This window comes from Sporosarcina siberiensis, from assembly GCF_042681925.1.
Lineage (GTDB): Bacteria > Bacillota > Bacilli > Bacillales_A > Planococcaceae > Sporosarcina > Sporosarcina siberiensis.
Genome location: NZ_JBHUGI010000010.1, coordinates 1 through 91,395 on the forward strand (window position 1 = coordinate 1; position 91,395 = coordinate 91,395).

86 protein-coding genes, 1 other RNA gene and 1 riboswitch are annotated in these 91,395 nt (G+C 37.2%); of the genes, 64 read left to right on the forward strand and 23 right to left on the reverse strand.

The window, feature by feature from the left end:
• The first annotated feature begins 704 nt into the window (after positions 1-704).
• The 17 genes from secG (at position 705) to ACFSFY_RS05465 (ending at position 18,923) form a co-directional block, all read left to right on the forward strand.
• Positions 705-932 carry a preprotein translocase subunit SecG gene (secG, locus tag ACFSFY_RS05385; RefSeq protein ID WP_381536158.1) on the forward strand — a complete coding sequence of 76 codons (228 nt, stop codon included), beginning with the start codon at positions 705-707 and terminating at the stop codon, positions 930-932.
• Positions 933-997: 65 nt separating this feature from the next.
• Positions 998-1,744 (forward strand): alpha/beta hydrolase, encoded by a 747-nt coding sequence (locus ACFSFY_RS05390; protein ID WP_381536159.1) that lies wholly within the window; start codon positions 998-1,000, stop codon positions 1,742-1,744.
• 40 nt (positions 1,745-1,784) lie between these two features.
• Positions 1,785-4,115, forward strand: coding sequence for a ribonuclease R (gene rnr / locus ACFSFY_RS05395; RefSeq protein WP_381536160.1), 2,331 nt, complete (start codon positions 1,785-1,787; stop codon positions 4,113-4,115).
• Positions 4,116-4,167: 52 nt separating this feature from the next.
• Entirely contained in the window at positions 4,168-4,635 is a 468-nt protein-coding gene (gene smpB / locus ACFSFY_RS05400) for an SsrA-binding protein SmpB (protein ID WP_381536161.1), read from the forward strand.
• Between the two features lie 93 nt (positions 4,636-4,728).
• Positions 4,729-5,089, forward strand: a transfer-messenger RNA (tmRNA) gene (gene ssrA / locus ACFSFY_RS05405).
• A gap of 988 nt (positions 5,090-6,077) precedes the next feature.
• Positions 6,078-7,100 (forward strand): polysaccharide biosynthesis protein, encoded by a 1,023-nt coding sequence (locus tag ACFSFY_RS05410; RefSeq protein WP_381536162.1) that lies wholly within the window; start codon positions 6,078-6,080, stop codon positions 7,098-7,100.
• Positions 7,100-7,969 (forward strand): SDR family oxidoreductase, encoded by an 870-nt coding sequence (locus ACFSFY_RS05415; RefSeq protein WP_381536163.1) that lies wholly within the window; start codon positions 7,100-7,102, stop codon positions 7,967-7,969. The genes ACFSFY_RS05410 and ACFSFY_RS05415 overlap by 1 nt, the downstream gene beginning before the upstream one ends.
• Positions 7,969-9,093: a non-hydrolyzing UDP-N-acetylglucosamine 2-epimerase gene (wecB, locus tag ACFSFY_RS05420; RefSeq protein WP_381536164.1), complete on the forward strand. Its 1,125-nt coding sequence runs from the start codon at positions 7,969-7,971 to the stop codon at positions 9,091-9,093. The genes ACFSFY_RS05415 and wecB overlap by 1 nt, the downstream gene beginning before the upstream one ends.
• A 911-nt stretch (positions 9,094-10,004) precedes the next feature.
• Positions 10,005-10,976 (forward strand): glycosyltransferase, encoded by a 972-nt coding sequence (locus tag ACFSFY_RS05425; RefSeq protein ID WP_381536165.1) that lies wholly within the window; start codon positions 10,005-10,007, stop codon positions 10,974-10,976.
• 525 nt (positions 10,977-11,501) lie between these two features.
• A complete protein-coding gene (locus ACFSFY_RS05430) occupies positions 11,502-12,116 on the forward strand; it encodes a sugar transferase (RefSeq protein ID WP_381536238.1) in 615 nt (204 codons plus the stop codon).
• Positions 12,117-12,186: 70 nt separating this feature from the next.
• Positions 12,187-13,116 (forward strand): NAD-dependent epimerase/dehydratase family protein, encoded by a 930-nt coding sequence (locus ACFSFY_RS05435; protein ID WP_381536239.1) that lies wholly within the window; start codon positions 12,187-12,189, stop codon positions 13,114-13,116.
• Positions 13,117-13,143: 27 nt separating this feature from the next.
• Positions 13,144-14,475, forward strand: coding sequence for a glucose-6-phosphate isomerase (locus tag ACFSFY_RS05440; RefSeq protein ID WP_381536166.1), 1,332 nt, complete (start codon positions 13,144-13,146; stop codon positions 14,473-14,475).
• 95 nt (positions 14,476-14,570) lie between these two features.
• Positions 14,571-16,118 carry a lipopolysaccharide biosynthesis protein gene (locus ACFSFY_RS05445; RefSeq protein WP_381536167.1) on the forward strand — a complete coding sequence of 516 codons (1,548 nt, stop codon included), beginning with the start codon at positions 14,571-14,573 and terminating at the stop codon, positions 16,116-16,118.
• 7 nt (positions 16,119-16,125) lie between these two features.
• A complete protein-coding gene (rfbA, locus tag ACFSFY_RS05450) occupies positions 16,126-17,025 on the forward strand; it encodes a glucose-1-phosphate thymidylyltransferase RfbA (protein WP_381536168.1) in 900 nt (299 codons plus the stop codon).
• 30 nt (positions 17,026-17,055) lie between these two features.
• On the forward strand, positions 17,056-18,087 hold the full coding sequence (gene rfbB, locus ACFSFY_RS05455) for a dTDP-glucose 4,6-dehydratase (RefSeq protein WP_381536169.1): 1,032 nt from the start codon (positions 17,056-17,058) through the stop codon (positions 18,085-18,087).
• Positions 18,072-18,497 (forward strand): sugar 3,4-ketoisomerase, encoded by a 426-nt coding sequence (locus ACFSFY_RS05460; RefSeq protein WP_381536170.1) that lies wholly within the window; start codon positions 18,072-18,074, stop codon positions 18,495-18,497. Before rfbB ends, ACFSFY_RS05460 begins: the two co-directional genes overlap by 16 nt.
• 12 nt (positions 18,498-18,509) lie before the next feature.
• Positions 18,510-18,923, forward strand: coding sequence for a sugar 3,4-ketoisomerase (locus ACFSFY_RS05465; protein WP_381536171.1), 414 nt, complete (start codon positions 18,510-18,512; stop codon positions 18,921-18,923).
• 81 nt (positions 18,924-19,004) lie between these two features.
• On the opposite strand, the gene ACFSFY_RS05470 is transcribed toward ACFSFY_RS05465, so the two are convergent.
• The gene (locus ACFSFY_RS05470) at positions 19,005-20,729 is read right to left on the reverse strand and encodes a phospho-sugar mutase (RefSeq protein ID WP_381536172.1); all 1,725 of its coding nucleotides are present in this window, start codon (positions 20,727-20,729) and stop codon (positions 19,005-19,007) included.
• A 141-nt stretch (positions 20,730-20,870) separates the two neighbouring features.
• On the reverse strand, positions 20,871-21,527 hold the full coding sequence (locus ACFSFY_RS05475) for a hypothetical protein (RefSeq protein WP_381536173.1): 657 nt from the start codon (positions 21,525-21,527) through the stop codon (positions 20,871-20,873).
• Positions 21,528-21,708: 181 nt separating this feature from the next.
• Between ACFSFY_RS05475 and ACFSFY_RS05480 the strand changes: the two genes are divergently transcribed.
• From ACFSFY_RS05480 to ACFSFY_RS05510, 7 genes are all read left to right on the forward strand, one after another.
• Positions 21,709-22,230 carry a sigma-70 family RNA polymerase sigma factor gene (locus ACFSFY_RS05480; protein WP_381536174.1) on the forward strand — a complete coding sequence of 174 codons (522 nt, stop codon included), beginning with the start codon at positions 21,709-21,711 and terminating at the stop codon, positions 22,228-22,230.
• Positions 22,223-23,548: a DUF4179 domain-containing protein gene (locus tag ACFSFY_RS05485; protein ID WP_381536175.1), complete on the forward strand. Its 1,326-nt coding sequence runs from the start codon at positions 22,223-22,225 to the stop codon at positions 23,546-23,548. The genes ACFSFY_RS05480 and ACFSFY_RS05485 overlap by 8 nt, the downstream gene beginning before the upstream one ends.
• A 167-nt stretch (positions 23,549-23,715) precedes the next feature.
• On the forward strand, positions 23,716-25,392 hold the full coding sequence (gene hutU, locus ACFSFY_RS05490; protein ID WP_381536176.1) for a urocanate hydratase: 1,677 nt from the start codon (positions 23,716-23,718) through the stop codon (positions 25,390-25,392).
• A complete protein-coding gene (gene hutI / locus ACFSFY_RS05495) occupies positions 25,389-26,648 on the forward strand; it encodes an imidazolonepropionase (protein WP_381536177.1) in 1,260 nt (419 codons plus the stop codon). The genes hutU and hutI overlap by 4 nt, the downstream gene beginning before the upstream one ends.
• A 26-nt stretch (positions 26,649-26,674) precedes the next feature.
• Positions 26,675-28,150, forward strand: coding sequence for a histidine ammonia-lyase (gene hutH, locus ACFSFY_RS05500; RefSeq protein ID WP_381536178.1), 1,476 nt, complete (start codon positions 26,675-26,677; stop codon positions 28,148-28,150).
• A gap of 107 nt (positions 28,151-28,257) precedes the next feature.
• The gene (locus ACFSFY_RS05505; protein WP_381536179.1) at positions 28,258-29,148 is read left to right on the forward strand and encodes a 5'-3' exonuclease; all 891 of its coding nucleotides are present in this window, start codon (positions 28,258-28,260) and stop codon (positions 29,146-29,148) included.
• Positions 29,149-29,175: 27 nt separating this feature from the next.
• Positions 29,176-29,985: an STAS domain-containing protein gene (locus ACFSFY_RS05510; RefSeq protein ID WP_381536240.1), complete on the forward strand. Its 810-nt coding sequence runs from the start codon at positions 29,176-29,178 to the stop codon at positions 29,983-29,985.
• A 36-nt stretch (positions 29,986-30,021) separates the two neighbouring features.
• On the opposite strand, the gene ACFSFY_RS05515 is transcribed toward ACFSFY_RS05510, so the two are convergent.
• On the reverse strand, positions 30,022-30,537 hold the full coding sequence (locus ACFSFY_RS05515) for a C39 family peptidase (RefSeq protein WP_381536180.1): 516 nt from the start codon (positions 30,535-30,537) through the stop codon (positions 30,022-30,024).
• 268 nt (positions 30,538-30,805) lie between these two features.
• Between ACFSFY_RS05515 and ACFSFY_RS05520 the strand changes: the two genes are divergently transcribed.
• The 21 genes from ACFSFY_RS05520 (at position 30,806) to ACFSFY_RS05620 (ending at position 53,212) form a co-directional block, all read left to right on the forward strand.
• Positions 30,806-33,190 carry a 3-hydroxyacyl-CoA dehydrogenase/enoyl-CoA hydratase family protein gene (locus ACFSFY_RS05520; protein ID WP_381536181.1) on the forward strand — a complete coding sequence of 795 codons (2,385 nt, stop codon included), beginning with the start codon at positions 30,806-30,808 and terminating at the stop codon, positions 33,188-33,190.
• 33 nt (positions 33,191-33,223) lie between these two features.
• A complete protein-coding gene (locus ACFSFY_RS05525; RefSeq protein WP_381536182.1) occupies positions 33,224-34,399 on the forward strand; it encodes an acetyl-CoA C-acetyltransferase in 1,176 nt (391 codons plus the stop codon).
• Positions 34,400-34,437: 38 nt separating this feature from the next.
• Complete coding sequence (locus ACFSFY_RS05530) at positions 34,438-36,225, forward strand: acyl-CoA dehydrogenase family protein (RefSeq protein WP_381536183.1); 1,788 nt, start codon at positions 34,438-34,440, stop codon at positions 36,223-36,225.
• 876 nt (positions 36,226-37,101) lie between these two features.
• Complete coding sequence (locus ACFSFY_RS05535) at positions 37,102-37,461, forward strand: arsenate reductase family protein (RefSeq protein ID WP_381536184.1); 360 nt, start codon at positions 37,102-37,104, stop codon at positions 37,459-37,461.
• Between the two features lie 74 nt (positions 37,462-37,535).
• Entirely contained in the window at positions 37,536-37,919 is a 384-nt protein-coding gene (gene gcvH / locus ACFSFY_RS05540) for a glycine cleavage system protein GcvH (protein WP_381536185.1), read from the forward strand.
• A 74-nt stretch (positions 37,920-37,993) separates the two neighbouring features.
• Positions 37,994-38,329: a toprim domain-containing protein gene (locus ACFSFY_RS05545; RefSeq protein ID WP_381536186.1), complete on the forward strand. Its 336-nt coding sequence runs from the start codon at positions 37,994-37,996 to the stop codon at positions 38,327-38,329.
• A gap of 59 nt (positions 38,330-38,388) precedes the next feature.
• Positions 38,389-38,688 carry a thioredoxin family protein gene (locus ACFSFY_RS05550; protein WP_381536187.1) on the forward strand — a complete coding sequence of 100 codons (300 nt, stop codon included), beginning with the start codon at positions 38,389-38,391 and terminating at the stop codon, positions 38,686-38,688.
• Positions 38,689-39,052: 364 nt separating this feature from the next.
• Positions 39,053-39,832 (forward strand): Fe-S cluster assembly ATPase SufC, encoded by a 780-nt coding sequence (gene sufC / locus ACFSFY_RS05555; RefSeq protein WP_381536188.1) that lies wholly within the window; start codon positions 39,053-39,055, stop codon positions 39,830-39,832.
• Between the two features lie 18 nt (positions 39,833-39,850).
• The gene (gene sufD, locus ACFSFY_RS05560; protein ID WP_381536189.1) at positions 39,851-41,158 is read left to right on the forward strand and encodes a Fe-S cluster assembly protein SufD; all 1,308 of its coding nucleotides are present in this window, start codon (positions 39,851-39,853) and stop codon (positions 41,156-41,158) included.
• A complete protein-coding gene (locus ACFSFY_RS05565; protein WP_381536190.1) occupies positions 41,158-42,387 on the forward strand; it encodes a cysteine desulfurase in 1,230 nt (409 codons plus the stop codon). The genes sufD and ACFSFY_RS05565 overlap by 1 nt, the downstream gene beginning before the upstream one ends.
• Positions 42,377-42,814 (forward strand): Fe-S cluster assembly sulfur transfer protein SufU, encoded by a 438-nt coding sequence (gene sufU, locus ACFSFY_RS05570; protein WP_381536191.1) that lies wholly within the window; start codon positions 42,377-42,379, stop codon positions 42,812-42,814. The genes ACFSFY_RS05565 and sufU overlap by 11 nt, the downstream gene beginning before the upstream one ends.
• Positions 42,815-42,836: 22 nt before the next feature.
• A complete protein-coding gene (gene sufB, locus ACFSFY_RS05575) occupies positions 42,837-44,234 on the forward strand; it encodes a Fe-S cluster assembly protein SufB (protein WP_381536192.1) in 1,398 nt (465 codons plus the stop codon).
• 139 nt (positions 44,235-44,373) lie between these two features.
• Positions 44,374-45,198 carry a sulfite exporter TauE/SafE family protein gene (locus ACFSFY_RS05580; RefSeq protein WP_381536193.1) on the forward strand — a complete coding sequence of 275 codons (825 nt, stop codon included), beginning with the start codon at positions 44,374-44,376 and terminating at the stop codon, positions 45,196-45,198.
• Between the two features lie 3 nt (positions 45,199-45,201).
• Positions 45,202-46,578, forward strand: a complete 1,377-nt coding sequence (locus ACFSFY_RS05585; protein WP_381536194.1) for a bifunctional metallophosphatase/5'-nucleotidase — start codon at positions 45,202-45,204, stop codon at positions 46,576-46,578.
• Positions 46,579-46,619: 41 nt separating this feature from the next.
• On the forward strand, positions 46,620-47,405 hold the full coding sequence (gene yunB, locus ACFSFY_RS05590; RefSeq protein WP_381536195.1) for a sporulation protein YunB: 786 nt from the start codon (positions 46,620-46,622) through the stop codon (positions 47,403-47,405).
• A 56-nt stretch (positions 47,406-47,461) separates the two neighbouring features.
• Positions 47,462-47,641: riboswitch (Lysine riboswitch) on the forward strand.
• A gap of 134 nt (positions 47,642-47,775) precedes the next feature.
• Positions 47,776-49,362 carry a Na+/H+ antiporter NhaC family protein gene (locus tag ACFSFY_RS05595; protein WP_381536196.1) on the forward strand — a complete coding sequence of 529 codons (1,587 nt, stop codon included), beginning with the start codon at positions 47,776-47,778 and terminating at the stop codon, positions 49,360-49,362.
• A gap of 183 nt (positions 49,363-49,545) precedes the next feature.
• On the forward strand, positions 49,546-51,087 hold the full coding sequence (locus tag ACFSFY_RS05600) for a sodium-dependent transporter (protein WP_381536197.1): 1,542 nt from the start codon (positions 49,546-49,548) through the stop codon (positions 51,085-51,087).
• Positions 51,088-51,099: 12 nt separating this feature from the next.
• On the forward strand, positions 51,100-51,204 hold the full coding sequence (locus tag ACFSFY_RS05605; protein WP_381536198.1) for a methionine/alanine import family NSS transporter small subunit: 105 nt from the start codon (positions 51,100-51,102) through the stop codon (positions 51,202-51,204).
• Between the two features lie 175 nt (positions 51,205-51,379).
• A complete protein-coding gene (gene lipA, locus ACFSFY_RS05610; RefSeq protein WP_381536199.1) occupies positions 51,380-52,333 on the forward strand; it encodes a lipoyl synthase in 954 nt (317 codons plus the stop codon).
• 16 nt (positions 52,334-52,349) lie between these two features.
• Entirely contained in the window at positions 52,350-52,685 is a 336-nt protein-coding gene (locus ACFSFY_RS05615) for a YutD family protein (protein WP_381536200.1), read from the forward strand.
• Positions 52,686-52,762: 77 nt separating this feature from the next.
• Positions 52,763-53,212: a DUF86 domain-containing protein gene (locus ACFSFY_RS05620; protein WP_381536201.1), complete on the forward strand. Its 450-nt coding sequence runs from the start codon at positions 52,763-52,765 to the stop codon at positions 53,210-53,212.
• A 103-nt stretch (positions 53,213-53,315) separates the two neighbouring features.
• On the opposite strand, the gene ACFSFY_RS05625 is transcribed toward ACFSFY_RS05620, so the two are convergent.
• Complete coding sequence (locus tag ACFSFY_RS05625) at positions 53,316-53,552, reverse strand: YuzB family protein (RefSeq protein ID WP_381536202.1); 237 nt, start codon at positions 53,550-53,552, stop codon at positions 53,316-53,318.
• A 140-nt stretch (positions 53,553-53,692) separates the two neighbouring features.
• On the opposite strand from ACFSFY_RS05625, the gene ACFSFY_RS05630 reads away from it, so the two are divergent.
• Complete coding sequence (locus tag ACFSFY_RS05630) at positions 53,693-54,760, forward strand: NAD(P)/FAD-dependent oxidoreductase (protein ID WP_381536203.1); 1,068 nt, start codon at positions 53,693-53,695, stop codon at positions 54,758-54,760.
• A gap of 225 nt (positions 54,761-54,985) precedes the next feature.
• Here ACFSFY_RS05630 and ACFSFY_RS05635 read toward each other — a convergent pair whose 3' ends face one another.
• The gene (locus ACFSFY_RS05635) at positions 54,986-56,158 is read right to left on the reverse strand and encodes an O-antigen ligase family protein (RefSeq protein WP_381536204.1); all 1,173 of its coding nucleotides are present in this window, start codon (positions 56,156-56,158) and stop codon (positions 54,986-54,988) included.
• A gap of 325 nt (positions 56,159-56,483) precedes the next feature.
• Entirely contained in the window at positions 56,484-56,822 is a 339-nt protein-coding gene (locus tag ACFSFY_RS05640; RefSeq protein WP_381536205.1) for a YuzD family protein, read from the reverse strand.
• A gap of 83 nt (positions 56,823-56,905) precedes the next feature.
• Here ACFSFY_RS05640 and ACFSFY_RS05645 point away from each other — a divergent pair, with 83 nt between their 5' ends.
• Positions 56,906-57,142: a NifU family protein gene (locus tag ACFSFY_RS05645; RefSeq protein ID WP_381536206.1), complete on the forward strand. Its 237-nt coding sequence runs from the start codon at positions 56,906-56,908 to the stop codon at positions 57,140-57,142.
• Between the two features lie 31 nt (positions 57,143-57,173).
• Here ACFSFY_RS05645 and ACFSFY_RS05650 read toward each other — a convergent pair whose 3' ends face one another.
• Positions 57,174-57,869, reverse strand: coding sequence for a DUF2225 domain-containing protein (locus tag ACFSFY_RS05650; RefSeq protein ID WP_381536207.1), 696 nt, complete (start codon positions 57,867-57,869; stop codon positions 57,174-57,176).
• A 127-nt stretch (positions 57,870-57,996) separates the two neighbouring features.
• On the opposite strand from ACFSFY_RS05650, the gene ACFSFY_RS05655 reads away from it, so the two are divergent.
• The 3 genes from ACFSFY_RS05655 to ACFSFY_RS05665 all read left to right on the forward strand — a co-directional run bounded on the left by ACFSFY_RS05655 (position 57,997) and on the right by ACFSFY_RS05665 (position 60,393).
• Positions 57,997-58,359, forward strand: coding sequence for a HesB/IscA family protein (locus tag ACFSFY_RS05655; protein ID WP_381536208.1), 363 nt, complete (start codon positions 57,997-57,999; stop codon positions 58,357-58,359).
• Between the two features lie 248 nt (positions 58,360-58,607).
• Positions 58,608-59,825, forward strand: a complete 1,218-nt coding sequence (locus ACFSFY_RS05660) for an NAD(P)/FAD-dependent oxidoreductase (protein WP_381536209.1) — start codon at positions 58,608-58,610, stop codon at positions 59,823-59,825.
• A gap of 238 nt (positions 59,826-60,063) precedes the next feature.
• Positions 60,064-60,393, forward strand: a complete 330-nt coding sequence (locus ACFSFY_RS05665) for a YuiB family protein (RefSeq protein WP_381536241.1) — start codon at positions 60,064-60,066, stop codon at positions 60,391-60,393.
• A 44-nt stretch (positions 60,394-60,437) separates the two neighbouring features.
• Here ACFSFY_RS05665 and ACFSFY_RS05670 read toward each other — a convergent pair whose 3' ends face one another.
• Positions 60,438-60,914: a divergent PAP2 family protein gene (locus ACFSFY_RS05670; RefSeq protein ID WP_381536242.1), complete on the reverse strand. Its 477-nt coding sequence runs from the start codon at positions 60,912-60,914 to the stop codon at positions 60,438-60,440.
• A gap of 158 nt (positions 60,915-61,072) precedes the next feature.
• Here ACFSFY_RS05670 and ACFSFY_RS05675 point away from each other — a divergent pair, with 158 nt between their 5' ends.
• Entirely contained in the window at positions 61,073-62,578 is a 1,506-nt protein-coding gene (locus ACFSFY_RS05675) for a leucyl aminopeptidase (protein ID WP_381536210.1), read from the forward strand.
• 68 nt (positions 62,579-62,646) lie between these two features.
• The gene (locus ACFSFY_RS05680; protein ID WP_381536211.1) at positions 62,647-62,943 is read left to right on the forward strand and encodes a hypothetical protein; all 297 of its coding nucleotides are present in this window, start codon (positions 62,647-62,649) and stop codon (positions 62,941-62,943) included.
• A gap of 46 nt (positions 62,944-62,989) precedes the next feature.
• Here the strand turns inward: ACFSFY_RS05680 and mnhG are convergent, their stop codons facing one another.
• The 7 genes from mnhG to ACFSFY_RS05715 are packed head-to-tail and all read right to left on the reverse strand — an operon-like array spanning position 62,990 to position 68,753.
• Positions 62,990-63,373, reverse strand: a complete 384-nt coding sequence (gene mnhG / locus ACFSFY_RS05685; protein ID WP_381536212.1) for a monovalent cation/H(+) antiporter subunit G — start codon at positions 63,371-63,373, stop codon at positions 62,990-62,992.
• Positions 63,357-63,638, reverse strand: a complete 282-nt coding sequence (locus tag ACFSFY_RS05690; RefSeq protein ID WP_381536213.1) for a Na(+)/H(+) antiporter subunit F1 — start codon at positions 63,636-63,638, stop codon at positions 63,357-63,359. The genes mnhG and ACFSFY_RS05690 overlap by 17 nt, the downstream gene beginning before the upstream one ends.
• Complete coding sequence (locus ACFSFY_RS05695; protein ID WP_381536214.1) at positions 63,635-64,114, reverse strand: Na+/H+ antiporter subunit E; 480 nt, start codon at positions 64,112-64,114, stop codon at positions 63,635-63,637. The genes ACFSFY_RS05690 and ACFSFY_RS05695 overlap by 4 nt, the downstream gene beginning before the upstream one ends.
• A 6-nt stretch (positions 64,115-64,120) precedes the next feature.
• Positions 64,121-65,602, reverse strand: coding sequence for a Na+/H+ antiporter subunit D (locus ACFSFY_RS05700; protein WP_381536215.1), 1,482 nt, complete (start codon positions 65,600-65,602; stop codon positions 64,121-64,123).
• Positions 65,595-65,936 (reverse strand): Na(+)/H(+) antiporter subunit C, encoded by a 342-nt coding sequence (locus ACFSFY_RS05705; RefSeq protein ID WP_381536216.1) that lies wholly within the window; start codon positions 65,934-65,936, stop codon positions 65,595-65,597. Before ACFSFY_RS05705 ends, ACFSFY_RS05700 begins: the two co-directional genes overlap by 8 nt.
• The gene (locus ACFSFY_RS05710; protein ID WP_381536217.1) at positions 65,936-66,358 is read right to left on the reverse strand and encodes a Na(+)/H(+) antiporter subunit B; all 423 of its coding nucleotides are present in this window, start codon (positions 66,356-66,358) and stop codon (positions 65,936-65,938) included. Before ACFSFY_RS05710 ends, ACFSFY_RS05705 begins: the two co-directional genes overlap by 1 nt.
• Complete coding sequence (locus tag ACFSFY_RS05715; RefSeq protein WP_381536218.1) at positions 66,345-68,753, reverse strand: Na+/H+ antiporter subunit A; 2,409 nt, start codon at positions 68,751-68,753, stop codon at positions 66,345-66,347. Before ACFSFY_RS05715 ends, ACFSFY_RS05710 begins: the two co-directional genes overlap by 14 nt.
• A gap of 164 nt (positions 68,754-68,917) precedes the next feature.
• Here ACFSFY_RS05715 and ACFSFY_RS05720 point away from each other — a divergent pair, with 164 nt between their 5' ends.
• Positions 68,918-69,478 (forward strand): DUF5366 family protein, encoded by a 561-nt coding sequence (locus ACFSFY_RS05720; protein ID WP_381536219.1) that lies wholly within the window; start codon positions 68,918-68,920, stop codon positions 69,476-69,478.
• 17 nt (positions 69,479-69,495) lie between these two features.
• Here ACFSFY_RS05720 and ACFSFY_RS05725 read toward each other — a convergent pair whose 3' ends face one another.
• The gene (locus tag ACFSFY_RS05725) at positions 69,496-71,355 is read right to left on the reverse strand and encodes a transglycosylase domain-containing protein (RefSeq protein ID WP_381536220.1); all 1,860 of its coding nucleotides are present in this window, start codon (positions 71,353-71,355) and stop codon (positions 69,496-69,498) included.
• A gap of 86 nt (positions 71,356-71,441) precedes the next feature.
• The gene (locus tag ACFSFY_RS05730; protein WP_381536221.1) at positions 71,442-72,674 is read right to left on the reverse strand and encodes an MFS transporter; all 1,233 of its coding nucleotides are present in this window, start codon (positions 72,672-72,674) and stop codon (positions 71,442-71,444) included.
• Between the two features lie 128 nt (positions 72,675-72,802).
• Between ACFSFY_RS05730 and ACFSFY_RS05735 the strand changes: the two genes are divergently transcribed.
• The 3 genes from ACFSFY_RS05735 to ACFSFY_RS05745 are packed head-to-tail and all read left to right on the forward strand — an operon-like array spanning position 72,803 to position 74,442.
• On the forward strand, positions 72,803-73,561 hold the full coding sequence (locus tag ACFSFY_RS05735; protein WP_381536222.1) for a peptidylprolyl isomerase: 759 nt from the start codon (positions 72,803-72,805) through the stop codon (positions 73,559-73,561).
• A gap of 29 nt (positions 73,562-73,590) precedes the next feature.
• On the forward strand, positions 73,591-74,181 hold the full coding sequence (locus ACFSFY_RS05740; RefSeq protein ID WP_381536223.1) for a peptidylprolyl isomerase: 591 nt from the start codon (positions 73,591-73,593) through the stop codon (positions 74,179-74,181).
• A gap of 57 nt (positions 74,182-74,238) precedes the next feature.
• The gene (locus ACFSFY_RS05745; RefSeq protein ID WP_381536243.1) at positions 74,239-74,442 is read left to right on the forward strand and encodes a hypothetical protein; all 204 of its coding nucleotides are present in this window, start codon (positions 74,239-74,241) and stop codon (positions 74,440-74,442) included.
• A 13-nt stretch (positions 74,443-74,455) separates the two neighbouring features.
• Here ACFSFY_RS05745 and ACFSFY_RS05750 read toward each other — a convergent pair whose 3' ends face one another.
• Positions 74,456-75,640, reverse strand: a complete 1,185-nt coding sequence (locus ACFSFY_RS05750; RefSeq protein WP_381536224.1) for a MalY/PatB family protein — start codon at positions 75,638-75,640, stop codon at positions 74,456-74,458.
• Positions 75,641-75,712: 72 nt separating this feature from the next.
• Here ACFSFY_RS05750 and ACFSFY_RS05755 point away from each other — a divergent pair, with 72 nt between their 5' ends.
• Positions 75,713-75,973, forward strand: coding sequence for a DUF1871 family protein (locus tag ACFSFY_RS05755; RefSeq protein WP_381536225.1), 261 nt, complete (start codon positions 75,713-75,715; stop codon positions 75,971-75,973).
• 83 nt (positions 75,974-76,056) lie between these two features.
• On the opposite strand, the gene ACFSFY_RS05760 is transcribed toward ACFSFY_RS05755, so the two are convergent.
• The gene (locus ACFSFY_RS05760; protein WP_381536226.1) at positions 76,057-77,385 is read right to left on the reverse strand and encodes a sodium-dependent transporter; all 1,329 of its coding nucleotides are present in this window, start codon (positions 77,383-77,385) and stop codon (positions 76,057-76,059) included.
• Between the two features lie 404 nt (positions 77,386-77,789).
• Here ACFSFY_RS05760 and ACFSFY_RS05765 point away from each other — a divergent pair, with 404 nt between their 5' ends.
• Both ACFSFY_RS05765 and yugI read left to right on the forward strand, forming a co-directional pair.
• A complete protein-coding gene (locus ACFSFY_RS05765) occupies positions 77,790-80,366 on the forward strand; it encodes an RNA polymerase sigma factor (RefSeq protein ID WP_381536227.1) in 2,577 nt (858 codons plus the stop codon).
• A 134-nt stretch (positions 80,367-80,500) separates the two neighbouring features.
• On the forward strand, positions 80,501-80,875 hold the full coding sequence (gene yugI / locus ACFSFY_RS05770; protein ID WP_381536228.1) for a S1 domain-containing post-transcriptional regulator GSP13: 375 nt from the start codon (positions 80,501-80,503) through the stop codon (positions 80,873-80,875).
• Positions 80,876-80,909: 34 nt separating this feature from the next.
• Here yugI and ACFSFY_RS05775 read toward each other — a convergent pair whose 3' ends face one another.
• Positions 80,910-82,214 (reverse strand): AAA-type ATPase lid domain-containing protein, encoded by a 1,305-nt coding sequence (locus ACFSFY_RS05775; protein WP_381536229.1) that lies wholly within the window; start codon positions 82,212-82,214, stop codon positions 80,910-80,912.
• A 142-nt stretch (positions 82,215-82,356) separates the two neighbouring features.
• Between ACFSFY_RS05775 and pruA the strand changes: the two genes are divergently transcribed.
• The 3 genes from pruA (at position 82,357) to ACFSFY_RS05790 (ending at position 86,489) form a co-directional block, all read left to right on the forward strand.
• Positions 82,357-83,901 (forward strand): L-glutamate gamma-semialdehyde dehydrogenase, encoded by a 1,545-nt coding sequence (pruA, locus tag ACFSFY_RS05780; protein WP_381536230.1) that lies wholly within the window; start codon positions 82,357-82,359, stop codon positions 83,899-83,901.
• A gap of 66 nt (positions 83,902-83,967) precedes the next feature.
• On the forward strand, positions 83,968-85,158 hold the full coding sequence (locus ACFSFY_RS05785; protein ID WP_381536231.1) for an ornithine--oxo-acid transaminase: 1,191 nt from the start codon (positions 83,968-83,970) through the stop codon (positions 85,156-85,158).
• Positions 85,159-85,244: 86 nt separating this feature from the next.
• Positions 85,245-86,489, forward strand: coding sequence for a Glu/Leu/Phe/Val family dehydrogenase (locus tag ACFSFY_RS05790; RefSeq protein WP_381536232.1), 1,245 nt, complete (start codon positions 85,245-85,247; stop codon positions 86,487-86,489).
• Positions 86,490-86,534: 45 nt separating this feature from the next.
• Here the strand turns inward: ACFSFY_RS05790 and ACFSFY_RS05795 are convergent, their stop codons facing one another.
• Complete coding sequence (locus ACFSFY_RS05795; protein WP_381536233.1) at positions 86,535-86,771, reverse strand: DUF378 domain-containing protein; 237 nt, start codon at positions 86,769-86,771, stop codon at positions 86,535-86,537.
• A gap of 117 nt (positions 86,772-86,888) precedes the next feature.
• Here ACFSFY_RS05795 and ACFSFY_RS05800 point away from each other — a divergent pair, with 117 nt between their 5' ends.
• Positions 86,889-88,052, forward strand: coding sequence for an iron-containing alcohol dehydrogenase (locus tag ACFSFY_RS05800; RefSeq protein WP_381536234.1), 1,164 nt, complete (start codon positions 86,889-86,891; stop codon positions 88,050-88,052).
• Between the two features lie 44 nt (positions 88,053-88,096).
• Here ACFSFY_RS05800 and ACFSFY_RS05805 read toward each other — a convergent pair whose 3' ends face one another.
• Together ACFSFY_RS05805 and ACFSFY_RS05810 are read right to left on the reverse strand one after the other, a co-directional pair.
• A complete protein-coding gene (locus ACFSFY_RS05805; RefSeq protein ID WP_381536235.1) occupies positions 88,097-89,101 on the reverse strand; it encodes a cation diffusion facilitator family transporter in 1,005 nt (334 codons plus the stop codon).
• A 12-nt stretch (positions 89,102-89,113) separates the two neighbouring features.
• Entirely contained in the window at positions 89,114-89,836 is a 723-nt protein-coding gene (locus ACFSFY_RS05810; protein ID WP_381536236.1) for an MgtC/SapB family protein, read from the reverse strand.
• 108 nt (positions 89,837-89,944) lie between these two features.
• On the opposite strand from ACFSFY_RS05810, the gene ACFSFY_RS05815 reads away from it, so the two are divergent.
• Positions 89,945-90,847 carry a DMT family transporter gene (locus ACFSFY_RS05815; protein ID WP_381536237.1) on the forward strand — a complete coding sequence of 301 codons (903 nt, stop codon included), beginning with the start codon at positions 89,945-89,947 and terminating at the stop codon, positions 90,845-90,847.
• The last annotated feature ends 548 nt before the right edge of the window (positions 90,848-91,395 follow it).

Consider the following 91,395-nt stretch of genomic DNA (forward strand, 5'->3'; position numbering starts at 1 on the left):
TCTAGAGCAAATAAGCTCTATTCATAAGCTATAAAAAAGAAATAAGTGATATTCACAATGAAAAGGTTGGATTGTCATTTACACATAAATATTGACACTCCCATGCTATCAATTTATGGTAGAGTATTGGAGATTTTATTAATATCTAATATATATTCATTATATAAACAAAAAGCAAATAAATTAATAATGATTTATCTAATTTGTTTTTTTAGTTTGTTTTACGTAAATAAAGAAATGAGTTCAATGAGAATTCAATCTAGTTTGATATATGAAAGCAAATTTACGACACCTTACGTAAATATTTATAATAAAAATAACTTTTTATTTGAAAATAAATTTAATAACTTAATCGATATAAATGGTGGAAGATAGAGATAGGAAATCTAATGTTTTTTATAAAGTGAGTATTATTTGATTGATAGTACAGTAACTTAGTATGGATATGCGAAGCTGAGCTTAGAAAAAGGAATCCAATCAAATATAATAACTTTAGTAAAAGTTTATAAATTATAACTTTTTGAAGGTTTCGGGACTTACTACTATAGGAAATGATTTTATATGAAAGTAGAGAGTATCTTTGGAAACAGAAAACTATCTTTACCAATCAAACCGGTATGTAAATTCCACAAAAGCTTGTATCTCATCCCTCAATTTGGTAAAATAGAACTTGTTGTGAAGTTCTTTTCAGGAGGTGGAACAAAATGCATGCTTTACTGTTGATACTGCTCGTAATCGTAGCACTCTCACTAATTGGAGTTGTTTTATTGCAATCTGGATCAAGTGCAGGTCTTTCAGGAGCAATCTCCGGAGGAGCTGAACAGCTTTTCGGAAAACAAAAGGCACGCGGTTTAGATTTAGTTCTTCAAAGGGTAACTATAGTACTGGCAGTTTTGTTTTTTATATTGGCGATTGCCATAATGAAGGCATAATTTAATAAATTACAATCGTCTGACCTTCCGAATGGTCGGGCGTTTTTTTTACGGAGGGATACGATATGAGAGTATCACAACCAAAACCATTTTTTATTGAAGAAGGAAAACGGGCTGTTTTGCTGTTACACGGATTCACTGGCACTTCAGCGGACGTTCGAATGCTTGGTCGGTTTCTTGAGAAAAAAGGGTACACATCCCATGCACCTCACTATAGAGGACATGGTGTGCCACCTGAAGAATTGATACATACTGGACCCGAACAATGGTGGGAAGATGTCCTACAAGGGTATAATAAATTGAAGGATGCTGGATATGATGAAATCGCTGTTGCGGGATTGTCACTTGGAGGCGTATTTTCACTAAAGTTAGGGTATAGCATACCATTAATGGGCATAATCACAATGTGTGCACCAATGACTATGAAAACAACAGATGTAATGTATTCAGGTGTACTAAAATATGCTCAGGAATATAAGAAATTCGAACGAAAAAGTGAAGAAGTAATTGCTGCTGAAATGAAGAATTTGCAATTACAAGAAATGCCTTCACTTACTGATTTACGAGAACTTGTATATGATGTACGTGAGAATGTAGACACTATTTATGCACCTCTTTTCGTTGTTCAAGGATCCTTAGATGATGTCATCGAACCTGAGTCCGCAACGGTTATTTATGAAAATACAGAATCTGTTGCGAAACAAATTAAATGGTATGACAAGTCAGGTCATGTGATTACGCTTGGCCCTGAAAAAGAGATGCTGTACGAAGACATATATAAATTCCTCGAATCACTCGATTGGAGCGTGTGAAAAATCAGGAAATAGGCCATGCTAAATAATTGAAGGAGGGATGAACTTGGATAATTTTGAAATTGAAATGCAACAGAAGTTGTTGTTAATGATGAGAGAAGAAGCATATAAACCTCTAACTGTGCAAGAAATCCAAGAAATGTTGGAATTAGAAAATGCTGATGAGTTTAAAGAACTTGTGAAAATGCTTGTTCAACTTGAACAAAAAGGTCATATTATACGATCGAAATCAAATCGTTATGGTGTTCCTGAGAAAATGAATTTTGTTCGTGGTAAATTTATCGGCCATGCTAAAGGTTTTGGTTTTGTTGCACCAGAAACAGAAGGAATGGATGATGTCTTTATACCACCCAATGAGGTAGATGGAGCTATGAATGGCGACATCGTTCTTGTACGTGTCACAAAGAGTGATTCAGGAGACCGACGAGAAGGAACGATTATTCGTGTAGTTGAACGAAAAACAACAAAGGTTGTAGGAATGTATCAAGACAATAAAGGTTTTGGCTTTGTTATTCCAGATGATAAAAAACTTCCAATGGATATATTCATCGGAAAAGGTGATTCGTTAGAGGCTGTCGAGGGGCACAAAGTTGTTGTGGAAATAACGAAATTCCCTGAGGATTCCAAATCTGCAACAGGAATCGTTACGCAAATCCTTGGTCATCGAAATGATCCAGGCGTAGATATATTATCTATTATTCATAAACATGGTATTGAAGTTGAATTTCCAGAAGATGTACTGAACCAAGCAAATAAGATCCCAGAAGAAGTTCAGGAAAAAGACTTATTTAAACGACGTGACCTTCGCGAAGAAATGGCTGTTACGATTGATGGAGCGGATGCAAAGGATTTAGACGATGCAATTTCAGTTGTTAAAAATGATGATGGGACTTATATTTTGTCCGTTCATATTTCCGATGTTAGTTATTACGTAACAGAAAACTCGCCTATGGATGCTGCCGCTTATGATCGTGGCACGAGCGTTTACTTAACGGACCGAGTGATACCAATGCTTCCACATAGGCTTTCAAATGGAATTTGCTCTTTGAATCCTGGAGTAGATAGATTAACACTGTCTTGTAAAATGACGATTAATCAAAGTGGTAAAGTGATCGCTCATGAAATATTTGAAAGTGTTATCCGTTCAAAAGAGCGCATGACGTATACAGATGTATATAAAATTGTTGATCAAAAAGATGAAGAGCTCATTAAAAAATATGAGCAAGTCGTCCCGATGATTAACCATATGGCAGATCTTGCAGACATATTAAAAAGTAAACGAATGGAACGCGGAGCAATTGATTTTGATTTTAAAGAATCAAAAATAATCGTAAACGAAGAAGGATGGCCAACGGATATAGTTGTGATTGAACGTACTGTATCAGAACGTCTAATTGAAGAGTTTATGTTGGCTGCGAACGAAACGATTGCTGAACATTTCCATTGGCTGAAAGTACCTTTCATTTACCGTATTCATGAAGATCCTAAAGCAGAAAGACTGCAACGTTTCTTCGAGTTCTTAACAAACTTTGGAATAGTCGTAAAAGGTACGGGCAATAAAATTCATCCTCGTGCATTACAAGAAATAGTTGAATCCATAGAGGGATTACCAGAAGAGGCTGTCATTTCTACAATGCTTCTACGTTCTATGCAACAAGCAAAATATTTTGATGAAAGTATTGGCCATTTTGGACTTTCAACAGACTTTTACACACATTTCACAGCACCGATTCGTCGATATCCTGACTTAATCGTTCATCGATTAATCCGGACGTATTTAATTGAAAATGATGTTTCTGCACAAACGGTAGAACATTGGGGTGCAAGACTATCTGAAATTGCTGCACATACCTCAGAACGGGAACGTCGCTCTGTTGAGGCAGAACGCGATACTGAATCACTGAAAAAAGCTCAGTTTATGCTGGACAAAATTGGTGAAGAATTTGAAGGAATTGTTTCTTCGGTAACGAATTTTGGTTTGTTTGTAGAATTAGAAAATACAATAGAAGGTCTTGTTCATGTAAGTCTTATGACGGATGATTATTATCGTTTTGATGATCGTCAAATGATAATGATTGGGGAACATACTGGAAAACAATATCGTTTAGGCGATGAAGTGACGATTAAGGTTGTTGCTGTAAAACCTGAAGAATCGGCGATTGACTTCGAATTGGTTGGTATGAAACAGTCCTTCCATCGTCCAAGAAGAGAAACTCCGAAAGTGATTCATGCAAGCAAGAAAAAAGACGATGGAAAGAAATCCACATCTCATTCAAGTAGTAACAAGAAAAGTGGTACAACAGGTAAAAAGCAAAAGTTTTATGAAGGTGCTGCCAAGAAATCCAAAAAAAGTCCGAGAAAAAGAAAATGATTTTGGATTTATGCAATTTGTTACGTTAACTGCCTGTTAGGAGGAGAAGCAAATGGCAAAAGGAAAAGGGAATGTTGTTGCTCGTAATAAAAAAGCTTATCATGATTTTGCTATTGAAGAAACCATAGAAGCCGGCATTGTCTTAAATGGAACTGAAATTAAATCGATACGTAAAGGCAAAGTCCAGCTACGAGAAGCGTTCATACAAATCCGAAATAACGAAGCATGGATTATTAATATGCATATTAGTCCGTATGAACAAGGAAATCGTTTTAACCATGATCCTGTTCGAACCAGAAAGCTTTTGCTTCATAGGAAACAAATTGATAATTTGCTGGGACAAACGAAACAACAAGGTTCTACAATTGTTCCAATTATGATGTATTTGAAAGACGGTTTTGCAAAAGTGTTGATTGGGATTGGTAAAGGTAAGAAGTTGTATGATAAACGCCACGATCTAAAGAAGAAAGAAGCTAAAAGAGATATGGATCGTGCCGTCAAAGCAAATCAGCAATCTTGATTTTTTCCGGAAAATAGGATAGAGTAAACAATGTAGTAGAGTTCAGATGCCTTTTAATAACATTTAAATAGGCAGTCCTGACATTCCCATTTAGGGGACGTTACGGATTCGACAAGGGTAGTCTAAGCTTGAGTTGCGCGTCGGAGGGCTCGGCTCCGTCAGAAACGGCACTTATAATAACAGGCAAAACAAACAACAACCTAGCATTCGCAGCGTAAGCTGACTGAATCTGCCTTGTGGTGCCATCGCCCATGTGGTATTGCAAGGCTCACTTATTAGTGGGATACGACGACTGTTGCCTTCTGAGGCGGTCGGAAGAGATTCTCAGAATAGCGTACATGACGCCCTGATTGCCGGCAGATTGATACGCGAAACCCTAGTAGACAATCTATACGCGTAGACGCTTAAGTGTTGGGGCCTTTGGACGCGGGTTCGACTCCCGCCGTCTCCATAGAAATATGGCTGATAATGTAGTCGTATCAACGGTTTTATAGAAAAGGGATATTGAACGAGAGGTAAACTCTTGTTCAATATCCCTTTTTTTGTTGTTTAGGAAAAACATCTTATATTGTGACTCGCTTACTTAAAAACCAAACATCTGAAAATAGATACTGGATATAGTTTCCTTGAAATTATGAACAAAATCATCAAAGTAAACTGTAATCTGTCATTACCTACAATAAAAAGAATGATTCTTATCCAATAGGTCTTGATGAGTGTTTTGAACCGACTGTGTTGAACCGACTGTGTTGGGAAATATCTAACGTTATAATAGTTTCGTCAATACAGTACAAAGTAATGTAAACAGAATTATATACATAAAGTAAAAGAATGACATATGATTTCAAACAGATTGATATTGTATTCAATGTCAGAGAAAATTTTTTTTGAATTAAAAGGATTCAAAAACTAGCAACAGTATAATCGTTTATTTCATGCGGCTTTAAAGATGTTATTATAAAATCTGTTTATTTGAGACTTATTAAAAGTACGCGATTCGATGTTAATTCAAAGTAGATAAATAAATTTGAAGACTATAAAAAAAATTACTATAGAAATACTGATTTAGAAGAATAATTCTATAAGGATCCTCATATAGTGGAGAATACTATTATTTAAACTTATGTCGATGATGGATATCAAAGAAGTATCATTGGGCATGAAAAACGAAAGGAAGTTATTAATGGATCTAAAGTAGTTCTTTTTTGAAACTGGTAGGAAAAGAAAGACTATCAGAATGAAGCTGAATTATTTCATCTCTAGATTTTCGGCTTCTTTAGAAACCAAATCTTTAGGATAAGCTGTTAAATATTTTATAGACAAGCCAATAAACTTCAAATAATGCCAAAAAAGAAGATATTACTTTAAAAAAACATGGTGCTAAGTTTCTACATTTTATAAAGATTTGAGGACGAACCATATAAATTGACGGGAGGAAAACCATGTTCAAAGATAAAACATTGTTAATTACAGGTGGGACAGGTTCTTTTGGAAATGCAGTAATGAATCGATTTTTGCATTCGGAAGTTAAAGAAATAAGAATATTTTCACGGGATGAGAAGAAACAAGATGATATGAGAAATAAATATAAGGATGATAAACTCAGATTTTATATAGGTGATGTTCGTGATATTGGCAGTGTGAAAAATGCCATGCATAATGTAGATTATGTTTTTCATGCAGCTGCATTGAAACAAGTACCCTCTTGCGAATTTTTTCCGTTGGAAGCTGTTAAGACAAATGTATTTGGTACAGATAATGTACTGACATCTGCTATTGAATTTGGGGTGAAAAAGGTTGTTTGCCTTTCAACAGATAAGGCTGCTTATCCTATTAATGCTATGGGAATATCTAAAGCTATGATGGAGAAAGTTTTTGTAGCAAAATCAAAGACAGTCAATCCAGAGAACACATTAATATGTGGTACTAGATATGGAAATGTAATGGCTTCTAGAGGTTCAGTCATACCGTTATTCATTGAACAAATTAAGAACGGACAACCATTAACTGTAACAGACCCTAATATGACAAGATTTTTAATGAGTCTAGAAGAAGCTGTAGATTTAGTAGTATTTGCATTTCAAAATGCAGAAGCAGGAGATATCATGGTTCAGAAATCACCTGCATCCACAATCGGTGATCTAGCCCAATCGATGAAAGAACTTTTTAATGTTGATAATCAAATAGGAGTTTTCGGTACCCGACATGGTGAAAAGTTATATGAAACGCTTCTAACAAAAGAAGAGCATCTTGTAGCTCAGGATATGGGTAACTTTTACAGGGTACCTTCTGATAAACGAACTCTTAATTACGATAAATATTTTGTTGAAGGTAATGAACAACTTCAAGAGGTAGAAGATTATAACTCACATAATACTGAGAGACTTAATATAGAGCAAATTAAGGAGAGATTATTTAAGCTTGATTATATACAAGACGAGTTGAAGAACTGGGAGTGGAGATAATGAAGGTCTTGATCTTAGGTGGGACTGGTATGACTGGACATGCCATCGCAATATACTTTAAAGAAGCTAATTATGATATAACAATATTTAGCCGCGGAAAAGTTGACTATTGCCAGTATATCATTGGAGATATAACTGATTTAAAAAAACTTGAAGAGATAATTGTTGAAGGGGAATACGATGTAGTGATTAATGCTATAGGTATTCTTAACCAAGATGCTGAAGACAATAAGTCAACTGCAGTGCTTCTAAATAGTTATATACCCCACTTCCTAAGTGATATAACGAAACATTTGAAGACGAAAATTCTTCACCTAAGTACAGATTGCATATTCTCAGGAACAAAAGGAGGATATTCAGAAAAATCAATTGCAGATGGAGAGCGCTTTTATGATAGATCGAAAGCTTTAGGGGAATTGAGGAATGATAAGGATCTCACATTCAGGTATTCATTAATTGGTCCTGATATGTCCGAAAAGGGTATCGGACTTTTTAATTGGTTTATGAGACAAGAAGGCCAAATTCATGGATTTACTAAAGTGATTTGGACGGGTGTAACGACACTAACGCTTGCGAAAGCTATTGAGCAAGCATTAAAGGAAAATCTTACAGGCCTTTATAATCTAGTAAACAATGAAAATATATGCAAGTATGAACTGCTTAAGCTATTTAATAAACATATAGATGAGGGTAAAATTGAAATTTTGCCAAGTGATAAACTAACACAGGATAAATCGTTGATTAATAATAGAACAGATTTTTCATTTGAAGTGCCTAGTTATGAAGTTATGGTTTTAGAGATGATGGAGTGGATAGAGAATCATAAAGAGCTCTATCCGCATTACTTTAGATTGGGAGTGCGAATTTAATGAAGAAGTTGAAATTAATGACAATAGTAGGTACTCGCCCTGAGATAATTAAGCTTTCAGAGGTGATTAAGAAAAGTGACAAGTACTTTCAACATATTTTGGTTCATACAGGTCAAAATTATGATTATTCATTAAATCAATTATTCTTTGATAATTTAGGCATCAGAGAACCCGATTTTTATCTTGATGTAGTAGGGGATAATTTGGGACGAACAATGGGGAATATACTAGCTAGATCATATGAAATTATGGTTCAAGAACAGCCTGACGCACTGCTTATTTTAGGAGACACAAACTCCTGTTTATGTGTATTATCAGCTAAAAGACTGAAAATACCAATCTTTCATATGGAGGCTGGTAATAGATGTTTTGATGATAACCTACCAGAAGAAGTGAATAGAAGAATTATTGACCATACTAGTGATGTTAATCTGTGTTACACAGAACATGCTAGAAATTATCTGAACTGGGAAGGCGTTTCTAAGGAAAGAACTTACGTGGTAGGTTCACCAATGGCAGAAGTGTTAAAAGTAAATAACGAACAGATTAATAGTAGTAACATACTTGAAGAATTAAACTTACAAAAGGATAAGTATATTTTACTGTCAGCTCATAGAGAAGAAAATATTGATAATGAAGATAACTTCATAGCACTTATGAATGCAGTAAATGTTATGGCTGAAAACTATAATCTCCCAGTAATATATAGTGCACATCCAAGGAGTAAGAAGTTTATAGAACAAAGGGAATTTAAATTTCATCCAAACGTTAAAACTTTACAGCCTTTTGGTTTTGCAGATTATAATAATCTTCAAAAAAATGCATTTTGCGTTGTCTCGGATAGTGGAACTATTGCTGAAGAGGCTTCTTATTTCAAATTCCCAGCAGTATCTTTAAGAACAAGTACAGAGCGGCCAGAAGCTTTAGATAAAGGTAATATGATTATTGGGAACATAACGACTAAACAAGTTCTTCAAGCAGTAGATATGGCAGTTGAGATGAATAGACAAGATGAGTTTGGTGAAGGGGTCCCAAATTATATAGATGAAAATGTAAGTATAAAGGTAATAAAATTGATTCAAAGTTATACCGGCATTGTTAACCAGATGGTATGGAGAAAGTAAACCCAGGTGGCATTTACTTTTAATAGGATCTATCAACGCGATGAATAATCGTTCAATTACTCGATGTGTCCACTTGCGCTGCTTAGATACTACAGAAAGACTTTTCTAGAATAAAGAAGCAAAATGCTTGTACCTCATCGAACATAAAATTCGATGTTGTGCAGGCGTTTTTTTATTATTGATTTTATATTATTGACAGATTAAAATTCTGAAATAATCTTTGATTAATAGTTCTGACGATGGCCTACCTATATTCATAATACAAAAGATCGAAGACTGATATAAATAGTATGTATAAAATATGAATAATGGGTGGATACTCTATGTAATTAGTAATCGTTCAGATTACTAATTACATAATTCAATTTGAAATTACTTACATTTTTGCATGAAGTGAAAAAGGCACGATTCCTAACTTGCTTTCTGAGGTTTCTGTAATTTATTCATAGTGCCAAAGTTTTCAAGTAGTAGCTGGTTGAATTATAAGATGTCTTGTAATACGTTTTGTTCTGAATCCTAAAGGAGATGAATATAGTAGATTATGAACTGCGAGAAAAAAGCGGCTAATTGTAAATTGAAATACAACTGATTACGATTTAGGAGGTAGCTAAATTTGTGAAAAAGCACTATTACTATTATCTATTCGACAATATTAATTTTATAAACTGGGACAAGTTTTAGTGGAAAAGATTTGAATAAATTAATACTACTGAATAGGGCTATGTGGTAAGAGTGCTAAATGAGTTATATTATAAATTTATTTAAGCAATAGAAAATATCTTGTCTCGAAAAATATATATACATTTTTTATATTATTCAAAAATCCAAACTAAGGAAAAAGAAATGTTATATAGCATGAGTCTACGAGTTATCTTTTTAAAACATCGAAAACGAATGAAAAGAGGGGTTATATGTCAGTATTAGTGAGTGTCAATTGTGTTACCTATAATCATGAAAAATATATTAGAGACGCTATTGAAGGTGTGTTGAAACAAGTTACGGATTTTGATTTTGAGTTTCTAATTGGAGAAGATTGCAGTACCGATTCTACAAGGAAGATAGTTGAAGAGTATGTATTGAAGTACCCTGAGAAGATACGAATGATCACATCGGAAAAAAATGTAGGTCACAGATTAAATAATATTAGGCTTCATGACGAATCTATTGGGAAATACGTAGCGATTTGTGAAGGCGATGACTACTGGGTAGATCCATATAAACTTCAAAAACAAGTAGATTATTTAGAAAACAATCCGGAATGTACTTTTAGTTTTCATAATGCCTACACGGTAAATGCCAGAAAAGAAAAAATCGAAGAAAAGAATTCTTTAATAAAAAAAAATAATCCATTTTTCACAAGAACTAATAATTATGACGCTGGTGAAGTAACCCTACTTGGTGTTGTACCAACATCATCATTTATCTACAGAAAAGAACTATTGGATAATCCTCCTGATTGGTATTATACGGCGGTAGTTCGAGACATGTCTGTAAAGTTCATTGCAACTTATTATGGATATGCACATTATTTCAATGAAAGTATGGGGGTATATAGAGTTGGAGTGAAGGATTCATTGACTGATAAGTGGAGACAGGATAGACGGAAGAAAGAAATTCAAATAGAACTAAATAAAGGATTTATACAATTATTGGATAACTTTAATCATTACTCTGGAAATAAGTTTAAGGAAAATATAGATAAGTCTAAAATTCCGTTTGAAATTATGATCTTATCATTAGAAGAAAATAAAGATGAAATTAAAAATGAGAAGTACAAAGACTATTTGGATAAACTTGGTGTAAAAGAAAAAGTGGTGTATTATGCACGTATTAATTTTCCTAAACCTTTTGCATTCTTTGCACGTATGAAAGCATCTAGATAAAAACATCAACTCTACTTAAGGTCGATTCAAATAGAAGTTCCTTTCATAAACTACTGTTAGTATTCGTTTAGCTTCCACTCAAGAAAAATAATCAATGGTCTATTTCTGGATAAAACCAAGAGATAGACCATTTTTTATTTTAGTTCAATATTAGTTGCAAAATACAAAGAAACCAATTGATGATTTAATTTATGCAGGATACATAGAGTGAATAATAAGTAGAGAAAATGAAGTCTTTTTAGAAGTAGTTTTTTCTAATAGCCAATATATATAACTACTTTGTATGTATGAAAGACTTATAAATAGATAATACTTCGACTAGTTGATATGAAAAATGACTATTTATGTAGTTCGTTTTATTAATAGGCCGTGAAGTTCTTTTTATCCAAGAAATTGAATAGAGTGTACTATGACTAAAAATCTAGATAAGGCTGGATTTCCGGTTTATCCAATACTAACTATTAAATGTAGTTTCTAGGAGGACGGTTTATGCAAAGAATCATTTTTGAGGAACAGACTCGGAAAATGTCATTATCCTATTTATTTTGGAAAAGAGTTTTTGATATCGGGACGAGCCTACTATTGATCATACTTTGTATGCCTTTACTATTATTCTTTTCATTATTGAGTTTAATTACTCAAGGAAAGCCCATTTTATTTAAACAAACAAGGACAGGTCTAAATAATAAGTCCTTTATTATTTGGAAGTTTCGAACAATGAAAGAATGTATAAAAGAAAAAGGTGAACATATATATGATTGGGGTGAAAGTGTTCCGGATGAATTTATTTTTAAAACTGGAAGTAACAGTCAAGTAACTAAATTGGGTAAAATCTACAGGAAATATAGTATTGATGAACTTCCACAACTCTTTAATGTATTGATTGGAGATATGAGTATTGTTGGTCCAAGGCCGGAAATTCCTGCAATTACAAAATATTACGATGTCCATCAAGCACGAAGATTAAATGTAAAACCAGGAATAACTGGATACGCTCAAATAAATGGGAGATCCGAAATAAATCATGGAAAAAAGATTAAACTCGATCTTAATTATGTTGAGAATTGCTCCATTTTATTAGATATAAAAATACTACTAAACACCGTTGTGTTGGTATTAAAAGGAAAGGGTGCTTATTGAATAAAATGCGTAGCATTTCTTAAAGAACGTTTCCCAAAAATTTACCTTGGAGGTGGCTCATACTTTGAAAGTGTTAATAACGGGTGGTGCGGGGTTCATTGGCTCACATGTAATAGACGAATTGGTGAAAAATGATTTTCAGGTTGTATCTGTAGATAACTATATAACTGGGTTCAAAAGTAATTTATCAGATGCCGTGAAAGCTTATACGATGGATTTAAATGATCCTAAATTAGAATCTGTTTTTATAAATGAACAGCCAGATTACGTAATTCATTTGGCTGCTCAAGCTTCTGTTATGGCATCCATGAACAATCCTCAATTTGACTTTTTCACGAATACAGTAGGAACAGTAAATGTAATGGTTCTGTCCAAAAAGTATCATGTGAAAAAGTTCTTATTCGCTTCGACCGCAGCGGTATATGGTGAACCAGAATATCTTCCAATTGATGAAAAACACTCGATAAATTCACAATCTTTTTATGCACTTTCGAAACATTCTGCTGAAAATTACATTAGACATTATAGCCAATTTAAAGGGCTAGATAGCTGCATCTTAAGATTTTCAAATGTTTATGGACCAAGACAAAATGAAAACGGTGAAGCTGGTGTAATTTCAATATTCATCAATCGTTTATTGGGCGAGGAAAAAGTGAGTATTTATGATGGAGGCCAAACTAGGGATTTCGTTTATGTGAAAGATGTAGCCTTTGCTTGTCGTTTGGCTTTGGGAGTTAAGGCGAAGGGAATATATAATGTAAGTTCTTGTTCGGAAACGACTATAGAAGAATTATATTATAAAATCTCAAATCTTTCAGGGCTCCATGCTATGCCTATATTCGAGCCGAAAAGATTTGGTGAAATTGAAAAAAGTGTTTTAAACAATATTAGGGTGAAAGATGAATTACAGTGGTTTACACAATATAGCTTATCTGAGGGTCTTCAAGAAACTTTACAATATTACATGCAAAAAAAGTCTAATGAAAAAGTTTCTATATAAAAATGGGCAGAGTGGGGTGGGGAGTTTTTGACACATATCACGTTCGATTATTCAAAAAGTCTTCCTTTTATTCAGGAATATGAAATGAGTGATTTACAAAGCACTGTCCGTTTTTTTGATCGAAAAATTCGAAAAAGTCAAGGAGTGGAACAGAATTCACTTGGTTGGTTGAATTACCCGGTAAGCTTTGATGTAAATGAATTCAATCGAATAAAGACAGCTGCATTAAAAGTTAGAGGAAATAGTGAGGTTTTGCTTGTTATAGGTGTTGGTGGATCATACATGGGTTCAAGAGCAGGAATAGAGATGCTTACTCATACTTTTCAAAATGAACTATCCACTAAACAACGTGTAGGACCACAAGTTATTTTTGCAGGAAATAATCTTAGTTCATCATATATTTCAGACGTAATTGACTTATTAGAAGGAAAAGACTTTTCTATAAATGTCATTTCTAAATCAGGTACAACCCTTGAGCCGGCAATTGCATTTAGAGTTTTCCGTAAGTTGCTTGTAGATAAGTATGGACGAACCGAAGCACAATCCCGAATTTACATTACAACGGACAGAGAAAAGGGGACTTTAAATAGAATTGCAAAAAGTGAAGGGTATGAAACATTCAATATACCTAGAAACATTGGGGGTCGTTTTTCTGCATTAACTTCAGTAGGTTTATTTCCAATGGCGGTTAGTGGAATTTGTATAGATTCCATTATGGAGGGTGCCTCCACTGCTCGAACTGATTTGACGTCGGATGATCTAAATGAAAATGTAGCTTATCAATATGCAGCCATTCGAAACCTTTTATATAGCAAAGGAAAAGGAATTGAACTGTTAGTAAGCTATGAACCAAATCTCCAAAGTTTTTCGGAGTGGTGGAAGCAGCTCTACGCCGAAAGTGAAGGGAAAGATGGGAGAGGAATATTTCCGACATCTGCAGTCTTTTCAACGGATTTACATTCACTGGGACAATACATTCAAGACGGCAGGAAAAACATCTTTGAAACAATAATAAAAGTTGGAAAACCGAATAAGGATGTTGTAATTGAAAATGAGGAAACTGACTTTGATGAGTTGAATTATTTGAATGGAAAAACAGTGAATTATTTAAACTTGAAGGCGTTAGATGGGACTTTACAGGCTCATACAAACGGTGGTGTACCGAATTTAATCATACAAATACCTGAGATGAACGCTTATACATTTGGATATCTAGTCTACTTCTTTCAGTTAGCATGCGTGATGAGTGGATACATATTAGGAGTGAATCCATTCAATCAACCGGGCGTAGAGGCATATAAAAGTAATATGTATCAATTATTAGGCAAGAGAGAGTACCAAAAATCTGAAACTATATGAGAATACAGAAAAAATTACTTTGAAATTACTTCTTAGGTTACAAGTTTTGCTATAAAGATAATACAAATTGCAATAAGTGATTGGGAGTATTGAACATGCCGAATTCGAACTCACTCAAACAAAAAACAATGAAAGGCTTATTTTGGAGCTTTATGGACCTTTTGGCCAAAGGTGGAATGCAAATAATTATTCAAGTAATTCTAGCCAGAATATTGCTGCCAGAACATTTTGGTCTCATTGGTATGGTAATTGTTTTTATTGCCTTATCTAACCTTCTTGTTGATAGTGGATTTTCCAGAGCATTAATCAGAGATGAAAACACAACACAAGAAGACTACTCAACGGTATTTTATTTTAATCTGTTTGTTTCTCTCCTCGTTTACGTATTATTATTTTTGTGTGCAGAAAGTATCAGTCTGTTTTTTGGAGAGCCTCAACTAATACTAATTATAAGAGTCCTTTCATTCGTAATAATTATTAATTCATTGGCAATCATTCAGCGAATCAAGTTAGTTAAAAATATTGATTTTAAAACAATAACATTAACTAGTGTTGTCGCGGTTATTATTTCAGGGATTATTACAATCACGATGGCTGTATTGGGTTTTGGTGTCTGGAGTCTTGTTGTAAATATGGTCTCTATGCAAGTAATTCAAACCGTTTTACTTTGGTACTACAATAAATGGATTCCTTCACTTGTTTTCAGTTCTAATTCATTAAAAAAATTCTTTGGATTTGGCTCGAAGTTGTTGGTTTCAGATTTAATAGATACATTATACAATAACTTATTTTATATTATTATTGGTCGTGTATATACGAAGACTCAACTTGGATACTATACAAATGCGGTGAAATTTAGAGACTTTGCAGCATTATCCATTTCTAATACTGTAGAACGGGTCGCTTATCCTGTCTTAAGCAGCATCCAGAATGATGAAGATCGGCTTAAGGCGGCTTTTAAAAAAGTGATAAAAACATCTGCTTTTATTAACTTTCCACTAATGGTTGGATTGGCGACTATAGCTACCCCGTTATTCAGTATCGTTCTTGGAGAGAAATGGTTGCCTGCTGTAATCTACTTTCAATTATTATGTATCGCGGGAATGCTGTACCCCACTCATATAACCAATTTAAGCATACTTCAAGTAAAAGGTAGATCTGACTTATTTCTGTTAATGGAAGTCATAAAAAAAGTGAATTTAACCGTTTTAATTATTCTTTCATTATATTTGAAACTAGGCATAATTGGATTAATATCTGCAACATTATTGAATACATTTATCTCCTTATTTGTAAATACGTACTTCTCGGGAAAAGAAATATCTTATTCAACAAAAGAACAAATAAAAGATTTATTTCCTACTTTTGCACTTTCAATTGTTATGGGAATAATAGTATTTACTGTTGGTAGCTTGTTACCTTTCAATCATTATATGAATTTAACAATACAAATAATTCTTGGAGTCAGTTTTTATATGATTATTTGTAAGTTAATGAAGAATGAAGAGCTGAAAACAGTATATTCAATACTTATCGGCTTGCTACTTAAGGTGAAATTAACACTTAACAAAGGTGTAAGTATAGAAGCTGATGCTTTGGTGGATGAGAGATCTACTGAAAATAAACGTCAAAAGGTAGGATGATTTGGTTATGAAAGGAATAATATTAGCTGGTGGGTTAGGAACACGCCTTTATCCTTTAACGAAATCTATATCGAAACAAATGTTACCTGTCTATGATAAACCGATGATTTATTATCCTTTATCGGTATTAATGCTTGCGGGTATCAAGGAGATCTTAATCATATCTACTCCGCGAGATATTGTGAGCTTTCAAGAGTTATTGGGTGATGGAAGTGATTTAGGGATTAAGCTGATCTATGAAATTCAATATCAAGCGAGCGGCCTTGCAGAAGCATTTATAGTTGGTGAAGAATTCATAGGTAATTCAACTGTTGCCCTTGTCCTAGGAGATAACATCTTTTATGGATCTGATTTTGGAAATCGTCTACAAAAAGTAGCTGCTCTAAAAAGTGGTGCAATTATCTTCGGGTGTTTTGTAAATGATCCAAGGGCTTATGGAGTTGTTGAATTGGATGAAGATAAGAATGTGCTTTCTATTGAAGAGAAACCCGACTCGCCGAAATCTTCTTACGCAATTCCAGGACTTTACTTCTTTGATAATCAAGTAGTTGAATACGCAAAGAAAGTTAAGCCTTCACATCGCGGTGAGGTGGAAATTACATGTGTAATTAATGAGTACTTAAGAAGAAATCAGTTGAAAGTAGAAGTAATGGGCAGGGGGTTGGCCTGGCTAGATACGGGTACTCATGAGTCCCTTTTGGAAGCTTCAAATTTTGTAGAAGCAATTCAAAAACGTCAGGGGCTTTATGTATCTTGTATCGAGGAAATAGCATTTAGACGAAATTATATTACAAAGGAACAATTATTGTTACTCGCCCTCCCTTTACAAAAAACAGAGTATGGAAAGTATTTAGTTGAGACAGCAATGTCCGATCAATCTGAAGATGCGTTTGTACATTCTCAATGAATACTTCAAAAATGAGAAAGGGGGGTTCTTATGAATATACTAGTAACCGGTGGTGCTGGATTCATTGGATCCAATTTTATTAAGTATCTACTTGAAAAATATGATTACACGATTGTGAATTTGGATTTGCTAACGTATGCGGGTAATTTGAAGAATCTAAAAGATATTGAGTTAAATTCAAATTACCATTTTGTTGAAGGGGATATTTGTAATCGGGAACTTGTTGAAGAAGTTTTTAGTCGTTTTGATATTCAAGTTGTTATTAATTTTGCAGCGGAGTCTCATGTGGATCGTAGTATAGAGAATCCCAAGTTATTTTTAGAAACGAATATCCTTGGAACTGAAGTGCTGCTTCAAGTAGCCAAAAATTATTGGGCAGTTGGTAATAAAAAATATAAGACTAACGCAAAGTTTTACCAGATTTCAACAGATGAGGTATATGGAACATTAGGAAAAGAAGGCTTCTTTACGGAAACAACAAACCTATCACCAAATAGTCCTTATTCCGCAACAAAAGCATCTGCAGATATGATAGCTAGGGCATATTTTGAAACGTATGGATTACCTTTGTTGCTCTCGAGGTGTTCCAACAACTATGGGCCTTTTCAATTTCCAGAGAAGCTGATTCCGATGGTAATCGAGTCCGCCATGAAGGATAGGGAAATACCTATTTATGGTAACGGGAAACAAATCAGAGATTGGTTGCACGTAGAGGATCATTGTTCAGCAATCGATCAGATTCTCCATAGTGGAAGAATTGGAGAAGTCTATAATATTGGTGGTAATAATGAAAAAGAAAATATTGAAGTTGTTCAACAAGTTCTGCGCGAATTAGAAAAAGAGGATTCTTTAATTGAATTTGTAGATGATCGATTAGGCCATGACTTGAGGTACGCCATTGATAATACAAAAATCACAAATGAGCTCGGTTGGAAACCTCGTTATACATTTGAAGAGGGATTGGCTTTAACAATTAAATGGTATTTGGAAAACAACGAATGGCTTGAAGCAATAGACACTAAAAAAACTGTTGAGGATGTGGAGAAATGGGTAAAGAATTAATGGAAACAACGTTACGGGGCAGTGAATTATTAAAGCTGGAAGAGTTTGGTGATGAACGAGGTTCACTAATTGCGTTGGAAGCTTTGAAAAATGTACCTTTTGATATAAAACGAGTTTTTTATATTTATAATACAAATCCAGATTCGCCAAGAGGATTTCATGCAATGATTGATTCTTATCAAGTGATGGTATGTGTGAACGGTTCTGTTGATGTTGTTTTGGATAATGGTACGGAGAGACAAACCTTTCCATTAAGCTCCATTCATCAAGGACTATTCGTAGATAAGATGATTTGGCACGAAATGCACAACTTTTCCGAGGATTGCATACTTATGGTACTGACCAATAATCCTTATACAGAAGAGGATAATTTAATAGGATATGAAAATTATTTAGAAATGATTAAATAAGGATGTGCACAAATGGAAATTGAAGTACATGATTTAGTTCCGAATTCTTTAGAAGGAACAGTGCAAATTGAATTGGAATATCCAGTGAATATCCCATTTGAAATCAAACGTGTATATTATATCTTTAATACACAATCAATCTATCCAAGAGGGTTTCATGCGCAAAAGGATTCCTTACAAATGCTAATTTGTTTGAAAGGATCCTGTGAATTAAGATTGGATGATGGTAAAGAGAAAAGCAGTTATAACTTAAATAGAATCAATCAAGGTGTGTTTATCGATAAATTGATTTGGCATGAAATGCACGAGTTTACTGAAGATTGTTTGCTTATGGTGCTATCAAATGATTATTATAATGAGGAAGATAACATTCGAAATTACAAAGACTTTTTGGAAATCTCCAAGAGTCCCCAGAAAGCAGTCTGAGGATACAATACAGTTTGATATCATTAAAAATGTTGCTTGCACCTAATTAGGGACAAGCAACATTTTTTTTACATTGTATTGTTACAAAACAATTCGTTCCATCAAATCCTTCTCCAACATCCGAAGAGCAGCCTCCGCTTCTTCCGCCGAACCCTTCCTAACACCAAAATATAATTTACATTTGGGTTCGGTTCCTGAAGGTCTAATACACACCCAAGAATCATCTTCTAAAAAGAATTTAAGAACATCTGCTTCTGGTAAGCTGATTGGAATGGACTCGCCGTGAATCTCATGGCGGGTTCTTTTTTTGTAGTCCTCAAGAGCAATTATTCGAATTCCTCCGATTGAATCGGGCGGATGATTGCGAAGTCCGCTCATAATTTGGCCAATGGAATCTTGTCCATCTTTTCCTTCCAAAGTAATCGATTTTAAAGACTCTTTGTAATAGCCAAATTCATTGTATAAGTTGGTGAGTGCGTCAAATAATGAGATTCCAATGGATTTATAATAGGCGGCCATTTCCGAGGTCACTAGCGCTGCTTGTACAGCGTCTTTGTCACGGGAAAATTCACCAATTAAATAACCGTAGCTTTCTTCGTAACCAAATAGGAATTTGAATTGACCACTTGAATTGTATTCTTCAATTTTTTCGGAAATAAATTTGAATCCAGTTAATGTATCTTGCGTATGGACGCCAAATTTCTCTGCTATTGCTCTTCCGAGTTCGGAGGTGACAATAGTTTTTAGTACGATTCCGTTTCCAGGAATTTCATTTTTAAGATTTTTTTGCAGTAATATATAATTCAGAAGAAGTGCACCAAGTTGGTTTCCTGTTAAAAGTTCATAATTACCATCGTCTTTACGAACAGCTACGCCGAGACGGTCGGCATCGGGGTCGGTTGCTAAAAGCAATTCGGCTTCTTTTTTATGGCCTAGTTGAATTGCGAGTTCAAAGGCTTGGCGTTCTTCCGGGTTTGGGTACGAAACTGTTGGAAAGTCAGGGTCAGAATCTGCTTGTTCTGGAACGACAGTTACATTATGAAAACCAAATCTTTTAAGGCCTGTAGTCACAGGCATGAGTCCGGATCCATGTAACGGCGTATAGATGATTGAAAGAGTTTCTTTAATAGAATGTAATTCTATCTCGCTAAGCGTGAGCAGACATTCCTGATATGCATCGTCGATTTCTTTTAATATATAATGAAGGAATCCGTTTTTAATCATTGTGTTTTCATCTTGAATATCAATTGAAAATATATTTTCAATGCTGTCCATAAAGCGTACAATCTGATCTGAGGCAGCAGGTGGAAGTTGTCCACCGTCTTCTCCGTATACTTTGAAGCCATTATATTCAGCTGGATTATGAGAAGCGGTGACAACAACACCTGCAAAAGCACCTAACTGTCTTACTGCAAATGACAATTCGGGTGTAGGACGGCTTTCTTCAAATAAGTAGACACGTATGCCGTATTTGCCAATGGTTTTTGCAATTTCAAGAGCAAATTGTTCGGAAAAATGTCTTGTATCGTAAGCGATGACAACTCCTTTTTGCATTGCGATTTCCCCATGATTTTGTATGTGTAGGGCGAGCCCTTCCGCAACAAGGCGTATTGTATATATATTAATTCTATTCGTTCCCGCACCGAGTAATCCTCTCATTCCACCAGTTCCAAACTGTATCTTTTGATAAAATCGGTCTTCAATTTCTTTATAATTCCCTACTATCGATTGTAATTCCATTTTTAAATAATCGGGTAAAGAAGCTTCTTTTATCCAAGCCTCGTATCTCTTTAAAACTTCGCTCATTAAAATCCTCCTTTATACGAATAACTGTTTAGTATTCTTCTATTCACTGTACAGCTTGTCCTTTATTTGAAGTGAAAAGTCTCACAGTTCAGGTTGCGAACTACGAGACTTTTGGGTTTTGAAGTTTTGTTGAAATTTAATTTAAAAACAAGTGAATGAATCGATTTGGTTTAAATCAATCCCAAAATATTCCCATCTTCTTCGTCTGCTGCGCCATCTATAGCCGGCTACTGACGTCCTGCCAACATAAGTTGGGTAGAACCAAAAACCTTGTCTTCTCGATAACCAGACGTACGTTTGACGATAGAGACATCCGCGAATTGCTCCAGGATCTACAGCGAAAACTTGAGCTTGATTACCGCTTCCACCAGGGTATGGTGGTGCAAAGTTCGGTGGTGGTGAAGAAGGGCCCTGCTGTCCTTGCTGTCCATGTTGCCCGGATGAGGATCCATGGTGTGGATCGAAGTTAGGCATACCATGTGCTCCAGGTGGAAAGTTCATAGGAGGTCTAAATCCAGGCATACCTGCTCCCGGAGGCGGACCAAATCCCGGCATACCGGGCCCAAATTGGTGTCCCATAGGAGGTCCATATCCGGGCATTCCTTGCCCAAATTGTTGCCCCATTTGAGGACCGTATCCAGGCATTCCTTGTTCAAATTGTTGCCCCATTGGTGAACCGTATCCTGGCATTCCAGGATTAGACTGGTATTGGTTTGACATCGGTTCAACATTATAACCTTCAGGTAATTGCGGATACCATTGTCTTTCATTTTGGTTATCCGGTGGCATATTAACCATTTGTTCACTCCTTCCTTATGATTCCCCTTATCCTATGCAACGACCCTGGGGATGGAGTGGACTTTTAAAAATTAACGATTGGTAAAAGTATTTCAAACTTTTTCGAGAACTGTATGTCTAATGTATATAAGGTAAACTAACTACAATGAATTGTAAGTGGTAGAAAGATGGGGGTGGGGTCTTGGCAGATGTTGAATTAGTAAAGAAAGCGGTTAGTGGAAATGATGAAGCGTTTTTATCTTTACTGCTTATTTATAAAGAAGATTTATTTAGGACTGCGCTGGCCTATTTGAAAAATGAAGAAGACGCACTTGAAGCAGTGCAAGAAGTAACATTTCGTGCGTATGAAAAAATACATACCTTGCGCAAGCCCGAGTATGTAAAGACTTGGCTCATACGAATTATGATGAATTATTGTCGTGATCTTTTGCGAAAACAGAAACAGTTTGTATCGAATGAAGCTGCTTTAACTCAGTATGAAATCAGTGACGATTACACGTTTCTTCAAGTTGAGGAAGCGCTTGACACACTGACTGGACAGCAACGGGAACTTGTTTATATGAAATATTTACATGATATTAAAATCAAAGACATCGCAGAACTTACAGCTACACCTGAAAGCACAATCAAAACGAGATTATATAAAGCGCTCAGTGTACTTAAATTATTTTTTGAAGAGAAGGGAGGGAGTGGCCATGTATAAAAATGAAGAAGATAAGTTGGAACAATGGAAGAAGCAAATTGAGGAACGGCCGATTTCTGAAATTCGACTTGAACAAGCTATAAAGAATGGTTTCGAACGAGGACGACTAGGGAAATCAAGGAAAAATAAAAGAATATACAAACGGAGTATCTGGTCGGTTTTTGTAGCTGCAATTTTACTAATCACGTTAGTTACGTCAATTCGTGTGTCCCCCGTATTTGCAAATGCCATTGCTTCGATACCGGGATTGGAAAGGTTTGTTGAATTTATTCGTGAAGACAAAGGGCTTGAAAGTGCGATGAACAATGAATATTATCAGGAGCTCAATCTAACCTCTGAAAAAGAAGGTGTAACATTAACGCTAAAGGGCGTCATCGCAGACGAGGAAGAAATGGTCCTATTCTATACATTAAATGGCGCTCGAAAAGATGAAGTATTTCACCTTGGTTTATCGGACATTACTGATCGAAAAGGGAATGATGTAATGCGCTGGGGATCAGCAACTCCAGATCCAATCAGTTTTGAAACCGGAAAAGAACTTGCAGTAAAAATAAATATTGGGTTTAAAGAAGGTGTGAATGAAAGTGAATTTATATTAAAGGCAACTGCAAAATCTACCGAAAGGGAAATTGATTTTGACATTCCGTTTTCATTGGCAAAAGAAAAGATGCCTACAACGCGTTATCTGGTGAATGAGACCGTTTCAATTGAAGGGCAAAAAGTTACAATCCAACAAATTGAAATTTCACCATTAAAGGTCGCAATCAGTATTCGTACAAATCCAAATAATACGAAGATCATATTTGGTTTTGAAGATTTACGATTGATGGATGAAAACGGAGAAATGTGGACGTCTATAAATGGAATTACAAGTTCAGGTACAGAAAATGAGGATGAAAAAATCTATTACTTAGAAAGTAACTACTTTGAGAATCCAGAGGAGTTGACGCTTATGTTCAATAAACTTCAAGCGATGGATAAAGATGAAGCATATATATTAATAGATACAGAAAAAGAAGTGATCTTGGAACAACCAGCAGATCAACGCTATTCAATACAGGATATAAAAAAAGGCTACTTAGAATTCTTACTAAAAAGTGAGGAAGGGTATCATACAAGTCCATTCAATTCCTTTATTGATGCCGAAGGAAAGGAAGTGAGTTTTACAAGTGGTAGTTTCTCATCTAATGGCGATGATACCGCAGTAATTGGAATGGACTTTCCGAAAGGACCTTTTGTGAACCCAGTTAAGCTTCCTTTGCACGGATATCCACAATGGATTGAAGGAAATGTGAAAGTGAAAATTAACATTAGATAACTAAAAAGGTCTGAGACAGAATTTGTGTCTCGGACTTTTTTGTGTTTATTCACTTTAACCCGCTAAAACAGTACCTTGTTAGCACGGACTAAATTTTCTGAATAGTCAACAATGGAACGTTTTCATCATGTATTATGAATGTAGATTAGTTCGAGGGGGAGTTCATTTTGGGGGAAGCGTCGAAGCGAGTCATTCGGTATCGTGGGACAGATTTGAATACAAAAGGATGGCAACAAGAGGCCGCACTTCGTATGCTGATGAATAATTTAGACGAAGAAGTGGCAGAACATCCAGATGAATTAGTTGTTTATGGAGGTATCGGGAAAGCGGCTCGAAACTGGGAGTCCTTTGATGCGATTGTCCGTTCTTTAAAAGAATTGGAAAATGATGAAACGTTATTGGTTCAGTCGGGAAAACCCGTTGCTATATTTAAGTCACATACAGATGCACCAAGAGTACTAATTGCGAACTCAAATCTTGTTCCAGCGTATGCAAACTGGGAGACGTTTCATGAACTCGATAAAAAAGGATTAATGATGTATGGACAAATGACGGCAGGAAGTTGGATTTACATCGGTTCACAAGGAATTGTGCAAGGAACATACGAGACCTTTGCGGAACTTGCTAAACAACATTTTAATGGTTCTTTGAAAGGGACAATTACATTAACAGCGGGTCTTGGCGGTATGGGGGCTGCACAACCGCTTGCGGTAACGATGGCAGGCGGGGTTTGTATTGGCATTGAAGTTGATGAATCGCGTATTGATCGACGAATCGAAACGCGCTATACAGATATTAAAACAGATTCGCTAGATGAAGCGATACGTCTTGCGAAAGAAGCGAAATTAGAAGGCAAAGCATTATCAATTGGACTTCTTGGAAATGCGACAGATATATTACCTCAGATGCTCGCAAAAGGGTTCATTCCAGACGTATTAACAGATCAGACATCGGCACATGACCCACTGAACGGCTATATACCAGTAGGAATGTCATTGATGGATGCAAGTACTTTAAGAAATGAAAACCCGGAGGAATATATCAAACAGTCAAAAGCTTCAATGGCAACTCATGTGGAAGCGATGATTGAAATGATGGATAAGGGTGCAATTACATTTGACTATGGAAATAATATTCGGCAAGTTGCAAAAGACGAAGGGGTCACACGCGCATTCGATTTCCCAGGGTTTGTTCCAGCTTATATCCGACCGCAGTTTTGCGAAGGAAAAGGGCCGTTCCGTTGGGTTGCGCTCTCTGGTGATCCGGAAGATATTTATAAAACAGATGAAGTCATTTTACGTGAATTTAGTGACAATACTCATCTGTGTAATTGGATTCGTATGGCACAGGATAAGATTGAATTTCAAGGTCTACCTGCGCGAATTTGTTGGCTTGGATACGGTGAAAGAGCGAGGTTTGGAAAAATTATAAACGATATGGTCGCTTCTGGTGAATTAAAAGCACCAATCGTTATCGGTCGGGACCACCTCGATTCGGGTTCGGTTGCTTCACCAAATCGTGAAACAGAAGCGATGAAAGATGGCTCGGATGCTGTTGCAGATTGGCCAATATTGAATGCTATGATCAATGCAGTAGGCGGTGCGACTTGGGTTTCTGTCCATCACGGCGGTGGCGTAGGAATGGGGTATTCGATTCATGCGGGAATGGTCATTGTTGCGGACGGTACAAAAGAGGCTGAAGTAAGACTGGAACGTGTACTCACGACAGATCCAGGTATGGGGGTTGTTAGGCATGTCGATGCAGGATATGAACTTGCTGAGAAAACAGCGCGCGAAAAGGGCGTTAACATTCCGATGATGAATAAAGGAGCGTCAAAAACATGAAAAACATTGTATGGATTAAGCATGCATCACAACTTGCTACACTATCCCAAAGTGGAAAAGGTCCACGAATTAAAAAAGCGATGAACGAGTTATCAATTATTGAAGATGGTAGCATTTGGATTGAAAATGGGCTTATAAAAGCAGTGGGTACGACAGAAGAACTTGAAGAATTATTTGAAAGTCGCGCACATGAAGCGGAAATTACAGATGCAACGGGTCACCTTGTTACTCCTGGGCTTGTCGATCCACATACACATGTGGCATACGGGGGAAGTCGCGAAAAAGAATTTGAAATGCGCCTTGAAGGTGCGACGTATATGGAAATTATGAATGCAGGGGGTGGCATTCATTCGACGACTAAAATGACCCGAGAAGCTACAGAAGATGAGTTAGTTGCACAGTCCCTTCGTCGCCTCGATTCATTTTTGAACCATGGTGTTACTACGATTGAAGGAAAAAGCGGCTACGGTCTAAATCTTGAAACTGAACTTAAGCAGCTTCGCGTAATGAAAAGATTGCAAAATGAGCACCCAATCGATCTTGTTCCGACATTTATGGGGGCTCATGCCGTCCCTGTTGAATACAAAGGTCGAGAAGAGGAGTATGTAACTCTTGTTATAGATGAGATGATACCTGCTGTTGCGAAGGAACAACTCGCTATTTTTAATGACGTTTTCTGTGAAGTCGGTGTATTTACACCAGAACAATCGAGACGAATTTTAGAAGCGGGTAAGAGATATGGACTCATACCAAAAATACATGCTGATGAAATCGAACCATACGAAGGTGCTGAACTAGCTGCTAGTGTTGGTGCGATATCGGCTGAACATTTGTTGCAAGCTTCTGATGAAGGGATTCAAGCAATGGCGGCAGCTGGGACAATTGCATGTTTGCTTCCGGCAACAGCATTATATCTTAGGGAAGAAGCGGCTGAGGGACGTAAAATGATTGATGCAGGTGTGCCCGTTGCAATTTCTACGGATTGTAATCCAGGTTCATCACCAACGACTTCGATGCCACTTGTTATGAATTTGGCGTGCATTTCTATGCGACTAACTCCAGCAGAAGCTCTTACTGCGGCCACTTATAACGCTGCATGTGCAATAAAAATGGAGGAAATAACAGGCTCAATTGAGATAGGAAAACAAGGCGATGTAGTGCTTTGGAATTGTTCGAATTATCAAGAGCTGCAATATCTCTTTGGTGTAAATCATGTGAATTCCGTTTGGAAAAATGGCATAAAAGTTGTTGGGTAATTAATTTGATATAAAGGAAGGTTGTCATGATTGAGTTAACAGGGTCGAGGCTTACGCTAAAACAGATGAAGGACATTTTATATCAAGATTCCAAAGTGATGTTGGATCCAAAAGCTTTGGAAAGGGTAAATAAAAGTCGTGATGCGGTTGAAAGAATTGTACGTGAAGATCGAACTGTTTACGGCATCAATACTGGTTTTGGTTTATTTAGTAATGTGAAAATTGACGAAAAAGATACAAAAGCATTGCAACTTCATCTGATACGTTCTCATTCTTGCGGTATTGGAGAACCGTTTCCAGAGATTGTTTCTAGGGCGATGGTTGTACTTCGGTTAAATGCTTTGTTGAAAGGATTTTCAGGGATACGTGCAGAAGTCCTTGAGCGGTTTGCTTATATGGTAAACAATCACATACATCCCGTAGTTCCACAACAAGGATCTCTCGGTGCATCAGGGGATCTTGCACCTTTATCTCATCTTGCTCTTGTTTTACTCGGTGAAGGTGCCGTTTGGAAAGGGGAGGAGCAGATTCCAGCAATGGATATTTGGAATGAACATGGACTAGAACCTATTGTCCTTGAAGCGAAAGAGGGTTTAGCCCTTATCAACGGAACACAAGCAATGACGGCACAAGGAGTTGTGAATTATTTAGAGGCGGAGTCTCTCGCTTTTGACAGTGAATGGATTGCTTCTATGTCAATGGAAGCACTGTATGGAATTACAGATGCGTTTCATCCAGCAATTCATGAAGCGCGAGGTTATCCTGAACAAATGGACGTAGCGGCAAGAATGTTGGATTGGTTAAACGGCAGTAGTTATACAACTGTGCAAGGGGAAAAGCGTGTTCAAGATGCCTATTCCATTCGTTGTATCCCACAAGTTCATGGAGCTAGTTGGCAAGTGCTCGGTTATGTAAAAGAGAAACTTGAGATTGAAATGAATGCCGCAACAGATAATCCGCTCATTTTTGACGATGGCAACACAGTCGTTTCAGGAGGTAATTTTCATGGTCAGCCTATAGCATTTGCGATGGATTTCTTGAAGATTGGTATGGCGGAACTTGCCAGTATTTCAGAACGTCGAATTGAACGGCTCGTGAATCCGCATCTGAACGAAGGATTGCCTCCATTCTTAAGTCCTGAGCCTGGATTACAGTCGGGTGCAATGATCTTGCAATACTCTGCTGCGAGTCTTGTATCTGAAAATAAAACACTTGCACATCCAGCATCTGTTGACTCGATTCCATCATCGGGTAATCAAGAAGATCATGTTTCAATGGGAACAATTGGCGCGAGACATGCTCAGTTAATTATTAAAAACGTAAGAAATGTCCTGGCAATTGAAGCACTTTGCGCCATGACGGGCTGCTTTATTAGGGGTGTAGATGGGATGGCACCAAAAACACGAGAAAAGTATGAAAAACTCAATCAAATTGTAATGCCAATAGTTGAAGATCGTGTATTTACTCCCGATATTCAAAAGATAGCACAGTTTTTAAAGTAAAAATAATACCATTGACGAAGCGAACTCTAAGCTTTCGTCTTTTTTTTATTAAAGTCTATGTTAGACTTTAGAAAAATGATAACAATTTATTGGGGGACTAAACGAGTATGAACACAGACAAGAAACCACATATATTACTTATTGATGGAATGGCTTTATTGTTTCGGTCATTTTTTGCAACATCTGCAATGGGTCATTATTTTCCAAACGCAGCTGGAACACCTACAAATGCAGTCCAAGGATTTGCTCGACATACAATGATGGCAACTTCAATATATCAACCGACTCACATGGCAGTATGTTGGGATATGGGTGCAAAAACATTCCGCAACGATTTATATGAAGGTTATAAATCTCACCGCCCTGAACCTGCACCTGAACTAATACCACAGTTCGATATGGCAAGAGCTGTTTCGGAATTGATTGGGTGGAAGAATTACGGCATTACTGGAATGGAAGCGGATGACCTAATTGGTTCAATGGTTGAAACATGGGATGGCAAAGCAGAAATAACAATTGTGACAGGGGATAAAGATCTTCTGCAACTTCTTAGACCTGGAGTTCAAATTGCATTTATGAAGAAAGGATACAGCGAGTATGACATTTATACTTATGAGCGTTTTCTTGAGGAATACGGTATTTCACCAAAGCAATTCATTGAAATGAAAGCATTTACTGGGGATGCTAGCGATGGATATCCGGGTGTGAAAGGAATCGGTCCCAAAATAGCCTTAGCACTTATTAAAAAGTACGGTACAATCGAAGGCGTACTCGATTCAATTCATGAGTTAACCCCTGCTCGACGTAAAAGAATTGAAGAGGACAAGGATATGCTGTATTTATCAAAACAACTTGCAGAGATTCATTGTTCTATTGAAATGGTGGGTTCTCTAGAGGATTTAGAAATACCTGTTTATGATCAAGTAAAGAGGGAATTAATAGAAGAACAAGGTTACTCAATGATTGTTCGACAAGCAGATTCACTTTTCATAAAATAGAAATCGAAAGGATGGTACCATTTGGAGATGTTTTTAGTACAATTTAGCCGGAAAATCATTGAACAAGCACCTCAGCTTGCACATGTAATTACGGAAAGTCAAAATGAGAGATATTCTATACTTAAAAAAATAGAGAATGAGCTCTATCCATCACGTATTGAACTTATAAAACTGTATGCAAATTCATTAATCATGGATGAAGAAGTTAGAATTCCGGAACTAAAGGATTGGGGAGAAAAAGCAGGTTCAGAGTTTGCTAAGCACTCTAGTGTAACAATGGATATGATGCTTAGAGAAGTACCTAGTTATCGAAATATTATTGGTACCGTGTTAAAGTATGACGCGATTGAATACGGTATTGGTGCATCCGAAATGTATGATATTGTTACACGACTTGATAGTGCAGTGAATGATATTACGTATTTTTTAAGTTTGCCATTTGTTCGTCATGAAAGCGAGAGGCTCAAGCTATCAAAATCAATCATCACTGAATTATCAGTACCTATTGTATCAATTGATGATGTTACTGCAATTCTTCCGTTAATCGGAACGATTGATCATGAACGATCATTAACTCTTCAGGAACGTGTATTACTAGATGCTTCAGAAATGCAACTGGAAACTTTGATTATTGATTTGTCTGGATTACAAACAACGGATACATTTGTTGTTCAACAATTATTCCATTTGTTTGATGCCCTATCTCTACTCGGAATACAGCCTATTGTTAGTGGTATTTCACCTGTAATCGCACAGACCCTTGTAAGTTTAGATTTAAACTTCGGACAAATTAATAGCTTTGCCTCTATGAAGCAAGCTTTGGCATATATTAAGTAAGTTCAAAAATGCTTCTATATCATGTAGTAGCATTTTTCACTTTTTTAAAGGTTCCATTTTTACAAATGACAGGATCGATTTGTTTTTATTATAAGATATTTGACGTATTCTACTTTCACGATTAGGTCCTCCATTATCATGAATAATAAGCTGAATTTCATTGTCTATTAATTCGAAACCGATAATTGGAACCCAGTGGTAATTGAATTCATATTGACCTCTCCAGTGAAACGTAAACCACTTATCAAATTTTGCTGCAACAGGGCGTCCTTCTTTTATTTGTTGAATGACCTCATCAATTCCACAATCAGCAACAATCCATCCTGCACCAAGTATTCTGCGCATATTTTGAATGTATCGATGTTTAAATAATCCAATCTTTGTACCTCCAAGGCGTTTATATAATTCATTCACATTATAGGTAGAAGAATCTTGCGTAATGTAATCCATTAATACTCGTGCTGTTACGGGTCCGCAGGCAGAGGGGCGGAAAGACTCTTTAATATCAGTGTCGTATTGTGATTTTCCTTGCACATCAAGAAGTATTTTCATTGTCGGTTCACCTCTTAGTTAGGGTCTAATTCATATCTTGATTTTATTCGTAGTTTAGCAAAACATCCTGCGAATGTCACATTCATAGTAAAAGATATATTAAAAGAATAAAAGAGTTGGATTCTGATTTTAGATCACTTTTATAATATATATAGATTGCGAAAAGTTGAATAATGATTTATAGTTAGGGGTATAGAAGTTGTTTCTATTTTTTTTACTCAGAAAATGAATGAGTATTCATTCAAAGAATTTAAGGGAGGCTTTGCATATGACTTATCAAATTAAAAAAGCAGCGGTATTAGGTTCAGGTGTTATGGGTTCAGGTATAGCAGCACATTTGGCTAATATAGGCATTCCGGTACTCCTTCTCGATATCGTTCCTGGGAAGTTAACAGTAGAAGAAGAAGCAAAGGGTCTTACACTTGAAGATAGCCAAATACGTAATAAGTTTGCTCAAGGAGCATTGCAACAAGTACTTAAACATAAACCGGCTCCATTAACAACTAAGAGTAATATTTCCTTAATAGAAGCAGGAAACCTTGAAGATGATCTTGATAAATTAAGTGAAGTGGATTGGATTATTGAAGTTGTTGTTGAGAACCTTGAAATTAAAAAGTCATTATATGAAAAAGTAGATGCAGTGCGTAAACCGGGTACAATAATTAGTTCAAATACATCGGGTATTAGCATTGAAGATATGATAGAAGGACGTACAGAAGATTTCCAAAAGCATTTTCTGGGAACTCATTTCTTTAACCCACCACGCTACTTGAAACTTTTAGAAGTAATTCCAGCAAGCACAACGGCAAAAGAAGTCGTGGACTTTATGATTCAATTTGGCGAAGACAAATTAGGTAAAGGTGTCGTTATTGCAAAAGATACTCCGAACTTTATTGCAAATCGAATTGGTACGTACGGTCTTCTTGTAACGCTTCGTGAGATGGAGAAACGTGGATATTCAATCGGTGAAGTAGATTCGGTAACGGGAACGCTTATTGGACGTCCAAAGTCAGCAACATTCCGTACGCTAGATGTTGTGGGACTTGATACATTCATGCATGTTGCCAAGAATGCTTACGACAAAACAGAAGGCGATGAGCAAAAAGTTTTTGAATTGCCATCCTTCATGAAAAAGATGATTGACAATGGTTGGATAGGTGCAAAAGCGAAACAGGGATTCTATATGAAAAAAGGCAAGGAAATTCTTGAACTCGATTCTGAAACTCTTGAATATGGACCTCAGAAGAAATTGCAAACGCCTTCAATTGAAATGGCGAAGCAACAAAAGGGTCTTGCAAACCGTGTGAAATCACTTGTTTATGCGAACGATCGTACAGGAGAACTTTTGTGGAATATCATAGCACCAACATTGCTTTACTCGGCCGAATTAAATGGTGAAATTTCGGATGATATTGTTGCAATTGACAATGCAATGAAATGGGGCTTCGGCTGGCAGCAAGGACCATTTGAAATATGGGATGCCCTTGGTGTAGAAAAAACAGTTGCGAAGATGAAAGAAGGGGGAGAAAAAATTCCTTCATTCGTACAAAGCTTACTTGATAAAGGCTATGAAACTTTTTATAAAGAAGAAGACAACGAACTTTACTTCTTTAATGGTAAAGAGTATACACTCGTCCCGGTTAATGAAAAATCAATTAATTTGAAGAGCTATAAAAAGAAAAACGGTGTCATCAAAAAGAACTCAGGTGCAAGCTTAATTGATTTAGGAGACGGTGTAGCACTTCTTGAATTCCACTCTCAATCCAATTCAATTGGTCCTGATATTATTCAAATGATCAATTACGCTGTCGATGAAGTTGAAAAGAACTTTAAAGGTCTCGTTATAGGGAACCAGGGTAAAAACTTCTGTGTAGGTGCAAATCTAGGAATGATCCTAATGGAAGCACAAGATGACAATATTTTTGAACTCGATTTCATAATTCGTTCGTTCCAGAACGCAATGATGAAAATAAAGTATTCAACTAAACCAGTTGTTGCAGCACCATTTGGAATGACTCTTGGCGGTGGAGCAGAAGTTTGTCTACCAGCGGCGCATATTCAAGCGGCATCTGAAACGTATATGGGTCTTGTTGAAGTAGGCGTTGGTTTAATTCCAGGCGGTGGCGGAAACGTCGGTCTCTACACGAAACACCTAAAAGGATTGCCAAATGACGTTCATATTGACTATCAATTTATTGCCAATAAAGTCTTTGAATCCATTGCCATGGCAAAAGTTTCAACATCAGGCGATGAGGCAAGGGAAAACAACTTCTTGAACTTTGCAGATGGTGTAAGTATTAATGCGGACCACTTAATATATGATGCGAAACAAGTAGCACTATCATTGTTTGAAAATGGATATAAAGCTCCGAAACATGAAAAGATTCCTGTAACGGGCGATTCGGGTTACGCTACGATGTTGCTAGGTGCAGAAGGCATGAAATTGTCAGGATTTATTAGCGATCACGATTTGAAAATAGCAAAAAAACTTGCTTTTGTATTATCAGGTGGAAAAGTTCCATACGGTACTTTAGTAGATGAGCAATATATGCTTGATTTAGAACGGGAAGCATTCCTAAGCCTTGTGGCAGAGCCGAAATCACAGCAACGTATGCAAAACATGCTTGTAAAAGGTAAACCATTACGCAACTAATATAAAAAGCATATATACGAGGAGGAAAAAAAGATGCGTGAAGCAGTTATAGTAGCTGGTGCACGGACGCCGGTTGGGAAAGCAGGAAGAGGCTCTCTTATTACAGTTCGTCCCGATGATTTAGGAGCGATTGCAATTAAAGAAACGTTGAAAAGAGCTGGAGGATATGATGGTCCAATTGATGATTTAATCATTGGTTGTGCGATGCCTGAAGCTGAGCAAGGAATGAACGTGGCACGAAATATAGGAGCACTTGCTGGACTTCCAGATACAGTGCCAGCCATCACGGTAAATAGATTTTGTTCATCTGGATTGCAGTCTATTGCTTATGCGGCTGAACGAATTATGCTTGGCCACTCACAGGCTATTTTAGCTGGTGGAGTAGAATCTATGAGCATGATACCAATGACGGGAAATACAATTCGTCCAAACTCAATTCTTGCTGAAACAGCACCCCAGTATTATATGGGTATGGGTCATACTGCTGAACAAGTAGCGGTAAAATATGACGTTAGCCGAGAAGATCAAGATGCGTTTGCTGTTCGCTCTCACGAAAAAGCGGGAGCGGCAATTGCGGCAGGAAAATTTGATGATGGAATCGTGCCTGTTGAAGTTGTAAAACGCACTGTTGACGATAAAGGTAAGTATTCGGAAAGTAAATTTATGTTTGAAATGGATGAAGGCGTGAGACACGGTACGAGTATGGAAGGGCTAGCAAGACTTCGTCCGGCTTTTTCGGTAACTGGTAGTGTCACAGCTGGAAACTCTTCACAAACTTCGGATGGTGCTGGAGCAGTTCTTGTTATGGACCGCGAAGTTGCAGAAGCACAAGGATTAAAGCCAATCGCAAAATTTCTTTCTTTTGCAGTTGGAGGCGTTCCGCCAGAAGTAATGGGAATTGGTCCTATTGTTGCGATTCCAAAAGCACTTAAACTTGCGGGCTTAACAATTGAAGACATTGATATATGGGAATTGAATGAAGCATTTGCAGCCCAGTCTCTTCAGGTTATCCGTCACTTAGGTCTAGATATGGATAAAGTAAACGTGAATGGTGGAGCAATTGCGCTAGGTCATCCACTCGGTGCCACAGGTTCAATCCTAACGATTCGTATGATGAGTGAATTAAAACGTCAAGGCAAACAATTTGGCGTCGTAACAATGTGTATTGGCGGAGGAATGGGAGCAGCAGGCGTTTTCGAACTACTATAAGTGAAACGAAACACCATAAATTAAAGGAGGAACAATTGATGACTGAATTAAAAACGAATGAGCTAATAAAAGGCGGAGCATTTTTAATCGAAGACATAGAGGCTGACCGTGTATTTACACCCGAGGATTTTACAGATGAGCAAAAAATGATTGCAAAAACAACAGAGGATTACGTGAAAAACGAAGTTCTTCCAGTTGTTGAAAAGTTAGAAAATCATGAGTTTGATAACTCTGTAAGACTATTGAAATCAGCAGGTAACCTTGGTCTTCTTGGAGCAGATGTTCCTGAAGAGTATGGTGGTCTTGGACTCGATAAAATTTCGTCAGCATTAATCGCTGAAAAAATGTCGGTATCTGGTGGGTTTTCAATTACACATGGTGCCCATGTAGGAATCGGTACTTTACCAATTGTTCTTTTTGGTAACGAAGATCAAAAGAAAAAATATTTACCTAATTCAGTTTCTGGAGACAAGATTTCTGCATACGCATTGACAGAACCAGGTTCGGGTTCCGACGCTTTAGGAGCCAAAACAAATGCAAAACTAAACTCTGACGGTACACACTATGTTCTAAATGGTGAAAAACAATGGATTACAAATGCTGGATTTGCAGATGTGTTCATCGTTTATGCGAAAATAGATGGTGATAAATTCTCAGCATTCATCGTTGAAAAAGAATTCCCAGGAGTTTCTGTTGGTGCTGAAGAGAAGAAAATGGGGATTAAATCTTCATCTACTCGAACGCTTATTTTACAAGACGCACAAGTACCAGTTGAAAACTTATTAGGTGAAATAGGCCGCGGTCATATTATTGCATTTAATATTTTAAATATTGGTCGTTATAAATTAGGAGTAGGAACACTTGGTGGAAGTAAGCGGGCTCTTGAACTTGCAGTAGCCTATACGAATCAGCGTAAACAGTTTAACACGCCAATTTCTTCTTTTAATTTAACAAAAGAAAAGATTTCTACAATGGCTTCTAAACTATTTGCTGCGGAAAGTCTTATTTACCGCACAGTGGGATATTTTGAAGAGCGTAACAATGCGATGACTCCTGAAGAACAGAAAGATGGTAAGGCAATTGCTGCTTCGATTGCGGAATACGCAATTGAATGTTCTATTAACAAAGTTGTAGGATCAGAAGTTCTGGATTATATTGCTGATGAGGCTGTACAGCTTCATGGCGGTTACGGTTTTATGGCTGAATACGAAGTTGAACAAATCTATCGTGACTCTCGTATAAATCGTATTTTTGAAGGAACAAATGAAATCAACCGCCTACTTATCCCAGGAACATTCTTGAAGAAAGCAATGAAAGGCGAGTTACCATTGCTTGAAAAAGCACAAAGCTTACAAGAAGAACTTCTTATGATGATGCCTGAAGAAATTGGCGACGAGGCCCTTGCACAAGAGAAAGTTCTTGTTCAAAATGCCAAGAAAATTGGTCTATTAGCTGCTGGTATGGCAGCGCAGAAGTTTGGTCCAAAACTTGAAGTAGAACAAGAAGTTCTTTCAAATATTGCAGACATTGCCAATAATGTCTTTGCAATGGAATCTGCTCTTCTTCGTACACAAAAAGCGATTGCACGTAGTGGCGAGGAGAAAGCGCAACAAATGATTTTATATACAGAGATTTTCTGTCAAGAAGCATTTGAAGCGATTGAGAAGGATGCAAGAGAGACTCTTCTTGCAACAGCTGATGGCGACAACCAACGTATGATGATTTCTGCTTTACGTAAATTGACACGTTCAACACCTTATAATATTATCTTGAAAAAACGTGAAGCATCTGTGAAAATAATCGATGCAGAAAAATACGTTGTTTAATTAATTTTAATGGTTCTCTGTAAAATGATGTTGGTGAAGAACTTTAGTCTGTTATAATTGAATTCTTTATTTGCTAAAAGACTGCCCAAAAAGTCAGTGGAAACTGGTTTTAGGGCAGTCTTTTTATAAATTTTCAATTATGCAGTTGCTTTCCGTTCCAGGCGGACGCGTTCTGGAGGGCGGGCGGTGGACCAACCTGTTTGCTTCGCAACCATTGGTTGTTTCACCTGTCCCGCTGATCCTCCCAGAGTCGCCGCCTTGCACTCCAAGCAACTTAGATTGCACATTGAAATAGAGTGATTTATACAGAAGAAATTTTCTTAACGTTTTTTTACTTGTTCTTATATAACTTGAAACAAAAGGAGAAACTACTCGTGACAAAATAGTCTTTAATACCTTAGAACCCTGATTAGATTGGAAATGCCTATTATAACCGGATTGTCCGCCAACATTTTCTATACAGAACAGTCTCTAAACGGTGGCCGAATAGTGGTAGTATTTACATTCAACTTATATTCACCACGTTTTAGCGTATTGGAGTGCAGACCGGCGACTCCAATGGGATCAGCGTGACAGTCGAGACCCCACAGGAGCGCGGTTTTCGCGACGAGGAGGCTCGACGCACGCCCCATGGAACGCGTCCGGTCGGAACGGAAATCAGCGGATAGCAGGACTTTTCAGTTCAATATATATTTATAAAAAAATGGTGTTAGAGAAATTCCATCTCTTTCTCTTGTTTAGTTTGAGAAAGGATAATTTTCACTAATGTCATGTATTGCGCTACCAATTTAATATGAAAAATGGAAACATCCGAGTGCCATAGGGTATTCGGATGTTTCTTTTGTTATACTAAGTACAAATGGAGGTGATCTAATTATGAAGCTTACATATTACGGTTATCCTAAATGCGGTACATGTAGAAAAGCAGAGAAATGGCTTGAGACAGAAAAGCTTGATTTTGTTAAGGTAAATATTGCAGAAGCTCCTCCATCAGAAGAGCAGCTTCGTGAAATACTTTTATTTTCAGGCTTGGAACTTAAAAAGTTATTCAATACAAGTGGAATGAAGTACCGCGAACTGAATCTTAAAGAAAAACTTCCTACTATGACAGAGGATGAGAAACTACAAATTCTATCATCTGACGGTATGCTTATTAAACGCCCAATTGTCGTCGGTAATGGAAAAGCTACTGTTGGATTTAAAGAAGAAAACTTTGAAAACGTATGGAACAACTAGTGTCCCGTCTTGTATTATTTGTCTTTGTATGTCAAAATTAAATAGAATGAATATATCTAATGGAGGTTTTCAATATGAGTACACCAACTGGATTAAAGTATTCCGATGAGCATGAATGGGTAAAAGAAGAGAATGGTAACTACCGTATTGGTATTACGCACTTTGCACAATCTGAACTAGGTGATATTGTCTTTGTTGAACTTCCAGAAGTTGGAGATGAAATTAAAGCAGACGAGCCTTTTGGTAGTGTTGAATCCGTAAAAACGGTTTCTGAACTTTATGCTCCAATTAGTGGAAAAGTAGTAGAAATGAATGCAGAGTTGGAAGATAGCCCTGAATTCGTTAACGAATCCCCATACGAAAAAGCATGGATGATTGTTGTTGAGCCTTCTAATGTATCTGAGGTAGATGCTCTAATGTCTGCAGAAGACTATGACAAAATGACATCTGGTGAATAATGAAAAGTGAAAACGCCGTTTTTATGTACGGCGTTTTTTTCTCGGTTTAAATAAAACTCCGGGGAGGAATTATTTTGTATGAAGGAAAGTTACTGATTGTTGAAGGCGGATCGGATCGAAAGAGACTCATACCTATTTTGGCGGAACCGGTAAAAATTATTTGTACGAATGGTACGATCAGTTCGTATGAACTTGAGGAAATGCTCACGCCATATGAGGACTGGGAGCTATTTGTTTTTGTGGATGCAGATGAGTCAGGTGAGAAAATCCGTGCTTTATTTAAGAGGGAATTTCCTTTGGCAAAACATATATATACTGAAAAAGTATATAAACAAGTTGAAACAACGCCAAACGATGTATTAATAGAGAACTTACTGAAAGCGAATTTTAAAGTGCATAGGAACTTTTAAAATTCATTCATCTGAAGGACAACTATTATTATTATTATTATTATTAAAGGATTGATTGAATGGAAAACTGGTCACGACAAAAATGGGAGGATATAGCCACGGAATCTCCTATAAGTGTTTTTTATTTATACACCCCTATGTGTGGAACTTGCGCAGTTGCTTCTAAAATGTTGGAAGTGATTTCTGTTATGAAGCCCGATTTACCTATGGGGAAGGCTGATTTGAATTATATTCAAGATGTTGCGGTGGATTATGAAATTGAGAGTGTACCATGCTTATTAATAGCAAAAGATGGAGTAATAGAACACAAAATATATGCATTTCAATCAGTTCCGGATTTACTGGAGCTTATTAGTTAACTTAGTGAATTTTTCATCTTTGATTATATACATTGAAGGATGGCAAAACTACTGAATACCATGCTCCAAATCAATAAATAGAGACTTGTTTAGGAAACAGAACTTATGTAAAAGTAATTGAATACTTATTTTTATAGTCGGTACGCCATGTGCCGACTATTTGTTATTCTCATTAGCAAGTAGGCAATTGAAAATAACTAATGTTGTTTCAAGTGCATACCAGTAAGTCTCTACTTCATGCTAATTCATAGAAAACCAATGTTACTCAAAGATTTGCAAGAGGAAGCTATTTGGGTTAAGATTAGAATGATACTAAATAAAGAATGGATATCCATTCGTAACTTAACATATTGGAGGTAAAGGAATGTCTACTTTAGTAATTAAAGACCTTCACGTTGAAATTGAAGGCAAGGAAATATTGAAAGGCGTCGATTTGACGATCAATACAAATGAGATCCATGCAATTATGGGTCCGAACGGTACAGGAAAATCAACTCTCGCGCAAGCGATTATGGGGCACCCGAGATATAAAGTAACTTCAGGGACAATTACACTTGATGGTGAAGATGTACTTGAAATGGAAGTTGACGAACGTGCGAAAGCAGGGATTTTCCTTGCAATGCAATACCCAAGTGAAGTTACAGGCGTTACAAATGCAGACTTCTTACGTTCAGCTGTCAATGCAAAACGTGACGAAGGTGATGAAATTCCATTAATGAAATTCATTCGTGAACTTGATACTAAAATGGAAACACTTGAGATGCATGAAGATATGGCAACACGTTATTTGAATGAAGGATTCTCAGGTGGAGAGAAAAAACGTAACGAAATTCTTCAACTTATGATGTTGAAGCCTCAATTCGCTGTGCTTGATGAAATTGACTCAGGTCTAGACATTGACGCACTTAAAGTAGTTGCAAAAGGAATTAATGAAATGCGCGGAGAAGGTTTTGGATGCCTAATCATTACGCATTACCAACGTCTTCTTGACTACATTAAACCAGATCACGTCCACGTAATGATTCAAGGTAAAGTCGTTCAATCAGGTGGCGCGGAATTAGCGCATAAACTTGAAGCACAAGGATATGACTGGCTTCATGAGGAACTTGGCATTGAAGCAGAAACTGTAGAGCAGGAAGCATAAGAAAGGGGACAATTCAAAATGACGGTTGAAACAAAATTGGCATTAACCGAACAGGATGTTCGTTCCTTTTCAAAGAAGATGAATGAAGCAGAGTGGATGACGGATTTCCGTGCAGACGCATTTGCGAAAGTGGAACAGCTTCCTATGCCGAAACCAGATAAAACAAGAATTGATCGTTGGAACTTTACAGAATTTCCTATCCATGCGGTAGAAAGTTCTGTTTACAAGTCACTAGATGAACTTCCAGAAGAGGCGCGTGCACTATTTGACGCAGATCGTCAGGGAAGTATATACATTCAACATAATAATACGCCTGCATATCTTTCATTGTCTGAAGACTTGAAAGCAAAAGGTGTTATTTTAACAGATATCTTCACAGCGACACGCGAACACGCTGACCTTGTGAAGAAATATTATATGACCGATGGCGTAAAAGTAGACGAACATAAATTAACTGCATTAAACGCAGCGTTTATGAACGGTGGATTATTTGTGTATGTCCCGAAAAACGTTGTTGTGGAAGAACCAATTCAAGCGCTATTCCTTCATGACAATGAAGAAGCTTCTATCTTTAACCATGTGATTGTTGTTGCGGAAGCGAACAGCTCACTAACATACATTGAAAACTACATGTCGACTGTGTCAGAAGCCAAAGGACAAGCAAATATTGTATCAGAAGTATTCACAGGTGCTAATGCACAAGTGAATTATGGTGCTGTTGATATGCTTCCAACCGGATTCACTACATTCGTCAGTCGTCGTGGTGTTACAGGTCGAGATAGTCGCTTGAACTGGGCGCTCGGACTTATGAATGACAGCGATACAATTGCAGAGAATATTACACACCTAGTAGGAGACGGTTCCCATTCTGATATGAAGACTGTTGTTGTAGGACGCGGAAAGCAACGTCAAAACTTTACGACAGAAATCATCAGCTTTGGTAAAAATACGAACGGTATGATTTTGAAACACGCTGTTGTTAAAGATGAGTCAACTGTAATCTTTAATGGTATCGGTAAAATAGTAAAAGGCGCAACAGGATCGAATGCGGAGCAAGAGTCACGTATGCTTATTTTGAGTCCACGCGCACGTGCAGACGCGAACCCTGTTTTACTCATTGCAGAGGACGAAGTGACAGCTGGTCACGCAGCTTCTGTTGGCCGGGTAGATCCGCTTGAAATGTTCTATATAATGAGTCGAGGGATTTCAAAAGAAGAAGCAGAACGCCTGATCATTCACGGATTCCTTGCACCAGTCGTCGCTGAGTTAAAAGTCGAAGGTGTGAAGAAACTGTTGACGGAGGTTATCGAAAGGAAAGTGCGCTAATGCTTAACAAAGACATACGCAAACATTTTCCAATTCTAGGTCAAGAAATAAACGGGCATCCGCTCGTTTATCTTGATAGTGCTGCAACTTCTCAAAAACCAACGCAAGTGATAGATGCGATTAGCGACTATTACAAGTTTGATAATTCAAATGTCCACCGCGGGGTTCACACACTTGGAAATCGCGCGACAGAAGCTTATGAAGGTGCACGCGATAAAGTGCGTACATTTATTAATGCGAAGTCGAGAGAAGAAATTATATTTACTCGTGGAACAACAACAGCGTTAAACATTGTGGCACAGAGTTATGGTCGTGCGAATGTCGATGAAGGAGACGAAATCGTCATTACGTACATGGAGCATCATTCTAATATTATTCCATGGCAGCAACTGGCTAAAGAAAAAGGCGCTGTTCTAAAATACGTGGAACTTGAAGACGATGGGACACTATCACTCGATAAAGTGCGTGAAGTTGTAACGGATCGGACGAAAATCGTTTCGATTATGCATGTTTCTAACGTTCTTGGAACAATTAACCCGATTAAAGAAATTACAGAAATCGCGCATGCACACGGTGCTGTCATGGTTGTAGATGGTGCGCAAGCTGCCCCTCATCTTAAAGTGGATGTAGAGAGTCTTAACTGTGATTTCTATGCGTTTTCAGGACATAAGATGGCTGGCCCTACAGGGATTGGTGTACTCTACGGGAAAAAAGGTTTGTTGAATGCTATGGAACCCGTTGAGTTCGGGGGAGAGATGATCGATTTCGTTGGCCTTTATGAATCGACATGGAAAGAACTTCCATGGAAATTTGAAGGTGGAACACCGATTATCGCAGGTGCAGTTGGCCTCGGTGCGGCAATCGATTATCTTGAAGAAATTGGGCTCGACAATATTGAACGTCATGAACATCAACTTGCTGCTTACGCACTAGAACGCTTTGCGAAAATTGATGGACTTACAGTGTATGGTCCACTGGATGCCGATAAGCGTGCAGGTGTGATCACGTTTAATGTTGAAGGTGTTCATCCGCATGACCTTGCAACAGTTTTAGATATGCATGGAATTGCTGTAAGGGCCGGACACCATTGTGCACAGCCACTTATGAAATGGCTTGATGTATCTGCCACAGCGCGCGCTAGCTTCTATGTATACAATACAGAAGAAGATGTTGATCGCCTCGTGGACGGACTCCAAATAGCAAAGGAGTATTTCAACGATGACAACTAGAAATCTTGACCAACTTTATCGTACGGTCATTATGGATCATTATAAATCACCGAAGAATAAAGGTGTGCTTGAAGAGAGTAGTGTCACCGTCGACATGAATAATCCGACGTGTGGCGACGTGATTCATTTAACAATGCAAGTTGTAGATGACACGGTTCAAAATGCGAAGTTTGAAGGGGAAGGTTGTTCGATTTCTATGGCATCTGCGTCAATGATGACACAGTTGATTATAGGGAAAACCGTCGAAGAAGCACTCGTCCTTTCCAAAACAATATCGAATATTATGCTGAGCAAAGAATATGACGACTCCATCGATTTAGGGGATATTGAGGCGCTTTCTGGCGTTGCTAAATTTCCGGCCCGGATTAAGTGTGCAACACTTGCATGGAAGGCGATGGAACAAGGAGTCGGAAAAGACTCCGAGTAACTCTATAGAAGGAGGAATAGTAATGGCTAAAAAACTGCCTGAAATGGGCGAATACGAACATGGTTTTAATGATGGAGATATCTCTGTATTCCGTTCGGAACGTGGACTTACACGTGAAATCGTAGAAGAGATTTCTGGAATGAAAAGCGAACCACAATGGATGTTAGACTACCGTCTAAAATCATTGGAAATGTTTTATAAAATGCCAACACCACAATGGGGTGGCGATCTTAACTCGCTAAACTTCGATGAGATTACGTACTATGTAAAAGCATCTGAAGGTACTGAACGCTCATGGGATGAAGTACCAGAAGAAATCAAGCGTACATTTGATAAACTTGGAATTCCAGCAGCAGAACAAAAATATCTAGCAGGAGTTTCTGCACAGTACGAGTCTGAAGTTGTTTATCACAACATGAAACAAGAATTAGTAGATATGGGAATTATCTTTAAAGATACGGATTCTGCGCTTAAAGAAGACGAGGAATTATTCAGAAAGTACTTTGGTACTGTGATTCCGAACTCAGACAATAAGTTCGCGGCATTGAACTCAGCTGTTTGGTCAGGTGGATCATTCATATACGTGCCACCAGGTATCAAAGTAGACTCACCTCTACAAGCCTATTTCCGCATCAACTCGGAAAATATGGGACAGTTTGAGCGTACGCTTATCATTGTCGACGAAGGCGCAAGTGTCCATTACGTTGAAGGATGTACAGCACCTGTATTCACAACAAGCTCACTTCACAGTGCGGTTGTTGAAATCATAGTCAAGGAAAATGGATATTGCCGTTACACAACAATCCAAAACTGGGCAAACAACGTTTATAACCTCGTTACAAAACGTGCAGTTGTTGACGCGCACGGTACGATGGAATGGATTGATGGAAATATCGGTTCGAAATTGACGATGAAATACCCAGCGATTTTACTTCGTGGAGAATATGCACGTGGTATGACATTGTCAATTGCAATTTCTGGAAAAGGACAACACCAGGATGCGGGTGCGAAAATGATGCACTTAGCTCCAAATACGTCTTCCACAATTGTTTCTAAATCGATTTCTCAAAACGGTGGTAAAGGAACATACCGTGGAATGGTTCACTTCGGACGTAATGCAGATGGCGCTAGTTCAAGAGTAGAGTGTGACGCGTTACTAATGGATGATATCTCAATATCGGATACAATTCCTTACAACGAAATTCTAAATAACAACATTTCACTTGAGCATGAAGCAAGTGTTTCTAAAGTTTCAGAAGAACAGCTCTTCTACTTGATGAGCCGTGGTGTTCCTGAATTAGAAGCAATTGAAATGATTGTTCTTGGCTTCATCGAGCCATTTACGAAAGAACTTCCGATGGAATATGCAGTAGAAATGAACCGTCTCATTAAGTTTGAAATGGAAGGTTCTATTGGTTAATTATTAACAAGAAAGCCGGCCCTTGTGGCTGGCTTTTCTGTTTACATAGAAAAAGTCTTGAATTGAGTGAAAAGCTTAAGATGAAATTCCTTCATATGTTAGTATGATTAGAGTATTACTTTATCGAAGGAGAATGTTTATGGAATTTATATTATTAGCGATAATTGGACTGTTATCTGGTGTAGTTGGTGCACTTGTGGGACTTGGCGGAGGTATTATACTTGTTCCTGCGACTATTTTTGTAGGTATTACTTTGGGATTGATTGACGGAATTACTCCTCAAAGTGTTGTAGGATTATCTGTCGTTATGATGGTTTTCGTAGGGCTAGGGTCGACTCTTAGTTATATGAAAATAAAAACAATTGACTATCGCAGTAGTATTATTTTTTTTATAGGTAGTATTCCTGGAACTCTATTAGGCGCTTATGTAAATAAAGGGCTTGAAATTAAATCATTTAATCTTTATTTTGGTATTTTACTTATATTTTTAGCAACACTACTTCTTGTTCGGAAATATTTGAAACCTATTTATTGGTTTAGAAACCACGGAAAAACGCGTACGTTTACAGATAAGATGGGTGAAACATATACATTTGGATATCCTATATGGTTCGCTCTGCTATTAACATTTGGAATTGGTTTTGCGTCTGGATTATTTGGTATTGGTGGAGGTTCAATAATTGTTCCAGCAATGATATTGTTATTCCTATTTCCACCACATGTTGCGGTTGGAACCTCTATGTTCATGGTCTTTTTATCAGCGATTGTCAATTCAATCACGCATATATCCCTTGGTAATGTTCCGTGGCTTTATACAATACCAGTGGTTCCGGCAGCATATATTGGTGCGAAACTAGGGGCTAAACTCAATCAGAAAATGAAGTCTGAAACGCTAGTTGTTGCATTACGGATCGTTTTGCTATTATTGGGTATCCGGTCAATTATAGAAGGTTTAATGGGGTGAAAAATGAAACAGTCGATAGAAACAATTCATTTATATCATACAAATGATATTCACAGTCATTTTGAAAACTGGCCTCGCATCAGTCAATTTCTAAAAGAGCGTCGTACGCATCACAAGGTAACTGGAGAAGCGTGTTATGTATTTGATGTTGGTGATCACGTAGACCGTTCACATCCATTTACCGAAGGCACAGAAGGTAAGGGGAATGTGATACTGCTTAATGAGGCGAACTATGATGCTGTGACAATTGGTAATAATGAAGGCATTACGATGTCGAAAAATGCATTAGCTTCATTATATGATGATGCAGAATTCGATGTCATTTTAGCGAACCTGTTTGATGAGGATGGGAGCCAACCTGATTGGGCTGTTCCATATCAAATATATACTACTGATAGAGGTACAAAAATTGGTGTAATTGCCGCTACTGCTGAGTATAAAGAGTTTTATAATAAACTAGGTTGGAAAATTAAAGAACCTCGAACAGAGCTGAAACGAATTGCAGAAAAGTTAGTGGAGAAAACAGATATACTTATTTGTCTATCTCATATGGGTCTTCCTCAAGACGAACTACTTGCTGCAGAATGCAGTGCGTTCAATGTTATTTTCGGAGCGCATACACATCATTTGTTTGAGGAAGGAAAACTCATTGGTAATACACTGCTTGCAGCAACAGGGAAGTTTGGTGCATTTACAGGGCATGTGTCGATTCAGATGGATACAGATGCAAAAGAAGTTGTAGAATTAAGTGCAGAGGTATATGCAACAGATTCATTGCCAGTTTCTGAGCATGTAAATCAGAAGATACAGTTGCTTATGGAAGCGGGCATTGAAACGATGGAAGATCCAATATTTTATAATCCAACAGTAATGCCGAAAAACCTATTCGGCCCCAGTGCACTAGCTGAATTTTTTGGAGAAGCATTGTTAGCACATACTGGGGCAGATTGTGCACTGTTTAATTCTGGAATATTTCTGGAAGATTTAAATGAGGGGTGGGTAACGAAAAGGGATTTACATTCAATGCTTCCCCATCCGATTAATCCATGTAAAATAACGCTTACTGGGGCTGAACTAGAAGAAATATATAAATTATCACTTAATAAAGAATGGCCTTATATTAAAATAAAAGGCCTTGGTTTTCGTGGCGATTTAATGGGTGCAATGCTCTACGAAGAAATTAAAATGGATAAGAATGGTCAAGTATTTATTGGGCATCATCCAATTCAAGTAAAGAAAGAATATACGCTTGCTACGCTAGATATGTTTACATTCGGATTTTTTTTCCCTTCATTAAAACATGCTGAAAAAGAGTATTATATGCCCGAATTAATTAGAGATGTGGTCTCTTCTTTTGGAAAACGACTGGTTAAAGAATAAACGACTCCCTCCTGACATAAACTATTCCAGGAGGAGTCGTTTTGAAATTTCACGGGCAAGTTAAGCGAAGGCCACGACGAAGGCTTAGAAAGCGAAAGATGATCCCGCTCCTAATTCCTGCGATTCTATTTGCCATTGTTTTTTTTCTATATTTCGTCAATATGAAATTGACACCGATTTATATGGATTTTGCAGAAATGCAAACCGAAAAAATAGCCTCCCAAGTCATAAGTAGTGCTATTAACTCAAGGGTAGCAAATGTCCTAGATGTAAACGATATTATAGTCAATATTCCGCCAAGTGAATCGGGTGGAATTGTGGGAGCGAAATTTAATACCGAAATAATAAATCGTGTTTTGGCGGAAATACAAATACTGGTACAACAACATCTCGATCAAGCTGAATCAGGTAATGTAGATTTGTTGCCGCCATCGGGTGAAATAGACTATGATCCACAAGCTATGGAAGATCGAGGTGGAATTGTCTTTTTGATACCCATGGGGCAAGCAATTGGAATACCGCTTCTTGGGAATTTAGGACCCAAAATACCAATTCGTTTGCATGTCATTGGAGAAGTTCAAGCAACACCGGAAACTACGATTAAGGAATTCGGAATTAATAATGCTTCGATTGAAGTAAATGTTTTGCTGGTTGTAAATGTGCAAATTATTGTACCTTTTGCAACGAAAAATACTATTGTGAAGACTAAGGTTCCTATTGCTGCAGGATTGTTCAAAGGGGATGTTCCACCAATCTACAATAAAGGTGCTGATGGAATAACACCGCAGATTGAAATACCCTTTAAGTTGCCAGAAGATAAGGAATAAATGTTTAGTTGAAACTGGTTCAAATTATTGATAGTCTAAGACAGTATTCATTATATCGATTGGGTAGAGGCTGCATTGCTTATTAGTCACACACGTGAGATTGACCTTGATGACCGTGTGTAAAAGGAAGCATTGCCGAAGTTTTGCGAATCTGTCAAATTCGCTAGACTGGGGTTATTCCAAACAGGAATAACACTGTCATACGCTATTTTAGCGCGTGATGAGCTACAAGTCGTACGTTAGATAAACATTATTTATCCAACTGACGAAACGTAGATAGAGCTGACATCCCTTCACTTGTAATAAGTGTGAGTGGATGTCAGTTTTTTTGCTCATTGAGGTCTCATCCCAACGACCTGGAGGTTTTAAAATGGAAGGAACATGGGTATCAATTTTACCACCGGTACTTGCAATTGTAATGGTCTTGATTACAAGAAAGGTTTTACTATCGCTTGGAATAGGGATTGTTTCAGCTGCTTTACTTACAGCATCATTTGCACCAGTTCAATCTGCAGTGAATTTTTGGAAAGCGATTACGGTCTCTTTTTGGGACGATGGTGCAATAAATACATATTCCATTTTTATAATGCTCTTCATATTGCTACTTGGAATAATTACTGCTTTTGTTAGTTTATCTGGAGGTAGCCGAGCATTTGCAGAATGGGCAGCAGTGCGTATTAAAACGAAAAGAGGGGCTAAGTTATTAACGGTCTTTCTTGGAATGATATTGTTTGTTGATGATTACTTCAATGCACTTGCAGTTGGTCAAATATCACGTCCAATTACAGATAGTCACAAAATATCTCGTGCGAAATTGGCCTATTTTATCGACTCGACTTCTGCTCCTATATGTGTCATCTCACCAATTTCGAGTTGGGGGGCATATTTAATTGGCCAACTTGCAATTATATTGGCAAGTGCTGCGACAATTAGCTATTCACCGTTATCAGCTTTCATAATGATGGCGCCGATGAATTTCTATGTTATCACGACACTAGTTTTGGTCATTTTTCTAGCATGGACAGACATCGATCTATTTGAAATGAAGAAACATGAACAACTCGCAATGGAAACAGGTCAGCTATATGATCCAGATAAAGAGATTCCGGGTCAATTACAAGAAGATTTTCCCGAACATGAATCTGGACGTGTTAGAGATTTAATACTACCGATTGCAACGCTTGTAGTATCTGTCTTAGTAATGATGATTTGGACCGGTTACTTGGAAAGTATGGCAAGTTTGGGCTCGGCAACCATATGGTCGATCTTTGAGAATACTAATGTTCCACTTTCGCTGCTGACAGGAGGCCTTGTTGGTACACTTGTTGCGGTTGGTTTATACATGAGTCAAATGAAGTATAATTCAACAGCGAGCATCACTTGGATGGGGCGCGCACTTAAAAGTGGTTTAAAAGCAATGTTTCCTGCAGTTTCAATATTAATATTAGCATGGGCACTTACGGATTTAATTGCTGTGTTGGAAACGGGCGTATATTTGTCAGAACTTGTTGAAAAAATGAATGTTCCTATTGCTTTTCTTCCAGTAATTATGTTTGTATTTGCGGGACTTATGGCTTTTTCTACAGGAACTTCATGGGGATCATTTGGTATCTTACTACCAATAGCGGGAGAAATAATGATTGAGGCAGCTCCTGAAATGTTGTTACCTGCACTTGCGGCAGTTCTTGCTGGTGCAGTGTTTGGTGATCATTGCTCACCGATTTCCGATACTACTATACTTTCCTCAACTGGTGCCGGATGTAACCACATTGACCATGTCGCAACGCAATTACCATATGCTCTAATAAGTGCAGGAATTGCAGCGATTGGATATATTGTCTTGGGTCTTACCGGTTCTATATGGTTCGGATTGATAGCAATTATTATTATACTTATTGCTTTCCTCACTACGTTAATCATTCGAAACGATAAGAGAGAAGCATTAGTACATCAATGAATATATGAGTAAAGAAGCTATTCAAATGAGTAGCTTCTTTATTTTTGTATACTAATTATGTGAATAAAATATGTTTTGACAATAGTCTGATAGAAGATTATACTTATCTTGTGTGTAGTTGGACTCGTTCGGAAAAGTGGAAAAAACTGAACAATATTTTGTATAAGAAAAGGGGGAAGTTATATGGCGCAACGTTCTCAATGGGGAACACGATCTGGTTTTATTATGGCAGCTGTAGGTTCTGCGGTTGGACTCGGTAACATTTGGCGCTTTCCGTACGTAGCGTACGAAAACGGTGGTGGAGCATTCTTTATACCATATTTATTCGCACTTTTAACTGCAGGAATACCGATTTTAATCATGGAATTTACAATGGGTCATAAGTACCGCGGTTCTGCTGCACTTTCATTTTTTAGAATGGGAGGAAAGAAAGCTGAGTGGCTTGGGTGGTGGGGAATTTTTGTATCCTTTGTTATTGCAACCTACTACGCAGTAATCATTGCTTGGGCGATGAAGTACACAGTCTATTCGTTTAATCTTGCTTGGGGTTCAGATACTGGGGCTTTCCTATTTGGGGATGTTCTGAATTTAGCTGAAACACCTGGTCAAGCTGGTGGATTTGTTCTTGGTGTTCTCTTCCCATTATTGCTTGTTTGGGCAATCGCTTTTGTTATTTTGATTGCAGGGGTCCAAAGGGGTATTGAATTGGCAAACAGAATATTCATACCAACTTTAGTTGTTGTGTTTTTGATGGTTGTTATCCGGGCGGTTACATTGGATGGAGCTTTACTTGGTCTTGACGCATTCTTTAAACCGGATTTATCAAAGCTCATGAATCCTCAGGTATGGGTGGCCGCCTATGGGCATATATTTTTTAGTTTATCAATCGCTTTTGCAATAATGATAACGTATTCAAGCTATTTACCTAAGAAATCGGATATTACAAATAACGCATTCATCACTGGATTTGCAAATTCAGGATTTGAGTTACTTGCGGGTATTGGAGTTTTCTCTGCACTTGGGTTTATGGCGACACAAGCGAACGTTCCAGTAGCAGAAGTAGCAACAGCGGGAGTAGGTCTAGCCTTTGTTGTGTTTCCGCAAATTATTAATGAAATGCCAGGTTTTAATGGTATTTTCGGGGCTTTATTCTTCCTATCACTTGTGCTTGCTGGACTGACGTCTCTTGTTTCGATTTGTGAAACATTTATAGCAGGTGTATCGGATAAGTTTGATATTTCCCGTAGAAGATCTGTAGTCATTAGTGTTGGAATCGCAACTTTAATTTCAACATTATTTGCAACACGTGGCGGACTTTTCTTCCTAGATGCTGCTGATTACTTCATAAACCAATTTGGAGTTGCAGCAATTGGACTAGTCGAGGTTGTGTTAATCGCATGGGCGTTTAAGAAACTGGACGTATTCAAAAAACATGCAAATGCTGTTTCAGACATCCAAATCGGTACTTGGTGGAAGGTATGCCTTGGCGTAATTACACCGTTAGTTCTTGGTTATATGATGTTTGGTCTTTTGAAAATCAACATATTAAAACAACATACAGATTCTGATGGAAAGATTATAGGTAACTATGAAGGCTATTCAGATGGATTTATCTGGGCCAGTGGTTGGTCCGTCGCAATCTTTGCGATAGTCATGGCTATTATCTTTACGTTGTTTAAGTGGAAAAAGAATACACATGAAACTACTGATTATGAAAATGACTAAGGAGGATTCGATATGAGTGCTGGAGCGATCGTAATGATGGTAATAGGAATCCTCATTATCTGGGGAGGTCTTGGAGCAAGTATTGCGCATGCCGTGAAGAAAGAAAGAAGCCGATAAGTAGTGCAAGCACCCAAAAAAAGCAAACCGGGTGCTTGCTTTTTTATAGAAATACAATCGATCTTTTCCTTATGCCATTCACACTCTGGGTTGTTTGCGGAATATATATATGATACATTAGCTATAGTATGAGAACTGAAAAATCACTATATATGTTACAACAGCTCAAGTGGAAATGGAGTCGATTGTTGTGTCTTGTAGACCAGAAACAGGAAATAAAAACGAACATATTAAAAAACCAGATTGGTTAAAAATTAAATTGAATACGAACGAAAACTATACGGGTCTTAAGAAAATGATGCGAGAACAAAATTTAAATACAGTTTGTGAAGAGGCTCGTTGCCCAAATATTCATGAATGTTGGGGAGAGCGCCGTACAGCAACATTTATGATCCTAGGTGCTGTCTGTACTCGCGCTTGCCGCTTTTGCGCTGTCAAGACGGGATTGCCTAACGAACTTGATACAGCTGAACCAGAACGTGTTGCAGACTCTGTAGCTCTTATGAACTTAAAGCACGCTGTTGTTACTGCAGTAGCACGAGATGATCAGAAGGACGGCGGTTCCGCTATTTTTGCTGAAACCATTCGTGCTATTCGTAGAAAAAACCCTTTTACTACTGTAGAAGTACTCCCATCTGATATGGGAGGCGTATATGAAAATCTGGAGCGTTTAATGGATGCAAAACCAGATATTCTAAATCATAATATCGAAACAGTTCGTCGGTTAACACCAAGAGTTCGAGCTCGTGCTACTTATGATCGTTCTCTTGAATTATTGCTTCGTGCCAAGAATATGCAACCTGATATTCCGACAAAGTCTTCTTTAATGTTGGGTCTGGGTGAAACTTATGAAGAAATTATTGAAACAATGGACGATCTTCGTGCGCATAAAGTGGATATTATGACTATCGGACAATACTTACAACCATCTAAAAAGCATTTAAAAGTATTGAAATATTATTCACCACAAGAATTTGGTGAGTTGAGAAAGATTGCTATGTCTAAAGGATTCTCTCACTGTGAAGCAGGTCCACTTGTTCGTTCAAGCTATCATGCAGATGAACAAGTAAATGCAGCTGCCAAGGAAAGACAGCGTCAAGGGGAATTAGAAATAGCACTGCAAAGTTGAGTGGCGGTGAAATTGAATGGTAACTCTAGAAAATTGGGAATATGAAATTATTACAAATTTCCGTGAAGGTTTTGAAGAAGAAGCATTGCATGCACGTTATAGCGATGTTTTACTTAAATATGACTATATACTTGGTGATTGGGGTTATGGTCAGCTCCGTTTAAAAGGTTTTTTTGAAGACCTAAATCAAAAGGCCACGTATGAAACGAAAATTGGAACGCTTCAGGACTATTTATATGAATACTGTAACTTTGGTTGTGCCTATTTTGTATTGAAAAAAGTGGGACGAATTACAGAAGAAGTCGTTATACCTGAAGAAGCAGAAACTACAGCACCGCTTGAAGATCAATAAGATCTCCAAGCGGTTTTTTCATTGCTCATTATTATGGTATTATAAAGATAAAATGTAAATGCTATGGAGGGAATTATATGTATTTTATTGATCGTACTAAAGTAAATGAAACTCTTGAACATATGGAGGAATTATTGGCGCTGTATGGAGAAACGAAGGAATGGACAGGGAATTTAATGGATTCTTTGGCTCTTGCAAGACTTGCTCATGTTATAGTGGAATCAATTATTGATGTTGGAAATACAATGATTGATGGGTTTATCATGCGTGATCCAGGTGGTTACGAAGACATCATTGACATAATGGATGATGAACAAGTGATTTCAAAGGAAATGTCTGAACCACTCAAACGTGTAATCGGCTTACGCAAGATGATTGTTAGAGATTTTAATAATGTCGATGTAAATTTAATTGAATCAATATTAAGCGGCTCTATGGACGCGCTTTCTGAATTTCCTGGAAAAGTTCGTTATTATCTTGAAAATGAACTTGGCCCTTTCTCAGCATTTTTACCAGAAGTTGAATAAATGAAAATTACTCTGAATTTACATTAAGATACTATTCCAAACAAAAAAGCTTTTCGCCATAAAACATGCGAAAAGCTTTTTTGTTTGGATACGGAAAGATTTATTAAAAAAGTGGATTATCTTCTATAAATTGATAAATGCGCTCCGTGAGTTCCTCGGGTGTGTCTGCTTGAACGACTTCACCATTTACAATAGCGTATAAAGACTCGGCACATTTGGTACAATAACTCAAACAGCCATATTCAAGGACATCAAGGTTCGGATCGCGATCCAGTGTTTCAAAAGTTTTGTATGAACCACTTGCAAGATTACTTATGCAAAATTCAACTATTGGATTCACGGAAATCACCTCGCTTACATTAAAATCTTACTCTTTTTTCCTACAATCGTCAATTCACGAGACTTATTGTGAAACATGTCACAAACTGATATAATTAAAGATGAGAAATTAACGGATTTTATGTAGTAAAGGAGATAATTATGAAAAAACTTGTCTTATTAGGTGCGGGGTACGGAAATATGCGTATTTTATTGCGTCTTTTAACAAAAGATTTACCAACAGATGTTGAGATTACACTCATCGATAGAACCCCTTTTCATAGTGTGAAAACAGAGTTTTATGCACTTGCAGTTGGAACTGTATCGGATTCTGTAGTGCGGGTAGCACTTCCTGTACATGATCAGTTAAAAGTGATCGGTGGGGAAATTATTGAAATTAATACCGATGAAAAATGTATATTTCTTGACGATGGTCAACAAGTTCCATATGACGATCTTGTAATTGGCCTTGGTTGTGAAGATAATTATCACGATGTATTAGGTGCTGCCGAAAATACTTATAGTATTCAAACAATAGGTAAGTCCCGCATTACATATGAAAAGCTTCTAGGTTTGGGCGGTGGGGCTACTGTTGGAATTATTGGTGCAGGACTTAGTGGAATTGAGCTTGCCAGCGAATTACGAGAGAGTAGACCCGACTTAAACATTAAATTGTTTGATCGCAGTCCCCGAATACTAAGGGATTTCCCGGAGAGACTTAGTAATTACGTGAAGGGATGGTTTGACGATCATAATGTTGATGTCGTATCCAACTCGAATATAACAAAAGTAGAACCAAACTTATTATACAATCATGAAGAAACAATACCCGTAGATGCTGTTGTATGGACTGCTGGAATTCGTCCTGTCGCTCCAGTTCAAAATATGAAAGCAGAGAAAGATAATTCCGGTCGTGTTGTTTTGAATAAGCATCACCAGCTTCCGGATTATTCAGATGTATATGTAGTAGGGGATTGTGCTTCATTACCATATGCTCCAAGTGCCCAAGTTGCGGAAGAACAAGCTGAACAGATTGTGACTATTCTTAGACTTGTTTGGAACAATGAACCACTTCCAGAAACAATGCCTGAGATAAAACTTAAAGGCTTTCTAGGTTCACTTGGTAAGAAACAAGGGTTTGCATATCTTGGAGATAGAACTGTCACAGGACGAATCGCTCGTTTGTTGAAATCCGGAGTACTTTGGATGTATAAATGGCATAACGGTTAATAACCTCTGACAAAGTTATACAGGAAAACAATAAATTTGCCGTGTCGCCGTAATGGTTTTCAATCCTTATGGTGGCATTTCTTTATATACATGTTTAGAAATATGTCCGTTGTCATTATCTAAACATCGTTTAGAAACAATAAGTTGATAAATGCCCGAATACATTCGTCAACTTAGATTTTTATTTATGAACGAAATTGACTAGCTTACGATTATCTACATTCGCTATTTTTTTATGAAGTTGTTTGAAGAAATTAGCAAACCAAGCTCACACCAAATTATCACACTTGCTAAATTACCGAGGGAGAAAAATGCACTTTCAAACAGGCAATACACAAGCCAACTTGAAAAAGTTGCAAAAGCAATAGATTTCAATTTATAGTTGTTGATTTTAGAAATTTGAACAAATAAAACTATAATAAATATACACATCCCCACTATTCCGAATAAACCAGATTTAATGAAGAAACTAATATAAGAGTTATCAAACGTAATTACTCCTAAGTCAGCAGCTAATATACCAATACCGTTTCCGAAAAACAGTTCAGTTCCTTGCAAGCTATTAATTAAAGTCATCCAGTTCGATATTCGATTACTTAATAAGACATCTAAATTGTCCGTGTCGACATTCGTATTACCTAATATTATAAGTACAATTACAATAACAGAAGTAAAAGTTATGATATTAAAAGTTTGATTTCTTGATATAAACAGTAAGGTGTAGACCCCAACCCAAACAAATAGCGAATACATAGCTGTCCTACTATCGGAAAGTATTAATATATACATAAAAGGAATTAACATAATTATATATTTGAACATTGATTTTAAATCTGTTTTATTTATTAAATATCTAGTTAGTATGATAATTAGTATGATGTAACAGAAGAGTCCAAGAGAGTTTGGATTGATAAAGGAAAAAACATACCTTATTCTTGAGGTAGATGGATCGATATAGTATTTTTCTGTAAATCCAATTAGAGATAAAACAACAGAAATCAAAATTGAAAATCCTAGGACAGATATCCAGACTTTAGATAACTTTAAATACAAATCGAATCGATTTATATTAATAGGTATTAATAAGAATGAAAAGATTCCAAGTAGAGCATAGCTTATGAATAGTGAAAATCCGTTTAATTCGCTACCGTTTATAATAAACATTGATGGCATCAACATAAATAACCATATAAGCATAGTAAATGTAACAATAAAGTTTGGAGAATCAATTTTATTTTTAGATTTTAAGCCTGTAATTAACAAAAGAAGAGTTACGGCAACGAAACTTATTAATTTTAGTGAATAAAAAATAGAAATATAAGGCGTTTGGATGAATGAAAAGATATTAATAATTCCAATAAGGAATATGCACACCATTGTAATATTTTTTTCTTTCAATTTTAGACCACCTCATATTTTTCTTAATTAATATACTATACTAGTCAATTCAGAAAACATAATGTTTTATAATTTAATCTATAACTTTAAGATGTTTTTCTGACTAGAACCAGGCAATGAATGGACATATGATCTTGTTAAAATGATTAACCCTTCGTTTTTAAGTTTTTTAATTAAATACAGGACTTGATTTTTGGGTATTTATTATAAAATTAAAAAACACCATATAATTTATTACAAATCGTTTTTCAGGTATTTGAATAAATGGCTTAATGGATAAAAAAATATGTAATCGCAAGTTACTTGCGATTACATACTTTTTCTCTTAATTTGTACTACTGTCTGATAGATAACCTTGTTTTTCAAATTCGGAGAAGATAGGCTTAAGTGATATGTGACCTTCCCCAATCATTTTACCGTCAATCATAACGAGGGGAAAGAAGTATTCATCATCCAGTATTTGCTGCGCGATGCCTTTTTTTCTTTCGTCCTCGATAGTAGATTCAATATCAATATATTCTATAGTAAAGGGTTGATTGGGATATTTCCTTCCAATTGCGGCTTGCAACCAGTCGTATGTGTCTTTTGAAGAAGGTGAGTTCACACAACTTGCACAAATGATATCTGCACCATAAATTTCTACTAAAACTTTGTTTCTATTCATTTAAATATCTCCTTTCGTTTACAAAGATGGATTTTTTCTTGTTTCCAGTTTATAATTACTATTAAAGAAAGGGGTCGAAAATAATGACAGATGAAATGATGAACGAACCAGTACAAGAGGTACTAAATAAATTACGTCCATTTTTACTTCGCGATGGAGGCGACTGTGAACTCGTTGATATTGAAGATGGAATTGTAAAACTTCGTCTTCTTGGAGCATGTGGAACATGTCCAAGTTCTACTATCACTCTAAAAGCAGGAATTGAACGTGCACTTCTTGAAGAAGTTCCAGGCGTTGTAGAAGTAGAACAAGTTTTCTAAGTACTCATATTCAATAAGCTTACAAGAGGGCCTAAATTTGGGCCCTCTTTTCTTTCTCCTCACGCATTTCTTGCCATCGTTCTTTTGCCATGTCTATCAATTTTGGCTCAGTTGTCTGTCGTTGTGATTCAATAACATTTGAAAAGCCTTTGATTGCCTGCTTCTCATCGCCAATTCTTCTAGACAACTCAGCTATCATATAGAGCACTCGTGTTTCTGACATCTGGGTACCTACAAAATCTCCTTCTGTATAAGAAGTGTTATAATAGTCTCGTGCAATTGTTAAAAAACGTAATTCTTCTACTGTGTTATTTTCATCACGATAAAGCCAACTGATTCTCAGTGCAATACCTGCAATTGAAATTGACTTCTCTTTTTTAAAGAGTGCACTTAAGTAAGAAAGTTTATAAGTTTCGATTGCTTCTAGTGCATTTCGTTCAGTGCTAAAAGATCGAGCAGTCCACTTCTCTGTTATTTGTTTATTGATGACGTCCTTCGTTCCGGGGGCAAAATAAGGTGAAAAATCATCTGAAAACGAAAACCCACATTGTGGGCAAACAGCAACATTATAATAAAGTGGATTTACAAGCGGATCTAAGTATACAGGTTTGAAATCGGAATCATGCGCAGAAACGCGAACAAATCTAGAACGTACTTTAATTGATTTAAACTTATGAAGACAATTAATACATGTCATGCTTTTTTCATAAAACGGACTTATTTCCATGAGACACCTCCCAAACACAACTCAATCTATAGTATAACTTAAAATACCTATGAGATGAGTGATTTAGATTGCGAAAGTGATGAAAACACTGATATAATAAAAGAAATTAAAGGGTAGGTGAGCATGAATGGTTCAAGTTGTTGAAATATCAGAAGCTGCAGCATTTCATGTGAAAGAAATGATGCGTCATAATGGTGAAGAAGGATCTCTTCTGCGTGTCGCTGTAAATGGTGGCGGTTGTAGTGGTTTAACTTATGGCTTAGGATTTGAGCCTATACAATCTGAAACAGATATATTGTTACACCAACATGGATTACAAATTATTGTTGCAAAAGATGATGTAGATGTACTTGAAGGCACTCAAGTTGATTATAAAGAGTCTCTCATGGGAGGCGGATTTACAATAGAAAATCCAAATGCGATTCTTTCATGTGGCTGTGGAACTTCATTCAGAACAGCGAAAAAGGTTGGTGCACCAGCAGATTGTTAACCAATTAGCCCTTCTAATAAAACTGTTAGGAGGGCTCTTATCTGCTTAGGTTTACCAAGAACTTTAGTGAATAGAAACTTCTGAAAAATTCTATTTTACTTATGGTATTGATATAGCGTATCAAAAGGGCTACTATAAGATATAGAAAGTTTTTTAAAAAATACAAAGGCCAGGACTGTGCATATCTTCGGTTAAACCGTTTATATCTTTTCCGGGTACAATGAAAATTAAAGGTGGTTTCGATCTTAGTGAAAAGAAAGACAATACTAGTTTTAGGTGCGGGATACGGCGGTTTGTCAACAGTTGTTAATTTACAAAAATCACTTGGCACAGACGATGCTGACGTTATTCTCATCAATAAAAATGAATATCACTACGAATCTACATGGCTTCATGAAGCTGCTGCAGGAACTTTGTCTGCTGAACAAGTTCGCTATGACATTAAAAGTGTAGTCAGCGAGCCAAAAGTGAAGTTTATACAAGCTACTGTAGAAGCAATAGATGTAAAAGGTAAAGTTGTAACAACGGACGTCGGTACGCATACATACGATTACCTTGTTATTGGACTCGGTTTTGAAGGAGAAACATTTGGTATTCCTGGCCTTGATAAATATGCATTAGCTATGGCGAACGTAAAATCTGCTCGTCAAATTCGTGAGCATATTGAATATCAGTTTGCGACTTGGTCACTTGAAGAAGTAAAAGATGACAGTCGTCTAACAATAGTTGTCGGTGGAGCAGGATTCTCTGGAATTGAACTACTTGGAGAACTTGGAAACCGTGTTCCGGAATTATGTGAAGAGTTTGATGTTCCAGCTGAAAAGGTTCGTGTACTTTGTATAGAAGCTGCTCCAATGGTTCTTCCTGGATTCGATCCAGAACTTGTTGACTATGCAGTTAGACAACTTAACTCTAAAGGAATTGAATTCTCTATTGGAACTCCAGTTGTTGAAGCAACTCCTGAAGGCGTAAACATTAAAAAAGGTGAAGATGAGTTTGAATTCATCAAAGCTGGAACGGTAATATGGGCTGCAGGAGTTCGTGGAAATCGTTTGATTGAAGAGTCTGGTATTGAAAACATGCGTGCTCGTGTGAAAGTAGAGAAAGATCTTCGCGCACCAGGACATGATGATGTATTCATCGTCGGTGACTGTGCTCTAATGATTAACGAAGAAGTAAATCGTCCATTCCCTCCAACAGCACAAATTGCTATGCAACAAGGTGATATGTGTGCGAATAACATCATTGCACTTCTTAAAGGTGAGCCAACATCAGAATTTGTACCTGATTTAAAAGGTAGCATTTGCTCGCTTGGTGATGATGATGCAATCGGTGTTGCATTTGGTAAGAAACTAACAGGTAAAAAAGCCTCATTCATGAAGAAAATGGTTGATAACCGTGCTCTATTCTTAATTGGTGGATTAGGTCTTGTTATGAAAAAAGGTAAATTTAATGTACTAAAATAAAAAGTATACTAAACGTCTACCTTTTACTTAAGGGTAGGCGTTTTTGTGTGTAAAAACAAATGGAAATAGTATCTGTAGGGAAAAACTTTTAGAAGTAAACTAGTCGATTTACTTACCCGTCTTTCTACAATATGTTTCAATCAATTGTGTCTAGGCGTAATTGATTGAAAGGTTTCGTTCCTTACTGTAAAATGATGAATGTAAAATGGAGGTTATCATGTTGACTGGAACAATTTTAATGGCGGGGGCACTTCCTTTGCCTCAATTTATGATATCGATATTAATTTTTATCGTTATTTTTTTCGGAATAGGATTTTTATTAAATATGTTGTTAAGAATGACGTGGCTTATGGCAATTATCTATCCATTCATCGTTATCTTTATTATTGATGAAGTAAAGATATTTGAGTACTTTACGAAAACCTCATATGCTTTCGGACTTCTTGGTGAAAAGATAATGAGATTGCATACAGTAGATATTGTTATATTATTGGCTGGTCTTTTTGGAGCGATCTTGTCAGGAATTGTCATGAAAATACTTAGAAAACAAGGATATCAAATGTTTTGAAAAAAACAGTATGTTTAAGCGATTATGCTTAAACATACTGTTTTTTATTTGAAGAAAGAATAAATGATAACAGAGATTAGAACGCCGGTAACTGCTCCAACAAATACTTCACTCGGTTTATGGCCAAGTAACGTTTTAAGTTCTTGAAGTTTTTCTTGATCATCTTTTTGTTGCCAGCCTTTTGCTTCATGAACAAACGTTTGGAAATCAAGACGCATTTGATTGATAATAACGGCTTGCTGACCAGCCTGAAATCGTACCCCAGTAGCATCAAACATAGTAATTACTGCAAAAATAGCTGCGAGTGCAAAAATGGGTGAATCGAAGCCAAGCTCAAATGCAATTGCGGTTGCAAGGGATGTTACAGCTGCTGAATGGGAACTTGGCATACTTCCAGTCGAAGTCATTAGTTTCCAATCCAGTTTTCCTTTTATAAAGTATTGAATTGGGATTTTTATTAATTGAGCAAAAACGATTGCCAGTAGTGCCGCAAGGAGCGGTGTGTTGTAAAGAATAGCTATGCTGTTCGACTCCTTTTCAAATAAATAAATAATATTTTTAGTATACCACAATGGTATCTATTTCAAAGTAGATACAGTCAAACGGAGGAATATTTCTTTCAAAAGGTTGAAAATTTGGTATATACTAAGTAATGGACATAAAAATGGAGGGATTTATTATGAAGTCACTTATAAAGGATATAAACTTTTCAAATATCGAAGCAGATGTGTTGGTTGTTGGCGTACCGGAGCATCCGGAAAATATTAAAGGATGGGACGAGTTCGTTACATCTTTTAGCATACGAATTCCGGATTGGGTAAAATCTGGAGACATTAAAACGGAGTTTAAAGAGATTGCAAATGTACCATCGATGAAAGAAAACGGTTATAAGCGTATTCTGTTCGTTGGGTTAGGCATTAGAAAATCGTTGAATGAAAATCGTTTACGAGAGGTATTTGCAACTGTAGGTAAAGAACTTGCTCGTATGAAAGTAACTTCGGCAGCAATTTGGACAGTTCCTTTTACAAATGACAAACTTGTTTGTGAGGATGTTGTGTTTACTTCAGCAGAGGGGCTTACGCTAGGAGCATATAAATTTGAGGGATATCAAACGGATTCGAATTTACGTACTATTGAACTTGAAACAGTAACTTATTTATCATCAGCAAATAAAGAAGAACTAACGGCAGCATTCGAAGTAGGAGAAGTTCATGCGTATTCTGTAAATGAAGCACGAAATCTTGTAAATATGCCGCCTAATATTCTAACTGCGACAGAAATGGCAAACTATGCACAAGAGCTTGCGAAGAAGCATGATTTCGAAATTGAAATACTTGGTAAAAAAGAAATGGAAGAGCTTGGAATGGGTGCTATTTTAGCGGTTAACAAGGGATCTGTTGAGGAGCCAAGGTTAATTGTGATGAAGTATGCAGGAACTGATGAATGGAAAGATGTAGTCGGCCTTGTTGGTAAAGGAATAACATATGATACAGGAGGTTATTCCTTAAAACCTAAAGACGGCATGGTAGGAATGAAAGGCGATATGGGTGGGGCAGCGGCAGTTTTAGGTGCGATGAATATAATAGGAGAATTGCGTCCATCTAAAAACGTAGTTGCGGTTATTGCATCAACCGATAATATGGTATCTGGTGAAGCTTTTAAACCTGACGATGTTATTACCTCACTAAGTGGGAAAACGATTGAAGTACTGAATACGGATGCAGAGGGCAGACTTGTCCTTGCAGATGCAGTTACGTACGCTAAACAGTGCGGTGCAGACTATCTAATTGACGTTGCGACACTTACAGGTGGAGTTATCGTCGCACTTGGTATGGACAAGACAGGGGCGCTTACAAACAACGAGGAATTCTTCGAGGAGTTCATGCAAGCGGCCGTGGAAACTGGAGAATTTGTTTGGAGACTCCCATTAACAGAGAATGATAAAAAAAGACTCAGAAAAAGTGATGTTGCAGATTTAAATAATTCGCCAGGTCGCGATGGACATGCAATCTTTGGCGGCGGCTTTGTTGGTGAATTTGTGGGAGACACACCGTGGATTCATTTAGACATTGCGGGTACATCTGATGCGTCAGCAGTCCATGATCTTGGTCCAAAAGGTGCTACGGGTGTAATGGTGCGAACACTTGCTACTATGATCGAACGAATGGCTGAAACAGACATATAAAACGAATAGGCTACCGCCTGCCTTCCCCTTCATACTTATGAATAGAATAAGTGAGAAGGGGGATGCATATGCCTAGAAATTATCATGGCCGTGGTAGTTATGGCGGTGGACATGGTGGTAGACGTGGTGGTGGATCTGGTTTTGGTCAAGGGTTTGGATTAGAAGGTTTTGGAGTTGGTGGGCCATTTCTTGGAGGATTAGCTGGAGGTTTACTTGGTTCAGTCTTATTCCCAGGAGAGAGTTATGGCGGTTATCCCACGTACCCAGGATATCCCTATTATCCATATGGCTATCCACAATACAATTACCAACCATACTATCCACCATACGGCTATCCACCAAATAACTACTATAGACCATATTAAAAAAATAAAAAGCATGGCATCCGAAACGACGGGAGCCATGCTTTTTTTAATCTTCACTTTTAGGATGTTTTGGGTTATCGAGTAATGCTTGTTTTAATAAAGGCGCTAGGTCATCGCCGACCGTCAATGATGTGGGTTTTACTCCAGACATATAAGCAGCTCTAGTGATGAGATGGCCACCAATTGGTGCAGTTACAAACAAAAAGACGATACCAAGTAGCAGTTGTATACTAAAATGTCCTTCTACAAACCAATAATGAATAAAAACACCAAGAAGGATACTGAGTACTCCAAGTGTAGAGCTCTTGGAGCCTGCATGTGCTCGTGTGTACACGTCAGGCAGACGAAGGATGCCGATTACTGTCACGACCGTAAAAATGACTCCTGTAGTGATAGAAAGGATTGTTAAAATATTAGCTATTACGATCATACTCAATAATCTCTCCTTTCTCAATGAAGTTAGAGAATGCAACTGTCCCGATGAAAGACAAGATAGCGATGAGTAAAATTACTTCTATAAAGAACTTTGTCTCAAATAGGAATGATAGTAAAGCGGTAGCAGATATAATCATTACACCAATACCATCCAATGCTATAAGTCGATCGGGAACAGATGGACCGCGCCATACACGATAAAGCAGACCAGCTATCGAAAGAATAACGATTACTAACGAAGTCCAGACAAATGTGATCATCTGCCACTCACCTCCTTGATTGCTTTTTCAAATGAATTTTTAATGGAGTCGATTGCTTCATCGACATCATCGACATGAATAGCATGAATGTATAACGTGTTTTGGTCATCTGAAACGTTTATAACAATCGTTCCAGGTGTCAACGTAATTAAACTTGACAGTAATGTAATTTCCCAATCATGTTCAAGCTCGGTAGGCATTGCAAAAATCATTGGCTTGATATTGAGCTTTGGTTTAATTACTAATAGTAATACAGATATATTTGATAATGTAAGTTCACGGAAGAAAATTAACGTTAGTTTAAATGCTGCCCATAGCCTTACGGTATATAGTTTGTTTTTGAAAAAACGTCTCATCATAAAGATTAAAACAAACCCAATAATATACCCTATTACAAATGTCGCTGCATTTAGCGATGAACTCATGAACATCCATACTAGAGCGATGAAAAAGTTCAACAATATTTGAAAAGCCATTGTCATCTACTCCTTTAAAACCGCATCAATATAGATGGACGGTTGTAATAATACGTCAGTTGCTTCCGTCATATAAGGAAGAACCCATTCAGTGCCGACACCGTATAAAATCGATAGTACGACAAGAGCGACAGCGGGGAACATCATTCGTTTATACGATTGTGTATTCGATTTAGGCAGTTCAACAGGCTCTCCCCAAAATGCATACACAAAAATACGAATAACTGACAATAGAACGATGAGGCTAGAACCAAGAATCACTATGCTCCCGAATACATTACCAGCTTCAAATGCACCCTGAACAATAAGTAACTTTCCTACAAAACCGCTTAAGGGAGGTATGCCTGCTAGTCCAAACGCTGCTATTAAATATATCCATCCAAGTGGTGCATGAGTTTTCATGAGACCACCCATTTTGCGTAAGTTGGATGTCCCAGTAATCGCTATGATAATACCAATTAGCAAGAACAAAGCACCTTTGATAATCATGTCGTGAACGAGATAGAAGAGGGCACCTGAAATACCTGCCTCATTCATCTGTGAAATACCAAACAAGATTACACCAACCGCGATAATAATATTGTAAATAATAATTTGTTTTAAATCGAAATAGGCTAACGCACCGATACAACCCGCAATGATTGTAAGTAATGATATAACCATTAAGAGTTGATGAGTAAATCCGACATCATGGATGAAGAAAAGGGTATATGTTCGGGTTATCGCGTATATCCCAACTTTAGTCAACAAAGCCCCGAATAATGCTAATACAGGGATTGGAGGTGCGGAGTAAGATCCCGGAAGCCAAAAATAAAGCGGGAATATTGCTCCTTTTACTCCAAATACAATGAGAAATAGAACAGCAATTACGGTAATAATTCCAGTGTTACCTACTTCCGATAACTTCACTGAAATATCGGCCATATTTAGTGTTCCGACAACAGAATACAAGAAAGCAACAGCAACAACAAACAACGCGGAGGATATAATGTTTACCAGTATGTACTTAATAGATTCTTGAAGTTGTCTTTTTTCACCACCGAGAACAATCAGTACGTAAGAAGCCATTAACAAAACTTCAAAGAAAACAAACATATTGAATATATCGCCTGTCGTAAATGCTCCGTTAATACCGGTTAACATAAACAGTATGGCCGGATAATAGAAGTACGTTTCTCGCTTTACTCCAATCGCAGTGAAGCTGTAAATTACGACGAATAGTGTAATTAGAATGGACGTGGTGACGAGCATAGCAGATAACATATCCGAGACCATCGAAATACCAAATGGTGCCGGCCAACTGCCTAGTGTTAAAGCTTGGATACCGTCTGTTTTTACTTTCGCAACAAGAAAGAACGAAGCAGTTAAACTTACGAGTAAACCAACTAAAGTTAGGGTACGCTGTATCACTACATTTTCTTTAAAGAAAAGAAGTATGATACCGAAAAAAAACGGTAGTAAGATTGGGAACAATAGAAGATTAATCATGCTCGTCATTCCCCCTCAAAAGATTCATATTCTCTGTTTTATGTTCACCATATGTCCGGTAAGCAAGGACAAGGATAAACGCAGTTACACCAAAACTAATAACGATTGCTGTTAGTATGAGTGCCTGTGGAAGTGGATCAGCATAATCAGTAACTCCATCCGCAACTACAGGTGGAGACGTTCCGCCTAATCCACCCATAGTTAATAACAGGAGATGCGCACCATGACTTAGAAGACCAGTACCTAAGATGATCTTTAAAATACTTCTTGAAAGTATTAAATAGACCGCTGCCATGAATAAAATGCCAATGACTATCGCCATAACGAATTCCATTAAACATCTCCTCCAATCGTTTGAATAATAGTGATTGTTACACCTACTACAACTAAGTAAACACCTGCATCAAAAATCATCGCCGTGTGCAATGAAGTCTCACCAAACAAAGGCAAAGTGAAATAATCAAATGCATGTGTAAAGAATGGCACATTAAAGAAAATTGAAGCTGATGCTGTACCAAGTGCAAGTACTAAACCAACAGCCGTTACAATTGTAAAGTTAAAAGGAAGTGCCTTTTGAACAGCTTTTAAGTCAAATGCAAGCAACAGAAGAATAAGTGCACTTGAAGTCAATAGTCCTCCAACAAAACCTCCGCCAGGTGTATAGTGTCCTGCAAAGAATATATGAATTGAGAATAGGAAAATAATGAAGAAAACGACTTTTGTTGCCGTCTGTAAAATGACGTCATTTGTTTTCATTCGTATTCTCCTTTCTGTTGTGTCGTAAACGAATCATAGCAATAACTCCAATTCCTGCAATTGCAAGTACTGCAATTTCAAATAATGTATCAAATCCACGGTAGTCAACTAAGATAACGTTGACGATATTACCTCCACCAGCTTCTGTTGCAACCGTTTCTTTATAGAACTTAGAAATCGAAGGGATAAACTTCTGTGAATGTGCCGATAGGGCGACTAAAGTTACTGTTATCCCCACACTTGCAGCAACAAGAAGATTTCCTAAGCGCAAGCCCTTCGATTCGCCGTGATCTTTAAGTCTAGGCAAACGCTGAAAAGCTAATAAAAACAAAGCTACAGAAACGGTTTCGATTACAAGTTGTGTGAGTGCAAGGTCCGGTGCTTTAAAGATGATAAAGAATAGAGCAACTGAATAGCCAACTGCACCAAGTGCGATAATCGCAGCCAATCTTGTTTTTGCAAATACTACCATGCAAACCGAACTAACCAAAATGAAAGCAGTCATAACACCAAAAATACTTACAGGAGCCATGCTGCTCATATCCAGTTTAAAAGCATCTCGAATGAACAACGTAGCGGTTGTAATGGAAACGATGAAAACGAACATATAAATTAAATACGATCGAATGAGTCCCGTCATGTAAAAGCGTGATAATTTATTCATACCACTTTCGCTTAGTACCATAATGGAATCATATAGTGCATTTAACGACAAATAGTGTGGTTGAATTTCATAAAGGTTTTTCCATCTTGCCATTGTTATGAACAAAATAGTTCCTACAGCAACCAATGTTATCGTCATCCATAATTCAGGTGCAGCAAATCCATGCCAAGCCGCAACTTGAATAGCTACATCGGATGGATGATTATATAAATCAGGTTGAATGGCAACTACAGCAGGTTTTACAAGCCATTTACCAACCAAATTAGGAATGAAGAAGATTGCGACAACGAGTGATGCTAATATCACTGGAGAAATCAGCATTCCCAAAGGAGCTTCGTGTGGTGTTATTGGAAGCGCCTCTTTTTTCTTCTTGCCCATAAATGTCCTAACAACAAAATAGAAACTATAGATAAATGTGAACACGCTTGCAATCCAAGCAATTACAGGAAAGAGTATTCCCCAAGTCCCAAAGTTGAATAGATCAAACGAGCGAATTGCAAGCATAGATTGAAGAAAGAGCTCTTTACTTAGAAATCCGCCAAATGGAGGTAAGCCTGCCATTGACATTGAACCGATAAAGGCCACGGTAAAGCTTATCGGCATAATACTCATCAAACCGCCAAGTTTGCGAATATCCCTAGTGCCTGTTTCATGGTCGACAATACCCGCAATCATGAATAAGCTACCTTTGAATACAGCATGATTGATTAGGTGGAAAATAGCCGCGAATATTGCGAATTTAAAGATTGGATCATCTGAATGGTAAGCGACTGAACCTGCACCCAGAAGCGACATGATTAGACCTAGTTGACTGACTGTAGAAAAAGCTAGAATTGCCTTCAGGTCAGTTTGTTTAACAGCAAATACGGATCCCCAAAACAAAGTCAATAATCCGATTCCTGTAACAAGCCACACCCATACTTCCGAAACTGCAAATAATGGTGTGAATCTCGCTACTAAGTAAAGTCCTGCTTTAACCATTGTGGCTGAGTGCAAATAAGCACTAACAGGGGTAGGTGCCTCCATAGCATCAGGCAACCAAATATAGAATGGAAATTGTGCTGATTTCGTAAATGCACCTAGTAAAATAAGAACGAGTGCCAATACAAAGAACTCATGTCCAATAAGTGTAGAGGAATTAGCAATAAGCTCACGAATCGAATAAGTACCGCCCATAATTGAGAGAAGAACAAATCCCCCTAGCATCATTAATCCCCCGAAAACAGTGATCATCATAGATTTCAATGCACCAAATCTTGAGCGATCCCTTGTATTCCAATATCCTATTAGTAAGAAAGAGGAAATGGAGGTTAATTCCCAAAAAAGATAAAGCGATATCACATTATCCGACTGAACAACGCCCAGCATTGCAGTCATAAAAATAAGGAGATAAACATAAAAGTTGTTTAGTTTCTCTCGGTTCTTATCTAGATAAAAAATAGAATATAGAACCACGAGTGCTCCAATACCTGTGATTAATAAGGTGAACAGTAGGCTAAGTCCATCTATATAAGAAACAAATGAAATGCCGAGCGAAGGAATCCACGATAGTTCTGAAACGGCAGTTTCGCCATTCATTGTAATCCCAATGTATCCAATATAATAAATGAATAGAGAGAGTGGCACAAAAAGGACAAACCAACCTGTATGTATGGCTTTAATTCTTTTGAAAAGCATTGGGACAAAAAACGCCGCTAATATAGGTAAAAAAATGAGTAATACGAATTCCAAAGGAATCCTCCTTTCAGATGAGTGAATCACTATTCTTAGTATCGTGTAAAAGTATAACGCAAACAGTTCTTTTTTGCATGAACGATTTCTTGTTCTTATTGGTATAATCAAGTCTCTTCTTATATTATAGAGAAAGCAAACTACTTTTCTTTTTGGGGTGTGAAATGAAGAATCCATACATATTTGGTTATTTACCTTTTGTTACAATCCTTCTTTTTAGCTTAACTTTTGGAGTTTACACTGTAAGTGAGTCCGTTGAATTATTTAAAAGCATAGGTTTATATGCAGGGATGCGCGAGTTTTTAACGGATATGCAATTACGTATTTTTTTACTAGTTATTTATACATTGATATTTTTCATGGTTTTTTCCGCACTAAAACTAATTGCTGAGACAATCCATGAAACTGCAATGTTGTTTTTTTCGAAAGATATTGATGGAAAGTCCTACAGTGAAGGTCGCAGCGGAAATATCATCTACTTTTTGGGAGCACTAATTTCAGCAGGTGGCATTCAATCACTGAAGATGTTAATTGCCATTTTCTTATTAACTACATTCATATATTTTGTGTATCTTGTATTTAAACTTAGTAAATTCATGACAATGGTAAATACAATGGGATTGATTGTTTTTGAATTTACAGTTTGGAGTGCATTTATTTCAATTGTAATCTACATATTACTTAGATTGTATAACGGGGTAATCGCCAGCTTACCCTTCATCTAAATCAGCAGACTGAGTAGTTATTCTCGCAACAATCTGGAAAAAATTTTCAAATGTATTTTTTGTTTACTCAATCCGGGCATCGATTGTGGTTGGTCATATCCCATCCAAACTGCTGTAGTGTACTGGTCATTCATTCCAGCAACCCACAAATCTTTATCGGAGTTTGTTGTTCCTGTTTTAGCTCCTGTATAAGGATTTGAATAAGAAATCCCACGCCCTGTTCCATTCACAACAACGTCTTTTAATAAATCACGAATAATAGCAGTTGTTGTGGGTGTCCATACTTCAACTTTCTCCTCATTCCACTCGTAAAGAATTCTATCGTCTTTATCTTTTACAAATCGAATTCCTCTAGCAGGTATATATGTTCCGTCAATAAAACTTGAATAAGCATCAGCCAACTCCATTGGAGTAACACCCTTTGTAAATCCGCCAAGTGCAGCCGGATAAACCTCATCTGCTTTAGTAATGGATTGGAATTCGAAAGGCTTTAGGAAAGAAAAGGCTTCCTCAATTCCAACTCTCTCAAAAATTCGAACGGCTGGGGTATTATGACTGAGACGAAAGGCTTCTTTTATTGTAACGTCACCGTAAACATATCCGTCATAGTTTATTGGACAGTATGTCCCAATACAGAGTTTTCCACCACTAACCGTCATATTTTCTGTATACGATGGTCCACTGCTTTCAAAGAATGGTGCATATACAAGTAGTGGTTTGATGGCGGAACCTGGTTGTCTAATGGCTTGATAAGCTCTATTGAAATCCGCCTTCTGGTACTCTTTTCCACCATACAAGCTGATGATTTCCCGAGTATCGTTATCAATGACCGCGGCACCGGCTTGTAGCCCGATTGGTTTTAATAACCTAGTAATTGTTTGTTCATCTTTTCTTTGTTTAATCGGATTAAGTGCTGTCTCAATAGAAATACCTGATGATAAAACGGTCTTTAAACGATCGTTTAATAAGCCTTCAATACGAATTTTTTCTTCTTTAGATTTTGCTTCTGCGATTCTTTTTGTAAAACCATCTGTATTCCCTATTAATTGCTTGAGCTCTGAAAGGATATATGTAGTGTACGTCGGAAATTCATTTAATTTATTTTTAACGACCAAATCAATTGGTATTGTTTTAAGGGCGTTTGCTTCGTCTGCGGACATAATTTGATTTCTAACAAGTGTATCTAAGAGAAGCTCTTGTCTTCCTTTTGTGTTCTCAAAATGTTTGATTGGGTCATATCGACTAGGGTTGTTTGGTATCGCGGATATGAATGTGATTTCTGCTTCATTCAACTCAGCTAAAGGGCGGCTAAAATAAAAGGTTGCGGCCGCACCAAGTCCATAAACCTGATTACCAAAGTACATTTCGTTCAAATACATTTCAAGAATCTCATCTTTATTGGATTGTTTTTCAAGCTCTGCTGCATAGAACAGTTCAGTTACTTTTCGTTCATATGTTTTATCTGTGGATAAAAAGCGCATCCGTACAAGTTGTTGAGTAATTGTGGAACCGCCTTGTGAAAGATTATCTGTTTTAGTATTGGCTAGAAATGCACGGGCAATTGCGGTTACATCGTATCCTTTATGTTCATAAAAACCATTATCTTCACTGACTAAAAAAAGTTGACGTGCAAAAAAAGGTATTTCAGCTAGAGAAAGTGGTTCTCTCCATTCAATATATTCTTCGGAAAAAGGAATGCCATTGTGGTCTTTAAGTACAATTGGAACATTAAATGCAGGCGTAGATAGTTCAATCGAATCAAGTATGTATTCTTTAAAAGAATTACTATTATTGACTTCAGAAGCAATTGATTTTTGTACGAAGAATAGAATAGGGAATGCTATTAGGATAATAAAATAACCAACAAATTGTCTCAATTACTTGTCTCCGTTCTTATCATTCTTAGATAAAAGAATAGCACACTCTAAGAGATTGAGTGTGCTGATTTTTATTGAGAGAGCTATTAGGATTTCCCGTTTTGGTCGACAGAGGCGAGAAAATCCTCAAAGTCCTGTACAGGTTTTCTTCGTGCGTAATAAAGAAATGCAAACCCTACGAGGAATAAAGACGCTGTAACGATGAAAACAGAGGAAATTCCAATAAATCCACTTATGATACCTCCGAAAATTGGACCGATAATATTACCGAGAAAGCGGAAACTTGTATTGTAACCCATTACTTCACCTTGAATTTGGATAGGTGCTTCTCTTCGAACGAGTGCTGTTGTGATTGGAATCATTCCCCCGACAGCAATACCAAATAACAGGCGACAAACAATGAGTTGCCAAAGTTCTGTGACAAATGCCTGTGGAATAATAAATATAAAAGAGAGTAGAAGAAGAATTGATAATACCTTTTCATATCCTAAATCATCTCCAAGTTGACCCCATTTTCGGGCGAAAAGAAGATTACCTAGACCTGCCGCACTAAAAGTTACACCTGCAAGAAAGGCAACATCATTTGAATCCGTTAGTTCAGAGACATAAAGGGAGAGTAGGGGTTGTACACTGAAATTACCGATTTGAATGAGTGTAGTGACAATCATTACATTTAGCATTAAGCGGTGATGCAATAAGCCGCTCAAAATAGCTTTTCGTGAATACTGAACCAGTTTTGTGCTTTTTACAATGATCTGTTCTTTTAAAGCAAAAAGGATAATGAATGCAGCAAGAGTGATTGAGGCTGCTGTAATGATAAACGTATACTTAAAGCCGAACGCATCAGCGAGTAAGCCACCAAAAATAGGTCCGAATAACATACCGGTCACACTTCCCATTTGCAAAGTTCCTAACATTTTACCTGCTTCGCTTTTCGCGGTGTGTGCTGAAATAAAAGCGAGAGATGTAGGAATAAATCCAGTTACAACACCCATTAAAAGTCTTAAAATGAAAAATGCCTCAACTGAATGAACAAATCCCATTAAAAAGATTGAAGTGGCAATCCCGAATCCATTAATAAGTAAGATTGGTTTAAATCCATGTTTATCGGCAATCCGTCCCCATATTGGAGACATAAGAAACGCGGTGATAAACGTAGCACCGAAAATTAACCCAGACCACTTTTGAACGTAAGCAGGGGAATGATCCCCAAATGTCTCAATATATAATGATAAAAAGGGCATAATCATTGTAGTAGTTCCAGCAACAAGGAAGTTGCAAATCCAAATAATAATAAAATTACGTTTGTCAACGTCCATAAGTAAACCTTCTTTCTAAGGCTATGCTCTTAGTTTATTATAAATCAGTTCGGTTGCCGAAGGAAGGAACGTGCTTATTTATCGAAATTAAGAAAGTGATATGTTAAACTAAATCGGGGTGAATAATCATGAGAAAAATACTATTCTCGCTACTAACAGTCCTTTTTCTTGTTATTCTTACTGCTTGCGGCAATGGAGCAGAAGATGGAAAGACCACAGATAAGGACGAAACCTCCAATCAAGATCAAGCGGAAGATACGAACGCGAGCGATGTTGAAGTGGAAAATGTTGACTATCCACAACTAACGACAGAAGTTGCAGATAATGAGGCACTCGTTATCATGAACACGACGTTAGGGTCAATAAAGATTAAACTGTTTCCAGAAATTGCACCAAAAGCTGTTGAAAACTTTTTAACACATGCTGAAGATGGATACTATGAAGGCATCATTTTTCACCGTGTGATGGAAGAGTTTATGATTCAAGGTGGAGATCCTACGGGAACAGGCGGTGGTGGTGAAAGTATTTTCGGTGGAAATTTTGAAGATGAATTTTCCGAAAAAGCATTTCATTTTCGCGGTGCTCTCTCAATGGCAAACGCAGGTCCAAAAACAAATGGTAGCCAGTTCTTCATTGTACAAAAATCAGGTGTAGAAGATGCTGCGCTAAACCAGGAAAAAGACCTTGAATATTCTACTGCTGTTAAAGATGCTTATGTTGAACTGGGCGGTACACCCCATTTAGATCATATGCATACAGTGTTCGGACAAGTGATCGAAGGAATGGATATCGTAGATAAAATTGCTCAAGTAGAAGCGAAAGATACACGCCCTGTTACGGATGTAGTTATCGAATCTATTGAAGTTTTACAAAATCCAACAAAATAAACTAAATTAAAAACAAGGAGGCAACAAATATGTATCCACAACTTACAAAAGAAGTTGCAGCAAATGAAGCACTAATCGTAATGAACACAACTATGGGTCCAATCAAATTTAAACTGTTCCCGGAAATCGCACCTAAAACAGTGAAAAACTTTTTGACACATGCTGAAAATGGCTATTACGATGGAATTATCTTCCACCGCATTATTGAAGACTTTATGATTCAAGGTGGCGACCCTACAGGAACTGGTATGGGTGGAGAAAGTATTTATGGAGATTCATTTGAAGATGAATTCTCTACTAAAGCATTCAATTTACGCGGAGCACTTTCAATGGCAAATGCTGGACCAGGAACAAATGGCAGCCAGTTCTTTATCGTACAAGCATCAAGTTTACCGAAAGGAACAGGTAAGCAACTTGAAAAAGCAGGATTTCCTGTAGAAATCTGTACGGCTTATGAAGAACTTGGTGGAACACCACACTTGGATCACAAACATACAGTATTTGGCCACGTTATCGAAGGAATGGATGTTGTTGATAAAATGGCAGCAGTGAAAAAAGGTCGTCAAGACAAGCCTGTAGAAGATATCTCAATTGAATCAATTGAAATCATCCAAAAGTAAAAGCAAAGAAGTAAAATTTATAAAGTGAGGAAGTGAACGTAATTGAACGTTCTATTGATGCCGTTCCTTTACTTTCCAGAAGATAAATCAGAATATATACCTGCGTTTATATCTATGGCGTTCTTTGGTATTTTGTTGATATTAACGTTTAGGTGGATTTTACGATATTCGAAGAAGCAAGAATTAGAAACAAAAGAATTGGAAGACCAGATTTTACTTGAACGCCAAAAAGAAAAAGAAAAACAGCATTCTCAACTTTGAGAATGCTGTTTTTCTATAAAGATTCATCTGTTAGTGCATGTATAAAACGTTTTACGCCATCCTCAACTACTAAGCGTGGTGTTGCAACGTTCATGCGAAGGAAACCGCGACCTGACTCGCCGTATTTTGTACCCGGTTCTAGTGCAAGTTTACCTTTGTTTAAGAGTCTATCCATAACTTCATCTTCAGTTAGACCGGTTCCACGGTAATCGATCCAAAGTAAGTACGTTCCGTCGGGTTTATTGATTTTGACGCCAGGTACAGATTTCATTATTTCACTTATACAATAGTCCATATTTGAAGAAACAACTTCCAATAACTTTTCAAGCCATGGACCGCCTTCTTTATAGGCAGCTTTTAAAGCAGCAGCTGCAAATGGGCTTAGTGACATTTGACCATGAGCCATTGAATTTTGTTCGAGTTTCGCCCTAACTTCTGTATTTGTTGAAATCATGATGGACGCTTGCACACCCGCTAAGTTAAATGTTTTAGTAGGTGCAATACAAGTGATTACACGATCAGAATCATTGCCCGCAAGAGCGCCAAGTGAAATATGCTTCTTTCCAGGAAAGACTAAATCTGCATGTATTTCATCAGACAAAATTAAAACATTATATTTTGCGCAAAGTTCTAAGATTTGTTTAAGTTCTTCTTCTTTCCAAACGATTCCGCCTGGATTATGAGGATTACATAATATAAAGAGTTTTACATTTTTTTGCAACGCTTTTTCGAATTCAACGAAATTAATTGAATACGTATTGTCAGTCTCAGTCATCTCGCATTCAACAATCGTTCTTTCCATTCGTTCAGGAATCTGGAAAAATGGTGGATAAACAGGAGTCGTAATAAGTATCGCATCATCTTTTGTAGTAAAGGTTTCAATAACAGAAGCGATTGCTGGAACAACACCTTGATGGAATAACATCCAGTTGTTTTCAACGGTCCAGCCGTGTCGTTCAGATAACCAATTCCGGACCTCATCTTTGCATTCTTCACATATGTATGAATAACCAAAAACACCATGATCTAGACATTCTTTTATTGCATTTATAACCGGTTCAGGGGCAGCGAAATCCATGTCTGCAATCCACATTGGTAAAACGTCTGAAGCATCTTCAATGCCAAAAACTGCTTCCATATTACCCCACTTTATAGAACGTGTATTTCGTCTATCCACAACATTTTCAAAACGTTTCAAACGTATCCCTTCTTTCCTTTTTATTCTCTTATGTTATCATATAACTATTAAAAGAAAAACTAGGTGAAGTAGATGTATACAATTGGAATGGATAAAAAAGCAATTGCAATTCTTGAGAATTGGGATCCATTTAACGAAGGTAAAAAAGCATACGCACATGAAATTGCCGATGTTGTATTGGAATTACATAATCTAGACGATCCAACTGATCTTGCAAAACGTATCCGGGCAATTTATGAACATTCTCATGAACTCTGGATACCTATAGAGAACTGTGTGCAAGTCTCTTATAAGCTTTTAGCAGTTAAGTATGAAGCGAAAAGAATCGTTTAACTAAATAAAAAGGTATACTCAAGTAAAGTCCTTGGTATACCTTTTTTATGTCGAAATTGAATTAGATCAATTAAAAGTAGTATTTAATTTATAACTTCAAAGACCCAAGTGCCGAATATAATAAGTATGGCAACAGGGGCTGCGAACCTAATAAGAAATCTCCATAGTGAAGTTAACTTGGGATGCATATCGAGTTCATCGCTCGTCTGTGTTTTAGTAAGAACAAATCCCGCAAATAGTGAAATTAAAAGTGCACCAAAAGGCATTCCGATTCGACTCGTAATAAGGTCTGCAAAGTCAAAAATCGTTCCTCCGAATATATTCACTTCTGAAAGTACACCAAAAGACAAGGCACTCGGAATACCAATAATGAAAATTAAAATTCCGAAAACCCACGCTGCTCTTTTCCGACGATCGTACTTTGCACGAATTCCCGTTGAAACAACAATTTCCAACATAGATATCGAAGAAGTTAGTGTTGCAAAAAGCATTAATATAAAGAAGACAATCATAAATACATTACCAAAAGGAATTTGTCCAAATATTGCTGGAAGAACAATGAAAATGAGTCCAGGTCCTTCTGCTGGAGAATGTCCAAGTGCGAAAACGGCCGGAAATATTACAAGTCCTGCAAGTATGGATATGATAATGTTCAAAATAGTGACGTTTAAAGCTGAGCTTCCTAAACGTTCTTCCTTTGGTAAGTATGAAGCGTATGTCATCATGCCTGTTACTCCTACGCTTAAAGAGAAAAAAGCTTGTCCAAGCGCGAGAATAAAAGTTTCTCCTGTAAGTAGAGACCAGTCAGGTATAAATAAAAATCGAACGCCTTCCATTGCCCCTTCTAAAGTTAAAGAACGAATGGCAAGGATAATAAAGAAAATAAACAGAAGGGGCATCATCCATCTACTAGCTCTTTCGATTCCCGCTTTTATACCACCTTGGACAATCCAAATGGTCAGAAGCATAAATACAGCTTGAGCAATTAAGATTTCGACAGGATTAGCCGTGATGGATTCAAATAAAATACTGTGATCCGCAACATTGAGGTTTAAGGCAAGGGCCCTGACTAAATAGGATAAAATCCATCCACCTACGACACTGTAAAAAGACAGAACGATAAATGCAAAAGCGAAGCCCAACCATCCAAGGAAAAACCAGTTTTTACCCTTCGCAAGTCGTTTCAGTGATGTAACCGCATCGGCCTGACCCATCCTTCCAACGACAAACTCTGCAAGTAATATTGGAAGTCCTATCGCGATAGTGCTGATAATGAATAATAAAACAAACACACTTCCACCATTTGTACCTGCCATATAAGGAAACTTCCAAATCGCACCAAGCCCAATTGCGCTACCCGCTGCAGCAAGAATGAATCCTATTTTCGATGTCCACTGTTCACGTGGGGCCATAAGTAATCACAATCCTTAAAAATAAATTTTGATGCATATACAAATAGCTATTAAAACTGCAAAACAATTGAATAAAAACATTCGCATTGCAAATAAAAGTGAAAGTCAATTCAACGTTCATTCGTTTAGCGATTGAATTGAGATTCGCCTATCAAAGTTATGTACATTCTGATGATATACCAGATGAGACTTAAGAGGTATTTATAAAACTATATCGATTTTTGCATCAATTCAATCATGAATGTTTTCCGACTCAGCCATACAAGGGTACACTTAACACAGTACGAACCTATTATTGGAAAGAATGTGTCGTATTATTCCTAGGTTAAGAATCTCTAATTTTCCTGAATTGACGTAAAAAATCTGAATTCTTTGGTACAATAGAAAGGATTGGGGGGCTGCAAGTGGATGAGAACGAACAAATACCGAATATAATGGATGGAGATTTAAAGGCTCTTGAAATATGGATTCATCTTCATTCAGAAAAGATTGTACGCTTCGCCTATCAGTATGGGCTACCAATTGAAATCGCACTTGAAGTAGCAACCCAAACATTTGAAGAGTTTAAGAATGAAACAGGAAGTATAAATGATGGGAAACAGTTTTTGCCTGAACTGTATAAAATAATAATTAGAAAAGTAGGAACTCTACAGCCAACAAGCACAGCACAAGAAAATTTGTTTAGTTTCGAAGAAGATGCTGAGCTTCATCAAGATATTGGGAAGTTAGATGCGAATATACGCATTCCAATAATTTTGTCAAAATTTCATGACTTTAATTTCGAAGAGATAGCAATCGTTTTAAATACTACAGAAAAAGAAGTTTCAACATGGATTGATCAGGCTGAACAGTCGTTACAACTAAATCACTTTGACAAAAGACTGGAGTTACTGAATAAATCATATAACAGGCTTCCTATTCAATTTAAAGAAGAACGAATTACAGAAAGTAAAACAGTTTCAAAAATAGAGGCAAAGACATCCAAATCCATTCGCTGGGCAGTTGCTTTAAGTACTTTGTTAGCAGGTATTTTAATCACGTCTTTTTTTACGATGAATAAAGCAGAAACCATAAAAACATCAGATAGTGAGTATGCTGTAGAGTATACAAAACTCCGTGATGCGTATAAAGAAGCACTTATGCTTACGAATGAACGTTTTGATAAGCTCGCATTTATACAATCGGCCGATAAGCAAATGCAGGTATTCCTTGAGTCAGAAAAAAATGATTTGTTGGAAGTTGGAGAATCAGATTATGAATACATTTTAAATGAGTTGAAAATACCATCTCAAATGTTAAAAGACTTCCCAACAAGTTATAGTTTAATGAGTGATGAAGATAAAAGCATTGAATTTCTTAGTTCATATCGAAAGAAGTCTAAGGACATTATTTCAATCTATTCGGAAGTGCTTTGGGATTATAGATTAGATGTGGAAAGTTTTGAAACTGTAGGCTATGGCAATAAAGCGGAGCAAATGATAAAGTTCAGCGATGAATTACCAGAAGAACTTAAAAGTGTCGTTGCTACTATGCATGATCATTCCATCACATTAAGAGAAGATAAAGCAACAGGTAAAATTGAACCACATCTCTTTTTAACAGCAATGTATCAAGATATTATCTATTCCTTACATGATAATGTACATGGATATGCACTGTTTATTGTAAACGAGCCTTATTTATTTGAAGAAATAATGAAGCTTTCTTATGCAGAATCGTTTTATCATTTGCTTACAATGCAAGATACATTGGAAAAAGTTAAACAAGATGATTATCTTTATCCTGACATGTATGAAGAATATGTAGAGTTGTTTTATAAGTTCGTTAAAGGATCAAAGGACTTAAATGTATTTGATGGACGTGGAATTGTAAAAAACGAGTTTAAACAAACATGGCAAAGGTACTCTGAAATGTACGGTGCGCATCCAACCAATTATTTGTTTACACCAATCGTGGAAGAAATGGAAGCGACCGGGTGGAAAGCATCCAAAAGTTGGGATGAATTCGATAGGTCTAAAATAGAGGAAGCCCTTAAATTGTCAAAATCGGATGAACTGGAGGAAATCATGTATGGTAAGCCTCCTCATATTGACGATGATTTTGTTGTTCTAACAAACGAGAGTTTTGCGAAAGAAGTGAAACAATTGTATGACACTTTTAAAAGTTCGTATGACATCCTTGTATTTAAAGGTAAATCACCAATCTATACTGTTGGTGTCTATGATTACGCGAATGAACTAAATGATCCAGAGACTATGTATCATTTAATTTATGATGACAATATGGACTATATGGGGACGGGAGGAGTTCAATCACAAAAAGACTTTGTCAGTAAGTGGAAAAAAGGGTTTTCATTATTTAAAGATGCACAAAAGTCCATTTTTTATTCAGGTAGTATGAATCGTATTGGGTATGACTTTCTTGCAGATGTAGAAATTATTTCTGAAAAAATGCATAAAAACATTTCCGTATATTTAGATAAAGAGCAAAATTGGTATCTGCATAGTCCGTGGGTTGAAGAACTGCCTTCCTATCAACTAGAGGAAGACATTGAGATAAATGAAAACTTCAAGAACGAAGCTGAGCTCTTTTATGGGGCGGTTTCGATGGACCACTATCCATTAATGATGGAAGGTAGTCGTGCGATTGATATAATTGGTATATATTTATACGCCGGAGAAATTGGTGATTATCAAGCACAATATGGATTGTTTGTTCAAGATGAACACGCAGATACGATTGAACTTGAGGTTTATATAGAACAAATGAGTAGTTTTGAACCAAAGAATATGGAGAATCATTATAGTAAAATTTCCTTTACAGGTTTGGAACAAGATGAAAATGGGCAATGGCCTGGAGTTGCTACATTAACTAGTAATCTAGAAGAGAATCCCGAAGCCGAGCCGGAGATCACGATTCCAATGAGATGGACTGAAGAAGGCTGGAGAATTGTATACACTTCAAATCTATTTACTGAATAAAAAAATTCAGTTATGTACTATAGAAGAGTTGCGATGATAGGAGCTTTTTTTGCCCGCAAACTCCATTCATGTTATAATTTTGGTGGCCTTAATGGTAGATAGTATATTCAAAATTAGATTGGGAGCTGTGTTAAATGGCGAAAAAATATGAAGTGGGTGAAGAACTCACCGGCAAAGTAACGGGTATTCAACCTTACGGAGCATTTGTTTCATTAGACGAAGGAACACAAGGTCTCGTTCATATTTCCGAAGTTACCTACGGATTTGTGAAAGACATTAATGAGTTTCTAACCGTTGGAGAAGAAGTAAAGGTAAAAGTTCTCGAAATAGACGAGAAAGCTGGGAAAATTAGTTTATCGATTCGTGCATTATTTGATGCACCACCAGATGCGCGCAAAGACAGTAATCCTCGGAAAACATTGCAGGCAAAAGTGGACGAACGCGATGCTGAGGGATTCAATTCATTGAAAGATAAACTACAAGACTGGATAGATAAGTCTAGTTATTAAGAAAAAATGAGGAAAAGGCGAATATGCCTTTTCCTCATTTTTTTAATTTTCGTAGACGATATTGTAAGCTCTGCCTACTCATACCGAGTGCACTTGCGGTTTTCGTTATATTATTATCATGGATTTTCATAGCTTTTTCTAAGTAATAAACTTCAGTTTCATGTAAAAAACGGTCGAGAGGTAGTAATTCTTTTTCCGCATGGACGATGAAATCAGTTATTACATTTGGTTTATTACCAATGTTGCTGCTTTTCATACGGAAATGAAGAGGAAGCATGTCAAATGTAATCACATTCTCTGTAGTCGTTAAGGAAGTCGTTTCATCGAGTAGCAATTCAAGTTCACGCAAATTGCCTGGCCATTCGTATTGTTGGAATAGGTCTTCAACTTCGGTAGATAAACCTTCCATAACGGAGCCAAAACGTTCGTTTCTTAGTGCTAAATAAGAGGTGGTGAACGGTAAAATATCCTCCCTCCGTTTCCGTAATGGTGGGATGCGGATTGTAAATGAGGAAAAGAAGTAATACAAATCTTTTAGAAGAGTCCCCGAAGCAATCAATTCAACAGGGTCATCCCCAATACTCGCAATAAACTGTCTGTTACCTTCAGAAAGCTTAATAAGTTCTTTCAAAAGTTTTTGTTGTAGTGGAATCGATAGTAGATCGATTCTTTCACAGAAAATCGTATATAATTGATTGTTTTCTAAATCCTCTACAAGACGTTGTATTAAAAGAGAATCAGAATTATGACAATGGAGAGTATAGAATAGACCAGTGGTTGGAAATAATTCATTGTGTATGCTTTCGGCGATTAAATCTTTTCCAGTACCGGTTTCCCCAATCAATAATACAGGAAGCTTGGCATTTGTAGCTTTTTTGGCTGTACTAATAACAGTTTTCATTGAAGGTGATTCCGCAATAATTTGGTTGAAGGTCGCAGGGAAACTATTCTTACGATAGGATTGCTGGATCTTTTCTAAAACGGTAACGTCGCGTGCAAGTTCCACAGCGCCAACTAGCTCATCTTTATCATAAATAGGATAAGTATCGTTTATCGTTGTTATTTCTATACCATTTCTGTTCCAATATGTTTGTTTTACATTTAATAGTTCTATACCTTGTTGTAAAACTTTTAACAAAGTACTTTCTTCTTGGTCTAATTTAAACAACTCAAGAATCGATCGATCTTTAATGTCCTCAAGGCTTAGACCTTCAATTTCTTTCATTTTTTGATTGTAAATTATGGTTTTTCCATCCTTGTCAACAGCGTGAATACCTATCGTTGCTTTGTCGACTGTTATCGAATAGAAAGGGAGTAAAAGTCTATTTGTATTCTTCATTAAATTCACCGTCCGAAAAAGTTTTATTAGTATTTAGTAAATAATACTTGATTAACGCAAAGGTCTTTTGCTATATTATATAGGTAACCAAATACAAAGTGCAAATATATTTTGCGTCTAAAATTAAATGAGGAGGAATTTCATGATTCCATATAAGCATGAACCATTCACTGATTTTACAATTGAGGAAAATAAGAATGATTATCTTAAGGCACTAAAACAAGTAGAAGAATATCTAGGACAAGACTATCCACTTATTATAGGTGGAGAACGCATTACTACTGAAGGCAAGTTGGTATCAACGAATCCTGCAAATAAAGAAGAAGTTATCGGACGTGTTTCAAAAGCGAGCCGTGATCTTGCTGAAAAGGCAATGACTATTGCAGACGAAACATTCAATACATGGAGAAAAGTAAAGCCTGAATTCCGTGCAGATGTTCTATTCAAGGCAGCTGCTATTGTTCGTCGTCGTAAACATGAGTTTTCTGCATTGTTAACAAAAGAAGCAGGTAAGCCATGGAACGAAGCGGATGCAGATACAGCTGAAGGAATTGACTTCTTGGAGTATTACGCACGTCAAATGCTTGATTTAAAAGAAGGAGTACCTGTTGAAAGTCGTCCTGGGGAATACAATCGTTTTGACTATATTCCTTTAGGCGTAGGTGTAGTTATTTCACCTTGGAACTTTGCATTTGCGATTATGGCTGGAACTACAGCAGCTGCACTCGTAACAGGAAACACTGTTCTACTAAAACCAGCATCTACAACACCTGTAATTGCTTATAAATTTATGGAAGTACTTGAAGAAGCTGGAATGCCAGCAGGTGTAGTAAATTACATTCCTGGATCAGGTTCTGAAATTGGAGATTACCTTGTAGATCACCCAAGAACTCGTTTTGTTTCATTCACAGGTTCACGTGAAGTTGGAACTCGTATTTTCGAACGTGCTTCTAAAGTGAACGAAGGACAAATTTGGTTGAAACGTGTAATCGCTGAAATGGGCGGAAAAGATACAATGGTAGTAGATAATGATGCAGATTTAGAACTAGCTGCACAATCTATTGTTAAATCTTCATTCGGATTTAGTGGACAGAAATGTTCTGCTTGTTCACGTGCAGTAATCCATGAAGACGTATACGACCAAGTTGTTGCTCGTATTGAAGAACTTACTAAAGAATTGACATACGGAGATCCAACAGATGATACGAACTTCACTGGACCTGTTGTCGATCAAGCTGCATTTGATAAGATTATGGGCTATATCGAAATCGGTAAAACAGAAGGTCGTCTAATTGCTGGTGGAGTTGGCGATGATTCAAAAGGATTCTTCATAGCTCCAACTGTAATTGCAGATCTTGACCCTATGGCAAGAATTATGCAAGAAGAAATATTTGGCCCAGTTGTTGCTCTTGCTAAAGCGAAAACATTCACTGAGGCAATCGAAATTGCTAACAATACAGATTACGGTTTGACTGGTGCGGTAATTACGAACAATCGCTTCCATATTGAACAAGCACGCGAAGATTTCCACGCTGGAAACCTATACTTCAACCGTGGTTGTACTGGTGCAATTGTTGGATACCAACCATTTGGTGGCTTCAACATGTCGGGTACAGATTCAAAAGCGGGCGGACCTGATTATTTACAGTTGCATATGCAAGGTAAAACTACTTCAGAAACACTATAATAAAAAACAGGTAAAGCAGGCACATCGTATAGATGTGTCTGCTGCCTAAATTAGGAGGAATCGTATATGACAATTTCAGACAAAGTAATAGCGCAAACAAACCAGTATGGTGCAAATAACTATCATCCACTTCCAATCGTTATCTCAGAAGCTGACGGTATTTGGGTAAAGGATCCAGAAGGAAATAAATATATGGATATGCTTGCTGCTTATTCGGCAGTAAACCAAGGACATCGTCACCCGAAAATTATTCAAGCCCTAAAAGATCAAGCAGATAGAGTTACACTAACTTCACGTGCGTTTCATAACGACCAACTTGGACCATGGTACGAAAAGATTTGTGGTCTAGCTGGTAAAGATATGGCACTTCCGATGAATACAGGTGCTGAAGCTGTTGAAACAGCAGTTAAAACAGCACGTCGTTGGGCTTATGATGTAAAAGGTGTTGCTAAGGATCAAGCTGAAGTCATTGCTTGTGAAGGAAACTTTCACGGTCGTACGATGACAGCTGTATCTTTATCATCTGATGAAGAATACAAACGCGGCTTTGGTCCAATGCTACCTGGAATTAAACTTATTCCATACGGCGACATTGCAGCACTTGAGGCGGCAATTACTCCAAATACGGCTGCATTCCTAATTGAGCCTATTCAAGGAGAAGCAGGAATTTTAATACCATCTGAAGGATTCATGAAGGCTGCTAGTGACCTATGTAAAAAGCATAATGTTTTATTTATTGCAGATGAAATTCAAGCAGGTTTAGGTCGTACAGGTAAAATGTTTGCATGCGAATGGGAAGGCATCGAGCCTGATATGTATATCTTAGGTAAAGCTTTGGGCGGAGGAGTATTCCCGATTTCTTGTGTACTTGCTAATAAGGATATTCTTGGTGTATTCAATCCTGGATCACACGGTTCAACTTTCGGTGGAAATCCAATGGCTTGTGCAGTATCAATTGCTTCACTTGAAGTCTTAGAAGACGAAGAATTAGCAAATAACTCACTAGAGTTAGGAAATTATTTCATGGAAAAACTTAAGGAAATTAAAAATCCGATGATCAAAGAAGTTAGAGGTCGTGGATTATTTATAGGTGTTGAGCTTACAGAAGCGGCACGTCCTTATTGTGAGCAATTAAAAGAACATGGTCTACTTTGTAAAGAAACGCATGATACTGTGATTCGTTTTGCACCACCTCTTGTAATAACAAAAGAGGAAATTGATTGGGCATTGGAGAAAATCAAAATAGTTTTAGGTTAAGTAGGTAGTATTCTTCCAATAACATAGCGGAATATGCTATAATATGACCGAAGTAAACAATTATGAATCAAAGAGGCGAAAATCAATTGACTGAAAACCTAAATCTATTTACGTCGACGCAAGTAGTCATTAAAGAGGCGCTCGAGAAGCTTGGATATGACGAAGGAATGTACGATCTACTTAAAGAACCAATTCGTATGGTAGAAGTTCGCATACCTATTCGTATGGACGATGGAAAAATTAAGGTGTTTACGGGTTTCCGTGCACAACATAATGATGCTGTTGGACCGACAAAGGGTGGCGTTCGTTTTCATCCTGATGTGACAAGAGAAGAAGTCATGGCGCTTTCAATGTGGATGACTTTAAAAGCAGGAATTGTAGACCTTCCGTATGGTGGAGGTAAAGGTGCGATTATTTGTGATCCTCGTGAAATGTCAATGGGCGAACTTGAGCGTTTAAGTCGTGGTTATGTTCGTGCGCTGAGCCAAGTAATGGGACCTGCAAAAGATATTCCAGCACCGGATGTTTTTACAAATGCGCAAATTATGGCATGGATGATGGATGAGTATAGTAAAATTGATGAGTTTAACTCACCAGGATTTATTACTGGGAAACCAATAGTGCTTGGTGGTTCACAAGGTCGAGATCGCGCAACTGCTGAAGGAGTTACAATTATTATCGAAGAGGCTGCAAAACGTCGCGGAATCGATATGAAGGGCGCACGTATTGTTATTCAAGGATTTGGTAACGCAGGAAGCTTCCTATCTAAATTCCTTCATGATGCAGGCGCTAAAGTAATTGGTATTTCAGATGCATATGGTGCTCTTCATGATCCTGAAGGTCTTGATATTGATTATCTATTAGATCGTCGTGATAGCTTTGGAACTGTAACAACACTGTTTGATAACACTATTTCGAATGCTGAATTACTTGAATTAGATTGTGATATACTAGTTCCAGCTGCAATAGCAAATCAAATTACTGAAGCAAATGCACATAATATTAAAGCAACAATTGTAGTAGAAGCTGCAAATGGACCAACAACTGCAGAAGGAACTAAAATTCTTACTGACCGTGGTATCCTTCTCGTTCCAGACGTTTTAGCAAGTGCTGGTGGTGTAACTGTATCTTATTTTGAGTGGGTACAGAACAACATGGGATATTATTGGACTGAAGAAGAAGTTCGTGAAAGAATGACTAAGAAAATGGTTGATGCATTTGAGAACCTTTATTCAATGGCAACAACTCGTAACATAGATATGCGTCTTGCTGCATATATGATTGGCTTGCGCAAAACTGCAGAAGCTTCTCGTTTCCGTGGTTGGGCATAAATAATAAAAAAGACGTTTCCCTCTTAACAAGGGAAACGTCTTTTTTTATACTTCTTTCGGTGTTTGAATTTCTATTGCTTCTCGGTTGCGAAAATCATCGAATAATAATCCAAGATTTAAAAGTCCTGAAACACCAATTAGAATGTAAACAAGTCTAGCAAACGGTTCTCTATAGCCACCAGCCAATTCAGCGACTACATCAAAGCGGAAGACACCGACAAGTCCCCAATTCAATGCACCGATGATTGTCAGTGCAAGAGCAATTTTATGAATTGTCCCCATATTATGCACCTCCATTACTACTATTCCCAAGTAGTTTAAATTCATACAAAAATCCTTTATTTTTGCAAAAGTTATTAGAAATACGGATAATGGTATTAAATTGAAGGAGGAGTTTTTATGAATGATTTTACATTTCAAAATCCAGTAAAACTTATTTTTGGAAAAGGACAAATTTCGAAACTAATTCAGGAATTACCCCAATATGGAAAAAGAGTTCTTGTAGTATATGGCGGTGGAAGTGTTAAACGAAGTGGTCTATATGAAGAACTCAATACAATTCTAAATGACATCGGAATGGAAGTTCATGAACTAGCAGGTGTTGAACCAAACCCGCGCGTTTCAACAGTGCGTAAGGGTGTAGCGATATGTAAAAAGGAAAATATCGATGTATTGCTTGCGGTAGGTGGAGGATCTGTTATAGATTGTACGAAACTCATTGCCGTAGCTTCCAAGTATGATGGAGACGCATGGGACTTTGTTAGTAAAAAAGCATTTCCGACAGATGCACTGCCTTTTGGTACTGTTTTAACTCTTGCTGCTACGGGTTCTGAAATGAATGCGGGTTCTGTTATTACAAATGAAGAAACTCAAGAGAAATATGGTTGGGGAAGTCCGCTCAGTTTCCCGAAGTTTTCAATTTTAGATCCAACGTATACTAAAACAGTTCCGTTAGATCAAACGATATACGGGATAGTTGATATGATGTCTCATGTTTTGGAACAGTACTTTAATGAAGCAACTAATACTCCGGTACAAGACGAAATGTGCGAAGGTGTTCTTCGGGCAATTATAGAAAACGGTCCGAAACTCATTGAGAATTTGGAAGACTACAGCCTTAGAGAAACAATTTTATTCGCAGGTACAATGGGGCTGAACGGTTTCTTGAAAATGGGCTACAATGGAGATTGGGCAACACATGAAATTGAACATGCGGTATCGGCGGTTTATGATATTCCCCATGCAGGAGGATTAGCAATTTTATTCCCTCAATGGATGCGTTATAACGTTAAAGTCAATCCTGAAAGATTCGCCAAACTTGGAGTGAAAGTTTTCGGGGTGAATCCGGAAGGGAAAACTGCAGAACAAATTGCTAACGAGGGAATCGATCGTCTTGCATCATTATGGAAATCGATGGGTGCTCCGGAAACGTTTGCGTATTATAATATAGATGATTCAAATCTTGAGTTGATGGCAGAAAAAGCTACAGTCAACGGTAATATTGGGAGATTTGCAAGTTTAGATAAAGAAGATGTTTTATCTATACTTCGCCTTTCTCTATAAATAAAGAAATGCCACAAGGGAATTAACTCCCATGTGGCATTTTCTTATTCAGGAAATTTTGCACTGTGTTCATTGAGAGTAGTATTCGTATTGGATCCAGTCCATGTTTTAATACCGTCATCTTCATCAAAGGATATCATAACATCTTGAACACCTCTTTGGTTTAAAATGATTTGCATTAATCGGTCACGAATATCATCAATATAAGCTACTGTGTGAGTTGGAGCAACTTCGATAACGAGTTCAACGTGTAGGAATTCACCTTCTTTAACAACCTCGATTCGTTGGATATCCAATACGTCTGCGTCAACAGCTACTATATGTGCAATATGATTAAGCATTTCTTCATCGGTTTCTCCAATTGCGCCCCTGGCATTTTCTAGGAAAACTTTCCCTACTACATAAAACATCATTAAACCAATCATAATGGAAGCAATTCCTTCTGCTGCAAGAAATCCTAAGAAGTGTGCGATAAGAACTGCTGAAAATGCAAGTATACCACCAGCCGTTGCGACTAAGTCTTCCATAAATACCAACTTTGTTGCCGGTTTAGCCCGGTCTAAGTGACTAAAGCTAGAAGTAATCGGTGCAAGTAACCCTTTTTGTTCAATGCCGGCTTCATGAAGCACTTCTTTACCAGCTTTATAAAGGACAAAGAATTCGAGAAGGATAGCGAAACCGAGCACAGATAAATTGATATAAACGCCGCCGGACACGATTGGATTGAGTACGTGATGCCAACCTTCTTTAATAGCCTCATAAGACATTATGGCTACAATTATCACCGCACCAAGGCAAACTAAGTTCACGATTCTTCCAAAACCATTGGGATATTTAGGAGTTGGTGCTTTTTTTGATAAAGCAGAACCGATATAAACAAAAAATTGGTTTGCTGCATCACCGAATGAATGCAACATTTCCGCAAACATAGCAACATTACCTGTTAGGAAGAATGCGACTGCTTTTAATACACCTATAATAGTATTGACAACCCCGGCAAGTAAGGATGGTTTGTTTCCGTCTTTTAGTAGTATTAATAGTTCCTTCATATGATTCCTCCATTAAGTAAAAAATTCTATTTCAACTGATTCTACATAAGGTAGTGCTGTTAATTCAAGATATAATTGGGATGTGGGTTTTTTTGTAACAGCTGCAAGGCGGAATCCGAGCTCATGTGTTACATGATCCTTGTTTGTGACAACTTGTTTAATGCGTAAATTCTTGATAGTCATGTTTTCTGATTTTAATAGCGAGATAAGTTCTTCGATTTTTAGTTTATCAAGAACACTGATAGTGAAACTTGCTTCACTTGAACGAAGTCTTTTAGGACCGTATTTAGTTAGAATAGGTGATAGAATTTCAATTACAAATATAACACTTAAGACGGTAAATGCTGCTTCAATATAAAACCCTGTCCCAACAGCAATTCCGATGCTAGCTGCGCCCCAAATCATAGCTGCTGTTGTTAATCCGGTAATATTGTCGTTATCCCTTCTTAGAATCGCACCAGCACCAAGAAAACCGATACCACTTACAATTTGTGCTGGTAATCGGAGAGGATCCATAGTAATATTTATCTCCTCGTTAGCTGTAAAATGATAAGCTGCTTCTATAGAGACAATTGTTAAAAGGCAGCTAAAAGTTGCAATAACGGCACTGGTTTTTAAACCGATTGGCTTTTTCTTGATTTCTCTTTCAACGCCAATAACCAAACTTAAAGCGAGGGCTATTAACAGTTTAATGAATATTTCTGGGTACGCGGCTTCATTTGCAATCCATTCCATCATTATCCCCCCTGTAGCACTATAGTAAACATGAATGTTATACTCTCTATTATATTACCTGGAAAGCTAAATTAGTAACTAAATTGGACAGAAAGAGATGATGCTAAAATGGAACAACCTAAGATTCACCCTTACATACCAATAATGATCGGAGTAATATCAGTAGCCTTATCGGCGATATTCGTAAAGTTAGCAACAGCCGATGCCGGTGTCATTGCTTTTTATAGAATGTTATTTTCGATATTAATAATGCTTCCTTTCTTTTTAATAAAATACAGAAAAGAAGTATTTCTATTAAGCAAGAGAGATTGGGTCTTTTCAACAATTGCTGGTGTATTTTTAGCCTTCCATTTTATACTTTGGTTTGAATCGTTAAACTACACTTCAGTTGCAAGCTCGACGGTATTGGTAACACTACAACCGATCTTTGCATTTGCCGGTACATACTTCTTCTTTAAAGAAAGGTTATCCGTAAAAACAATCTTATCAGCAGTCATCGCAATTCTAGGCAGCGTGATTATTAGTTGGGGCGATTTCAAATTAAGCGGTACAGCATTTTTTGGAGATATGTTAGCTCTGATTGCGTGTGCACTCATAACAACTTATCTTCTTTTTGGACAAGATGTACGTAAGAGACTTTCACTTGTTACATATACTTTTATAGTTTATTCAATAAGTACTGTTACATTGTTTTTTTATGTTCTTATAAAAGGTGAATCATTTGGTCCTTATCCAAACTCAGAATGGTTTTGGTTTCTTATGTTAGCAATCATTCCAAATTTATTAGGACATACCTTTTTTAATTGGGCACTTAAGTGGGTAAGTACCAACGTAATATCAATCGCTATTCTCTTTGAACCAGTGGGGGCTTCTATCTTGGCGTATTATGTTTTTAAAGAAACGCTGGTAACATCACAAGTAATAGGGGGTTTAATAGTAATTTCAGGGATTTTATTGTTTGTAATCGACCTAGAAAAAGTAAAGAATAAACTATTTTCAAAAAAGACTTGATTTTATACTGCACTATGGGGTATATTATTACTTGTCCTCACAGAGAGGCAAACAACAACTTCGAAAAAGAAATTTGGAAAGTTGTTGACAACATAAGTAAGAAATGTTATATTAGAGAAGTCGTCGTAACGAAGAGGCGAACTAATAAAAACAAATGAACCTTGAAAACTGAACAGCAAAACGTCGATAGATTTTTCGAACTCGATACACTTCGGTGTGGAGAGTATAAACGTTTCTAAGTAAACTGATTTCCGTCAGAAGAACAGAAACAACCAGAAGGATTGAATTTCAATCCTTCGACATGACATCATTGAAGAATGGTTTTATTATTCTTTTAGAAGAATAAAGTACATTCTTCTCTAATGCCAGCATAGAAACTAGAGCTATTCAAGTTTCTGTAATTTCTCTGATGGCTGAGATGTAGTTCAGTGCTAGGAAACGAGCGCACGAAGGAGGGAGCGTACTTTTGGGTACGTGACCGACTGAGTAAGCGAAGTTGACAACGCAATGCGCTGCATATCAGACTTCAGATATTATGGAGAGTTTGA

Excerpts from the sequence above, each read along its gene's own strand:
- ACFSFY_RS05605 (WP_381536198.1), top strand. The coding sequence starts at position 51,100 with ATGAGTGCTGGAGCGATCGTAATGATGGTAATAGGAATCCTCATTATC.
- ACFSFY_RS05460 (WP_381536170.1), top strand. The coding sequence starts at position 18,072 with ATGGGTAAAGAATTAATGGAAACAACGTTACGGGGCAGTGAATTATTA.
- rfbA (WP_381536168.1), top strand. The coding sequence starts at position 16,126 with ATGAAAGGAATAATATTAGCTGGTGGGTTAGGAACACGCCTTTATCCT.
- ACFSFY_RS05640 (WP_381536205.1), bottom strand. The coding sequence starts at position 56,822 with ATGAATAGAAACAAAGTTTTAGTAGAAATTTATGGTGCAGATATCATT.
- ACFSFY_RS05655 (WP_381536208.1), top strand. The coding sequence starts at position 57,997 with ATGGTTCAAGTTGTTGAAATATCAGAAGCTGCAGCATTTCATGTGAAA.
- ACFSFY_RS05710 (WP_381536217.1), bottom strand. The coding sequence starts at position 66,358 with ATGAAAACAAATGACGTCATTTTACAGACGGCAACAAAAGTCGTTTTC.
- lipA (WP_381536199.1), top strand. The coding sequence starts at position 51,380 with ATGGAGTCGATTGTTGTGTCTTGTAGACCAGAAACAGGAAATAAAAAC.
- ACFSFY_RS05645 (WP_381536206.1), top strand. The coding sequence starts at position 56,906 with ATGACAGATGAAATGATGAACGAACCAGTACAAGAGGTACTAAATAAA.
- ACFSFY_RS05775 (WP_381536229.1), bottom strand. The coding sequence starts at position 82,214 with ATGAAGAATACAAATAGACTTTTACTCCCTTTCTATTCGATAACAGTC.
- secG (WP_381536158.1), top strand. The coding sequence starts at position 705 with ATGCATGCTTTACTGTTGATACTGCTCGTAATCGTAGCACTCTCACTA.
- ACFSFY_RS05800 (WP_381536234.1), top strand. The coding sequence starts at position 86,889 with ATGAATGATTTTACATTTCAAAATCCAGTAAAACTTATTTTTGGAAAA.
- ACFSFY_RS05785 (WP_381536231.1), top strand. The coding sequence starts at position 83,968 with ATGACAATTTCAGACAAAGTAATAGCGCAAACAAACCAGTATGGTGCA.
- ACFSFY_RS05430 (WP_381536238.1), top strand. The coding sequence starts at position 11,502 with ATGTCATTATCCTATTTATTTTGGAAAAGAGTTTTTGATATCGGGACG.
- mnhG (WP_381536212.1), bottom strand. The coding sequence starts at position 63,373 with ATGATCGTAATAGCTAATATTTTAACAATCCTTTCTATCACTACAGGA.
- ACFSFY_RS05740 (WP_381536223.1), top strand. The coding sequence starts at position 73,591 with ATGTATCCACAACTTACAAAAGAAGTTGCAGCAAATGAAGCACTAATC.
- ACFSFY_RS05505 (WP_381536179.1), top strand. The coding sequence starts at position 28,258 with ATGAACACAGACAAGAAACCACATATATTACTTATTGATGGAATGGCT.
- ACFSFY_RS05415 (WP_381536163.1), top strand. The coding sequence starts at position 7,100 with ATGAAGGTCTTGATCTTAGGTGGGACTGGTATGACTGGACATGCCATC.
- ACFSFY_RS05620 (WP_381536201.1), top strand. The coding sequence starts at position 52,763 with ATGTATTTTATTGATCGTACTAAAGTAAATGAAACTCTTGAACATATG.
- ACFSFY_RS05465 (WP_381536171.1), top strand. The coding sequence starts at position 18,510 with ATGGAAATTGAAGTACATGATTTAGTTCCGAATTCTTTAGAAGGAACA.
- smpB (WP_381536161.1), top strand. The coding sequence starts at position 4,168 with ATGGCAAAAGGAAAAGGGAATGTTGTTGCTCGTAATAAAAAAGCTTAT.
- rnr (WP_381536160.1), top strand. The coding sequence starts at position 1,785 with ATGAACTTGGATAATTTTGAAATTGAAATGCAACAGAAGTTGTTGTTA.
- ACFSFY_RS05445 (WP_381536167.1), top strand. The coding sequence starts at position 14,571 with ATGCCGAATTCGAACTCACTCAAACAAAAAACAATGAAAGGCTTATTT.
- ACFSFY_RS05510 (WP_381536240.1), top strand. The coding sequence starts at position 29,176 with ATGTTTTTAGTACAATTTAGCCGGAAAATCATTGAACAAGCACCTCAG.
- ACFSFY_RS05580 (WP_381536193.1), top strand. The coding sequence starts at position 44,374 with ATGGAATTTATATTATTAGCGATAATTGGACTGTTATCTGGTGTAGTT.
- ACFSFY_RS05705 (WP_381536216.1), bottom strand. The coding sequence starts at position 65,936 with ATGGAATTCGTTATGGCGATAGTCATTGGCATTTTATTCATGGCAGCG.
- ACFSFY_RS05755 (WP_381536225.1), top strand. The coding sequence starts at position 75,713 with ATGTATACAATTGGAATGGATAAAAAAGCAATTGCAATTCTTGAGAAT.
- ACFSFY_RS05680 (WP_381536211.1), top strand. The coding sequence starts at position 62,647 with ATGCCTAGAAATTATCATGGCCGTGGTAGTTATGGCGGTGGACATGGT.
- yugI (WP_381536228.1), top strand. The coding sequence starts at position 80,501 with ATGGCGAAAAAATATGAAGTGGGTGAAGAACTCACCGGCAAAGTAACG.
- ACFSFY_RS05410 (WP_381536162.1), top strand. The coding sequence starts at position 6,078 with ATGTTCAAAGATAAAACATTGTTAATTACAGGTGGGACAGGTTCTTTT.
- rfbB (WP_381536169.1), top strand. The coding sequence starts at position 17,056 with ATGAATATACTAGTAACCGGTGGTGCTGGATTCATTGGATCCAATTTT.
- gcvH (WP_381536185.1), top strand. The coding sequence starts at position 37,536 with ATGAGTACACCAACTGGATTAAAGTATTCCGATGAGCATGAATGGGTA.
- ACFSFY_RS05665 (WP_381536241.1), top strand. The coding sequence starts at position 60,064 with ATGGCGGGGGCACTTCCTTTGCCTCAATTTATGATATCGATATTAATT.
- sufD (WP_381536189.1), top strand. The coding sequence starts at position 39,851 with ATGACGGTTGAAACAAAATTGGCATTAACCGAACAGGATGTTCGTTCC.
- ACFSFY_RS05630 (WP_381536203.1), top strand. The coding sequence starts at position 53,693 with ATGAAAAAACTTGTCTTATTAGGTGCGGGGTACGGAAATATGCGTATT.
- ACFSFY_RS05730 (WP_381536221.1), bottom strand. The coding sequence starts at position 72,674 with ATGGACGTTGACAAACGTAATTTTATTATTATTTGGATTTGCAACTTC.
- sufB (WP_381536192.1), top strand. The coding sequence starts at position 42,837 with ATGGCTAAAAAACTGCCTGAAATGGGCGAATACGAACATGGTTTTAAT.
- ACFSFY_RS05550 (WP_381536187.1), top strand. The coding sequence starts at position 38,389 with ATGGAAAACTGGTCACGACAAAAATGGGAGGATATAGCCACGGAATCT.
- ACFSFY_RS05485 (WP_381536175.1), top strand. The coding sequence starts at position 22,223 with ATGTATAAAAATGAAGAAGATAAGTTGGAACAATGGAAGAAGCAAATT.
- ACFSFY_RS05475 (WP_381536173.1), bottom strand. The coding sequence starts at position 21,527 with ATGGTTAATATGCCACCGGATAACCAAAATGAAAGACAATGGTATCCG.
- ACFSFY_RS05745 (WP_381536243.1), top strand. The coding sequence starts at position 74,239 with ATGCCGTTCCTTTACTTTCCAGAAGATAAATCAGAATATATACCTGCG.
- ACFSFY_RS05810 (WP_381536236.1), bottom strand. The coding sequence starts at position 89,836 with ATGGAATGGATTGCAAATGAAGCCGCGTACCCAGAAATATTCATTAAA.
- sufU (WP_381536191.1), top strand. The coding sequence starts at position 42,377 with ATGACAACTAGAAATCTTGACCAACTTTATCGTACGGTCATTATGGAT.
- ACFSFY_RS05690 (WP_381536213.1), bottom strand. The coding sequence starts at position 63,638 with ATGATCACATTTGTCTGGACTTCGTTAGTAATCGTTATTCTTTCGATA.
- ACFSFY_RS05795 (WP_381536233.1), bottom strand. The coding sequence starts at position 86,771 with ATGGGGACAATTCATAAAATTGCTCTTGCACTGACAATCATCGGTGCA.
- ACFSFY_RS05695 (WP_381536214.1), bottom strand. The coding sequence starts at position 64,114 with ATGGCTTTTCAAATATTGTTGAACTTTTTCATCGCTCTAGTATGGATG.
- ACFSFY_RS05535 (WP_381536184.1), top strand. The coding sequence starts at position 37,102 with ATGAAGCTTACATATTACGGTTATCCTAAATGCGGTACATGTAGAAAA.
- hutH (WP_381536178.1), top strand. The coding sequence starts at position 26,675 with ATGATTGAGTTAACAGGGTCGAGGCTTACGCTAAAACAGATGAAGGAC.
- ACFSFY_RS05760 (WP_381536226.1), bottom strand. The coding sequence starts at position 77,385 with ATGGCCCCACGTGAACAGTGGACATCGAAAATAGGATTCATTCTTGCT.
- ACFSFY_RS05595 (WP_381536196.1), top strand. The coding sequence starts at position 47,776 with ATGGAAGGAACATGGGTATCAATTTTACCACCGGTACTTGCAATTGTA.
- ACFSFY_RS05600 (WP_381536197.1), top strand. The coding sequence starts at position 49,546 with ATGGCGCAACGTTCTCAATGGGGAACACGATCTGGTTTTATTATGGCA.
- ACFSFY_RS05615 (WP_381536200.1), top strand. The coding sequence starts at position 52,350 with ATGGTAACTCTAGAAAATTGGGAATATGAAATTATTACAAATTTCCGT.
- hutI (WP_381536177.1), top strand. The coding sequence starts at position 25,389 with ATGAAAAACATTGTATGGATTAAGCATGCATCACAACTTGCTACACTA.
- ACFSFY_RS05390 (WP_381536159.1), top strand. The coding sequence starts at position 998 with ATGAGAGTATCACAACCAAAACCATTTTTTATTGAAGAAGGAAAACGG.
- ACFSFY_RS05520 (WP_381536181.1), top strand. The coding sequence starts at position 30,806 with ATGACTTATCAAATTAAAAAAGCAGCGGTATTAGGTTCAGGTGTTATG.
- ACFSFY_RS05425 (WP_381536165.1), top strand. The coding sequence starts at position 10,005 with ATGTCAGTATTAGTGAGTGTCAATTGTGTTACCTATAATCATGAAAAA.
- wecB (WP_381536164.1), top strand. The coding sequence starts at position 7,969 with ATGAAGAAGTTGAAATTAATGACAATAGTAGGTACTCGCCCTGAGATA.
- ACFSFY_RS05675 (WP_381536210.1), top strand. The coding sequence starts at position 61,073 with ATGAAGTCACTTATAAAGGATATAAACTTTTCAAATATCGAAGCAGAT.
- ACFSFY_RS05470 (WP_381536172.1), bottom strand. The coding sequence starts at position 20,729 with ATGAGCGAAGTTTTAAAGAGATACGAGGCTTGGATAAAAGAAGCTTCT.
- ACFSFY_RS05720 (WP_381536219.1), top strand. The coding sequence starts at position 68,918 with ATGAAGAATCCATACATATTTGGTTATTTACCTTTTGTTACAATCCTT.
- ACFSFY_RS05805 (WP_381536235.1), bottom strand. The coding sequence starts at position 89,101 with ATGAAGGAACTATTAATACTACTAAAAGACGGAAACAAACCATCCTTA.
- ACFSFY_RS05530 (WP_381536183.1), top strand. The coding sequence starts at position 34,438 with ATGACTGAATTAAAAACGAATGAGCTAATAAAAGGCGGAGCATTTTTA.
- ACFSFY_RS05515 (WP_381536180.1), bottom strand. The coding sequence starts at position 30,537 with ATGAAAATACTTCTTGATGTGCAAGGAAAATCACAATACGACACTGAT.
- ACFSFY_RS05585 (WP_381536194.1), top strand. The coding sequence starts at position 45,202 with ATGAAACAGTCGATAGAAACAATTCATTTATATCATACAAATGATATT.
- ACFSFY_RS05735 (WP_381536222.1), top strand. The coding sequence starts at position 72,803 with ATGAGAAAAATACTATTCTCGCTACTAACAGTCCTTTTTCTTGTTATT.
- ACFSFY_RS05815 (WP_381536237.1), top strand. The coding sequence starts at position 89,945 with ATGGAACAACCTAAGATTCACCCTTACATACCAATAATGATCGGAGTA.
- ACFSFY_RS05525 (WP_381536182.1), top strand. The coding sequence starts at position 33,224 with ATGCGTGAAGCAGTTATAGTAGCTGGTGCACGGACGCCGGTTGGGAAA.
- ACFSFY_RS05650 (WP_381536207.1), bottom strand. The coding sequence starts at position 57,869 with ATGGAAATAAGTCCGTTTTATGAAAAAAGCATGACATGTATTAATTGT.
- sufC (WP_381536188.1), top strand. The coding sequence starts at position 39,053 with ATGTCTACTTTAGTAATTAAAGACCTTCACGTTGAAATTGAAGGCAAG.
- ACFSFY_RS05565 (WP_381536190.1), top strand. The coding sequence starts at position 41,158 with ATGCTTAACAAAGACATACGCAAACATTTTCCAATTCTAGGTCAAGAA.
- pruA (WP_381536230.1), top strand. The coding sequence starts at position 82,357 with ATGATTCCATATAAGCATGAACCATTCACTGATTTTACAATTGAGGAA.
- ACFSFY_RS05700 (WP_381536215.1), bottom strand. The coding sequence starts at position 65,602 with ATGATTAATCTTCTATTGTTCCCAATCTTACTACCGTTTTTTTTCGGT.